The 104,506-nt window shown below is 72.3% G+C and carries 99 protein-coding genes, 8 pseudogenes and 1 other annotated feature; of the genes and pseudogenes, 46 read left to right on the top strand and 61 right to left on the bottom strand.

The window, feature by feature from the left end:
• Positions 1 to 123: 123 nt before the first annotated feature.
• Positions 124 to 1,083 (bottom strand): NAD-dependent epimerase/dehydratase family protein, encoded by a 960-nt coding sequence (locus KDL28_RS32725; protein WP_252444810.1) that lies wholly within the window; start codon positions 1,081 to 1,083, stop codon positions 124 to 126.
• 107 nt (positions 1,084 to 1,190) lie between these two features.
• Between KDL28_RS32725 and KDL28_RS32720 the strand changes: the two genes are divergently transcribed.
• Positions 1,191 to 1,892, top strand: coding sequence for a TetR/AcrR family transcriptional regulator (locus tag KDL28_RS32720; protein WP_252444808.1), 702 nt, complete (start codon positions 1,191 to 1,193; stop codon positions 1,890 to 1,892).
• A gap of 462 nt (positions 1,893 to 2,354) precedes the next feature.
• On the opposite strand, the gene KDL28_RS32715 is transcribed toward KDL28_RS32720, so the two are convergent.
• Positions 2,355 to 2,852: a MarR family winged helix-turn-helix transcriptional regulator gene (locus tag KDL28_RS32715; protein WP_252444806.1), complete on the bottom strand. Its 498-nt coding sequence runs from the start codon at positions 2,850 to 2,852 to the stop codon at positions 2,355 to 2,357.
• Between the two features lie 120 nt (positions 2,853 to 2,972).
• Between KDL28_RS32715 and KDL28_RS32710 the strand changes: the two genes are divergently transcribed.
• From KDL28_RS32710 to KDL28_RS32685, 6 genes are all read left to right on the top strand, one after another.
• Entirely contained in the window at positions 2,973 to 3,917 is a 945-nt protein-coding gene (locus KDL28_RS32710) for an NADP-dependent oxidoreductase (protein WP_252444804.1), read from the top strand.
• A 44-nt stretch (positions 3,918 to 3,961) separates the two neighbouring features.
• Positions 3,962 to 4,900 carry an alpha/beta hydrolase gene (locus tag KDL28_RS32705; RefSeq protein ID WP_252444802.1) on the top strand — a complete coding sequence of 313 codons (939 nt, stop codon included), beginning with the start codon at positions 3,962 to 3,964 and terminating at the stop codon, positions 4,898 to 4,900.
• Positions 4,901 to 5,040: 140 nt separating this feature from the next.
• On the top strand, positions 5,041 to 5,988 hold the full coding sequence (locus tag KDL28_RS32700) for an NmrA/HSCARG family protein (protein WP_252444801.1): 948 nt from the start codon (positions 5,041 to 5,043) through the stop codon (positions 5,986 to 5,988).
• Positions 5,989 to 6,278: 290 nt separating this feature from the next.
• Positions 6,279 to 7,682, top strand: coding sequence for a hypothetical protein (locus KDL28_RS32695; protein ID WP_252444799.1), 1,404 nt, complete (start codon positions 6,279 to 6,281; stop codon positions 7,680 to 7,682).
• 148 nt (positions 7,683 to 7,830) lie between these two features.
• Complete coding sequence (locus KDL28_RS32690) at positions 7,831 to 8,316, top strand: transporter substrate-binding domain-containing protein (RefSeq protein ID WP_252444797.1); 486 nt, start codon at positions 7,831 to 7,833, stop codon at positions 8,314 to 8,316.
• Complete coding sequence (locus KDL28_RS32685) at positions 8,313 to 9,278, top strand: cation diffusion facilitator family transporter (protein ID WP_252444795.1); 966 nt, start codon at positions 8,313 to 8,315, stop codon at positions 9,276 to 9,278. Before KDL28_RS32690 ends, KDL28_RS32685 begins: the two co-directional genes overlap by 4 nt.
• 105 nt (positions 9,279 to 9,383) lie before the next feature.
• On the opposite strand, the gene KDL28_RS32680 is transcribed toward KDL28_RS32685, so the two are convergent.
• Positions 9,384 to 9,566, bottom strand: coding sequence for a hypothetical protein (locus KDL28_RS32680; protein ID WP_252444792.1), 183 nt, complete (start codon positions 9,564 to 9,566; stop codon positions 9,384 to 9,386).
• A 162-nt stretch (positions 9,567 to 9,728) separates the two neighbouring features.
• On the opposite strand from KDL28_RS32680, the gene KDL28_RS41780 reads away from it, so the two are divergent.
• The gene (locus KDL28_RS41780) at positions 9,729 to 10,700 is read left to right on the top strand and encodes an App1 family protein phosphatidate phosphatase (protein ID WP_252444789.1); all 972 of its coding nucleotides are present in this window, start codon (positions 9,729 to 9,731) and stop codon (positions 10,698 to 10,700) included.
• A 549-nt stretch (positions 10,701 to 11,249) separates the two neighbouring features.
• Positions 11,250 to 11,374 (bottom strand) — a sequence feature (AL1L pseudoknot).
• A gap of 318 nt (positions 11,375 to 11,692) precedes the next feature.
• Here the strand turns inward: KDL28_RS41780 and KDL28_RS32670 are convergent.
• From KDL28_RS32670 to KDL28_RS32655, 4 genes are all read right to left on the bottom strand, one after another.
• A complete protein-coding gene (locus KDL28_RS32670; protein WP_252444785.1) occupies positions 11,693 to 12,454 on the bottom strand; it encodes a neutral zinc metallopeptidase in 762 nt (253 codons plus the stop codon).
• A 415-nt stretch (positions 12,455 to 12,869) separates the two neighbouring features.
• On the bottom strand, positions 12,870 to 13,982 hold the full coding sequence (locus KDL28_RS32665; protein WP_252444783.1) for an SDR family oxidoreductase: 1,113 nt from the start codon (positions 13,980 to 13,982) through the stop codon (positions 12,870 to 12,872).
• Positions 13,979 to 14,803 (bottom strand): alpha/beta fold hydrolase, encoded by an 825-nt coding sequence (locus KDL28_RS32660; RefSeq protein WP_252444781.1) that lies wholly within the window; start codon positions 14,801 to 14,803, stop codon positions 13,979 to 13,981. Before KDL28_RS32660 ends, KDL28_RS32665 begins: the two co-directional genes overlap by 4 nt.
• Positions 14,804 to 15,391: 588 nt before the next feature.
• Positions 15,392 to 16,450 carry a DUF5925 domain-containing protein gene (locus KDL28_RS32655; protein WP_252444778.1) on the bottom strand — a complete coding sequence of 353 codons (1,059 nt, stop codon included), beginning with the start codon at positions 16,448 to 16,450 and terminating at the stop codon, positions 15,392 to 15,394.
• Positions 16,451 to 16,524: 74 nt separating this feature from the next.
• On the opposite strand from KDL28_RS32655, the pseudogene KDL28_RS32650 reads away from it, so the two are divergent.
• Positions 16,525 to 17,064, top strand: a pseudogene (locus KDL28_RS32650) (IS3 family transposase); the annotation flags it as partial.
• Positions 17,065 to 17,242: 178 nt separating this feature from the next.
• A pseudogene (locus tag KDL28_RS32645) lies at positions 17,243 to 18,528 on the top strand (IS256 family transposase).
• A 200-nt stretch (positions 18,529 to 18,728) separates the two neighbouring features.
• Here the strand turns inward: KDL28_RS32645 and KDL28_RS32640 are convergent.
• On the bottom strand, positions 18,729 to 19,082 hold the full coding sequence (locus KDL28_RS32640; protein WP_252444777.1) for an ArsR/SmtB family transcription factor: 354 nt from the start codon (positions 19,080 to 19,082) through the stop codon (positions 18,729 to 18,731).
• Positions 19,083 to 19,095: 13 nt separating this feature from the next.
• Complete coding sequence (locus tag KDL28_RS32635) at positions 19,096 to 19,470, bottom strand: putative quinol monooxygenase (RefSeq protein ID WP_252444775.1); 375 nt, start codon at positions 19,468 to 19,470, stop codon at positions 19,096 to 19,098.
• Positions 19,471 to 19,816: 346 nt separating this feature from the next.
• Here KDL28_RS32635 and KDL28_RS32630 point away from each other — a divergent pair.
• Positions 19,817 to 20,082: pseudogene (locus KDL28_RS32630) on the top strand (IS256 family transposase); the annotation flags it as partial.
• Positions 20,083 to 20,128: 46 nt separating this feature from the next.
• On the opposite strand, the gene KDL28_RS42275 reads toward KDL28_RS32630, so the two are convergent.
• On the bottom strand, positions 20,129 to 20,464 hold the full coding sequence (locus tag KDL28_RS42275) for a DUF4429 domain-containing protein (RefSeq protein WP_372497141.1): 336 nt from the start codon (positions 20,462 to 20,464) through the stop codon (positions 20,129 to 20,131).
• A 302-nt stretch (positions 20,465 to 20,766) separates the two neighbouring features.
• On the opposite strand from KDL28_RS42275, the gene KDL28_RS32620 reads away from it, so the two are divergent.
• Complete coding sequence (locus KDL28_RS32620) at positions 20,767 to 21,735, top strand: helix-turn-helix domain-containing protein (protein WP_252444769.1); 969 nt, start codon at positions 20,767 to 20,769, stop codon at positions 21,733 to 21,735.
• A gap of 239 nt (positions 21,736 to 21,974) precedes the next feature.
• Here the strand turns inward: KDL28_RS32620 and KDL28_RS32615 are convergent.
• Both KDL28_RS32615 and KDL28_RS32610 read right to left on the bottom strand, forming a co-directional pair.
• Positions 21,975 to 22,286, bottom strand: a pseudogene (locus KDL28_RS32615) (integrase core domain-containing protein); the annotation flags it as partial.
• A gap of 355 nt (positions 22,287 to 22,641) precedes the next feature.
• On the bottom strand, positions 22,642 to 23,238 hold the full coding sequence (locus KDL28_RS32610) for a TetR/AcrR family transcriptional regulator (RefSeq protein WP_252444767.1): 597 nt from the start codon (positions 23,236 to 23,238) through the stop codon (positions 22,642 to 22,644).
• A gap of 54 nt (positions 23,239 to 23,292) precedes the next feature.
• Here KDL28_RS32610 and KDL28_RS32605 point away from each other — a divergent pair, with 54 nt between their 5' ends.
• From KDL28_RS32605 to KDL28_RS32595, 3 genes are all read left to right on the top strand, one after another.
• Positions 23,293 to 24,231: a LysR family transcriptional regulator gene (locus KDL28_RS32605; RefSeq protein ID WP_252444765.1), complete on the top strand. Its 939-nt coding sequence runs from the start codon at positions 23,293 to 23,295 to the stop codon at positions 24,229 to 24,231.
• Between the two features lie 187 nt (positions 24,232 to 24,418).
• Positions 24,419 to 25,321 carry an aminotransferase class IV gene (locus KDL28_RS32600; protein ID WP_252444763.1) on the top strand — a complete coding sequence of 301 codons (903 nt, stop codon included), beginning with the start codon at positions 24,419 to 24,421 and terminating at the stop codon, positions 25,319 to 25,321.
• Positions 25,318 to 25,713, top strand: coding sequence for a cupin domain-containing protein (locus KDL28_RS32595; RefSeq protein WP_252444761.1), 396 nt, complete (start codon positions 25,318 to 25,320; stop codon positions 25,711 to 25,713). The genes KDL28_RS32600 and KDL28_RS32595 overlap by 4 nt, the downstream gene beginning before the upstream one ends.
• A 26-nt stretch (positions 25,714 to 25,739) precedes the next feature.
• Here the strand turns inward: KDL28_RS32595 and KDL28_RS32590 are convergent.
• The 4 genes and pseudogenes from KDL28_RS32590 to KDL28_RS32575 all read right to left on the bottom strand — a co-directional run.
• A pseudogene (locus KDL28_RS32590) lies at positions 25,740 to 26,572 on the bottom strand (transposase); the annotation flags it as partial.
• Between the two features lie 96 nt (positions 26,573 to 26,668).
• A pseudogene (locus tag KDL28_RS32585) lies at positions 26,669 to 26,878 on the bottom strand (transposase); the annotation flags it as partial.
• Between the two features lie 17 nt (positions 26,879 to 26,895).
• Entirely contained in the window at positions 26,896 to 27,372 is a 477-nt protein-coding gene (locus KDL28_RS32580) for a nitroreductase/quinone reductase family protein (RefSeq protein ID WP_252444759.1), read from the bottom strand.
• Complete coding sequence (locus KDL28_RS32575) at positions 27,369 to 28,148, bottom strand: glucose 1-dehydrogenase (RefSeq protein WP_252444757.1); 780 nt, start codon at positions 28,146 to 28,148, stop codon at positions 27,369 to 27,371. The genes KDL28_RS32580 and KDL28_RS32575 overlap by 4 nt, the downstream gene beginning before the upstream one ends.
• 144 nt (positions 28,149 to 28,292) lie before the next feature.
• Between KDL28_RS32575 and KDL28_RS32570 the strand changes: the two genes are divergently transcribed.
• A complete protein-coding gene (locus KDL28_RS32570; RefSeq protein WP_252444755.1) occupies positions 28,293 to 28,937 on the top strand; it encodes a TetR/AcrR family transcriptional regulator in 645 nt (214 codons plus the stop codon).
• A 354-nt stretch (positions 28,938 to 29,291) separates the two neighbouring features.
• On the opposite strand, the gene KDL28_RS32565 is transcribed toward KDL28_RS32570, so the two are convergent.
• From KDL28_RS32565 to KDL28_RS32530, 8 genes are all read right to left on the bottom strand, one after another.
• On the bottom strand, positions 29,292 to 30,122 hold the full coding sequence (locus KDL28_RS32565) for an alpha/beta fold hydrolase (protein ID WP_252444753.1): 831 nt from the start codon (positions 30,120 to 30,122) through the stop codon (positions 29,292 to 29,294).
• Positions 30,046 to 31,254 carry a fructose-bisphosphatase class II gene (locus KDL28_RS32560; RefSeq protein WP_252444751.1) on the bottom strand — a complete coding sequence of 403 codons (1,209 nt, stop codon included), beginning with the start codon at positions 31,252 to 31,254 and terminating at the stop codon, positions 30,046 to 30,048. The genes KDL28_RS32565 and KDL28_RS32560 overlap by 77 nt, the downstream gene beginning before the upstream one ends.
• Before the next feature lie 133 nt (positions 31,255 to 31,387).
• Entirely contained in the window at positions 31,388 to 31,573 is a 186-nt protein-coding gene (locus KDL28_RS40770) for a PspC domain-containing protein (protein ID WP_308216092.1), read from the bottom strand.
• Positions 31,574 to 31,656: 83 nt separating this feature from the next.
• Entirely contained in the window at positions 31,657 to 32,418 is a 762-nt protein-coding gene (locus KDL28_RS32550; RefSeq protein WP_305882272.1) for an amino acid ABC transporter ATP-binding protein, read from the bottom strand.
• Positions 32,415 to 33,308 carry an amino acid ABC transporter permease gene (locus tag KDL28_RS32545; RefSeq protein WP_252444746.1) on the bottom strand — a complete coding sequence of 298 codons (894 nt, stop codon included), beginning with the start codon at positions 33,306 to 33,308 and terminating at the stop codon, positions 32,415 to 32,417. Before KDL28_RS32545 ends, KDL28_RS32550 begins: the two co-directional genes overlap by 4 nt.
• Positions 33,305 to 34,255, bottom strand: a complete 951-nt coding sequence (locus KDL28_RS32540; RefSeq protein ID WP_252444744.1) for a transporter substrate-binding domain-containing protein — start codon at positions 34,253 to 34,255, stop codon at positions 33,305 to 33,307. The genes KDL28_RS32545 and KDL28_RS32540 overlap by 4 nt, the downstream gene beginning before the upstream one ends.
• A gap of 41 nt (positions 34,256 to 34,296) precedes the next feature.
• Entirely contained in the window at positions 34,297 to 35,523 is a 1,227-nt protein-coding gene (locus KDL28_RS32535) for an amidohydrolase family protein (protein WP_252444742.1), read from the bottom strand.
• A 49-nt stretch (positions 35,524 to 35,572) separates the two neighbouring features.
• On the bottom strand, positions 35,573 to 36,748 hold the full coding sequence (locus tag KDL28_RS32530; protein WP_252444740.1) for a MalY/PatB family protein: 1,176 nt from the start codon (positions 36,746 to 36,748) through the stop codon (positions 35,573 to 35,575).
• A 124-nt stretch (positions 36,749 to 36,872) separates the two neighbouring features.
• Here KDL28_RS32530 and KDL28_RS32525 point away from each other — a divergent pair, with 124 nt between their 5' ends.
• The 3 genes from KDL28_RS32525 to KDL28_RS42270 all read left to right on the top strand — a co-directional run bounded on the left by KDL28_RS32525 (position 36,873) and on the right by KDL28_RS42270 (position 38,952).
• Positions 36,873 to 37,859, top strand: a complete 987-nt coding sequence (locus KDL28_RS32525; protein WP_252444738.1) for a LysR family transcriptional regulator — start codon at positions 36,873 to 36,875, stop codon at positions 37,857 to 37,859.
• Between the two features lie 67 nt (positions 37,860 to 37,926).
• Complete coding sequence (locus tag KDL28_RS32520; RefSeq protein ID WP_252444736.1) at positions 37,927 to 38,298, top strand: hypothetical protein; 372 nt, start codon at positions 37,927 to 37,929, stop codon at positions 38,296 to 38,298.
• A gap of 177 nt (positions 38,299 to 38,475) precedes the next feature.
• Positions 38,476 to 38,952 (top strand): IS3 family transposase, encoded by a 477-nt coding sequence (locus KDL28_RS42270; protein WP_372497138.1) that lies wholly within the window; start codon positions 38,476 to 38,478, stop codon positions 38,950 to 38,952.
• A gap of 17 nt (positions 38,953 to 38,969) precedes the next feature.
• On the opposite strand, the gene KDL28_RS32510 is transcribed toward KDL28_RS42270, so the two are convergent.
• On the bottom strand, positions 38,970 to 39,785 hold the full coding sequence (locus KDL28_RS32510) for an SAM-dependent methyltransferase (RefSeq protein WP_252444734.1): 816 nt from the start codon (positions 39,783 to 39,785) through the stop codon (positions 38,970 to 38,972).
• A gap of 404 nt (positions 39,786 to 40,189) precedes the next feature.
• Here KDL28_RS32510 and KDL28_RS32505 point away from each other — a divergent pair, with 404 nt between their 5' ends.
• Entirely contained in the window at positions 40,190 to 43,369 is a 3,180-nt protein-coding gene (locus tag KDL28_RS32505) for an ATP-binding protein (RefSeq protein ID WP_252444732.1), read from the top strand.
• A gap of 74 nt (positions 43,370 to 43,443) precedes the next feature.
• Positions 43,444 to 43,800, top strand: coding sequence for a cupin domain-containing protein (locus KDL28_RS32500; RefSeq protein ID WP_252444730.1), 357 nt, complete (start codon positions 43,444 to 43,446; stop codon positions 43,798 to 43,800).
• A 239-nt stretch (positions 43,801 to 44,039) separates the two neighbouring features.
• Here the strand turns inward: KDL28_RS32500 and KDL28_RS32495 are convergent, their stop codons facing one another.
• Both KDL28_RS32495 and KDL28_RS32490 read right to left on the bottom strand, forming a co-directional pair.
• A complete protein-coding gene (locus tag KDL28_RS32495) occupies positions 44,040 to 44,183 on the bottom strand; it encodes a low molecular weight phosphatase family protein (protein WP_252444728.1) in 144 nt (47 codons plus the stop codon).
• A 24-nt stretch (positions 44,184 to 44,207) separates the two neighbouring features.
• Positions 44,208 to 44,864: an arsenate reductase ArsC gene (locus tag KDL28_RS32490; protein WP_252444726.1), complete on the bottom strand. Its 657-nt coding sequence runs from the start codon at positions 44,862 to 44,864 to the stop codon at positions 44,208 to 44,210.
• Positions 44,865 to 45,124: 260 nt separating this feature from the next.
• Here KDL28_RS32490 and KDL28_RS32485 point away from each other — a divergent pair, with 260 nt between their 5' ends.
• Complete coding sequence (locus KDL28_RS32485; protein ID WP_256503172.1) at positions 45,125 to 45,826, top strand: arsenate reductase/protein-tyrosine-phosphatase family protein; 702 nt, start codon at positions 45,125 to 45,127, stop codon at positions 45,824 to 45,826.
• Positions 45,827 to 45,897: 71 nt separating this feature from the next.
• Here KDL28_RS32485 and KDL28_RS32480 read toward each other — a convergent pair whose 3' ends face one another.
• Both KDL28_RS32480 and KDL28_RS32475 read right to left on the bottom strand, forming a co-directional pair.
• Positions 45,898 to 46,143, bottom strand: a complete 246-nt coding sequence (locus KDL28_RS32480) for a hypothetical protein (RefSeq protein WP_252444721.1) — start codon at positions 46,141 to 46,143, stop codon at positions 45,898 to 45,900.
• 61 nt (positions 46,144 to 46,204) lie between these two features.
• Positions 46,205 to 46,762: a hypothetical protein gene (locus tag KDL28_RS32475; protein ID WP_252444719.1), complete on the bottom strand. Its 558-nt coding sequence runs from the start codon at positions 46,760 to 46,762 to the stop codon at positions 46,205 to 46,207.
• A gap of 139 nt (positions 46,763 to 46,901) precedes the next feature.
• Between KDL28_RS32475 and KDL28_RS32470 the strand changes: the two genes are divergently transcribed.
• The gene (locus KDL28_RS32470) at positions 46,902 to 47,588 is read left to right on the top strand and encodes a ThuA domain-containing protein (protein WP_252444717.1); all 687 of its coding nucleotides are present in this window, start codon (positions 46,902 to 46,904) and stop codon (positions 47,586 to 47,588) included.
• Positions 47,589 to 48,101: 513 nt separating this feature from the next.
• Here KDL28_RS32470 and KDL28_RS32465 read toward each other — a convergent pair.
• Positions 48,102 to 48,886 (bottom strand): annotated as a pseudogene (locus KDL28_RS32465) (IS256 family transposase); the annotation flags it as partial.
• Here KDL28_RS32465 and KDL28_RS32460 point away from each other — a divergent pair.
• The 3 genes from KDL28_RS32460 (at position 48,821) to KDL28_RS32450 (ending at position 50,640) form a co-directional block, all read left to right on the top strand.
• Positions 48,821 to 49,228: an ATP-dependent DNA ligase gene (locus KDL28_RS32460; RefSeq protein ID WP_372497137.1), complete on the top strand. Its 408-nt coding sequence runs from the start codon at positions 48,821 to 48,823 to the stop codon at positions 49,226 to 49,228. The pseudogene KDL28_RS32465 and the gene KDL28_RS32460 sit on opposite strands and share 66 nt — an antisense overlap.
• Before the next feature lie 408 nt (positions 49,229 to 49,636).
• Entirely contained in the window at positions 49,637 to 50,101 is a 465-nt protein-coding gene (locus tag KDL28_RS32455; RefSeq protein ID WP_252444713.1) for an SRPBCC domain-containing protein, read from the top strand.
• A gap of 44 nt (positions 50,102 to 50,145) precedes the next feature.
• Positions 50,146 to 50,640, top strand: coding sequence for a YrdB family protein (locus KDL28_RS32450; RefSeq protein ID WP_252444711.1), 495 nt, complete (start codon positions 50,146 to 50,148; stop codon positions 50,638 to 50,640).
• A 186-nt stretch (positions 50,641 to 50,826) separates the two neighbouring features.
• Here KDL28_RS32450 and KDL28_RS32445 read toward each other — a convergent pair whose 3' ends face one another.
• From KDL28_RS32445 to KDL28_RS32395, 11 genes and pseudogenes are all read right to left on the bottom strand, one after another.
• Entirely contained in the window at positions 50,827 to 51,186 is a 360-nt protein-coding gene (locus tag KDL28_RS32445) for a hypothetical protein (protein ID WP_252444709.1), read from the bottom strand.
• A 402-nt stretch (positions 51,187 to 51,588) separates the two neighbouring features.
• A complete protein-coding gene (locus KDL28_RS32440; RefSeq protein ID WP_252444707.1) occupies positions 51,589 to 53,562 on the bottom strand; it encodes an alpha/beta hydrolase in 1,974 nt (657 codons plus the stop codon).
• A gap of 241 nt (positions 53,563 to 53,803) precedes the next feature.
• Positions 53,804 to 54,112 (bottom strand): annotated as a pseudogene (locus tag KDL28_RS32435) (transposase); the annotation flags it as partial.
• A 280-nt stretch (positions 54,113 to 54,392) separates the two neighbouring features.
• On the bottom strand, positions 54,393 to 55,556 hold the full coding sequence (locus tag KDL28_RS32430) for a cupin domain-containing protein (RefSeq protein ID WP_252444705.1): 1,164 nt from the start codon (positions 55,554 to 55,556) through the stop codon (positions 54,393 to 54,395).
• A gap of 28 nt (positions 55,557 to 55,584) precedes the next feature.
• Complete coding sequence (locus KDL28_RS32425; RefSeq protein ID WP_252444703.1) at positions 55,585 to 56,064, bottom strand: flavin reductase family protein; 480 nt, start codon at positions 56,062 to 56,064, stop codon at positions 55,585 to 55,587.
• Positions 56,065 to 56,090: 26 nt separating this feature from the next.
• Entirely contained in the window at positions 56,091 to 57,299 is a 1,209-nt protein-coding gene (locus tag KDL28_RS32420; protein WP_252444701.1) for a cytochrome P450, read from the bottom strand.
• Complete coding sequence (locus KDL28_RS32415) at positions 57,280 to 58,599, bottom strand: MFS transporter (RefSeq protein ID WP_252444696.1); 1,320 nt, start codon at positions 58,597 to 58,599, stop codon at positions 57,280 to 57,282. Before KDL28_RS32415 ends, KDL28_RS32420 begins: the two co-directional genes overlap by 20 nt.
• A 25-nt stretch (positions 58,600 to 58,624) precedes the next feature.
• Positions 58,625 to 59,545, bottom strand: a complete 921-nt coding sequence (gene dapA / locus KDL28_RS32410) for a 4-hydroxy-tetrahydrodipicolinate synthase (RefSeq protein WP_252444695.1) — start codon at positions 59,543 to 59,545, stop codon at positions 58,625 to 58,627.
• The gene (locus tag KDL28_RS32405; protein ID WP_252444693.1) at positions 59,542 to 60,468 is read right to left on the bottom strand and encodes an ornithine cyclodeaminase family protein; all 927 of its coding nucleotides are present in this window, start codon (positions 60,466 to 60,468) and stop codon (positions 59,542 to 59,544) included. The genes dapA and KDL28_RS32405 overlap by 4 nt, the downstream gene beginning before the upstream one ends.
• Entirely contained in the window at positions 60,465 to 61,331 is an 867-nt protein-coding gene (locus tag KDL28_RS32400) for a fumarylacetoacetate hydrolase family protein (RefSeq protein ID WP_252444691.1), read from the bottom strand. The genes KDL28_RS32405 and KDL28_RS32400 overlap by 4 nt, the downstream gene beginning before the upstream one ends.
• Positions 61,328 to 62,458: an LLM class flavin-dependent oxidoreductase gene (locus tag KDL28_RS32395; protein ID WP_252444690.1), complete on the bottom strand. Its 1,131-nt coding sequence runs from the start codon at positions 62,456 to 62,458 to the stop codon at positions 61,328 to 61,330. Before KDL28_RS32395 ends, KDL28_RS32400 begins: the two co-directional genes overlap by 4 nt.
• A 97-nt stretch (positions 62,459 to 62,555) precedes the next feature.
• Between KDL28_RS32395 and KDL28_RS32390 the strand changes: the two genes are divergently transcribed.
• From KDL28_RS32390 to KDL28_RS32380, 3 genes are all read left to right on the top strand, one after another.
• Positions 62,556 to 63,509: a LysR family transcriptional regulator gene (locus KDL28_RS32390; protein ID WP_252444688.1), complete on the top strand. Its 954-nt coding sequence runs from the start codon at positions 62,556 to 62,558 to the stop codon at positions 63,507 to 63,509.
• A gap of 241 nt (positions 63,510 to 63,750) precedes the next feature.
• Positions 63,751 to 64,224 carry a hypothetical protein gene (locus KDL28_RS32385; RefSeq protein WP_252444686.1) on the top strand — a complete coding sequence of 158 codons (474 nt, stop codon included), beginning with the start codon at positions 63,751 to 63,753 and terminating at the stop codon, positions 64,222 to 64,224.
• Positions 64,205 to 64,798 (top strand): HD domain-containing protein, encoded by a 594-nt coding sequence (locus KDL28_RS32380; protein ID WP_372497135.1) that lies wholly within the window; start codon positions 64,205 to 64,207, stop codon positions 64,796 to 64,798. The genes KDL28_RS32385 and KDL28_RS32380 overlap by 20 nt, the downstream gene beginning before the upstream one ends.
• Positions 64,799 to 65,320: 522 nt before the next feature.
• On the opposite strand, the gene KDL28_RS32375 is transcribed toward KDL28_RS32380, so the two are convergent.
• A complete protein-coding gene (locus tag KDL28_RS32375; RefSeq protein WP_252444684.1) occupies positions 65,321 to 66,121 on the bottom strand; it encodes a helix-turn-helix domain-containing protein in 801 nt (266 codons plus the stop codon).
• 131 nt (positions 66,122 to 66,252) lie between these two features.
• Here KDL28_RS32375 and KDL28_RS32370 point away from each other — a divergent pair, with 131 nt between their 5' ends.
• From KDL28_RS32370 to KDL28_RS32355, 4 genes are all read left to right on the top strand, one after another.
• Positions 66,253 to 66,597 carry a hypothetical protein gene (locus KDL28_RS32370; protein WP_252444682.1) on the top strand — a complete coding sequence of 115 codons (345 nt, stop codon included), beginning with the start codon at positions 66,253 to 66,255 and terminating at the stop codon, positions 66,595 to 66,597.
• Between the two features lie 336 nt (positions 66,598 to 66,933).
• Positions 66,934 to 67,467 (top strand): TIGR03086 family metal-binding protein, encoded by a 534-nt coding sequence (locus tag KDL28_RS32365; protein ID WP_252444681.1) that lies wholly within the window; start codon positions 66,934 to 66,936, stop codon positions 67,465 to 67,467.
• Positions 67,464 to 67,817: an ArsR/SmtB family transcription factor gene (locus KDL28_RS32360; RefSeq protein WP_252444679.1), complete on the top strand. Its 354-nt coding sequence runs from the start codon at positions 67,464 to 67,466 to the stop codon at positions 67,815 to 67,817. Before KDL28_RS32365 ends, KDL28_RS32360 begins: the two co-directional genes overlap by 4 nt.
• A complete protein-coding gene (locus KDL28_RS32355) occupies positions 67,814 to 68,284 on the top strand; it encodes an SRPBCC family protein (protein ID WP_252444677.1) in 471 nt (156 codons plus the stop codon). The genes KDL28_RS32360 and KDL28_RS32355 overlap by 4 nt, the downstream gene beginning before the upstream one ends.
• A 147-nt stretch (positions 68,285 to 68,431) precedes the next feature.
• Here the strand turns inward: KDL28_RS32355 and KDL28_RS32350 are convergent, their stop codons facing one another.
• From KDL28_RS32350 to KDL28_RS41775, 3 genes are all read right to left on the bottom strand, one after another.
• Entirely contained in the window at positions 68,432 to 69,580 is a 1,149-nt protein-coding gene (locus KDL28_RS32350) for an RNA polymerase sigma factor (protein ID WP_252444675.1), read from the bottom strand.
• A gap of 62 nt (positions 69,581 to 69,642) precedes the next feature.
• Positions 69,643 to 70,011, bottom strand: coding sequence for a YciI family protein (locus tag KDL28_RS32345; protein WP_252444671.1), 369 nt, complete (start codon positions 70,009 to 70,011; stop codon positions 69,643 to 69,645).
• A 132-nt stretch (positions 70,012 to 70,143) separates the two neighbouring features.
• Positions 70,144 to 70,413: an ATP-binding cassette domain-containing protein gene (locus tag KDL28_RS41775; protein ID WP_308216091.1), complete on the bottom strand. Its 270-nt coding sequence runs from the start codon at positions 70,411 to 70,413 to the stop codon at positions 70,144 to 70,146.
• A 55-nt stretch (positions 70,414 to 70,468) separates the two neighbouring features.
• Here KDL28_RS41775 and KDL28_RS32335 point away from each other — a divergent pair, with 55 nt between their 5' ends.
• A complete protein-coding gene (locus tag KDL28_RS32335) occupies positions 70,469 to 70,909 on the top strand; it encodes an SRPBCC family protein (RefSeq protein WP_252444670.1) in 441 nt (146 codons plus the stop codon).
• 141 nt (positions 70,910 to 71,050) lie between these two features.
• On the opposite strand, the gene KDL28_RS40765 is transcribed toward KDL28_RS32335, so the two are convergent.
• Both KDL28_RS40765 and KDL28_RS32330 read right to left on the bottom strand, forming a co-directional pair.
• A complete protein-coding gene (locus tag KDL28_RS40765; RefSeq protein ID WP_256503156.1) occupies positions 71,051 to 71,182 on the bottom strand; it encodes a hypothetical protein in 132 nt (43 codons plus the stop codon).
• A 73-nt stretch (positions 71,183 to 71,255) separates the two neighbouring features.
• The gene (locus KDL28_RS32330) at positions 71,256 to 72,689 is read right to left on the bottom strand and encodes an MFS transporter (RefSeq protein WP_252444668.1); all 1,434 of its coding nucleotides are present in this window, start codon (positions 72,687 to 72,689) and stop codon (positions 71,256 to 71,258) included.
• A 160-nt stretch (positions 72,690 to 72,849) separates the two neighbouring features.
• On the opposite strand from KDL28_RS32330, the gene KDL28_RS32325 reads away from it, so the two are divergent.
• Positions 72,850 to 73,056 carry a cation transporter gene (locus KDL28_RS32325; RefSeq protein WP_252444666.1) on the top strand — a complete coding sequence of 69 codons (207 nt, stop codon included), beginning with the start codon at positions 72,850 to 72,852 and terminating at the stop codon, positions 73,054 to 73,056.
• Between the two features lie 15 nt (positions 73,057 to 73,071).
• On the opposite strand, the gene KDL28_RS32320 is transcribed toward KDL28_RS32325, so the two are convergent.
• From KDL28_RS32320 to kdpF, 7 genes are all read right to left on the bottom strand, one after another.
• Positions 73,072 to 76,221, bottom strand: coding sequence for an AfsR/SARP family transcriptional regulator (locus KDL28_RS32320; protein ID WP_252444664.1), 3,150 nt, complete (start codon positions 76,219 to 76,221; stop codon positions 73,072 to 73,074).
• A gap of 335 nt (positions 76,222 to 76,556) precedes the next feature.
• Positions 76,557 to 77,267, bottom strand: a complete 711-nt coding sequence (locus KDL28_RS32315) for a response regulator (RefSeq protein WP_252444662.1) — start codon at positions 77,265 to 77,267, stop codon at positions 76,557 to 76,559.
• A complete protein-coding gene (locus KDL28_RS32310) occupies positions 77,267 to 79,807 on the bottom strand; it encodes a DUF4118 domain-containing protein (RefSeq protein WP_308216090.1) in 2,541 nt (846 codons plus the stop codon). Before KDL28_RS32310 ends, KDL28_RS32315 begins: the two co-directional genes overlap by 1 nt.
• A 254-nt stretch (positions 79,808 to 80,061) precedes the next feature.
• Positions 80,062 to 80,679, bottom strand: a complete 618-nt coding sequence (locus KDL28_RS32305; RefSeq protein ID WP_252444658.1) for a potassium-transporting ATPase subunit C — start codon at positions 80,677 to 80,679, stop codon at positions 80,062 to 80,064.
• On the bottom strand, positions 80,679 to 82,787 hold the full coding sequence (gene kdpB, locus KDL28_RS32300) for a potassium-transporting ATPase subunit KdpB (protein WP_252444656.1): 2,109 nt from the start codon (positions 82,785 to 82,787) through the stop codon (positions 80,679 to 80,681). Before kdpB ends, KDL28_RS32305 begins: the two co-directional genes overlap by 1 nt.
• Positions 82,784 to 84,457 carry a potassium-transporting ATPase subunit KdpA gene (gene kdpA / locus KDL28_RS32295; protein WP_252444655.1) on the bottom strand — a complete coding sequence of 558 codons (1,674 nt, stop codon included), beginning with the start codon at positions 84,455 to 84,457 and terminating at the stop codon, positions 82,784 to 82,786. Before kdpA ends, kdpB begins: the two co-directional genes overlap by 4 nt.
• A gap of 15 nt (positions 84,458 to 84,472) precedes the next feature.
• Positions 84,473 to 84,562, bottom strand: coding sequence for a K(+)-transporting ATPase subunit F (gene kdpF, locus KDL28_RS32290; protein WP_252444652.1), 90 nt, complete (start codon positions 84,560 to 84,562; stop codon positions 84,473 to 84,475).
• 411 nt (positions 84,563 to 84,973) lie between these two features.
• Between kdpF and KDL28_RS32285 the strand changes: the two genes are divergently transcribed.
• The 9 genes from KDL28_RS32285 (at position 84,974) to KDL28_RS32245 (ending at position 94,027) form a co-directional block, all read left to right on the top strand.
• Positions 84,974 to 85,132: a hypothetical protein gene (locus KDL28_RS32285; RefSeq protein ID WP_252444650.1), complete on the top strand. Its 159-nt coding sequence runs from the start codon at positions 84,974 to 84,976 to the stop codon at positions 85,130 to 85,132.
• A gap of 216 nt (positions 85,133 to 85,348) precedes the next feature.
• Positions 85,349 to 86,911 (top strand): ABC transporter substrate-binding protein, encoded by a 1,563-nt coding sequence (locus KDL28_RS32280; RefSeq protein WP_252444648.1) that lies wholly within the window; start codon positions 85,349 to 85,351, stop codon positions 86,909 to 86,911.
• Positions 86,912 to 87,856: an ABC transporter permease gene (locus KDL28_RS32275; RefSeq protein WP_252444646.1), complete on the top strand. Its 945-nt coding sequence runs from the start codon at positions 86,912 to 86,914 to the stop codon at positions 87,854 to 87,856.
• The gene (locus KDL28_RS32270) at positions 87,853 to 88,713 is read left to right on the top strand and encodes an ABC transporter permease (RefSeq protein WP_252444644.1); all 861 of its coding nucleotides are present in this window, start codon (positions 87,853 to 87,855) and stop codon (positions 88,711 to 88,713) included. Before KDL28_RS32275 ends, KDL28_RS32270 begins: the two co-directional genes overlap by 4 nt.
• Before the next feature lie 54 nt (positions 88,714 to 88,767).
• Positions 88,768 to 89,616, top strand: a complete 849-nt coding sequence (locus KDL28_RS32265) for an enoyl-CoA hydratase-related protein (protein WP_252444642.1) — start codon at positions 88,768 to 88,770, stop codon at positions 89,614 to 89,616.
• Positions 89,613 to 90,638 carry a CoA transferase gene (locus tag KDL28_RS32260; RefSeq protein WP_252444640.1) on the top strand — a complete coding sequence of 342 codons (1,026 nt, stop codon included), beginning with the start codon at positions 89,613 to 89,615 and terminating at the stop codon, positions 90,636 to 90,638. The genes KDL28_RS32265 and KDL28_RS32260 overlap by 4 nt, the downstream gene beginning before the upstream one ends.
• A complete protein-coding gene (locus KDL28_RS32255) occupies positions 90,635 to 91,927 on the top strand; it encodes a CaiB/BaiF CoA transferase family protein (RefSeq protein ID WP_252444638.1) in 1,293 nt (430 codons plus the stop codon). The genes KDL28_RS32260 and KDL28_RS32255 overlap by 4 nt, the downstream gene beginning before the upstream one ends.
• 34 nt (positions 91,928 to 91,961) lie before the next feature.
• Positions 91,962 to 92,993 (top strand): ABC transporter ATP-binding protein, encoded by a 1,032-nt coding sequence (locus KDL28_RS32250; RefSeq protein WP_252444636.1) that lies wholly within the window; start codon positions 91,962 to 91,964, stop codon positions 92,991 to 92,993.
• The gene (locus KDL28_RS32245; RefSeq protein WP_252444634.1) at positions 92,990 to 94,027 is read left to right on the top strand and encodes an ABC transporter ATP-binding protein; all 1,038 of its coding nucleotides are present in this window, start codon (positions 92,990 to 92,992) and stop codon (positions 94,025 to 94,027) included. The genes KDL28_RS32250 and KDL28_RS32245 overlap by 4 nt, the downstream gene beginning before the upstream one ends.
• Before the next feature lie 3 nt (positions 94,028 to 94,030).
• On the opposite strand, the gene KDL28_RS32240 is transcribed toward KDL28_RS32245, so the two are convergent.
• The 5 genes from KDL28_RS32240 to KDL28_RS32220 all read right to left on the bottom strand — a co-directional run bounded on the left by KDL28_RS32240 (position 94,031) and on the right by KDL28_RS32220 (position 98,518).
• The gene (locus KDL28_RS32240) at positions 94,031 to 94,843 is read right to left on the bottom strand and encodes an IclR family transcriptional regulator (RefSeq protein ID WP_252444631.1); all 813 of its coding nucleotides are present in this window, start codon (positions 94,841 to 94,843) and stop codon (positions 94,031 to 94,033) included.
• A gap of 609 nt (positions 94,844 to 95,452) precedes the next feature.
• Positions 95,453 to 96,451, bottom strand: coding sequence for a sigma-70 family RNA polymerase sigma factor (locus tag KDL28_RS32235; RefSeq protein ID WP_252444628.1), 999 nt, complete (start codon positions 96,449 to 96,451; stop codon positions 95,453 to 95,455).
• A gap of 11 nt (positions 96,452 to 96,462) precedes the next feature.
• Positions 96,463 to 97,005: a dihydrofolate reductase family protein gene (locus tag KDL28_RS32230; RefSeq protein WP_252444626.1), complete on the bottom strand. Its 543-nt coding sequence runs from the start codon at positions 97,003 to 97,005 to the stop codon at positions 96,463 to 96,465.
• 379 nt (positions 97,006 to 97,384) lie between these two features.
• Positions 97,385 to 98,170 (bottom strand): MerR family transcriptional regulator, encoded by a 786-nt coding sequence (locus KDL28_RS32225; RefSeq protein WP_252444624.1) that lies wholly within the window; start codon positions 98,168 to 98,170, stop codon positions 97,385 to 97,387.
• 39 nt (positions 98,171 to 98,209) lie between these two features.
• Positions 98,210 to 98,518 carry a WhiB family transcriptional regulator gene (locus KDL28_RS32220; RefSeq protein WP_252444622.1) on the bottom strand — a complete coding sequence of 103 codons (309 nt, stop codon included), beginning with the start codon at positions 98,516 to 98,518 and terminating at the stop codon, positions 98,210 to 98,212.
• A 157-nt stretch (positions 98,519 to 98,675) separates the two neighbouring features.
• Here KDL28_RS32220 and KDL28_RS32215 point away from each other — a divergent pair, with 157 nt between their 5' ends.
• Positions 98,676 to 101,477 (top strand): BREX system ATP-binding domain-containing protein, encoded by a 2,802-nt coding sequence (locus KDL28_RS32215; protein ID WP_308216089.1) that lies wholly within the window; start codon positions 98,676 to 98,678, stop codon positions 101,475 to 101,477.
• Positions 101,478 to 101,498: 21 nt separating this feature from the next.
• On the opposite strand, the gene KDL28_RS32210 is transcribed toward KDL28_RS32215, so the two are convergent.
• Complete coding sequence (locus tag KDL28_RS32210) at positions 101,499 to 102,773, bottom strand: MFS transporter (protein ID WP_256503160.1); 1,275 nt, start codon at positions 102,771 to 102,773, stop codon at positions 101,499 to 101,501.
• A 180-nt stretch (positions 102,774 to 102,953) separates the two neighbouring features.
• Positions 102,954 to 103,268, bottom strand: coding sequence for a TolB-like translocation protein (locus KDL28_RS32205; RefSeq protein ID WP_252444618.1), 315 nt, complete (start codon positions 103,266 to 103,268; stop codon positions 102,954 to 102,956).
• A 234-nt stretch (positions 103,269 to 103,502) separates the two neighbouring features.
• Here KDL28_RS32205 and KDL28_RS32200 point away from each other — a divergent pair, with 234 nt between their 5' ends.
• Positions 103,503 to 104,171 carry a DUF3159 domain-containing protein gene (locus tag KDL28_RS32200; RefSeq protein ID WP_252444617.1) on the top strand — a complete coding sequence of 223 codons (669 nt, stop codon included), beginning with the start codon at positions 103,503 to 103,505 and terminating at the stop codon, positions 104,169 to 104,171.
• Positions 104,172 to 104,506: the final 335 nt, after the last annotated feature.

Raw genomic sequence — 104,506 nt, 5'->3', positions numbered from 1 at the left:
GCCCCTGCGCCGGCCTGACCCTCTACGCAGTCCTGCGCGAACTCCAGAAACTGCTGGTCGTCTGGGCCGGTGTCTGCCACACCTGCCAACGCACCTTCGACAACACGAGCTAACAAAGCCCTACTAGGACCGGGTGCTCGCCGGGTGATGGCCCCGGTACCAGTCGACGGTCGCGGCGATGCCCTCGTCCCAGCCGGTCGGGGGCTGCGGCCCGAAGGTCCGCTGGAACTGCCCGTCGTCGACGGTCCACGGGCGGTCGTACTGGTACCAGATGTCGGGCAGTTCGCCCGCGGACCGGTCGAAGAGCCCGACGAGCCGCATCATCGCCCGAGGGGTGGCGCTGATCCGGACCGGTCGCCCGGCGGCGGCACCGATGCGGTCGACGAATTCGCGCGGGGTCAGCGCGGGTGCGGCGGGCAGGATCCAGGCGCGTCCGTCGGCGGCGCCGTGGTCGGCCAGGGTGATCAGGCCGCGGGCGATGTCGGGCAGATGGTGCAGGGCGTGCGGCACGTCGACCCGGCCCGGCCACCGCACGGCCTTCCCCGCCAGCACGGCGCCGAAGACGGTGTCGCCGGCGGTGCTCGCGATGGTCCCGGGGCCGTAGTAGTCGCTGGCCCGGCCGATCGCGACGCGGAGGGTGCCGCGCCGGTGCGCGTCGAGCAGTTGGTCGGCGAGCCGGAGCCGGACAGCGCCCTTACGGCTGGTCGGCTGCTGCGGCGTGTCCTCGGTCAGCGGGCCCGTGGGCGGGGCGTAGGCGTAGAGGTTGTCGGCCAGCACCAGCTTCGCCCCGGCAGCCGCCGCGCCGATCAGCGCGGCCTCGTTGAGCGCGGGGAAGTCCTGGGTCCAGCGGTGGTAGGCGGGCTGCGCGCAGTGGTGCACGACAGCGGCCCCTGCGCAGGCTGCTCGGGACCCGTCCGCGGTGGAGACGTCGGCGGCCACGGCCTCGACACCGGGCGGCAGGTCGGTCCCGAGGCGACGGGACACCGCCCGCACCCGGCGGCCCTGGGCGGCGAGTTCGCGTACCAGGGCGCGGCCGATGCCGCCGGTGGCTCCCAGGACGACGTGCAGGTCGGAGACAGGCATCGATCCCCACTTTCTGCGACTATGGATCGCGATGTGAACAGTGTTTGCACACTACAGTGGTCGCTCGTTCTTCTGCAAGCACTGTTCGCAACGAGTACTGTGCTCGCATGAGGAGGCCCCCGCCGACCCGGCGGGAACGGGTGCGGGTGCAGACGATCGGTCAGATCAAGGAGGCCGCCCTCGACCAGCTGCGGAACGTCGGGGCCGCGCAGCTGTCCCTGCGGGCCGTTGCCGGCGCGATGGGGATGAGTCCGGCCGGCCTCTACCGCTACTACGCCAGCCGCGATGACCTGCTCACCGCACTCATCGCCGACGGGTTCGACGCCCTGGCCGCCGCCGTGGCGGTGGGGCGGGTCGGGCACGAGGACGCTGACGTCGCCGAGCGGCTGCTCGTCGGCTTCGCCGCGTTCCGCCGCTGGGCGATCGAGCACCGCCACGAGTTCGGCCTGCTCTACGGCGACCCGATCCCCGGCTACGCCGCCCCGGAGGGCGGGTCGACGCACGCGGCTAGCCACCGGGTGGGGGAGGCGGTGCTGGCGCCGGTGGTCGACGCGTGGCGGGCCGGTCGGCTGCGAATCCCATCGCGCCCGGCCGGCACGGACGACCCCGCCACCCGCCGGTGGGCGGCCGCGCTGGACCCGGAGCTACCGACGGAGGCCGCGGCCGTGGTCATGGGCGGGTGGACCCGCCTGCACGGGCTGGTGATCCTCGAGGTGTTCGGCCACCTGCGGTGGCTCGGTCCCGACAGCGGTCCGCTCGCCGCGGCCCAGCTGCGGGCGCTGGTCGCCGAACTCGTCGCGCCCGCCTGAGGACGCTTTCGCAGAGGTGGGGCACCTCCGCTCTCCGCACCCGCGTCCGCGTCGTTCGACGGCCATGTCGAGGGGGCCCATGACGGCGGAGACGGGTGGCCCACGGGGTCGAGGACACGGACCCTCGACACTCGTCATGGGATCGTGCGGGCCAGGACGGATGTCAAGTGATCGAGGGTGCAGCTGCTCTCGGCCGAGCTTCCGGCGGACCTGGTCAACTGTTCTCCGGTGAGCAGACCGCCGGCCGCTTCGCGATGCTGGACATGCTCATCCCGCCGGGGGGCGGACCTCCCCCACCCGGCACGACTTCGAGGAGTGCTTCCGCGTCCTCGAGGGCTCGGTAGAGGTGCGGGTGGGCAGCCTCCAGTGAGGCGGAGCGCGAGGAGCGGGTGCGACGAGCCGTCGAACTCGCTCCGGAGTACGGCATGGAATTCGTGCTCCCACCCGAGGAGTAGGGCGGGGTCATCGCCTGCGGCGGGGTGCCGCCGAGCGGGGCGGCGACGAACGCATGTGGTCGCGCACCGGCGACAGCAGGTCGGCCAGGGCTTCGGTGTCCGCGCGCGTCAGCGGCTGGAAGAGTTGGCGACTGACCACTTCGACGTGACCGGGGAGCACCTCGGCCAGCAGCGCCCGCCCGGCGTCGGTGATCGTGACCGTGACACCCCGTTCGTCGTCCGCGGAGGGCGTGCGCGTGACCAGTCCGGCCTTCTCGAGGAGCCCGGCCTGGTAGGTCAGGCCGCTGCGGCTGTAGACGACGCCATCGGCCAGGTCGGTCATCCGTTCGCTGCCCGTCGGTGAGTCGAGACCCAGCCGGGCCAGGAGCTGGAACTGCACATAGCTGAGGTCGCCGGCCTCGCGCAGCTGCTGCTCGACCGCGTGCCGGAGCAGGCCCGCCACCTCCATGAGGGCGAAGTACACGCCCAGTTGCACGGCGTCCAGGGACGGCCGCCTGTCGGTCACGTCGCCACCATAACAGTTGCTTCAAATTCTCAGCACTTGCTTTGCCTTCGAAGCACTGCTAGCGTACATCCAGTGCTTCGAGTTCGAAGCACACGTCGATCGAGAGCGAGGGCACCAGCCATGAAGGCAGTGCGATTCCACGAGTACGGCGACCCCGACGTCCTGCGCTACGAGGACGTCCCCGAGCCCGTCCCCGGCGCCGGGCAGGTGCGGATTCGTGTCGCCGCGACGACGTTCAACGGCGTCGAGGGCAACATCCGCGCGGGTCTCATGCAGGGTCCGATGCCCCTGACCCTGCCGCACGTCCCCGGCCTGGACGTCGCGGGAACGGTCGACGCACTCGGCGAGGGCGTGAGCGGCCTCGCCGTCGGTGACGAGGTGGTCGGCTTCCTCCCGTTCGTCGTCGACGGCGCCGCGGCGGAGTACGTCCTCGCCCCCGCCGAGAGCCTGGCGCCCGCTCCGACGAGCATCCCGCTCGCCGACGCGGCCGCGCTGCCCCTGGTCGGGCTCACCGCGTGGCAGGCCCTGTTCGACCACGCCGAGCTGAAGCCCGGGCAGCGCGTCCTGGTCAGCGGTGCCGGCGGAGCCGTGGGCGGCTACGCGGTACAGCTGGCCAAGGCGGCAGGCGCCGACGTGATCGCCACCGCCAGCCCCCGCAGCAGCGGGCAGGTCAGGGCGGCGGGTGCCGACGAGGTCGTCGACCACACCACCACCGAGGTGACCACCGCGGTCACCGAACCGGTCGACGTCCTGCTCAACCTCGCGCCGATCGACCCCGCCCGGTTCACGGCGCTGGCCGCCCTGGTCCGCGACGGCGGCGTCGTGGTCAGCACCACCGTGTGGATGCCCGCCCCGGCCGACGAGGAACGCGGCGTGCGCGCCGTCGACATGTTCGTCCGCAGCGACGCCACGCAACTGTCGGAACTCGTGGCGCGCGTCGACCGTGGCGAGCTCACCGTCGACGTCGCCGAGCGCGTCCGACTGGCAGACCTGGCCTCGGTCCACGCCCGGGCGGCTGCGGGAACCCTGGCGGGCAAGGTCATCGTCCTCCCGGCCTCGGCCTGACCCACCGTCCGGCAGGCGTCGAACACCACTCGCGAGGAGCTGACATGCCCTTCACCCTCGACCCCGAGATCGCTGCGGCACTGGCCCCGATGGCGGGCTTCACCCCGCCGCCGGTAGGCGATGTCGCCGCTCGTCGTGCCGTCTGGGAGCCCATCATCGGCGCCGCGGGCACGGCCCAGCCCGTGCCCGGCGACGTCGAGACCACCGATCACCACGCGACCGCCGACGACGGCGCCCAGGTCCGGATGCGCTGGTACACCAAGGACGGCGCGACGCCGGGCTCGGCCGTGCTGTTCTTCCACGGCGGCGGCTACATCTTCGGCCACATCGACCTGTTCGACGGGCCGGTCTCCCGCTACGTGTCCGCCAGCGGGGTGCCGATGCTGTCGGTCGAGTACCGCCGCGCGCCCGAACACCCCTACCCGACCCCGCTCGAGGACGCGTACACCGCGCTGCGGTGGCTGCACGAGCACGCCTCCGAGCTGGGCGTCGACCCCGCGCGGATCGGCGTCATGGGCGACAGCGCCGGGGGCGGCCTGGCGGCAGCCCTCACGATCCTCACCCACGAACGCCGCGGCCCCGGGATCGCCCGGCAGATCCTGCTCATGCCGATGCTCGACGACCGCACCACCACCCCCGACCCCCACATCGAGCCCTACCTGCTCTGGTCCTACGACGACAACCGCACCGCATGGCCGGCGCTGCTCGGTGCGGCCGCCGGCGGCCCCGACGTCCCGGCCACCGCGGCCCCGGCCCGCCTCGAGGACGCCTCCGGCCTCCCGGCGGCCTACATCGAGGTCGGCCAGCTCGACGTCTTCCGCGACGAGGACACCGCCTACGCGACCACGCTCAGCCGCGCCGGCGTGCCCGTGGAGTTCCACCTGCACCCCGGCGCCCCGCACGAGTTCGACTCCATCGCCTTCACCTCCGACGTCGCGCGCCGCGCCATCGCCGACCGCGTCCGGGTGCTCAAGTCGATCTGAGCTGGCAATTCCTGGTCGCGATGCAGGCCCGGATCGCGCAGGAGGTGGCGCCAGCAACCAACGCGAACTCCCGGACGAATTACCTGTTCAACGAGTCAGATAACCGCACATCATGCGGCGACACTGCAGAGGGAGTGCCAATGAGCGACAAGAAGATCATTGCCGTGCTGGGTTCGACGGGTGCGCAGGGGGGAGGCCTGGTCAGGGCCATTCTGGACGACCCCGACGGTCCGTTCACCCCTCGCGCCGTCACCAGGGACGCCGGCTCGGCCAAGGCCCGCGCGCTGGCCGAACACGGCGTCGACGTGGTGCAGGCGAGCCTGGAGGACGAGAACTCCCTGCGGACGGCGTTCGAGGGCGCCCACGGCGTCTACGTGGTGACCAACTTCTGGGAGTCCATGGCCGCGAACGTCGAACTGGCGCAGGCTGCGACGGCCGCGCGTGCCGTGAAAGCGGCGGGCGTCGCCCACGTCGTGTGGTCGACCCTGGAGGACACGCGCGAGGTCATCCCGGTGTCCGACGCGCGGGTTCCGGTGCTGCAGGACCGCTACACGGTCCCGCACTTCGACGCCAAGGCCGAGGCGGACGCCTTCTTCCGCGACTCGGGCGTTCCCACGACCTACCTGAGGACCACCTTCTACTGGGAGGGTTTCACGCAGGGGTCCGGACCGCGGCGGGGCGAGGACGGACGGCTCGTGCTCATGTTGCCGCTGGGTGAGGCCAGGCTGGCGGGTATCGCGGCGGAGGACATCGGTCGCACCGCCTACGGCGTGTTCGCCGCCGGCGACGAGTACATCGGCAAGACGGTGAGCATCGCCGGTGAGCACCTGACCGGCGCGCAGTTCGCAGCGGCGTTCGCCGACGCGCTGGGCGAACCGGTCGACTACCGCCCGCTCACGGCCGACCAGTTCCGCTCGCTCGGGCTGCCCGCAGGTGACGAGCTCGGCAACATGTTCCAGTTCTACGTCGAAGGCGAGCACGACTTCGTGGGCGCGCGCGACCTGGATCTGGTCCGCACCCTCAACCCCCGACTGAAGACCTTCGGCAGCTGGCTGGCCGAGCACGTCGAGGCGGTCAAGCCGGCATGACCACCATGTCGTGCTCCACGCCGACAACGCCGACAACGCCGACCTGTCGCTAGCCCGGCGCCTTCATGCCGGTGTGGCCGTGGAGGTGTGTCGAGCAGCTGAAGGCGCTCCTGAACAGCACGGATGTGACTTGCGAAGGTCCACGTCCGCCACGAACCAGGAGCACCTCTTCGTACTTCTCCGCGGCGGGGTCACCGTGGCGGCCGGCGGCTGACCCGCGCTACTGTGCCCCCCAGGCGTGCGGGACGCCTCCGGGTCCGCGGGAAGGGCACAGCCCACCTGATACCGCGGTGATCTTCGACCAGTCACCTCCTCTTCGGCCTGATCGGCGGACCGCAGGCGCGGAGAAGGAGATCGCGATGCCGACCATCCCGTTGCCCGAGCGGCCGAGCGTCGAACAGTTGAAGAAGCAGGCGAAGGCCCTGCAACGGGCGGTCAGGTCGGGAGATCCGCGGGCCGTGGCGCTGATCGCGGAGCACCACCTGGGCAGCGTCGGACCGCTGGCGGGATTTCCGCTCGGCTCCGCGCAGCTGGTGACGGCCCGGCGGTACGGCTTCGCCAGCTGGTCCCGGCTGCGGCGCCACCTCGAAGACCGTGTCGTGGACGACCGCGTCGTGCCCATGCCCCCGGTCCCGGCCGGCCGGTTCTCCCTGACGGTGGAGGACCGCTACGGGGTCCGGGCCGACTGGGTGTCCGCCGACGACATCGAACGGTGTGCCCGGGCCGCGACCGACGCGCACCCGGATCCGGCGCAATGGCGACCTGTCCTGACAGCTCGACAGAACGGGGTCAGGGTGGTCGCGTTCAGCAGCCCGGCCGGGCCGCTGTTCGGCGAGCTCACCCCGACCACGGTCACCCTGTCCCGGACCGCTCCGATCCACGCCGGCGGCGAGGCGGCGCCGGCCGAGGTGCTGTTCCACACGACGTTCGGCACGCTGGCAGGCCCGGTGTCACCCGAGGTCACCAGGCTGGGACTGGAGCGGCCCGCTGACCGGAAGGCCCGGGAGGCCGCGGTCGTCGCAGGGGGCGTGTTCGTGGTTCCGAACGCGTTCAGGGTCACGCCGGCCGGCCTCGTCGTCCGCGTCAACGGCGCCAGGGTCGGCGACCTCGTGCCGTTGGACGCGCTGCCCGACCGGGCCGTGGGCGTGGTGGACCGGCCCGCCCCGCGGGCCGATCGCGACTCGCCGGCCGGGCGCCGGTTGGCCGCGGTCATCGCGGCGGCCGACGCACCGCCGGTCGTCGATCCCGATCAGTGGGTGCCTGGAGTGCACGCGCAGCTGACCGCGGCGGAACGGATCCAGCTGGGTCGGTACGGACGGCTGCTCGCCTGGCACCTGACCGGTGCGGACGAGCCGGAGGACCCGTTCGTGTTCGACTTCGGACCCCGGTACGGGCCGGTCCAGGACTTCGCCGTCCGCGGCGCCACAGTGGCCGCAACCAGGCTGTACTACGACTTCCACGACAACCGCAGCGGTGCCCTCGCGGTGGTCGGACTGGTCGATGACCCCCGGGTGGCGTCGATCGTCCTGCACGGTGAGCGACAACCGTCACTGGCGGCGCGGATCGCCGGGGGAACCTTCCTCATCTGTGGGCCGGAGCTCACCGAGCTGAGCGAGCAAGGCCGCGTCATCGATCGCCTCACCGTCCGGGACTCCGCTGGGACCGTGCTGGAGGACGTGCCGTACCAGCAGTGACGCCTCACGATCAGGAGCGTCCCGCTGACGTCAGTGGTTGAGTCCCGCGCCCACACGGTCAACCGGCCGTCGTCACGGGGTGCTGGGGGTGACTGTACGAGCGCCGCCTTCGGGACTGTTTCCCGTCGTGCGAGAAAGGGAACCGACCATGGTGGCCGGATGGGGGCGTCTCGTGTCGGCGCTGATCACCGCCGTGCTGCTGCTGGCAGGGTGCGGAACGGTCCGGATCCCAGCCGACCCCGACGGCACGTTGGACCGCGTCCGCGGTGGGGTGCTGCGGGTGGGGGTGTCCCCCCACGAGCCGTGGACCACCCTCACCACCGGTGAAGAACCGGGAGGCATCGAACCGGACCTGGTGCGCGGCTGGACGGCCGGGCTGGGCGCCCGAGCCGTCTGGACCGTGGGCGGTGAGCAGGCGCTCGTGCAGGCGATGGAGCGCGGCGAGCTCGACCTCGTCATCGGCGGCATCACCGCGGACACCCCCTGGACGGACATGGCCGCGATCACCCAGCCGTTCACCACGTCGCAGGGTCCGGACGGGCCGCAGGAGCACGTGATGCTGGCGCCGATGGGGGAGAACGCGTTCCTGGTCGAGCTGGAGCGCTACCTGCTGGCGCAGGAGGTGCAGGTGTGACGGCGCGCTTCGGGAGCACGGAGCTGCCCGAGGCGCAGGAGCGCTGCCTGCGCCGGGCCGTGCGGCTGCAGTGGGTCTCGATCCTGTTCCTGGTGAGCGCCACGGTGCTGGTGTACGTGGTGCTGGGCAACTCGCAGGCGATGAAGGCAGCCTGGATCGAGGACCTCCTGTCGTTCGCGCCGCCGCTGGCGTTCCTCATCGCGGTGCGGGTGAGCAAGCGGCTGCCGAGCCGGCGGCACCCCTACGGGCTGCACCGCTCGATCGGCGTCGCGCACCTGGTGGCGGCGGTCGCGCTGGTCGCGATGGGCGGCTACCTGGTGGTCGACTCGGGGATGAAGCTGCTGACCGCCGAGCACCCGCCGATCGGTGTCGTGGAGCTGTTCGGCACGACGGTGTGGCTGGGCTGGTTGATGATCGCGGCGATGGCCTACACCGCCGTGCCGCCGGTGATCCTCGGGCGGCTGAAGATGCAGCTGGCCGACGAGCTCCACGACAAGGTGCTCTACGCCGACGCGAAGATGAACAAGGCCGACTGGATGACCGCGGTGGCCGCGATGGTCGGGGTGTTCGGGATCGGGCTGGGGCTGTGGTGGGCCGACGCGGTCGCGGCTCTGCTGATCTCGGGCAGCATCCTGCACGACGGGGTGCGGAACGTGCGCGGGGCGGTGCGTGGACTCATGGACGCGCGCGCCACGACCTACGACGACGCGCAGCCGCATCCGTTGACCGACCGGATCGACGAGCTCGTCGCGGGGCTGCCCTGGGTGGGGCAGGCCCGTTCCCGGGTGCGCGACGAGGGCCACGTCTTCCACGTCGAGGTGTTCGCCGTGCCGCACCCCGGTGTCTCACCGACGATGGACGAGCTGGAGCAGGCGCGCCGCGCCATCGACGAGCTCGACTGGAAGTTGCACGACGTCGTCGTGGTACCCGTGACCCGGCTGCCCACCGAGTTGCTCGCCTGACACCCGACCCCATCCGGCGACTACCGGCGCTCGATGGCAGTGGCTGGGGGAGGAGCCGCGGCCGCGGATGAGCCGGATCCGCCCTCACGGCGCCGACCAGCGGATCTATCCTCTTCGCTTCGAGCGCGTGGAGAAGTTGACGGGGCAGAACCTCTGCTCAGCTGCTGCGGTGGTGAAGAGGTCGACGTCGTCGGAGGGGCGTTGGGCGAAGCCGCGTTCGATCTGGGAGATCGGCGAGGTGTGCAGCCCGAGCCAGCTCAACGAGCGGGCGAGGCGGGAGCGGTCCACGTCGGCACGAGCCGCCCGCGCATCGCAGGGGCGGTCATCGCCGGGGAAGCGGTTGCCATCGTGTGGAAGGGTATGCCCGTGACGCGCGGGTCGGAGGCCGACGCCCAGGGATCCGCGGCCATCCTTGCGCGCGTGCACCACGCAGCTCGTCTCGAGGACGTGGTGTACGAGAGGCTCGAGCCCCGGCTGCGGCAGCGCGGCTGGCGGGACGCCCTCGTCCCGTACACCGGCTACGGGATGCCGTCCTGGGTGCGGGTCTTCGGGCGGTTGCTGTTGAGCCGTCCCGAGGGAGCGTCGGGCCGCAACCGGGCCGTCCGGGGCTGGCGTAGCTTTGCGACGCTCCCCGTCGCGGACGAGCCCGTGATCGTCGACGTGGGTGGCCAGCAGCACGAGGTGCGGACCGATCGCGGCGGTTACCTGGACGCCGTGGTGGAGGCGGAACTCGAACCGGGCTGGCGCAGCGTCCGGTTGCAGCGAGCGGGCGCCGAGGCGGTCGAGGCGCCGGTGTTCGTCCTGGACCCGGACGTCCGCTTCGCCGTCGTGTCCGACATCGACGACACCGTCATGGTCACGGCACTGCCGCGGCCCCTGCTCGCGGCGTGGAACACCTTCGTCCTCGACGAGTACGCGCGCTCACCGGTCCCCGGAATGGCCGTGCTGTACGAGCGGCTGATGAGGGCGCACCCCGACGCGCCGGTGTTCTACCTGTCGACCGGGGCGTGGAACGTCGCGCCGGCGCTGACCCGGTTCCTGTCGCGCAACCTCTACCCGCCGGGCCCGCTGCTGCTCACCGACTGGGGCCCGACGACCGAGCGCTGGTTCCGCAGCGGGCAGGCCCACAAGCGCACCACGCTCGCCCGGCTCGCCGCGGAGTTCCCCCACATCAGATGGTTGCTCATCGGTGACGACGGGCAGCACGACCCGGAGATCTACGGCGACTTCGCCGCGTCGCACCCGGACAACGTCGCCGCCGTGGCGATCCGCCAGTTGTCCCCGACCCAGTCGGTGCTCGCCGGCGGCCTGCCGGTGCCCGCCGACGGCCCCGCCGAAGCGCACGGGCAGCGGGGGTCGTGGATGCACGCGCCCGACGGCGCCGGTCTGGCCCGCCTGCTGGGTGAGCACGGACTGCTGTAGGCCCGGTATCCGACTCGCCGGGACGCGCTCGAGGGCGTTCGCCCAGGTCGTCGAGACCGAGCCTGCGAAGGGACGGCCTCGTGCGCCTCTGCTACTCGGCGTGGTCCACGGCCGGTAGGGCCGGACGATCGAACAGCGATGACACGTGGACGCACTTGCGCCGCTTGCCGCCGCCGACTCGGCTGAAGCCCTTCAGAGGTTCTGTGTCCGAGGGGGAGTTGCACATCACAGGCGGTTCGGGGCGGACGCGGTGAAGTCCCGCTCGACCAGGTCCGGGCGCAGGTCCGGGCCCGGAGCCCGGGTCGCCGTGCGGGGCACCCGACGCCGGGACACACCGCGCAGACCAGCGGATTCATCAGGCGCGCGACGGTGCACCGAGCCACGTGCCGGCCGCTCACCCCGCCCTCGCGACCCAACTGCGCCCACACCTTCGCCGATCCCGTAGACGCCGTAGTTCTCCGCGTGCACCCGCTCGATCTCTCTGCTGGTCTCGGCGTCGGTGACAGATCGCGTCGAGCGTGGCCGGGTCTTCGACGCATGGTAGGTACTCGGGCGATCGGAATACCGGCGTCCTTCAACACCGCACGGATCGGCTCGACCCCGAACTCTTCCCGGTTCTTGTCGATGTAGTCGATGACTACCGCTGTGGGCGGTCGAGCTCCGCGAAGAAAGCGGATGCCGACTTCAAGATCGCGTTCGCCCGCCTCAACTCCCGGACCTCCCGCTCCAACTCGGCCACCCGAGCGGCCTGATCGGTCGTCGTGCCCGGCCGGTGCCGGCGTCGATCTCGACCTGTCTGACCCAGCCCCGCAGGGTTTCCGGGCTGATCCCCGACTGCTCACCCCCGCCTCGTGGTCACCCGGGAGATGGACCCGTTCGCCATCGTCCTACCGCACTCCGGCCCGTTGGACGAGGCCGAGCGCACTCCACGCCCTCGCTGATCGAGCCTGTTGCCGCTGACCCGCGCACGGTGCCCGTTTCGTCGGTCGTCTTCATCCCCGCGACAGGACCCACCTCTCCGCCGGCGCCGGGTAGCAGGCCTGAGCTCCCGCTTCGAACCCGTCGCCGAAGGCGCGGGTCCGCTCGAAACCGCTGCCGTGGGCCGCCGGGTCCGTCCACTCGACGCTGGGAACGTCCCGCGCCGAGATCACCGCCAGCGTCGCTTCGTCGAGGTCCCCGGCCTCGAGCAGGCCGCGCTGGGACACCCAGCGCGACCAGGCGCCGGCGAAGCAGTCGGCCTGCAGCTCGCGCAGCACCCCGTACCGCTCCTGGCCCCCCAACCGGGCTTGCATGGCGTGGCCGAACTCGTGGGCCAGGACGAACGACGCGGCGAAGTCCCCGCTGCTGACGTAGTACGGGATGAGCAGGCCGGTCTCGTCCCAGGCGATGAAGTCCCCGGCCGGGCAGTAGAACGCGTTGCGCGCCGGCGCGGGCTGACCACCGCAGCTCGGTCCGCTGCCCTCGTCGGAGCGGTAGTAGGTGTAGGACCGCGGGCTACTGTAGGTGCCGCCCAGCGTCGGGAGGGTCTCGGCCCAGTAGTCCTCCAGCAGCGCGAGACTGCCCGAGACGACGTTCTGGTACTGGGTGTAGTCGAAGGAGCTGCGGCCGTCGGTGCCCAGCGGCGCGGTCGGTCCCGGCTGTTCGGGGGTGTCGCCTGTCTGCTCGGCGCGGCGCTGCTTGGCCTGGTCGACCGCATCGCGGATGGTGTCGAAGACCGACTGCCGCGCCTCGGCGGAACAGCCCGAGAGAAGCATGGCGACCGCCACCAAGATCGCCCCGGCGCAGGACCGGCCGGCATGGGACTGCGTGAACGGGTGCACCAGGTGGCGTTACCCGCACATCGACCACCCCATCCTCAGGCCGGCCACGGTTCCCAGGTGTTCCGCACCATCTCCGCGCGGCTGGGTAGGTCGGTTGCCGTGGTCGGCTTCGTCGTGGTGGATCCGGTTCCGCCGAGCTCCGTGGCCACGTCCAGCTCAGGTCGCTTCGTCCTGCGCAGCTCGCCGCCGCGTCACCGGCGGCCCACCGCCGACCTGGGCGGGCAGCCGCCGGTGCGGAGACGGTCGGACCGTCGATGGCGAGCCGCGCCGGACCGCGGTGCCGTTCCAGCCTCCGGCAACCCCTCGGACGTGCCGTGCGGATCTGATCGTTCTCCTTCCGGGATGACGGTCAGGTCGTGTTCGCAGTCCGATCGGGCGCGGCTGTGGCTCGGGTGGGCCGGGCGGTCGCTGCCGCGTCACCCACGGCGGAGCGCACGCCGGCGGGAACCAGTCGCCCCGCGAGCGCGGCCACCGGCCTGGCCAGCGCCGTCGCCACGGTGGTGACCGGGCGGTGCAGTTCCCACCAGGTGTAGGCGCTGCCGCCCAGGGTGACTCCGCCGACCGTGCCCTCGACGGTGTCGTGCGCAGTGATCGGCGCGACGAGGTTGCCGGAGGCGTCGACGGGCTTCGCCTCGCCGGTGTCGTGCAGCTCGTAACCGAAGCGCCGCAGGAGCGCGTCGAGCAGCCGCGGCGCCACCGCCTCCGTCGTGATGATCGCCTTGGCCGAGCCGCCGACCACGACGTCGCGGACCGGTTGCGTCGCGGCGTGCGCGATGGCGTCGGCGACCACCCGGGCGGGGTAGGCCGGGGGCGGGGCGACGGGCTTGAACCCGGTCTTCGTGCGGGCGTTGTCGAACAGCGGGGTGTTGATCGTGCCGGGCATGATCTGGGTGATGCTGACCGGGACGCCGTCGCGTTGCAGCTCAACCCGTAGCGCCTCGAGGAAGCCGTCGATGCCGTGCTTGGAGGCGCAGTACGCGGTCTGCAGCGGGATGGAGCGCTTGGCGCCCATCGACGACATGGAGATGAACGCCCCGCCCCGCTGGCGCAGGTGCGGCAGCGCGGCCTTGGCCCCGTGCACCTGGCCCAGCAGGTTGACCTGCACGACACGGGCGAACTCTTCGGCGGTCGTGTCGTCGAAGCCGGCGACCAGGAGCACGCCGGCCGTGTGCACCCAGGTGTCGAGCCGTCCGTAGGTGGACACGGCTCGGTCGGCCACCGCCTGCACCTGATCGGGGTCGGTGACGTCGGCCGGCACGGCCGTGGCCTCGCCGCCGTGGCCGGTGATCTCGGCGACCAGGGAGGCCAGGCCCGGCTTCCCGCGCGCGGCGACGACCACCTTCGCGCCCTGCTCGGCGAACCGCAGCGCGGTGGCGCGCCCGATCCCGCTCGACGCGCCCATGACCACGACGATCTGCTCGCCTACGGGCTTGAGCTGCACATTCGGCTTCCGGGTACTCATGCGACCATCGGAGCCGCGGTGATGTGGTGACCGGGGCCGGCCGCGCGGGTGGCGTCGTGGACGAGCCGCAGGATCGCGCCGGGGGCGTCGGACTGCGGTGCGTGTCCGGCCCCGACCAGCGGTCGAAAGCGTGAGCCGGGCACGAGCGCGAGGAAGCGGGGGGTTTGGCCGCTCGCGATGAGGTCCGCGGTGCCCTGGGCGAGGATCACCGGGCAGTCGATCTCCTCCAGGCCGAGCGGCACGTCGGCCAGCACGGCCCACCAGAGCAGCTGCCAGAAGCCGGTCGCTCCGGCGAACCCGCCGCGGACCGCGCGCACCTCGTCCTCGCCGGCCAGCCACGGCGCCGACCGGAGCCCGGTCAGCATCAGCGTCCGCCCCAGCCGGGTGCGGGCGGCGAGGCCGATCAACGGCCGGATCGGGCGGGTCAGCGCACGGGCCGACCCCATCATCGCGCCCTGGTAGACCCGCTCGGCCGGCAGGTTCAGGCCGGACGGCGCGATCGCCACGACGGAGCGGGCCCGCCCGCGGACCGCGAGTTCGAGCGCGAGCCGGGCGCCGAGGGAGTTGCCCAGGACGTGCACGCGGGTCAGGCCGAGCGCATCGAGATCGGACTCGAGGGCGTCGGCGATCGCGGCGACGGTCGGGCGGACCGGGAGCGTGGCGGAGTCGCCGTGTCCGGGCAGGTCGGGGGCCAGGACGTCGTACTCGGCGTCCAGGCGGGGGCGGAGCGCGGTGAAGTCGGCGTGGGTGCTGCCGATACCGTGCAGGAGCAGGAGGGGCTCGCCGGATCCGGCGTTGTCCCACGAGAGCTGGAGTGTCATCGGCGTGGGGATACCCGTGTCCACCGCGGCCCGACCGCTGTCGATCTCTGCTCTGCGTCACAGCCCCTGCACCGCCGATCGCGGTCCGCGGCCGAGCGGCACGCGGGCAGAGCGCGGCGGTGCTGTCCACGCCGGCTCCGAGGCGCGCACCAGGGGCGGGACGGTCACAGCGGGTGCAGAACCCGGGCAGTACCCGGACTTCGGCTCGGCCCACGTCACCGCAGCCGCGGCCGGTGATCCGTGCCGGGCGGCCTGCTGGTGGAGCTACTCGGTCTGCCGGGTGATGGTCACGTGCGGGTAGCGCGCTTGCCGCGGAGGGCCGGGCCGGGTGCGGGGCCGTTGTGGACGGGGTTGCCCCGCAGCCCGAACGCCCAGGGTGTCCCCGGTGGCGAGCTTGCCCAGGAACGGTCGGTAGTCGCGGGTCTGCCAGCCGTGCGGCAGGTGGCCGATGCTCTCGACCACATCAAGGGCTGAGGGGAGCGATCGCCCGGGTCAGCCCGAGCGCCTCGGCCCGGTCCAGCAGCGGATCCGCCGGGTCCCGACGGCCAGCTCGCCGGGCGCGCGGAGCACCCCGCCACCGGAGTGCGCTCACCGCCGCGCGGGTGTCGTCATCCGGCCGCGACGCCGGTAGAGCTCGGCCAGGGTGGCGCCGTCCGGGCCGACAGGCCGGCCGAGCCACGTGGTCGCCTCCGCCTGGTCGAGCGGGCCGATCCGGATCTCGGCCAGGCACCGCCCCGGCCGGATGACCGCGGGGTGCAGGCGGGCGACGTCCTCGTTGGTGGTGAGGCACACGAGTATGTCGAGGCCCTGGCCGAGCATGCCGTCGCTGAGGTTGAGCAGCCGGGAGAGGGCCTGGCCGGCGCGCTCTTTGGACTCCGCGCGGACGAGCTCGTCGCAGTCCTCGAGCACGAGCATGCGCCAGCGCTGGGTGTCCCCGGGGCGGGCGGGCTCGCCGAGCACCACCGAGGTCAGGTAGCCGGGGTCGTTGAACAGCTTCTCCGGGTCGAGCACGTTCTGCAGGCGGCACCAGTCGCGCCACTCGTGGGCGAGCGCGCGCAGCGCGGTCGTCTTGCCGGTGCCCGACGGCCCGTGCAGGAGCAGCAGGCGGCCGGTGACGTCTGGTGGGCGCAGGGACATGAGCCGCGCCAGTGCGGGCCCCGCGGTGCCGCCGTAGTTGCCGCGGATCGCGGCCCAGGTGGGGACGTCGATGTGGCGGGGCGAGACGACCCCGGCGCCGCCGCAGCTCTGGTCGTACCAGAAGTCGACGGTCACGGCGCTGTCGCGGCCGGGCCGGGCGGCGCGCGCCACCTCGACCGTGGCGTCGAGGACCTGCCGAGCGAGCCCGGCGCTGACCGCGCACACCCGCAGCGTCACCGCCCCCGCGACGCGTCGGTGCACGAGCAGTGTCCAGCCCTCGCCCGTCGCGAGGTGGGAGTCGCGGGTGTCGACCTCGTGGGTGTGCGCGATGGTCCCGCCGGGCGGGAGCAGCAGGGTGTCCGCGGCGACCTCGGTGAGGTCGGCGCTGCAGGAGAACGGCTGGCGGCCTTCGACGAGCGGCGCCATCCACAGCGAGGCGAGGATGCCGTCGATGGGCATGTTGCCGCTGAAGACGAGGAACCGACCCAGGTCGGTGGTCGCTGATGTCATCGCCGGACAGGCTGACGGGCCGCGCCGTCGGGCGCACTCGATTTCTCGTGGGGCGAACCGGGGGGCGCCGGGATGCGGTATCGCCGGGCCTACACCGTCCACCGGTCGTCGCGCCGGCGCCGAACCAGCTGTGGCTCACTGACATCACCGAGCACCCCACCAGCGAGGGCATGCTCTACCTCTGCGCGGTCAAGGACGCCTGCGCCAAGCGCATCGTGGGCTACTCCATCGACGCTCGCATGAGCGCCGACCTCGCGGTCACCGCACTCGGCAATGCCGTCACACTCCGCGGACCGGCCGCGACCGTGGTGCACTCCGACCGCGGCAGCCGGTTCCGATCACACGTCTACCAGCGAGAACTCCACTCAGCTGGGCTGCGCGGGTCCATGGGCCGGGTCGGGACCTGCGCCGACAACGCCGCGATGGAGTCGTTCTTCAGCCTGCTGCAGAACAACGTGCTCAACCGCCGGCGCTGGCGCACCCGCGCCGAGCTTCGCCTCGCGATCGTCACCTGGATCGAGACCACCTACCACCGCCGACGCCGCCAACGAACCCTCGGTCGGCTGACTCCGGTCGAGTTCGAGACACTCCTCAACGCCGCTCACGCGGCCTGACCCCGCCTACCTGACCGGGTCAACCGAAGTCTGGGCAGTCCCCCGGAGAGGGGCGTGGGTGATCGTGTGGAGCAATGCTTGAAACCTGTGGATGACGTGGGAGGGTCGTACCCTCCCGGTGATCTTGAGGCTCTCAAGCAAGACCGGCGCTGCAACGCTGGTCGGAAGGGCACGACCCGTGCTCACCGTAGCTCCCGACGCCGACGACGGCACTGAAGGCCCCGGACCCGCCGGCGGCGGGTCGTTGATCGACAACCTGGTCCGTGAAGGCGCCCGGCGGATGCTGGCCGAGGCCCTGCAGGCCGAGGTCGATGACTGCATCGCCCGGTTCGCCGGCGAGCGCGACGCCCAGGGCCGGCGGCTGGTGTGCGCAACGGCTCGCACCAGCCCCGCGAGGTGCTCACCAGCGCCGGGGCGGTGGAGGTGGTCGCTCCGCGGGTCAACGACCGCCGGGTGGACCCGGACACCGGGGCGCGTCGGCGGTTCTCCTCGGCGATCCTGCCGCCCTGGGCGCGCAAGACCCCGAAGATCACCGAAGTCCTGCCACTGCTCTACCTACACGGGCTGTCCAGCGGCGACTTCGTGCCAGCCCTGGGCCAGTTCCTCGGTTCCTCGGCCGGGCTGTCCGGGCCGGTGATCACCAGGTTGACCGAGACCTGGAGGGCCGAGCAACGAGCGTTCGCCGCCCGGGATCTGTCCGGGGTGGACTACGTCTACCTGTGGGCCGACGGGATCCACGTCAACATCCGCCTGGAGGAACACAGGCTGTGCCTGCTCGTGCTGATCGGGGTGCGCGCCGACGGCCGCAAGGAACTGGTCGCGCTCACCGACGGCTACCGCGAGAGCACCGAGTCCTGGGCGGACCTGCTGCGCGACTGCGCGCGGCGCGGCATGTCCGCCCCGGTCCTGGCCATCGGCGACGGAGCGTTGGGGTTCTGGGGTGCGCTGCGCGAGGTGTTCCCGGCCACCCGGGAACAGAGATGCTGGTTCCACAAGATCGCCGACGTGCTGGCGGCGCTCCCGAAGTCCGCCCATCCCGGGGCGAAGAAGGCGCTGGCCGAGATCTGGAACGCCGAGGACCGCCGCCACGCCCTCGACGCGGTCCGGGCGTTCGAGGCCGCCTACGGCGCCAAGTTCGGCAAGGCTGTCGCGAAGATCCGCGATGATCTGGAGGTGTTGTTGGCGTTCTACGACTTCCCCGCCGAGCACTGGCAGCACCTGCGCACCACCAACCCGATCGAGTCGACCTCCGCCACCGTCCGGCACCGCACGAAGATCACCCGTGGGCCGGGCTCCCGGGCGGCCGGGTTGGCGATGGCGTTCAAGCCGATCGAGGCCGCTCAGGACCGCTGGCGCGCGGTCAACGGCCCGCACCTCGTTGCGCTCGTCCGGGCCGGCGCCACGTTCGTCAACGGCAAGCTCGTCGAACGACCGGCCGACCAACATCAACCAGAAGCGGCCTGACGATCTTCATCCACAGGTCTTGACTATTGCTCCCGACAAGCCGCAACGTTCCTGCGGTACTGCCGCACCATCTCCGACCCTCTCGCCGAGCCAACGAGGTCTTCCTCGGTACCGGCATGCGCAGGGGCGAGGCGCTCGCCCTGCGGGTGGGGCCCCGGTACCGTATGACCCTCGTCTGGGGTCAGGCCGTCCCCTCGCGATCAGCGCTCGCCGGATGGTCCGGGGTCGGCACGCACGCCGCTCCCGGCTCCGCTGTTGGCGATCACCGCCTCCAGTAGACCTGGGAAGCGTGCCTTGAGCTCGTCGGCGCGCAGTGTCGCGTACTGCTGGTTTCCGCGTTGTGTGCGGCGAAGGATGCCGCTCTCGCGCAGCACCCTGAAGTGGTGCGAGGCGTTGGACTTGCTCAGCCCGAGGTCGGCGTAGACCAGGGAGCACTCGCACTCGCCGAGCGCGTACATCGTCTTCACCATGTGCAGGCGAGCGGGATCGCTGAGTCCCCGCAAGACCTCGGCGAGGGACACCTGGCCGAGGTCGGGGTGATGGGGTTCGAGCACCGGTCGACGGTAGCTACCGTGCGGTGAAGACCTGCTTGGACATCAGCACGTCTACCCGGTAGACGTGGGCGGGCGAGACCAGGATGTCGTTCATCCTCTCGACGTCGCGGAAGATCTTGCCGCCGCCACCTTCGACGTGGGCCTGCCTGCCGGCAAGGTCGGGGAACACCTCGAAGATCCCGAACGTGGTGGGCGAGTACTGCACCGCGTACCAGGGTCCGGTCGCGGGCTCACCCTCGACGCACCCGAGGATGTCCTGCAGCATCTGCCGGACCTCGTCGGTCTTGTCCGGTCGCGCCTCGATGTGGATGTAGAACGCCTTGGTTCCGTCGTCGCCGTTGCGGCCGCTGAGCACGACACCGGCGTGCGGTCCACCCTCGGGTGGCATGTCATCGGGGTGGGGAAGGGGGCCTGGCGTGCTTGTCTGTGTCATGGGAATTCTCCTCCTGTTTGGTCCGGCCGCCACTAGTTCAGTGGTCATTGAACTACTGACTCAGGTGACTGTCCAGGCCGCGCCGGTCGTCGACCTGGTGTGCCGACGCCCACGGGGCTGGGGTTCCGCGACGCTCAGGTCTCCGCCCCCTGCTGAATAGCTACGGCATCGGTGCCGAGACGATCGAGAAACTCGTGCAGCTCACAGGTCCCAGCGACGCACGGCCGGGCTACACGTTCTCCGATCTCACCCAACGCCTGGTGCCGGCGGCCGTCCTGGAGGCGTTCCCCGACGGCCCCTCCCCGCCGAGCACTGGCAGCACCTGCGCACCACCAACCCCATCGAGCCCACGTTCGCGACCGTCCGACACCGCACGAGGATCACCCGCGGCCCGGGTTCGCGGGCGGCGGGGCTGGCGATGGCGTTCAAGCTGATCGAGCCGCCCAGGACCGCTGGCGCGCGGTCAACGGCCCGCACCTGGTCGCGCTCGTCCGCGCCGGCGCCACGTTCGAGAGCGGCAGACTCGTCGAACGACCCCACGATCAACCCCAACCGGAAGCGGCCTGAAGATCTTCATCCACAGGTCTTGACTATTGCTCGATCGTGTGGCGGGTCACCGCATCTGCCCCAGGAGTGCTTGCTTCGCATGAGCGAACTCGACGTCGGTGAGCGCCCCGGAACGGTGCAGCTGAGCCAGTTGGTTGAGCTGCGTTATCGGGTCGACCGGTTGGTGGTGACCGACGGGGGCGGCGAGGCCGTGCTCGATCGCGGATCGCAGCTCGTCGAACGCCGCCTGCTGCTGGCGGGTGAAGACGACCGAGTTCTCGTCCTCCACCGCGTCGATGGTCTGCCTGCCGAACTGCGATCGTGCTTCGGTACCGCCACCGAGCGAGAACTGGATGAACCCGTTCACCGCGAACCCGGCACGCTTCAGCTGGACGGCGGTGATCTGGCGTAGGGGGATCCGCTTCTCTCCCTTCCCGACCGTGGCCGGCCTCGTTCTGCGCGTGACGCTGCGGGGCGATGTGATCCAGGAGGCCGCGGCGGAGGTACCCGACCGCGAGCACAGCCAGGCCTTCAGGCGACAAGGCGACGCCGCGCCCGCGAGCTCGACGGGCTGGTCTCGCCCCGGCTGCGGGCTCCCGCAGCGGTGTCCGCGCGCCTTATGATCAGGCCTGGCACTGCGCGAGGACCGCAGTCACGACGACGTACCCATGTCGGGCCGACCGACGACCGGTTGAGGGAGCAGGCATGGCCGTCGTGCTGGACACCGCGGCTCACCCCGCCGGAGACCGGGCCGACCTCGTGCACGAGGTGATCGCCAACAGCGGAGCGCGCACCCGGGTGGCGCTGCATGCGCCCGCCGATTCCGTGGACCTGCGAGCCGACGCGTGGGAGGCCGGCCCCGTCCGGGTGCTGAGCACCACCGGTACGGGGCTGACCTTGACGCGGACCGGCCGCGACGTGAACCGGGATGCTCCCGAGCTCGTGGCGCTGGGCATGTCCGCGGGTCCGTGCCGCTACTCGGTCGGCGACCGGACCGAGGCGTTCGGCCTGGGCAGTCTCTTCCTCGTCGACTTCGCCACGCCCTACTCGTTCGCCCACGCCGGCCCTCGGGGCACCTCGTTCGCCGCGCACATCGATCACGCCCAACTCGATCTCGGCGTCGACGACGTGCGCGCAGCCATCCCGCGGTTGACCGCCAACCCCTTGATGCCGCTGGTCCGGGGCCACCTCACCCAGCTCTTCGCCGCCATCGACGAGGTCGCAGGCATCCCGGCCGTCGCCGCGGACGTCGGTGCGGCAACCGTCGACCTCACCCGCGCCCTGATCGTCTCCGCGGCGGGCAGCCGACGGCAGCGGGACGTGCTGCACGAGACGCTGCGCGCGCAGGTCGTCGCCCACGTTCGGGCCCACCTGCGCGACCGTGAGCTCACCCCGGCGGGGGTCGCGGCGGCGCACCACATCTCGGTCCGCAGCCTCTACACGGTGTGGGGGGACCGGGACGGGACCCTCGTCGACTGGATCATCCGTGAGCGTTTGGAACGGGTGCGCCGGGAGCTGGCGCTGGCGGCGCCGGGCTTGACGATCTTCGCGGTCGCCCGGGCCTGGGGCTTCGTGAACGCGGCGCACTTCAGCCGGCGCTTCCGGGCCGCCTACGGGATGTCGCCCCAGGAGTGGCGGCACTGGTCCCGGTCGCGCGCCACTGCCGGGGACTGATCCCGTGCCCGACTCCACCGAACCGGGACATCCGCAGGGCTCCGGACACGCCGGGGCGGTTCAGTCCCCGGCAGTGGCGTGCGCCGCCACGGACCCGGTCGACAGATCAAACACAGGGCACCGAGGGCCAGCCAGAGTACGGGTCAAGTCGACTCCGCGGCGGAACACCAAGATCCTCACGGCCCGAGTAGTAGGGCCGGGACTGCTGACGATCTGGTTGACACTCGTGGTGAGTGCGTTCAGGCCGTGTTAGCGGCCGTGTGATGAATGCTCTCGTACTCGATCGGGGTGAGCCTGCCGAGGCGGCGTCGGCGCCGTCGACGGTGGTAGGTGCGCTCGGTCCAGGTGATGATCGCCAACCGAAGTTCGGCTCGGCTGGTCCAGCGTCGTCGGTCGAGGACGTTCTTCTGCAGCAGCGCGAAGAACGACTCCAGCGCCGCGTTGTCCCCGGCCGCGCCGACCCTGCCCATCGACCCGACCAGGCCCTCGTGGCGCAGGGCGTGGACGAAGGCGTGGGAGCGGAATTGGCTGCCGCGGCCGGAGTGGACGGTGCACCCGGTGCCGCTGCGGGTCCACCGCGGCGGGCGACGGCCACGACGTCCTCGCGGAACTCCTTGGGACGAGGCCTGGGCACGTTGACATCCTTCCAGCGAGGACCGCAGTCCTCACAGATCAGGTGCCAACCGAACCATCAGCAGTCCCCCTGCTGGAAGATGAGGTACCGCAGTCGAAGCGGCACCACCGCGATCATGCTCGCGCCTCGGCGCAGGCTGATCACCGCTGGTCAGACGTGTAGGTCGAGTTCTGGAACCCCACAGGTGCGCGGGATCGTCGGCCACCACCGCCTGCCGCCCGCCCTGAGGCGTGGCTCAAAGCACCGCTGCGGCGGAGCCTGCATCTGCAACGCTACTGCGCGCCGCGCAGTGCCGTGCAGTGCCGCCGCACTGCGGCCGTGGTCCGTTCGACGTCTCCGGTGAGGAGCATGTCGATCAGCGCGCCGCGCAGGACGGCGAGGGCGAGGACCCGTTCCGCACGTCCGTCCTCGGTTCCCCGCACCGCGGGCGGTTGCCCATCGGCCAGCAGGCTCAACCAATCGTCGACGGTCTCGAACGGTCCGCGGCACCACCGTCCGATGGGGCCTGGATTCCTTAGCGAGCGGGCGCACCCCTCGACCCAGAGGGCCAGCAGAGGTCGCTGGTCGGCCGAGACGAGCAGGTCCCAGATGTCCTCGACGACCACGTCCAGGCCGACGGCCGGCGTTGCGGCGGGTCGACGAGCCAGTGCCAGCAAGCGCAGCTCGTCGGCACGTGCTCTGGCCAACAGAGCGGTGATCAGCCTGTCCTTGCTCCCGAACAGGTAGAGCAGTACACGGGGGCTCGATCCCACCGCGGTCGCGAGCGGCCTCAGCGACAGGTCACTCAGGCCGTGCTCGAGGACGTACCGGTACGCGAGCTCAAGCAGTTCGGTCCGCCGCGTCGGTCGGGCGAGGTCCCCGGCGCTCACACCCACGCAGTGTGACCACTAAAGGGCAGCAACGCTAGTTGTTAGCATTTCTTCATGCTCAACGTGCCGCGGCTGCGGGTGCTCTACGAGGTCGCCAAGGCAGGCTCGCTCACCGGTGCGGCGAAGGAGCTGAACTACACCCCTTCGGCCGTGTCGCAGCAGCTCGCGCTCCTGCAGAAGGAGACCAACGCACGTCTCGTCGAGCGGCACCGGCGCGGGGTGCGGCTGACCGAGTCCGGCCGCCAGCTCGTGCGGCACGCCGCAGCGGTCCTCGCCGAGCTGCGCACGGCCGAGGCCGCGCTCGATGCGGTGGCCCGGGGCGAGGGCGGTCGGATGCGGCTGGGATCGTTCCCGACCGCCAACGCGACGCTGATGCCGCGAGCCGTCGCGGCCTTCCAGGCGGATCGTCCCGTTGTTGAACTCGACCTGGTCGAACTCGACAGCGACGAGGGGTTGGCCCAGGTTGCCGAGCACCAACTCGACATCGCACTGGTCTACGAGTTCCCGATGACCCCGATGGCGCTGGCGCCGGACCTGGAGGTCCTCCCGCTGGTGGTGGACCCGCTGCACATCATGCTGCCGAGCGACCACCCGATGGCCGGAAAGGGCAGCATCGGTCTGGCGGAGCTGAGCGGCGAGCGCTGGATCCAGGGCGTGCGGCACGGCTCGACGATCCAGGTGCTGCCGCAGGCCTGCCGGGCCGCCGGTTTCGAGCCCGGGATCGTGTTCCGGACCGACGATCAGATGGCCGTGCGCGGGCTGGTCGCTGCGGGACTGGGGGTCGCGCTGGTTCCGTGGCTTGCGCTGTCGACGGTGCCGCCGGGCGTCGTCGTGCGCCCGCTCGACGAACCCAACCTGACCAGGGCGGTGTCGGCGGCGCTGCCGTCGCCGGCTCGGCGGCTCCCGGCGGCGGTGGCGATGGTCGAATCGCTGCGCGCCGTGTGCGCCCAGCTCGGAACGCCGCCGGGCCGCGGATCCGGGCGCGGTCGATGACTTAAGTACTGCTGAAAAGAATCCTCACAGACCTTCGCTTGTCCTTATCGAACCGTACTGAAACACTCGGTTCAGTGATGCGCCGAGGTCGAAGTGAGGTGGGTGGATGACGCAGGGGACGTCCATCACGGCCGCCGCCACCGGAGGTTTCGGGCGGCCGTGTGAATGGGTGTTGGTGGACCGGCGGATGGTTCCGCAGGACGAGGCGAGGGTCAGCGTGCACGCGAACGCGCTGGCCTACGGCGCGGGCACCTTCGAGGGGATCCGGGCTTGGTGGAACGCCGAGCACGAGGAGCTGTACCTGCTCGAAGCGGCCGCGCACTACGCACGGCTGGAACGGTCGGCGCGGATCCTCGGTCTGCGCCTGCCGGTCCCGGCGGCCGCCCTGGTGCGGCTGACCGCGCAGCTGCTGCGCCGCAACGACGTGCGCTCGGACGCCTACGTGCGCCCGCTGCTGATCCAGCACGGGGAGGTGCTGACGGTTCGGATGCACGACATCGACACCAGGTTGTCGATCGCGGTGACCCCGACGCCGGGTGACTACATCGATCCGGACGGCGTGCGGTGCATGGTCAGCAGCTGGCGCCGGACACCGGACTCGTGCACGCCCAACCGCGCCAAGGTCACCGGGTCGTACTCGGGCCCGTCGCTGGCCAAGACCGAGGCATTGGACCACGGCTTCGACGAGGCCATCATGCTCACGGTCGACGGCCACGTCGCGGAGGCGACGACGTCCAACCTGTTCCTGCGATTCGGCGACGAGTGGGTGACGCCCCCGGGCACCGACGACATCCTCGAAGGCATCACCCGCGCGCAGGTGATGGTCCTGCTCGAGGAGGCCACCGGGAAGGCCGCGGTGCAGCGGCGCATCCAGCGCAGCGAGCTGTACACCTGCGACGAGGCACTGCTGTGCGGGACCGCGGCGATCGTGGTCCCGGTCGTCGAGGTCGACGGTCGGCGGGTCGGCGACGGCGCCCCGGGGGCGTCGACGCTCCTGCTCGGCACGACACTGCGCGCCATCGCGCGCCGGCAGGACGCGCGCCACCCGGAGTGGACGACGCCCGTGTACGGGGAGGGAGTGCCAGCATGAGCAGCTTCGCCGAGCTCGGGAGCATGCGCACCCGGCAGATCTGGCCGGGAGTGGTCGCGCGGATGGTGCAGAGCGAGCTGATCACGATGGCCGTGGTCGAGCTGGCACCCGACAGCGTCGTACCCGAGCACCACCACGTCAACGAGCAGCTCGGTTTCGTGATCGAGGGGACGGTGGTGTTCACCGTCGGCGGCGAGCGCCGCGAGTGCGGGCCCGGATCGACCTGGCGCATCCTCGCCGATGTCCCGCACGACGTGTGCGTGGGGCCGGACGGGGCGGTGGTCGCCGAGGTGTACTCGCCGGTGCGCGCAGACTGGGCGGCACTGTCGGAAGCCGAACCGCAGGCGCTGCAATGGCCCCACACGGTCGCGAGCGAGCAGGGGGAGCGGTGAGGTTCGACCCCGTGGACCAGCAGCTGGATGAGGTCGCCTTCCCAGCGGCCGGGGCCTGCTCGGTCCTCGGCCTCGGCGGGCCGCTCGCTGACCATGACGTCGGCGGTGACGTGGCCTTGGGGCTTGTTCCGCGACCGTTCCCGCGGCTTGCGCAACGCGCGACCGGTGCGTAGGCAGGCCACCAGCTCACGGGTGAGCGCGCCGCATCCTTGGATGTAGAGCGCCTGGTAGATCGCCTCGTGGCTGATGCGCATGTCGACATCGTCGGGGAAGTCGAGGATCAGCCGTCGGGAGATCTGCTCCGGACTCCAGGCCGTGGCCCAGCGCCGATCGGCGCGATGCGGCTTGTTCAACCCCTTCCAGGTCGTGGGCGGACTGGTACGACGGTCCCATCGGGACGCTGCAACTGCCCGCTCAGCCGGGTCTGAACATATTCCTGTAGCCGTGGAATGCTCGCCAGCTTCGCCGGCTTGGGACGCCGCGCCGCGGTCTGCGCCTTCCACTGCGCGACACTGGCCCGGTAGTCGGGCTTGCCGCCGCGGGTCGCGGCGTTGCGCCGCACCTCGCGCGAAATCGTCCGGGATCACACCTGAGCTCCCGGGCGATCTCGCGGACGCCCTGACCCTGCGCCTTCAACAGCGCGATCTCCTCACACTCGGAGAACGACAGATAGCGGCCGGTGGGCTCGGCCGGGCTCAGCGGCGGCATGCCGCCAGCGTGACGAAACCAGCGCACCGCGACCGGCGTCGACACGCCGATCTCCAGCGCCGCCTCCTCGATGCGCTTGCCCCTGCGCGATCAGCCGCCAGAAGGCGCGCTCCACATGCCGCGCCGGCACCGGCCGGCCCGGCGAGCGCATCGGCGGTCGCAGAGCCCGATCCGCCTGCTGCTGACGCCCTGCCACCGAACACCTCCGAGATCAGGAGAGGTGTTGCGACGACCGGTTGAGTCCGCCCTGGCTTCCGCGATCGGAGTGCACGATCGCGGGAGCTGGTCCGCGGAGTGTGACGGCGTCGCGCAGCGCGGTGACGGCAAGATGAGAGGTCATGCGGGCGTCGATGGAGTAGCCCACGATCCGCTTGGTGCAGGCGTCCTTGACCGCGCAGAGGTAGAGCTTGCCTTCGCTGGTGCGGTGCCCGGTGATGTCGGTCAGCCACAGCTGGTTGTTGCGGGGATCCGCGATCACGGCCGATGGCGGAAGCTGATGCGCATCAGCCGACTGTCAGCCCAGTCTTCGAGCCGAGTCGGCCGGACGGTGCCGGGGTCGTGGGGCTGGTTGAGATCCGCGACGATCTCCGCCAGCACGGCCTGACGTTCAGCTGGGTTGGTGACAGGCGTGGCCCGTGCAGGCAGATCTGCACGGATCCCGTTCTTGAGGTGGAAGGTGAAGTTGGGATTGGCGAGAAGGTTCGCATGCCAGTCGGTCGCGGCACCGCCGGCGCCGGTACACAGGTAGGTGGTGCCCGCAGCTCGGTAGAAGAAGATCTCGATGCGGCGTGCTCGGCCGGTGCGGCGCCCCAGCGTCGTGATGTCGATGATCCGTTCTCTGGTGCCCGCGGCGGGGGTGATCTCGATGGCTCGTCGGATGTGATTGGGCAGGTGGGACAAAGACGCGTCCCCTGCGGAGTCGTTCGACCCGGTCGTGTCTGGAGTGCTCATGCGGTCTCGGCCTGAAGGGCGGGACCGAGGAGGAGTCCACCGTCGATGACGTACTCCGACCCCGTGATGAACGACGCGTCCGATGACGTGAGGAACAGGAGGAGACGGCTGACGTCGGTCGGCTCCCCGAGCCGGGGGATGGCGAACGGCTCGGGTGAGTAGAAGTCGGCGATTGCCGCGACTGCGCCAGCTGCTGGTTCGTGGATGAAGGAGGTCGCGATCACGCCGGGGTGGATGGTGTTCACCCGGATGTGGTCGCGGCCGAGCTCGAGTGCTGCGGTTTGGGTGAGGCCTCGCACGGCCCACTTGCTGGCGACGTACGGCGCGTAGTGAGCCGTGCCGCCCAGGCCCATGGTCGAGGCGATGTTGACGATGGCTCCCCCTGCTGCGCGGCGCAGAGCTGGGGCTGCGGCCTTGATGCCGAAGAAGGTCCCTGTGAGGTTGACGGCGAGGATGCGCGACCACGTGGCCTGCTCCGTGTTTTCGATCGTTGCAGGCGGGTTCTGCACGCCCGCGTTGTTGACGAGCACGTCCAGGGCGCCGAAGGCGCTCTCGGCGGCTAGCACAGCGGCGGACCACGAGCTCTCGTCGGTAACGTCGAGGCGGGCGAAGCGAGCGCGGGTCCCGAGCTCGTCGGCGAGAGCGGCGCCGCGTTCCGCGTCGATGCCGCCGATCACCACGTTCGCTCCCTCCGCGTGGAAGGCGCGCACGTGGCTCGAGCCCTGGCCGCCGGTCCCACCGGTCACGAGCACGGTCTGGTTGTCGAAGCGGGGCATCAGATGTTCCTTCGGTACGGGGGTGGATGACCGGGGTCATCAGTGATGAACGGCGGCCGGTGGTGAGCCGGTCGACTCACCATCCCCTCGATGCTAGGTCGACGGCAGTGGCGAGTCAAGCCACTCACCTCGTATGCTCGGCCCATGAGCAGGGTCGTGACGACGTACCACCAGCGCGTCGCCCAGGAGAAGCGCGAGCTGATCGTGACGGCCGCAACCGCGCTGTTTCTCGAGTTGGGCTACGACCGGACGTCGCTGGCGCGGATCGCAGAGCGCTCGGGCGTCTCGCGGGCCACCTTGTTCAAGCAGTTTCCGAGCAAAGCCGCCCTGTTCGACGCCATCGTGACCAAGTCCTGGTCGAGCGCTGACGAGGAGGATCCTCCGCCAGCAGGCAACGTCGTTGACGGGCTAACCATCATCGGTCGCCGTTACGCCGAGCTGCTGGGCCGTGCCCAGATGACCGACCTGTTCAGGATCGTCATCGCCGAGCTGCCGCGGTTCCCCGAGCTGGCCCATGCGCAGTTCTCGCACGGGAAGATGCCCTACTTCGAGTCCGTACGCAGCTACCTCCTGGCCGAGCACGAGGCGGGAACGGTGCGGGTCGAGGACGTGGACCTCGCAGCCACCCAGTTCCTGGGCATGATCTCCAACTACGTCTTCTGGCCGACACTCCTGGTGCCGGGCTGGGAGGTGAGTGCTGAACGCGTCGCTCAGGTAGTCGACGAGGCCGTCCGCACCATCGCCGCCCGGTACGCCACGACTGGACCAGGGGCGTCCACCAACGACTGAGTCCCACCGACCGCGACGGAGTCCCGCCGTCACCAGAGGAGCTGATGCCTACGCAATCGAGGCCGCCGGCACCAAGGGTGTTCGCGGGGCATCCCGGAGCATCCCGGAGCGGACACCGAAGGAGGGAGTCTCGATGTGTTGACCCACCTCGATCAGCCTGGCATCAGCACGGCCCGACAAGAGGTCTCAGCAGCGGGCCCAAACGTGCAAGGCTGCGCTTGACCACCCCGGCGTCGGGGCAGCGGCCCCGCGCTCGCCGCTGATCCCCAGACCAGGGCAGGACCCTACGTGCCCGGCCGTCGCACCGGTCAGCGACTTGGTGCCGCTCGGACAATGCGGGCGTCGGCGCGGCGGTCAGCGAAGGAGATGGGCGAGTAGCTGGGCGGGGGCGTCCTCCTGTAGCAGGTGCCCGGCGTCGTCGATCCAGTGCATCTCGGCCTGCGGGATGTGTTCATGCAGCCAGCGGCCGTGCTCCGGGGGCAGGATGCGGTCTTCTCGACCCCACAGCAGCTGCACCGGGATGTCGATCCCCGACAGCAGCGCCTCGTAGGGTTCGGTGTCGGCTTGGGCCAGCTGCCGGTACTGCCGGTAGTAGGCGGCTTGCCCCTGGGGGCCGAGCCAGGGTTCGAGGAAGGCCTCCAGCACGTCGGGGCGGAAACCGGTGTGGGTGGCGTTGCGCAGGTGGGCGGCGACCAGCGCCTCGTGGGCGTAGCCGGGTAGCTGCTCGAACACCTCGTGGTGGGAGCGCATCAGGGCGAACAGTCCGCTCTCCCACTGGCCACCGCTGACGCAGTCGAACAGCGTCAGGTCGCGGTAGCGGGCGCCGTCGAGCAGCAGCGCGCGCAGCACCACCGCGCCGCCGATGTCGTTGGCCACCACACCCGGGGCTCGTGCCGCGGTGTCGAGGCCCCAGTGGTGCAGCAGCTCGGTGAACCGGCGGGCTTGCGCGGCCAACGTCAGGTCCTGGCCCTCGGCCTGCTCGGAGCGGCCGTAGCCGAGGTGATCGAACACGTACACGGTGTGCCGCTCGGCCAGGGCCGGGGCGATGTCCCGCCACAGCAGCGACGAGTACGGGGTTCCGTGGACCAGCACCACGGGCCGGTCCCCGCTACCGAGGCGCGCCCAGCGGACCGTGCCGCTGTCCACCTGCACCGACTCTGGCAGCTCCCAGGTCGAAGCCTTCATCGTTCGCCCCTCCACACCAGCAGTCGATCAACGTGTTGGACGGTACCCGCCTCGATCGAGCATGCGTGTGGGTGACGGCAGCCGGCCGGTACCGGACCGCAACCCGTGCGGCCGACTTGGTCGATGTCGCCGAGGTGGGCTCTTCCCGGTAGGCGGACTGGCCTGCGACCGGTGGGAGGCGGCGACCATAGAACACGTGCGCGACGAGTTGCTCGCGGCCGGGCCGGCCGACGACGCCGAGATCGACGCGCACCTTGCCGCCATCCGCGCCGGCGAACTCGACCTGACACCCGCGCCGCTGATCTCGGCCTGGGGACGCCGTCCGGCCGAAGACCCCACCGGCAGCCGGGTAGTGGACGAGCCGGGTTTCTGCTCGCTGCGGGCCGCGTCGGCAACACCCCTGACTACGACGAGATACGCCCCGAACTCGTCGGCGAGCAAGCCCTTGCCTGGGGGAGCCTTGCGGGCCTGGACGGGCCCGCTGACGACAGGTCGCACCGGGAAACCGTGCCGGCCGACCCCGGCCGGCACCCGCCAGAAGCAAGGGCGCGGCGGCGCTCGTCGTCGTCGCGGGGTGGAACCGGCCGTAGAGCGTGCCGCCCGTGCACTTGAGGGCGCATGCCGCCAGGACGCCCTCAGGGGTGCCGCCGATGCCGACCATGAGGTCGACGTTGGTGTCCGGGCTCGCCGCCATGAGCGCGCCGGCCACGTCGCCGTCGAGCAGGAACCTGATCCGGGAGCCGGCCTCGCGTACCCGGCGGACCAGGGTCTGCTCGTGGCGTGCCCGGTCGAGGATGCAGACGGTCAGCTCGGGCACCGCCACCCCGTGAGCCCTTGCGATGTGCCCGAGGGTGGCCTCGGTGGGCGCGGCCACGTCGACGACGCCTGCTAGCACTGCAACGGCACTCGGTTCATGTCGGCAGAGGGTGACCGCGTCGTCGGTAGTGGCAGGCGCGGGCCTGGTATTGCCGTCGGCGGCGCGCCAGAGTGACCAGGCCAGAACCTGGTCAAGGCAGGTGACCGGGGCGAGGACGAGCTTTGCGAGTAGTCGACGGATCTCGTTGGCCGACAGTGGGATCAGCCGTTCGCCGCTGGCTGTGGTTCCCCATTTCGCTGCCCAAGCGCTGTTCATAGTCTCGTTGGCGGGCGCGGGCGCGGGTGGCGGCGAGGTAGGCATCCCGAAGTGGTGGCTGCTCACCAGTCCGCTGCCGGCCCTGCCTGCTCGCCGATCTCGGCCGCGGAGGTCTCGGCGTACCCGCGCCGCCCTACCGTCGCTCCTTCGGGATGATGATCCACAGGATGATGTAGGCCGGCTCACCGGCACCGACCGGCCCGAACTTCACGAAGATGAGGCGGACGAGACCGCGGGACAGGCCGAACCGGTCCGCGAGCGCGGCACACACCCCGGCGATCAACTTCCCGGAACCGGGTCTGACGAGTCGAGAGGCCACGTTCGCGACCGTCGACCCGATCGCCGCCGTACGGGCTCCTGACGCCACCATTTCATCCAGACCTCGCCGGGGCACCCCACGGGTCAGATCCGGGCGCAGAACTCCCGGGTGCGCTCGTGGCGCGGGCTGTCGATCACCTCCGCCGGCGTCCCGTGCTCGACGATCACCCCCTCGTCCATGAACGTGACGGTGTCGGCGATCTCCCGGGCGAAGCCCATCTCGTGGGTGACCACCAGCATGGTCATGCCGTCGCGGGCCAGCTCGCGCATGACGTCGAGCACCTCGCCGACCAGCTCCGGGTCGAGCGCCGAGGTGGGCTCGTCGAACAGCATGAGCTCCGGCTTCATGGCCAGCGCACGGGCGATGGCGACGCGCTGCTGCTGGCCGCCGGACAGGTGCGCCGGATAGTACTCGACCCGGTCGGCGAGCCCGACGCGGTCGAGCAGGTCGCTCGCCTCCCGCCGCACCTCGTCCTTGGGCCGGCGCTGCACCCGGACCGGGCCGGCCATGACGTTCTCCAGCGCGGTCAGGTGCGGGAAGAGGTTGAACCGCTGGAAGACCATCCCCATCCGGGCCCGCTGGGCGGCGGTCTGCTTCTCCGGCAGGGCCACCAGGCCGGTTCCCCGCTCGGTGCACCCGATGAGCTCGCCACCCAGCCGGATCTCGCCGGCGTCCACGCTCTCCAGCGCGTTGACCGAGCGCAGCAGGGTGGACTTGCCGGAGCCGCTGGGGCCGATGATGCAGGCGACGTTCCCGGCGGGCACGGTGAGGTCGATCCCGCGCAGCACCTCGACGTGCCCGAACGACTTGCGCACGGCCCGGACCTCGAGCATGACGTCGGTCATCGCCCGTCCCTTCCCCGCGCGGCCATCGGCCGGGCGCCCTTCCCGAAGTGGCGCTCCAGGCGGTTCTGCCCGATGCCCAGGAGCGAGGTCAGGGCGAGGTACCACAGCGCCGCGACGATCAGCAGCGGGATCGTCTGGTAGTTCTGCGCGTAGATGATCTGCGCGCTGTGCAGCAGGTCGGCGATGCCGATGACGCTGACCAGCGCCGTGTTCTTGAGCGTGGTGATCGTGTTGTTCGCCGTCGGCGGGATGATCATGCGCATGGCCTGCGGCATGATCATCCGCAGCACCCCGGACCCGGTCATGCCGAGCGCCCGGGCGGCGTCGCGCTGGCCCTGGTCCACGCCGAGCAGCCCGCCGCGGATCGTCTCGGCCATGTAGGCGGCCTCGTTGAGCGCCAGCGCGATCACCGCGGCGGTGAGCGGGGTGATGAGGCTGTTCGCGCTGCCCAGTGCGAGCGACGGGCCGAACGGGATCGACAGGTGGATGACCGGGAACAGCGCCGAGATGTTGAACCAGAAGATCACCTGAATCAGCAGCGGTGTGCCGCGGAACACCCAGACGTAGCACCAGGCGGCCCCGGAGACCAGCGGGTTGCCGGAGATCCGCATGATCGCCAGCGGGACGCCGAGCAGCACCCCGATCAGCATGACCACCACGGTCAGCCAGATGGTGAGCCCGATGCCGTGCAGGATCGGCGGCGCGAACAGGTACCGCCCGATCATCGGCCAGGCGAAGTTCTCGTTGGTGGTCACGACCGAGGCCACCTGCAGGACGACGTAGGCGACCGCGGCCACGCCGAGCAGGTTCCACCGGTTGGGCCGGCGCGCGATCCGCCGGCCCGCCGGCGGCGCATGCGGCTCGACCGACTCGACGGTGCGGGCGGTCACGAGAAGTCCGCGGGCGTCATCCGGCCGGCCATCTCCACCGGCAGTGCGAACTCGACGGCTCCCCAGCGCTGGTAGACGTCGCGGTACTCGGGTAGGCCCTGCAGCGTGCGCACCGCGGCCTCGACGGCGGGCACCAGCGGTGACCCCTTGGGCAGGCCGATCCCGCCGATCGACTTGAGTTGGGAGTCGTCGGCGAGCACGTCGAAGCGGCCGCCCTGCTGGCGCTGGGCGTAGCCCAGGACCGGGCCGTCGTTCATGGCCGCGTCGATGCGGTTGCTGGACAGCGCCAGCAGCAGCGCGTTGCTGTCGGGGAAGCTCACCGCCTGGATGGGCGGCCGCCCGGTGGCCCCGCAGGTCTGCTCGTCCAGGCGGGGGAGCCGGGAGGTGGCCTGGTGGGTCCCGACGACGACGCCGACGCGGTGGTCGCACAACGACCGGGAGTCCAGGCCCAGCGGGTTGCCGCTGGGCACCGCGATGGCCGAGCCGCCCAGGGTGAACTTCACCATGTCGAGCACCTCGAGCCGCTCCGCGGTCCCGGACATGCTGGCGACGGCCATGTCGTAGCGCCCGGCCTGCAGACCGGGGATGACCCCGTCGAACGGGATCTGGGCCAGCGTCACCTCCACCCCCAGCACCCGGCCGAGCGCGAGGGCGATCTCGGGGAAGATCCCGGCCGGCCCGCCGCCGTCGGGGGAGATGAAGCTGCCCGGCGGGCTCGCCGCGCTGACCACCACGGTGATCGCCCCGCTCTGCCTCGTGGCCTCGGGCAGCAGCGCCCAGGCCGCGTCGTCGCGGGCGATGGAGTCGTAGCTGCGCTGCTGGGCGGGTACCTGGTCGGCGACCGGCGCCGCCGGGCCTTCCGCGGCTCCGGCCGCCGGGGTCGGGGTCGTGCACGAGGTGAGCAGGACCGCGGCGATGGCCGCGAGCGCGCCCACTGCGGGCTTCATGCGCATGGTGCTTCTCCGTTCGGACGACGGTGTGCGAATGGTCAGGCCATGACGGCCGCGGGCTGCGGCTGCGGGGATCGATGGGTGAGGACGTCAGAGCCCACGACGTCAGCGCCGTCGACGACGACCCGCTGCACGGTGCGCAGGACGGCGACGTCGGCGGTCGGGTCGCCGGGCGCGACGACGAGGTCGGCAGCCATGCCGGGCGCCAGCGTCCCGACCCGGTCAGCGACGCCCAGCGACTCGGCCGCGCGCACGGTGGCCATCAGCAGGACCTCGTGCGCCGGCACGCCGAGGTCGGTGAAGGTCACCAGACCCTCGGCGTAGGCGTCGTGGGGCAGGTTGCGGATGCCGGCGTCGGTGCCGGCGACGAGGCGGACGCCCGCGTCGTACATCGCCCGGATCGACGCGGCGGCGCCCGGCCGCCGCGACATCAGCTCGTGACTGTTCACGTTGAGGGTGGGACACACGTGGATGCCCTGGTCGACGATCCGCGCGACCAGGTCGGCGTCGTGCAGCGTGGCGCGCTCCTCGGTGAGGAACGTGCAGTGCTCGAGCTTGTCGACCCCGGCCCGCACGGCGTTGTCGATGCCGGGCCGGCCGTGGGCGTGCGCGGTGACCCGGAGGCCGAGCGCGTGGGCGCGGGCGACGAGGGCGCGCAGGCCCTCCAGGGAGAACTGCGCCTGCCACGGGCGGGTGGTGACGGTCATGGTGCCGCCGGTGGACATCACCTTGATCACGTCGGCGCCCATCAGCGCGTGCAGTTCGACCAGCTCCTCCAGGTCGCGGATCCCGGTCTCGGACTCCCCGCCCATGAACCAGCAGTGGCCCTCGCGGGTGGTCACCGGCCGCGCCGCGCTGAGGACCCGCGGTCCGGTGCCGGGCCGGTCGGCGAGCTCCTTCTTCAGCGCTAGGTCGAGGAAGCCGCGGGCGCCCAGGTCGCAGACCGTGGTGACGCCGGTTGCGGCGAGGGTGCGGGCCGCGGTGCGCATGACGTCGAGCAGCTGGACGTCGGTCTGGCCGCGCATCCGGGTCACCGGGTCGGGGCCGCCGTCGAACCCGAGGTGCACGTGGGTGTCGATCAGGCCGGGCAGGATCGTGCTGCCCGGGTACTCCTGCACCGGGACCTCGGCGTAGCGGGCGGGGAGCTCGCCGAGCGGGCCCACCCAGCCGATCCGGGTCCCCTCGACCACCACCGCGCCCTCGTCGATCGCGGCGAGGTCGGGGCCGGCCAGCACGGTGCGCGCGCTCAGGATGCGGGTGGACAAAGCGGTTCCTCCTGGTCCGGGACGGTCGGTGGGACGGCCTTCGGGGTGGTCACCGGGCGGTGCGGCCGGTCAGGGCGGCGGCCACCCGGTCGAGGGCGTCGGCGAGGATCGGGGCCGGGCCGGCGAAGTTGAGGCGCACGAAGCCGCGCCCGGCCGCGCCGTGGGACTCCCCGGGCGTCGTGGCCACCTTCGCCCGCTCCCGCAGGAAGCCGGCCGGGTCGTCGCCGACGGCGAACTCCCGCAGGTCGAGCCAGGCCAGGTAGGTGGCCGCCGGGGGGAGGACGATGTGCTCGATCCCGTGCGCGGCGAGGACCTCGCCGACGAGGCGGCGGTTGTCGGCGAGGACGCCCAGCACGTGGTCGAGCCACGCCCGGCCCTCGGTGAGCGCCGCGACCGACGCCTCGATCCCCAGCGGGGAGATGCCGCCCTTCGCCGGGCCCGGCAGCGCGTCCCAGCGGGCCGCGTCCTCGTCGTTGGTGAACGCCACCAGCGCGCACCGCAGGCCGGGCACGTTCCAGGCCTTGCTGACGCTGGTCAGGGTGATCGCGTGCGCGGCGGCGGCGGGGCTCACCGTCGCGTACGGGACGTGCGCACCGGCGTAGCGGATGGGGCCGTGCACCTCGTCGCTGACCACCCGGGCGCCGTGCCGCTCGGCCAGCTCGGACAGCGCCACGAGCGCGGCGCGCGGGTAGACCGCCCCGGTCGGGTTGCTGGGGTTGCACAGCAGCACCGTGCGGGCGCCGGCGCGCAATGCCGACTCGATGCCGTCGAGATCGAGCTCGTAGCCGAGCGGGCCGCGGGTCATCGCCACCTCGATCCGCTCGCGGCCGGCCGCCGCGACGGCGCCGAGGAAGGAGGCGTAGGTCGGGGTGATGACCGCGACCGGGGTTCCGGGCGGGCTGAGGTGGCGGATCGCCAGGATCATCGGCTTGATGACGTCGGAGATCTGCCGGACGCGGGTCGCGGGGACGTCGAGGCCCTGGCTGGCGAACCAGGCCGACGCGACCTGCGGCAGCGGGCTGCTGGCCTCGGGGAGCGGGTAGCCGAAGCACTGCCGCTCGACGGCGTCGCGCACGGCCCGCAGCACCGGCTCGGCCACCGGGAAGTCCATCTCGGCCACCGTCATGTCGGCGACGTCGGAGGCGTACACCGACCACCGCTTGGTGCGGCGGCGTCGGAGGTCGCTCACCGTCCACGCGGTCGGGACGTGCAGGGTTTCCACCATGGGGTGCGGGCTCCAGGAGATCGGGTGCTGATCGGGCGCTGTTGATCGCGGTTCCTGGAGTTTGGCCAGGTGGCGGGCCCGCCGGTAGACGCCGGGTCGCTATCGGCAGCATTAGGCTGCGGCTATGCCCCGCGAGACCGTCTCCGTGCCGGACCTCGACGTCTTCATCGGGGTCGTCGAGGCCGGCAGCTTCACTGCCGCGGCGCAGGCCCTGCACATCGCCGCGCCCTCGGTGAGCGTGCGCATGGCGGCGCTGGAGCGGAAGCTCGGCGTCGACCTGTTCGAGCGCACCCCGCGCGGCACCACGCTGACCGCCGCCGGCCGCCGCTTCGACTCCTACGCGCGGCGCTGCCTGATGCTGCTGGCCGAGGCGCACACCGCCGTGCGCAGGCCGGGGCAGGAGCGCCTGGTCCTGGCGATCCCGGCGAGCCTGGCCATCGTGCTGGCCGACGGGCTGCTGGCCGAGCTGGGCCGGCACGGGATCGGCGGGAACTTCCGGATCCTGCACAGCGACCAGGTGATCACCAGCCTGCTCGACGGCACGGCGGACGCGGGCTTCGTCATCAACCGGCCGCTGCCCTCCGACCTGACGGTCGCCCACCGCATGCGGGCCCGGCTGATGACCGTCGCGGCGCCCGACCACGCGCTGGCCGCACGCCTCCGGCTCAGCATCGACGACCTGGTGTCCTCGCCGGTCGTGGTCTACCGCTGGACGTCCGACGCCGCGTCGCTGGCCGACCTGCTCGAGCACGGCCGGGGCACCGAGCAGTCGCCGGTCCACCTGCTGGGCCTGCCGTCGGCGGCCGTCGAACTGGCCCGCCACCACGGCTACGTGGCCGTCGTGCCCGAGTACGCGACCGCCGCGGCGGTCCGGGCCGGGGAGCTGGTCGAGCTGCCGCTGCGGCTGCCCTGGCAGGAGCTCGACGTGCAGTTCGCCCACCGGGCCGGGTTCGCCGACGACCCGGCCCTCCCGGTGCTGACCACCCGGCTGCTCGCCCTCACCGAGCAGATCACGGTGCCGAATAGCGAGGACCGGGGCCGGCACAGGTCGCCGGACGGTGGGAGAACCGAGGCCCGCGCCTACCGCGACCGCCACCAGCAAGCCACATGACGTCGCGGAACACACCCGCACGCCCACGGCCGACGATGCCGATCACTCACTCCGAAGGAGGAGAACCATGCCCGACGCCTTGGCGGCCACGTACCTGGTCTACCTCGACGCCCTGAACGACCGGCGATTCCGCGACCTGGACGACTACGTCCGCGACGAATTCACCGACAACGACGAGGTGCTCACCCGCCGGCGATACGCCGACATGATCGCGGCGGACACGCCTTCTACCGATTCCAGGCCGGGCGGATCGCGCCCGTCTGGTCCCGCATCGGCCGCGAGGCAATCGCCGCACAGCTCGGCAACTGACCGGCGCTGCGCCGCCCGTCGGAGCCCGCCGGCGCTGGTCGATCACGCCGCGGGCGCGCGCGGTGGCGACGATGGTCGTGCCGACTCCGGGCGGCCCGACCAGCGACGTGTTCGAGGCGCCGTCGAGTAGATCGCAGGGTGGCGGGACCGCGGATGCGCTTCTCGTCGACCGGAGGCAGGCGAACCTCAGCCGTCCGGAGAGCCGGGTCGAGGACCCGGAGCAGTGCTTCGGCGGGATGGTGTCGTCGCTCGACGTCGGCCGGCGCCGCTGCTGACCGTGGGCGGCGGAACCGACCGGAGGTGGACGTTGACCGCGTCGGCCACCACATCGCCGCACGCGCGGCGCAACGTCGCCCAGCCCCTTGACACCGGCCGAACCCGCCCAGCCCATCGGGTCGTGGCCCGGCTGAAAGGGGGAATCGAGTCAATCCGCAGAGTGCCCTGCGAGCACGGCTGCCCGATCGCCCCATCGACCTACTACGCCGCCCTGCACGACACCGCGCCCCGGTCGGCGCGCCAGCGCCATGACGAGGCGCTCAAGGCCGAGATCGTGCGTGTCCACGAGGACAACTTCGGAGCCTACGGGGCGCGCAAGGTGTGGCTGCAGCTGAACCGGAAGGGCATCGCGGTGGCCCGCTGCACCGCTTCAGCCACCGGAGGATCATGTCGGGTTCGGGCCCGTGAGGAAGCAGCGGGTCAGCGGCGTGAGCCGGGTTCGGGCATCCACACGGCAGACCGGCGGACCCTGGTCCGCGGTGGCCTGCCGAATCGCACCCAGCGGTGATCGCGCGTTGGTGTGGGTCAGGGCTTGCGCGCGACTGCGCCGTACATGGCGATGTCCCTGTCGGCGACCGCCCCGATGTCGACTGCGTTGTCGGGGTGCCACTTGTGGACCTGCACGAGCCCGGGCTCCACCAGGTCCAGGCCGTCGAAGAAGCGCAGTGCCCGGGCGCGCTCGCGGAACACGAGGGTCTCGCCGTACTCGTAGTACTGGCGTCGCACCTCGGCCAGTGGCACTGGGTCGAACTCGTCGGTGGCGATCGACATGGCCAGGTAACTGCCGCTGGGCAGTACGTCGACCACCTGGTTGACCACGCGGTAGGCCTCGGCGTCGTCTTCGATGAAGTGCACGATCGCGATCAGCAGGAGTCCGATCGGGCGGTCCAGGTCGAGGACCTCGCGGAACTCGGGGGCCGACAGGATGGTCTGCGGGTCGCGCATGTCGGCGTCGATGTAGGCCGTGCGCCCCTCAGGGGTCCCGACCATCAGCGCACGGGCGTGCGCGAGCACGATGGGATCGTTGTCGGTGTAGACGACCCGTGCGGCCGGGTTGATGAGCTGGACGACGTCGTGCAGGTTCGGCGAGGTGGGGATCCCCGTCCCGATGTCGAGGAACTGCGCCACGCCGCACTCGGCGGCCAGGTAGCGACCCACCCGATGCATGAAGGCCCGGTTGGCGTTCATGTGCACGCGTAGCGCGGGCCAGACCTTGAGCGAGTTGTCACCGGCCTCCCGGTCAGCGGGATAGTTGTCCTTGCCGCCGAGGATGTAGTCGTAGATCCGGGCGCCGTGTGCCCGGTCGGTCTGCAGATCGAACTCCGCATCGCTCTCCGCCACGCGTACACCCTTCGCTCCAGCTCACGCTACAGCTACAGCGCGTTACCTTATTCACCTGGTCGTCGTAGGCCCGAGCACGGTCATCCGGGCAGTACGGGTAGATCGCGAGGCGGTGCAGCGCCTCCTGGATCACCACGCGGTCGCCGGTCGGCGAGGACGCACACGATCGCACCCGACCGGGTGGTGCGCTGGCCGCAACCCGTGTCCGGCACCGCGCGGGATCCGGAGCTGCCCGTCCAGGCACGCCCTCAGAGAGCCTTCGGCCGCCCGCCCGCGGCGCCTGTAGTTCTGCGAGATATGTCGGCGCCGGCCTCCGGGGTCGGCGAGCCGAGTCCACGCGCGACACCATCCCGCCCCTGCCGCCCCTGACGGCTGCCCGGCCAGGCGACTGTCGCGCAGCCGCGATGTCCGACACCATGAGCGCCGTGGCGGACGCCGGGGAGCCGACCGAGCGCGTGCGCATCGAGCTGCTCGGAACGTTCCGCGTCGTCGTCGGCGACCGCGAGGTGGACCGGGATGCCTGGCCGGGGCGCCGGGCGGCCGAGCTGGTGCAGCTGCTCGCGCTCGCCGAGCACCGGCGCCTGCAGCGCGACCAGGTCGTCGAGGCGCTGTGGCCGCACCTCACGCCGGAGGCGGGTGCGGCGAACCTGCGGAAGTCGGCCCACCAGGCCCGCCAGGCACTCGGCCGACCGGATGCCGTCGTCCTCGGTGGCGGCCGGGTCGCACTGCTCCCGTCCGCCGAGGTCGCCGTCGAGGTCGATGCCGCGCTGTTCTGCCGGCTCGCGGAGGCGGCGCTGCGCTCCCGGAGCCCGGCCGCCGCCGCGGCGGCGGCCGGGGCGTGCACCGGGGAGCTACTGCCCGACGCCCGGTACGAGGAGTGGACGCAGGGCTCCCGGGCGCGGGTGCACGCGCTGCAGGTCGAGGTGCTGCGGCTCGCCGGGCAGTGGCGGCGGCTCGTCGAGGTCGAGCCCACCGACGAGCAGGCCCACCAGGTGCTGATGCGTGACGCCCTGCGGGCCGGCCACCGGCACGCCGCGATCCGCTGGTACGGGCGGCTGCGGACGAGCCTGGAGCGCGAGCTCGGCCTGGCCCCCGGCCCCCGGAGCCAGGCGCTGTACGAGGAGTGCGTCGCCGGGCTCGGGCCGGCCTCGACCGCGTACGTCGGGCGGCAGGTGGAGCTGGCCCGCGCCGCGGTCGCTCTGCGCGGTGCGGAGCCGGGCGCGCTGGTGGTCCGGGGGCCGGCGGGCATCGGCAAGTCCGCGCTCTGCGCGCAGGTCACGGCGATGGCGGCCCGGTCGGGGAGGCTCGTGGTGAGCGTGGTGGCGGTCTCCGGTAGTGGCCCGTACGCGCCGCTCGCCGCCGCCGTGGAGGACCTGCTCCGCCGGGACCGGAGCCTGCTCGACGCCGTTCCCGGCTCCACCCGTTCGGTGCTCGCCGGGTTGACCCCGCTGGCTCGCCCGGCGCAGCCGCCCGAGCAGGGCCTGAACCGGCACATGGTCATCGGCGCCGTGCACCGGCTGCTGATGGTCGCCGCGACACCCGCGGGCGCCCTGCTGGTCGTGGACGACGCCCACCTCGCCGACGACGCCACGACCGAGGCGTGCGCCCAGCTCGCCCGGACCGGCGGACCGCGACCGCTGCTCGTAGCCCTCGCCCACCGCCCGGAGCCGGTCCGGGCGGCCCTGGCCCAGGGCGTCGCCGGCCTGGAGCGGGCCGGGCGCGGCGTCGTGATCGACCTCGGCCCGATGCCGCGCGAGGACCTCGAGGCGCTGGTGGTGGCCGGTGCACCGGAGCCGCCCGACGACCGGGTGATGACCCGGATCGTGGAGACCGCGCAGGGCAACCCGTTCTTCGCCCTGGAGCTGGTCCGCGCCGGCGGTGCCGGCGATGCGCTGGCCGTACCGCGGTCGGTGTGGGAGACGGTCACCACGCGGTTCCTCGACCTCGACGCCGCCACCACCGCCATGCTCCGCCGGATCGCCGTGGCCGGCGGCGACCTCGACCCCGGTGGTGTGCTCGCGCTGACCGGGCTGGCCGAGTCGGACGCGTTCGCGCTGCTGGACGCCGGTCTGGAGGCGGGGGCGCTGGTAGTCGTGGACGGACGCTACCGGTTCCGCCACGAGCTGGTCCGGCGGGCACTGGCCGAGGAGGTGCCCCCGCACCACCGGATCGCGATGCACCGCGACATCGCGCGCCGGCTGGCCGGCGCCGGCGCCGAACCAGCCCTGGTCGCTCGGCACTGGCTCGACGGCGACCGACCCGACGAGGCGGTCGGCTGGCTGCTCGCCGCCGCCCGCCGCGCCGCCGGCCCGGGCGCGTTCGCCGACGCCCTGCGCCACCTCGACACGCTGCTGGGCCACGACGCCCGGCACCCGGACGCGCTCTGCCTGCGCGCCGAGGCCCTCGACGCGCTCGGCGACATGCGGGCGCCCGCGGCGTACGGGCTCGCGGCGGAGGCCGTCGGGGAGCCGGCGGCCCAGGAGATCCGGTCCAAGCAGGCACTCGCCCAGATCAAGCGGGGCGACCCGCCCGGTGCGCTGCGCACCATGCGGGGACTCGCACCGGTGACCGTGGAAGGTCGGCTCGCGCACGCCCTCGCCTGGGCGGGCGCTGCCGTGCTGGGGTTCGCCGACCCGGAGACGGGCACCGCGAAGGCCGCCGAGAGCCGGCGGCTCGCGCTGGAGTCGGGCGACGCGCCGTCCCTGGTCATCGCCTCGTGGGCGCAGGCCGCGGCGGCGCACGCGCGCGGTGAGCTCCGCGCCAGCGTCCACGCCGACCTCCTCGAGACCGCGGCCCTGCCCGAGTTGGCCACCGCCGTCTTCGACGGGCACCTGTGCATCAACCAGCGCCTGCTCTACGGCGCCCGGCCGTACCCCGACGTCATCGCCTTCGCCGACGCCTTCGCCGCGGAGGCCGAGCGGCTCGGCGCGGCTCGCGGCCGCGCGTACGCGGTGACCCTGCGCGGCGAGGCGCTGCTGCTGTCGGGCCGGCTGACCGAGGCCGAGACGGACCTGGCCGAGGCGGCCCGGCTCAGCCGGGCGAACGGCGGCGCGGTCGGGGAGTCCCTCGCGCTGCAGCGCCTGGCGGAGGCCGCGCTGTACCGGGGTGATCTCCGGGGGGCTGAGGTGCTGCTCGACGAGGCACTCGCCGTCGCCCGCGAGTCCGACGTCGGCTTCCACCTGCTGGACCGCATCTACGGGACGCGGATCGCCGCGGCCGCGGACCCGGACGCGGCGCTGGCCGTCCTCGACGACGCCGAGGACGCCGTGCGCGGGCCGCTGGAGACCTGTCCCGGCTGCCGGATCACCCTCGTCGTCCCGGGGGCGATCGCCGCGGCCCGCGCCGGGGACCTCGACCGGGCGGCCGAGTACGAGACGATCGCGCAGTGGCTGGCCGACGTGGTGATGCGGCTGCCGGGCTGGGACGCGGCCCTGCAGGAGGTCCGGGGGCACCGGGCGCAGGCGGCCGGCGAACGGGCGGCACCGCACTTCGCGGCGGCGGCAGCGGGGTTCGCGGCGGCGGGCCAGCGCCTCGACGAGGCGCGCTGCACCACGCTCGCGAACGGCTCGGCCCGACTCCGATGATCAGGAACGTTCCAGGAACACCCGGCTGACACCCTCCGGTGCGTACCCGTCCCGTACGCCCCGAAGGAGCAGCCGTGCAGACCCTCACCCCCGGAACCGTCCCGGTCGTGATCAAGGACGACAACGTCGAGGTCCGCCTGAGCCAGGTCGGGGAGATGACCGTCTCGTTCATCCGCCTCGCCGAGGGCACCGACCTCGGGCCCGCCCTCGTCGGCCTCGAGGGCGACTCCTGCCCCTGCCCGCACTGGGGCTACATGCTGGAGGGCCGCCTGCTGATGCGGGTGCCCGGCGGCGACCGCACCTACGAGGCGGGAGAGGCCTTCTACTGGGCGCCCGGGCACGCGCCGTTCGCCCTCACCGACTGCGCCTACGTCGACTTCTCGCCCACGACGGAGTTCGACGCGGTGATCGCCCACCTCACCAGGTCCTGAACCGCGCTGTGCGCGTCCTGCCCGCGTCGACCCGCCAAGAGCCACGCCGCTCGTCGTCACAACCGGGCCAGTGGCTGACCTGACGTCGAGGATCATGCCTTGGGTGGTGGGCAGAGGCGAGCTGACCGACAAGGCCCGGGCACGGATCGAACCCCTGTTCCCCCAGAGGCCGGACGGGGCAGACGGTGGCGTTGATCACCGCGAGTTCGGGCACTTCGGTGCTGATGTCGACGCCGGCCTCAGCGAGCGAGCACCTGCACCGACAGCGAGTTCAAGGTGGCGCCCGGGTTGGTGCCCGCCGAGTGGACCTCGACGTGGGGCGCGGCGACGCGCAGGAGATTCCCGTCATCGGGCTTCGCCGCCGTCGGTGCCGGTGTCTCCATCACCGACCACGACCAGGTGCACGGTCAACTCCCGACCGGGACGTCGAGCGTGGCGAGCAGCTGGCGGACGCGGCGTTCGATGTCGTCGCGGATGGGTCGGACATCGTCCAGGCCCATGCCGGCCGGGTCGTCGAGGACCCATTCCTCGTAGCGGCGCCCGGGGAAGACGGGGCAGGCGTCACCGCAGCCCATGGTGATGACGACGTCGGCGGCGCGGACGATCTCGTCGGTCCACGGCTTGGGGAACTCGGCGCTGATGTCGATGCCGCGCTCGCGCATCGCGTCGACCGCTGCGGTGTTGATGGTGCTGGCCGGCTCGGAGCCGCCGGACCAGGCGACCGCGCGCTCGCCGGCCAGGTGCTGGAAGAACCCGAGGGCCATCTGCGAGCGCCCGGCGTTGTGGGTGCACAGGAACAGGACCGTCGGGCGGCCGTCGTGGCTCTTGCCCTCGACCTTGGCCAGGGCGCGCAGGCGCTGGCGGGCGAACTTCTCGGCCAGCAGCGGCAGGAAGTTGAGCACGACGGCGCGGCTGGCGAAGTCGTCGTAGGAGGTGTGGAGGAACCGCTCGATCGTCTCGGTGCCGAAGGTTCCGTCGAACTCCCGTGCCAGGTGCCGGGCTGCGGTCTTCAACGCCAGTTGCTGGTCGATGGACAGGGTCTCGCGGTGCCAGGTGCTGGTCATCAGAACCTCCGGGTCAACGGGTAGAGGGCGGGCAGGCATGCGCGCGGTGCAGGAGATAGCTCAGTCAGTGTTGAGTCAACTTTGGATGAGGAGAGCTGGGGCGTCAAGTCCCGCGAGCCCGAAGGACGCCGCGCAGCGCGGCCACCGAGACCTCGCGCTGCGGACGGACGTGCGCCTGGCGGTGCCGGCTCACCTGGAGAAGCAGGGATCTGATCACATACGACTTGACCAGCTCCACTCGCTCAGTAGAGATTGAGTCAATGAAGAGGGAGCCTCTGCCCACAGCCGCGCGCGCCGCGCTGCACGCCGCGTTGGGCGACGAGGGTCGGCTGGCGATCGTGGACGCGCTGCTGCTCGGTGAGGCCTCACCCACCGAGCTGCAGCGGCTGCTGGACATGCCCTCGAACCTGATGGCCCACCACGTGCGGGTGCTGGAGCGGGTCGGTGTCGTGTCGCGGCACCGCTCGGAGGCCGACCGGAGGCGCACCTACCTCGCGCTCGTGCCGGGCGCGCTGGACGCGCTGCGGCCGGTGGCCGTGCGCGATGCGATGCGGGTGGTGTTCGTGTGCACGCAGAACTCCGCGCGTTCGCAGCTCGCGGCCGCGCTCTGGAACAGCACCAGCCCGGTCCCGGCGACCTCGGCAGGCACTCACCCCGCGCCAGAGGTCCACCCCGGCGCAATCGCCGTTGCACGTCGTCGAGGCCTGGCACTGGCGCCACACGCACCGCGGCACGTCGACGACGTCCTCGACCCGGCCGATGTGGTCATCACGGTCTGCGACGCAGCGCACGAAGAACTGGCAGCCGTTCCCGACGCCCAGCACCTGCACTGGTCGGTATCCGACCCGGTGCGCACCGGCGAGGACGCCGCCTTTGACCGAGTCGTGGACACCCTCGCCGACCGCATCTCCCGCGTGGCCCCGGCGCTGCGCACCGACACCGGAGGTGAACCTGCGCACTGACACTCGGCGCCCAGCTCAGCCCAGCCGATGGCGACTGGTGGACGCGACGACGTACGGCCACGACGTGCTGGTCACCCCGACCGGTAGGTGGTGCCGATCCGGTGCCGCGGGACAGGTCGTCGACGTGCGGGCTGTCCTCGCCGGCCCGGGTGCTGTCCTCCTCGCAGGTCAGCCAGGTGTTCCAGGCGTGATGCCGCCCCGCAGTCGGTGGAGGTGCCGGCGATGCCGACGTACTCGTTGAGCTGGGCGCCGTCGCGGTCGGTCTCGATGACGGTGCACCCGCCGCCCATGTCCGGGTCGTAGGTCAGTCCGGCCACCGCGGGCTGTCTGCCGTCCCTCGAGTCGGCTCGTCCCGGTTCACGGAGTTCCTCCCACCGTTCACGGCACGTGCGCCGCGATGTTCGTCGTCTCGAGCGCCCGTCCGACACCGATCACGCGGCGCCCGAGAACGATGATCACCGCCAAGGGGAAGACGATCCACAGCAGATTGGGGAGCACCGCCACGAGCAGGAACCCGGTCAGATCGCCCCGGTCCAGCGAATGCCGCGTCATCTCCAGACCGCTGGCCGCCTCGACGAGGAAGTAGACCACGGTCTTCCAGAAGGTGGCCACGCTGACCAGCAGCGCCACGACGAGCCCCGACCAGCGTCGCGCGTGGAGCAGCGCCCACAGGATGAGAACGACCTCGACCAGGTTGCCCCAGCTCTGCGCGCTGCCGAACGCGTCGAACTGCGCGTATCGGTGGTCGAACGTTCCATAGAACACGTGCGCGGGCCACAGTGCGACGAGCGGTCCCCCGGCGTGGGAAAGCGGTCCGAGGAGCACGTAGCAGGCGTCGTAGGCCTGGACGACCGCCGAGACCGTCAGCCACGCCACGATCCATGTGGGCAGCCGCGGTCCGCCGTGAGTGGCGGGCGGAACCTGGTCGGCGATCACGGCCGGAAGTGTAGCCAGCCGCCTCGGTCTGAGGTGCGAACCCTCGGGCCAGCGCGTTCTCCGGTGACACGCGCAGGATCGATCACATCCGATCGTGCTCGCTCGTCCGTCGCGCCGAGTGGCGCGGTGGAATGACGGTATGGGACGTGTACTCGTCGTTTCCGGCACCGGTCGGTACGCCGATCCGTGGCACCCCTTCGCGGCCACGAGCGCCGCGGTCGCGGAGGTGGCCGAGGAGGTCGGGGCGAAGGTGCGGATCGCCGACGACGTGGACGCCGCGCTGTCGGGTTTGGGTGATGTGGACCTGCTCGTGGTCAACGCCGGGGACTCACGGCGCAACGTGCCCGAGGACGCGCCGCTGCCCGATGCGGCGACGCTGGCGGCCGCGAGGGAAGCGAGCGAGGCGTTCGTGGATCGGGGCGGGGCGCTGCTCGGGTTGCACACCGCAGCCGCGTCCTTGTCCGACTACCCCGCACTCGACGCGCGGCTCGGCATCGCCTGGGTGCCCGGCACCTCCTGGCACCCGGCGCTCGGCCCGGCGCGCGTGCGGATCACGGAGGCAGGCACCACGCATCCCGTGACGCGGGAGCTGCGGGACTTCACGGTGCTGGACGAGCGCTACACCGACCTCCTGGTCGCCCGCCCGGGCTCGGCGGCCGTGCTCGCCGAGCACGCGGAGGCCGGCGGCACCCACCCGCTCGTGGTGGCGCGGGAGGAACGCGGGCGCGTGGTGTACGACGCGCTCGGCCACGACCTGCGCTCGTACGCGGACGGGCAACGCAGGCGCTTGCTCGCTCGCGAGCTGCGGTGGCTGCTCGGCGCCTGACCGCGGACGAGCTCGGCCCGGACGGGGTGCGTCCGAGCGAGCACCACCAGGCGAAGGTCGAGGCGGCGGCGCTCGCGCTCGGGATGCATGTGGCCAAGAGCAGGAAGAACGCGGTGCGTCGACTGGGGCGGGCCGTGGTGCTGAAGTTTGGCCACGGGCAAGGCCGGCACACTGCTTCGAGCAGGGCAAAGCCGCCTCGGCCTTCGCCACCCAAACATCGACACCCGCTTGGCCCGCCCTAGCGGCTCACGACGCAACCTGTTCGTCCGGGTCGCCGACAGCCCGTTCGGCACCGACGGTCGCCTGCTGGCCTACATCGCTCCCAACTACAGCGCCGCGAGCGCGAGACCCTCACCCGGGCCGAACGCGCGACGTTCAACCTCGACCTGGTCGCGGCGGGGTGGGCTGCCCGTTCGTGATCTTCCCGTCGATCCCGGTGAGCTCGACCTGCCGCTGCTCGTTGAGGCCCCGCAGAGGACTGTCAACTGAACGGTGCAACTGCAGGTGAACGGGCTACTCGCGGCCGGCGGTGAGGCGGCCGTCGAAGGCAAGGTCGAAGGCGTTGAGCGCGGGTCTCCAGGGCATCGTCCAGCGCCGGCGGCCGTGGCCGGTGGGGTCGACGCTCATGATCGCCATGTAGACGCACTTCAGCGCGGCGTGCTCGTTGGGGAAGTGCCCGCGGGCCTTGACCGCCCGGCGGATGCGGGCGTTGACCGACTCGATGGCGTTGGTCGAGCAGACGACCTCGCGGATCTCGGGGTCGAAGGCAGGAACGGCACGAACTCCGCCCAGGCGTTCTCCCAGAGCTTCACGATGGCCGGGTAGCGCTGGCTCCAGGCCTCGGCGAACTCGATGAACCGATCCATCGCCGCGGCCTCGACCGCATCGGGCAGCCCGGTCAGGCCGTCGCAGACGACCATGAGCACGTCGTTCACGCCGCGGTTCTTGAGCTCGGTGAGCGCGTGCAGCCAGTGCTCGGCGCCCTCACCGCCGTCGCCGGCCCAGAGCCCGAGGATGTCGCGGTGGCCCTCACACGTCACCGCGAGGGCGACGTAGATGGGCCGGTCGACGACCTTCCCGTCGCGGATCTTGACGTTGATCGCGTCGATGGACACCACCGGGTAGACCGGATCAAGGGGCCGGTTCCGCCACTCGGCCGTCCCGTCGAGGACCTTGTCGGTGATCGTGGAGATCGTTTGCCGGGACACTCGGGCGCCGTAGACCTCGGCCAGGTGGGCCTGAACCTCGCCGGTGGTCAGGCCCTTCGCCGACAGCGAGATGACCAGCTCGCCCACCCCGAGATCAAGTTCGACGGGGTCCGTGCGATCGGCTACCGCGGCGGGAGCGGGCTGGTGCTGTTCAGCCGCAACGACCGCCACGTCAGCGCCACCTACCCGGAGATCGCCGGCATCCCGCTTGCAGACCGCGCCGGTGCCGGGCTGGTGGTTGACGGGGAACTCGTTGCGCTGGACGAGCGGAGCCGTCCGGACTTCGAGTTGCTCCAGGATCGCATGCACCTGCAGGCGCCAGCAGGGCGCGTGGTGGCGGCGGCTCCGGTGCGGTACGTGGTGTTCGACCTCCTTGAGCACGACGGGCCATCCCTGTTGGATCTGCCCACCGGATGCGGCGCGAGCAGTTGACCGGGTTGGGGCCGGACGAGCATCCCGCGGTGACGGTTCCGCCTGCGTTCACCGACATCGCGGGAGCACAGATCGTGGCAGCGGTGCGGCAGCAGGGCTTGGAGGGGCGCCGGCCAAGCGGGTGGACTCGCTGTACGTGCCGGGACGCCGATCGCGGAGCTGGATCAGAAGCGCGGTGCAGGCGAGGTCGGTGATTGAACAGACGATTGTGGATGGGCGAAGTGCACCGGCGGTCCGGTCGCGGTGATCTCGGTGGCTGTACTGCGCGGTGAGGCCGGTGAGGTAGTCGCGGTCGGCGCCGGTGTGCGATCCGGCCAATGGGTGGACGTCGTCGCAGTGCCGCAGGGACGATCCGCTCCATGGCAAGGTCAGCTACGGTCTGTCTGATCGTCTCAGACAGGAGCTGACGTGCGCATCCTCGAATCCACGATCACGATCCCGGCGCCGCCGATGGTGGTGTGGCAGGTGCTCACCGACCTGGATCGGTACGCCGAGTGGAACCCGTTCGTGCTGGAGGCCTCCGGCACGGTGGCGGTGGGGGAGACGCTGCGAGTGCGGATCCGCCCCGAGGGCGGCAAGGCGATGGAATTCTCCCCGACGGTCACCGCCGCCGAGCCGGGCCGCCGGTTCGCCTGGCTGGGTCGGCTGTGGGGGATCTCCGGCCTGTTCGACGGGGCCCACCGGTTCGACCTGGCACCGGCGGGCGGTGAGGCGGCCGGCGCAACCCGGCTGGTGCACGGGGAGGACTTCCGTGGCGTACTGGTGCCGCTCGTCCTGCGGTCCGCAGCGGCCGGCACGCAGGCCGGCTTCGCGGCGATGAACAACGCGCTGGCGGCGCGGGTCGCGCAGATCGATGCGCAGGGCCCCGCGTGACCGCTGCGGGGGACCCCGGGGTAGCCGGCGACGGACCGGTGCGCATGGGAGGTGCCGACCTGGCGCTCCGGTTCGGCCTGGAGCTCGCCGCGCTCGGCGGGCTGGCCTGGTCGGCGGCCCGACTGACCGGCGGCGGCCGGCTGGCCGCGGTGGCCGCGGTGGCCGCGCCGGTGGCTGCGGCGGGGGCGTGGGGCACCTTCGCTGTCCCGGGCGACCCCAGCCGGTCGGGTCGGGCACCGGTCCCGGTCTCGGGCCGTGTCCGGCTGCTGGTCGAGGCAGCGGTGTTCGGCTCGGCGATCGCCGGAACGGCATCGGCCGGGGCTCCGGCCGTTGCCGGAGCGCTGGTCACGGCGTTGGCCGGGCACACCGCGCTGTCGATCCCCCGGCTGCGCTGGCTGTGGCGCACCCGCCGGCCCCGACCCGACGACGACCCAGTGGTGACGTCATCGGGACCACCCGGCCGGGCGACCTCCGTCCAGCCCTCGCCCGCCGCCCGACTGTGGTCGGTCACCCGAATCGCCACCCGCCACTGCGTTTGATCTCGTAGAGCGTCGACGCCCCCGGTCGTCGGCCGCCCCGCCGCCGAGGGAGTAGCTGCCCGCCGACGCGGAACGCCGGTGCCGAGCGACCGTGGCCAGCCGATCTGGCGTTTGAGGGTGAGCACGTCCTTGACCGGGACGTGCGCACCCGAGCGTTGGGTTTGTGGGCGCGATTTGGCATCCCGACTACCTCCCGAAGGGGATACGACGCGACGACCCGGAGCGCAGAGCTGATCGAGTCCCGATGGGAAACGTGTTGGAGAAGACGGGTACAGGCCCGCTGCCGGCGACTGGTGGCCCGTCGGCGAATTCGTTGCCCGGGTGTGATCGCTCCTGGAGCGCTTGGAGGCGCGCAGCCAGCCCGGCTGCGCGGACCTGGACGAGGGACTCGATGACCGAGTCGACCTGGCCCGCGGCGGCCTCGAGCAGGGCGCTGAGCGCGACGTGGCGGGGGACGACCTCGCCGAGCGCGTCGATGACGGCGCCAGCAGCCTGGTCCAGAGCGCTCGCGGCCGCGGCGGTGACGTAGCGGCTGATGTGCTTCATCCCGTCCGGGTCAGGCCGGGTGCCCCCTCGGGAAGGGCGGGCAGGGTGAGGTCAGGGTGCGGACCAGCTGTCGGCAGCCGGTGGCGATCCCGGAGTCCGGGCGTACTGGATGACGGTCTGCTTGCGAGGAGATCGCCGAGATGGGTGACAAGGACCACTCGACCGGTCCGCACCTGCACTTCGAGGTCTGGGACGCCGACGGCATGAAGCTCAACCCGGTGCCCTGGTTGCAGGACCACGGGATCACGACCTGAGCGGCGCCATCCGCCGCGGGCGGCGCACTGGATGCGGCGCGCGCAGGAGAGAGGGCGTGGGCGTGGCGTCCGTGCTGGAAGGGCTGGGCCCGTACGCCCGGTCGACGATGCGCGAGCACGGTCTCGACCCGACCCGCTGTGCGTCCGGTCAGGCGCCGGGGCCGACGGGGTCGCGGCGGGTCGGGCTCACCGCGGCGACCGCCGATCGGTGGTCCCGCACCACGTCGAGGGCGATCAGGGCGAGGTTGGTGGCCAGCACCGCGCCGGCCAGGGCGCTCAGGGCGGCGGGGAAGCCGTCCGCGGCCAGGGCGCCGAGCCCCGAACCGGCCAGGGCCGCGGCGAGCACCGGTGGGCCGGACGAGCGCGGACGCCCCCGACGCGCACCCGCCAGGTGGACGCCGAGACCGGCCGCGACAGCCATGACCGGGACGGCGATCGACGGACTGCCGAGGAAGGTCGCGGGCGACAGGCTCGCCGTGACCAGCAGCGCCGCCGACCACGCCCCGAGGCCCAGCACCACCGGGGCTGCGATCCGCATCGCCACCGACACCCGGGGCCCGAACCCGCCCCGCCGCACGCGGCGGACCATCCACCCGAGTAGCACGGCGGCCGACACGGCCGCGCCGAGGAGGGTCCCGAGCAGCACCCGGGCGACGGTGGGCAGGCTCAGCGCCCCGGGGTCGAAGCCCACCTCGCGGGGGCGGTAGCCGGAGTCGTCGACCGCACCGGTGTCGAAGAAGGTGGTCAGCAGCGTGCGGCCGGCCTCGGGCTGTTCCCGCCAGAAGTCGCCGACGTGCCCGAACCCGGCCAGCACGACCTGGTCCCCGTCCGGCAGGGTCGGCAGCAGCTCCGTGGTGGCGTGGGCCGGCGGCGTCGAGACGTCTAGCTCGCCGCTGACCAGCAGCGTCCGCACCGCGCTCGGCCGCGGCTCGCGGTAGTCGACGGCGTCGGCGGGCACCGGCCATGAGCCGGTCAACAGGCCGCCCGCCAGCAGGAAGTCGGCGCCGGCGTTGCCGAGGATCGTGCCCGGGTCGCCACCCGCTCCGTAGTAGGCGTCCACCGCGGCGGCGTCGGTCATGGCTGTGGCGGCGGACTCACCCCACACGAACGAACCGGGGAAGACCAGCTCGGCCATGATCGAGATGGCCCACAGGCCACTCGGGTCGCCCTCGGCGGCGGTCAGCCAGGCATCGAGGGTCGCGGGGGCGTTCAGCGGGGCGGCCGACGACGTGGTCTCGAACAGGCCCCACAACGTCGCCGCGCGCACGGCCCCCGCCTTGACCGGCAGCGTTCCCCAGCGGCCGGGGACGTCGGCCGCGGTGGCGCGGAGAGTGGCGGCGAGGTCGTCGGTGCGCGCGGCGCAGCCGGCGTCCAGCCGGCAGAGCTCGGCGTAGCGGACGATCTGGGCGTCGGTGACCGCCGGGTCCCACAGGAAGTGGCCGGGCGGGTTCACCCCGATCATCGCCGAGCGGTGCAGCGCCTGCGGCCGCCGCCACGAGTAGACCATCGCCGTGCGGGTGCCCGCGCTCTGGCTGAGCAGGTCGATCCGGGGGTGGCCCAGGGCACGACGGGCGTCCTCCAGGTCCTCGACGCGCTGGGTCAGCGTGTAGCCGCGCAGGTCGACGCCCTCACCGGCCAGCCGGCGCGAGCACGCCGCGAACGCCTCGGCCGTGCGGTGCGCAGCCCCCTCACCGACCAGGTCGGCCGACCCCCGCACCGCCGACTCCACCTCAGGGCAGTCCAGAACGCTGGAGCCGTCGACCCCGCGGTAACCGACGAGCACCACGTCGTGCCGCTCGACCAGCCGGCTCGCCATCGGGAACACCATGTTCGTCTGACCGGGTCCGCCGGCGAGCCGAAAGACGGGCTCCGCCGGGTCGACGCCGGTCGCGCGGACGCGCACGACCGGCAGCGCGATCAGCCGGCTGCCGAGGTCGTCCCGGTTCTCCGCGACGACCAGTTCACCGCAGTCGGCGGGGAGGTCGCCCGCCTCCGTCGCGTAGGTGCAGGGGCGCAGGGAGAGCTCACCCGCACGGGCGCCCGCGGGCACGGTGATCCGGGTGTCCGGCAGCGCCAGCCCGACGAGGCCCGCCGCCGCGAGCCCGATCGCCGCCAGGGCCACCGCCCTGGACCTGTCGAGAGTCCCCACCACGACCCCCGCTCCCGCACCGACGACGACCGAGCCGAGTGTCGTGCGGGCGGGCGGGCGGCTCACTGGTGCGAGCCGGTGGAAGGTGGGTGGGGCGGGCCCTACCCGTGTGCGAGGCCGTCGTACTCCTCAGCCGACCGGGGCAGCGCCTCGACCGCGACAGCACCGAAGCCGGCCAGCTCGGTCAGCCGGTCGAACTGCTCCCGGCAGGTCCTCAGTGAGTTGCTTCAATGACTGTCAAGCGGTGCTTGGTCGTGGCTGGGTGGCGGTGAGGAGTCGGAGGAGTTCGCGCTGATGCAGCGCTTGAGGATGCGGATGACGTCGCGTCGGTGCCGCCTTCGGTGGTGCGACGGGCGAGGTAGGCGCGGGTGCGTGGGTCGCGGCCGAGCCGGGTCAGGGCGACGGTGTAGAGCGCCCGGTTCAGACGGCGGTCCCCGCCGCGGTTGAGTCGGTGGCGCCGGGTGCTGCCCGACGAGGCCGGTAGCGGGGCGACGCCGGCCAGGGCGGCGAGGGCGGCTTCGGAGTGGCCGGTGGCCATGCCGACGCGGTCGATGCGCAGCAGGGTGCCGTCGACGATGACGAATGCCTTGCGTGCGGCGACGTCGATCGCCCGTCTACCAGGGACTTCACTCATCTCGGTGGTGCCACGCCGCGCCAGACCTGCACCGCCTCAGCAGGTTGGAGAGGCTGTGAAGGGGTCGCCTCAGGCCGAGGCCGGGAGCTGCCTCGGCCCGCGCACGCAACCGCTCGTCGGCAGGCCCTCGAGAGCCTGTCGACTGACGAGCCGGCCTGGCGGGGAGCACTCAGATGCGGGGCAGGTCGTCGTCCCAGTTGCGAGGAGCGATGTAGCCGGTTTGACCGCGTTCGAGACCCAGCGCGAGGATCGGGCCGTTCATGTCCTCCTGCCAGATGAGCGATTCCGTCGCGATGTGCTGGGGGTGGTCCTGGACGGTGAACACGGTCAGGCCGGTTTCGCTGGGGTAGTGCGCGTGCTCGCGCCACGACGGTGCGGACAGCAGGAGATCGCCCGGGGCGAAGTCGATGCGCCGGCCGTCGACGACGGAGTACCCGGTGCCCTCGACGTGGTAGTTGATGGCCACCGAGCTGTGGCGGTGGCCGGCTCCCTCGGGCCGTGGGCGGTGCCCGTGCGGGATGCGGGACAGTGTGACGAAGAAGCTGCCGGTCGCGCCCTGCCGGCGTTCGGTGGCCGGGTTGTAGAGCGCCATGATCGTGCGTTCGCCGTCGCCGGTGGACTGCGACATGAGACCGGAGACGGTCCGGTAGGGCCAGTGCCGCAGCCGGTCCGGGACGGGCTCGATGTCGACGAGGAACTCGTAGCCGCGCAGGCGCGCGCCGGTGGGGGAGACCTCGTGGTCCGGGGCGCTGCCGCGGTCGGCGACCTCCGCGGGCTCGTCCATGTCGATGGGGCCGTCGACGACGGTGCCGGGCACCCAGTCGGCGGGGACCTCCTCGGCGTAGAGGGTGCCGAGGTGCGCCAGCAGCGGCGCGTTCGAGTACGCCAGCCGGATCCACGGCCCGTCCCCGTCGTTGCGGAACCGGTGCGGCTTCATCGACGGGACGGTGGCGACGTCGTTGCGCGCCATGTCGATGGAGGCGCCGGCGACGTGCACGGTGCCCGTCCCGGCGAGGCAGATCTGCACGATGCTCGAGTTGCGCCGCAGCGGTGTCGTCGACTCCCCGGGGAGCAGGACCTCCACGGCGACCTCGACGCCGGGGGCGAAGCTGCGTCCGGTGGTCGACTCGGGGTGCACCAGCAGGGCGGATCGGCGGCCGTTGTCGGGTGCCGGGCCGGTGGAGATCCGCTCGATGGTCGCCTCGATCTCGGCGGCCAGGATCCGCAGCGGCGCCCACGGGGTGGGGCGGGCGGCTGCTTCTCCCGACGTGTCGACGGCACGGGCTCCGGAGTCGAGGACGACGGTGGGGACTCGGGGGTCGATGGCGGTCATGGGGTCCTCTCTGGCGAGCGGTAGGGGTTCAGCCGGCCGTGAGGCCGACGAACGCGCTGCGGTGGAATACGAGCGGATCGGTGCCGGTGGTGGTTGAAGCGGTGTGCACGCGCAGCACGACCAGGAGGTGGTCGCCGGCGTCGACCTCGTCCTCGACGGTGCAGACGAGCCGCGCGGTGCTGCCCGCGAGGTGCACCGCGCCGTGACCGGTCTCGAGGTCGATCCCGGCGAACCGGTCGCCAGTCCTGGCGGCGAGGGCTCGGGCCGCGTGCTCGTGGTGGTGGGCCAGCACGCTGATCCCGAGGCGGTCCGCGGTGCGCAGCAGGGGCCAGGTTCGAGACGTGCGCTGCACGCAGACGCAGGCGAGCGGCGGGTCGAGCGAGACCGGGACGAACGTGCTCATCGCCATGCCGACGCGCTCGCCCGCGACCATCGCGCACACCGCGACCACACCGGTGGGGTAGCTGCCGAAGACGGTGCGGAGGTCGTCCGCGCCGAGGGCGTCCACAGTCGTGCCACTGTCCGGGCGGCGGGTCATCGTCGTCGGCCTTCGGGGGAGAACCGGATCGGTAGCCTGGTCGGGCCGAGGTGGTTGCCGCCCCGCATGCTGCTCCAGGTGGCCTCACCAGCAGCCCGCATCGGCGGGTGCGCGGTCAGCGCGGTGAGCAGGATCGACAGCTCGGAGCGGGCCAGCGCGGCCCCGGGGCACAGGTGGAGGCCCCAGCCGAAGGCCAGGTGCCCCCGGGTGTCCCGATCGACGTCGAAGCGGTCCGGGTCGGGGAAGCGGTCCGGGTCGCGGTTGGCCGCGGCGAAGGACAGCAGGACCGCATCTCCCTCCGCGATGTCCTGGCCGGCGACGGTGACCGGGCAGGTCGCCCGGCGGGCGAAGTTCTGGGCGGGGCTACAGCGGCGCAGCATCTCCTCGACGACGCGGGGGGCGAGGCCGGGGTCGGCGCGCAACCGGTCCTGCAGGTGCGGTTGCTCGACGAGCAGGTGCACGAGCGTGCTCGCGGAGTTCATCGTGGTCTCGTGCCCGGCGACGGCGAAGGTGGCCAGGATGCTGGTCATCTCGTCCTCGTCGAGCGGGCGCCCGTCGATCTCGGCGCCGAGGAGGTCTCTCACGAACCCGGCCCGGCCGTGCGCGCGGTGGTCGGCCAGCTCCCGCTGCATCAGCTCGTAGATGCGGGTGCGGGCGCCGGCGAAGTCGACCTCCTCGTCGCCGCCGGCGAGCGAGCCCCACATCTGCTCGGTGACCTCCCGGAACTGCGCCACGGTGTCCGGGTCGAACCCGACGAGCTCGGTGAGGACGAGCAGCGGCAGCGGGAGCGCGATCTCGCGGACGACATCGCCACCGCCGCCGGCGGCGAACCGCGCGACGAGGTCGGCGATGGTGCGTTCCAGGAACGGCTTCATCGCCCGCACCCGCGCCGGGCTCAGCGCCGGGGTCATCAACCGCCGGTAGGCGGTGTGCAGGGGCGGGTCGAAGTCGATGGGGATCGCCCGCTGGGTGCCGTCGGTCGGGATGCGGTGCCCGGACGCCGAGGAGAACGTGGCCGGGTCGCGCAGGGCGCTGCGGACGTCGTCGAAGCCGGTGAGCACCCAGAACCCGCCGCGGCGCTCGGACCGCACCACCGGGCCCGCGGCCCGGGCTGCGGCGTAGAGGCCCCAGATCCCGGGCTCGCTCAGCTCCGGGTCGTAGGGGTCGAACTCGACGGTCGGACGGTCAGGGCGCACTGAGGACATCGCCGGAGACCTCCTCCTGCTGCTCAGCTGCGGTGGCGGGGTGCGGGCTGCGCAGGGCCAGGGTGGCGGCGAGGCTCACCAGCCCGAGGGCGACTACGTAGGCCGAGATCGCGGTGCCGTTCCCGGTCGTGGCGAACAGGGCGGTGGCGACGAGCGGGGCGAGGGCACCGCCGAGGACGCCGCCGATCGCGTAGGCGATCGAGGAACCGCTGTAGCGCACGGCGGTCGGGAAGGCCTCGGCGACGTGGGCCCCGTACGGACCGCTGGCGATGGCGACGCCGATGCCGGTCACCACGCAGGCGACCACGATCGCGGCGAGGCCGCCGGTGTCGATCAGCCAGAAGTACGGGAACGCCCACGCGGTCAGCAGGGCGACCCCGGTGAGGATCACCGGTCGGCGGCCGCGCCGTTCGGCCCACACCGCGGCCAGGGGGATGACGCCGGCCCAGACCAGCGCGGTGACGACGGTGACCGCGAGCATCGTCGACGGGTCGGCGAGCCCCCGGGCGGCCACGTAGGTCAGCGTGAACACCAGCAGGACGTTCGCGAGTCCCGAGGCGGCGATGTTGATGCCCGCGGCGGGCAGCAGTGTGCGCGGGCCGCGCAGCACGTCCGTGAGGGGGGAGCGCCGCACCCGGTCCTCGCGGCGGACGCGGACGAACTGCGGGCTCTCGTCCAGCCGCAGCCGCAGCACCAGCCCGAACGCCACGAGCAGTGCGCTGAGCAGGAACGGGATCCGCCAGCCCCAAGCGGCGAAGGCCGCGTCGTCGACCGACAGGCGGACGACGAGGAACACCAGGCTCGCCAGCACGATGCCCAGCGGCAACCCCATCTGGGGGAAGGCGCTGTAGAGGGTGCGCCGTCCCGGCGGCGCGTGCTCGAGCGCCAGCAGTGTGGCGCCGCCCCACTCCCCGCCGACCCCGACGCCCTGGGCGAACCGCAGCACGACGAGCAGGACGGGAGCCGCCACGCCGATGGCGGCGTAGGTCGGCAGCAATCCGATGAGCAGCGTTCCGATCCCCATGACCAACAGCGATGCCACCAGCATGCGGCGCCGGCCGACGCGGTCGCCGAAGTGGCCCATGAGGGCGCCGCCGACCGGTCGGGCGACGAACCCGATGGCAAAGGTGGACAGGGCGGCGAGGCTGCCGGCGACCGGGGACGCACCGGGGAAGAACTGCGGGGCGAACACCAGCGCGGCGGCCGTGCCGTAGATGAAGAAGTCGTACCACTCGATGGTGGTGCCGATCAGGCCGGCGATGGCGACGGTGCGAGCGCGCTGCGGCGAGGGTGAAGACATCGTCGTCTCTCTTCGTGGCGGGGGGTCAGGACCGTTCGAGGACCGGCGCGGACTGCTCGAGCAGAGCGCGCACGCGGGGCGCGCCGTCGTCGGTGAGCGGGATCAGCGGGGCGCGCACGTGCGCCGAGGCCAGTCGGGACCGCTGGTGCAGCACCCACTTCGCGGGTGCGGGGTTGGTCTCGACGAACAGCAGGTCGACCAGCGGGTGCAGGGCGTAGTGCAGCTCGCGGGCTGCCTCGTGGTCAGCCGCCTCCCAGGCCTCGTACATGCGGGCGACGGCCCTCGGCGCCAGGTTGCTCACCGCGGAGATGAACCCGGCGCCGCCCAGGGCCAGCAGCGGGAGGCCGAGCAGTTCGATGCCCGACCAGACCATCAGGTCGCGCCCGCACAGGTGCAGGACCCGCGAGAAGTGTTCGAAGTCCTTGGTGGTCTCCTTGATGCCGACCACGTTCTCGCAGTCGCCGAACAACCGGGCCACGGTCTCCGGGGCTAGGTCGACCGCCGTCCGCGACGGCACGTTGTAGATCACTATCGGCAGGTCGGGGAACTCCGCGGCGACCGTGCGGTACCACCGGTACAGCGCCTCCTGCGTCGGCCGGGCGTAGTACGGGGTGATCACCAGGGCCGCGTCGGCGCCGGCGTCCCGCGCCGCGGCGGTGATCTCCAGCGTCTCGTCCAGCTTGGTCGACCCGGTGCCGGGCAGGAACGGGACGGCGTCGTCGACCTCCTCGGCGACCGCGCGGATCGCCGCGATGCGCTCGGCCACCGTCTGCGCGGACGGTTCACCGGTCGAGCCACCGATCGAGATGCCGTGCGATCCCGAGTCGAGCTGCCAGCGGACCAGCCCCCGCAGCGAGGCGAGGTCGAGCCCGCCGTCGTCGGTGAACGGGGTGATGACCGGGGCGATGGAGCCGCGGATGCGGGACGGGTCGCTGCGGTACTTCACGGGGTGCCTCCCACGAGAAGGCGCGCGACCGCCAGGTCCGACAGGCCCATGCCCATCCCCTTGAACACGGTGCAGCGCGGGTCGGCGGGTCGCGCCACCTTCCCGGTGACGACCTCGGCGAGCGTGGCGACGCTGTCCCAGCCGCCGCTGTCATCGAAGTGCTCGTGCAACTCGCGCGAGGCGCGGCGGGCGCTCTCCGCGCTGTCCACGACGGTGAGCGCGGAGTGCGCGATCAGGGCCGGGTCGAACTCCGCGTGCGAGGGCAGGATCGCGCCGACGGCGTTGAGGTGGGCGCCGGGGGCGAGGTGCTCCAGGCGCAGGAACGGCTCCTGGGCCCGCGTGATGAGAGTGACCACGGGTGCGTCCCGGGTGGCGTCCTCGACGGAGTTCGCGACGACGACGTCGACCTGGATCTCGCTGCGGACCTGCTCGGCGAGCGAGTGGGCCTTCTCGGCCGTGCGGTTCCACAACCGGACGCGGCGCAGCGGCCGGACCGCCGCGACCGCCTCGACCTGGCGCAGCGCTTGCCGGCCGGCGCCCAGCACGGCGAGCTCGTCGGCGTCGTCGGCGGACATCCAGCGGGTCGCGAGCCCGGCCCCTGCCGCCGTCCGCAGCGAGCCGGCGGCGCCCGCCTCGGCCACGCCGATCGCGATCCCGTCGGTCGCCGAGAACAACGACATCAGCGCCGTGGCCCCGGTCGGCGTGTTCACCCAGGTCTTGAAGACCACGAGGTCGGCGTCGCGGTCTACGGCGCCCAACGCCTGCGCGCTCCCGCGGGCGTCCCCGACCGGCCAGGTGGTCATGGCCTTGTCGAGGTTCCACGCCGTCCCGCGGGCCTCGTGGGTGAGCACCTGCTCCAGGGAGTCGATGACCTGCGGCAGCGTCGGTCCGGCACGGACGTCGTCCTCGGTCCAGGACCTCATCGCAGCGCCTCCAGCATCTCCCGCGGCTGGAAGGCCGCGGTCTCGTCGACGACGCCGTGGCGCAGCACCCCGACCCCGGACACCTCGACCTCCACCTCGTCACCGGGCCGCAGGAACCGCGGCGGATCCATGCGGAAGCCGATGCCCTGCGGGGTGCCGGTCGCGATCAGGTCGCCGGCGCGCAACGGCGTGAACGCGCTGATGTAGGCGATCAGGTGGCCGAAGGAGAAGGTGAGCCGGTCGGTGGTGTCGTCCTGCACCGTCTCGCCGTTGAGTCGGGTCGTGACGCGCAGCGGGCCGGTGCCGACCTCGTCGCGGGTGGTCAGCCATGGACCGATGGCGCCGCTGCGGTGGACGTTCTTCCCGGCCGTGGCCTGGGTCGAGTGCTGCTGCCTGGTGCGCACGCTGTTCTCCGCGACGCAGGTGACCCCGGCGACGTGCTCCCACGCCCCCTCCGGGGCGATTCGCCGTCCCGGCCGACCGATGACCAGGGCCGCCTCGCCCTCCCAGTCCAGCGAGTCGTCGTCGGCGGGGCGCACGACCGGGCTCCCGGCGCCCACGAACGAGTCGGCGAATCGGACGAACAGCGTCGGGTGGGCCGGGGCGGCGTCGGGGCGCCCCGCCTCCGTGGCGTGGGCGGCGTAGTTGAACCCGACGCACACGATCTTCGGGTGATCGCCGACCGGGGGTTCCCAGGCCAGCTCGTCCACGGCGACGCGGGGGTCGTCGGCGTGGGGGACCGGTGGTTCGGAGAGCACCGCGTCGAACGAGGCGATGCGGTGGTCGACGCGGACGACCGCGGCTCCGTCCACGATGCCGAAACCGCGCTGACCCGACGCGAGCCGGAAGCGGGCCAGCCTCATGCGGTCACCACCGGCTGCAGGGCGCGGACGGGTTCGCGCAGGCCGACGCCCTCCAGCAGCGGGAGCACGCCGCCGGTGAAGTCCGCGATCCCGGCGTCGTAGTCCACCCAGGTCAGCAGGGCTCCGGCGATCCCGGCCGCGCTGAGCACGCCGAGCCGCTGCGCGATCGTCTCGGCCGTGCCGACGAGCGGGAAGCCGCCCGCCCCGGCGGCGAAGCGCTGCCGCATCGCGGCGAGCACCTGCGGCGGCATCAGCTGCGTGTTCGCCCCCTGCAGGCGCATCCAGGCGTCGACGCTCTCGGTGTCCTCCTGGTCGACCGAGAAGCGCCGGTAGAAGGCCTCGGCCTCGGCGTCGGTGTCCCGCTGCACGACGACGGTGTGGGTCCAGACCCGCACTTCCCGGCCGAACTCGGCCAGGGCCATCTCCTTGTAGGCGCCGATCTGCTCGCGGATCGCGGCCTCGTCCTCGGAGTGCACGATCACGAAGCAGAGGTCGGCGTGCTCGGCGGCGAACCGCATGCCGCGCGGCGAGCCGCCCGCGTTCATGATCGGGATGGTGGGCTGGACCGGCTTGGGCTGCGAGACACCGCCGATGACGTCGAAGAAGGATCCGTGGAAGTCGAATTCGTCCGTCTCGGCCCACAGCCGGCGCACGACCTGGAGCCATTCGGCGAGGTGGTCGTAGCGTTCGTCGTGCTCGCGCAGGGGAGCGCCGAACATCTCCAACTCCGGCTTGTTCCACCCGCCCACGACGTTCAGCGCGAATCGACCACCGGAGATGTGGTCGATCGTCGCGGCCTGCTTGGCCGCGACGATGGGGTGCATCGTCGGGGCGTGCGAGGTGGCGAACACCGCGATGTCCCGCGTGGCGGCGGCGATCCCGGCCGCCCAGGTGAACGGCTCCATCACCCGTCCCGAGCGGTGCTCGGGGCGGTTCTCGGGGTAGCCCTTCCACCGGGCGAACGGGACGACCGCCTCGAAGCCGGCCCGGTCGGCGGCCCGCGCCGTCCGCAGCGACAGGTCCCACGCCATGTCGTGGGCCTCCGGGGCCAGCGTCTGGGACGCGCCGGACCCGTTGGTGCAGAACAGGCCCAGCTTGAGCGGGTTGTCGCCGAAGAGCGGATTCATCGCGAACCTCCTCGTCCGTGGTGGTGCCACTGACGGTAGGAATGCGGCTCGCATAACACCATGACGAGTAGTGGGATGGATCGATGAGGTTCCTCGTATGCTTCAGCTCCCGCTGCGCCGCCTCGATCTGTTCTGCACAGTGGTCGACGAGGGCGGGGTCACGCGGGCGGCCGAGCGGCTCCACGTCGCCCAGCCCTGGGTGTCCGCGCAACTGCGCAGCCTGGAGAAGGCCGTCGCCGCGCCCCTGTTCGTCCGCGACGGCCGCCGCCTGGCCCTGACCGAGGCCGGTCGGCGCCTGTACGCGTGGGCCACCGAGGTCCTCGCCGGTGGCGCCCAGGTGCAGCGCGACATCGAGCACCTGAGCTCGGGCACGGCCGGTTCGCTGATCGTCGCCACGAGCATGGCGATCGGCACCTACCTCGTCCCGCCCCTGCTCACCGAGCTGCGCAAGGAGCGGGCGGGCGCCGACATCACTGTGCGCATCAGCGAACCGGCCGCCGCGCTGCGCAGCGTCGAGATCGGCGAGGTCGACTTCGCGGTGGCGACGTGGTCGGACGAGATCGACCACGGGGCGCTGCACGCGGAGAAGCTGTGGGAGGAGTCGCTCGTCCTCGCCTGCGCCCCGGACGGGCCGCCGCACGCCGACGCGATCGACTTGGCCGAGATCGCCGAACTGCCCGTCGTGGGAGTGCCGGCCGGAGTGGCCTTCGACCACATGCTCACCCACCAGCTCCGCCGCCACGGCGTCGACCGCGTGCCGTACGTGATCAGGCTCGGCCACGCCGAGGCCATGAAGCGGGCCGTCGCGGCGAACGACTGGGTGTGCCTCGCTCCGCGGTACGTGGTGGCCGACGACGTCGCCGCGGACCGACTGCGCGCCGTGGAGATCCGCGACGCACGGCTCGTCGAGGGCATCGGCCTGTTCCATCGCGCGGCCAAGTACTTCTCGCCCTTGCAGGAGGCCGCCGTCGCCACTCTCCGTGAGATATCGGTGGCCAGGGCCATCGGCGCCGCGGCACCAGTCCCACCCGTCGCCCCGTCCGATGGCTGAACGCCCTGACCATCTGGCTGCGGCCCGTGGGCGGTCACTCCGTCGCGCTGCCCCCGCGGAGTGGAGAGGGTTGATTCAACAATCTGGGCCCAGGCCGGCAACCACTCGTGGGCGGCGGCGGTGAGTGCCCGTACCCCGGTCGTGAGTGTGGGTTCGGTGACCGGGGGGTAGAGCGGGGAGTGGTTGGACGGCTGCTGGGCGACCCGGGCGGTGATCTCGGCCCGACAGCGTGCCGTCGTGGGTGGCGGTGCGGTCCTCGGCGGTCGCGCTGGCGCAGGATGGCGATCCGGAGCCTCTCGCCGCGTTCGTCGCCCGTGGCCTCCGTGACGACGACCAGAACATCGCGAACGTGGACTACTGGGCGTACCGGGTCGGGGAGATCGCCGACACCCAGGTCGACGACCGGTTCATGACCGAGGCCTCGACGCGTCCGTGGTCGGGCGCGCTCCTGCTGGAGCATCTCGTGCCGCGGGTCCGCGAGGGCTCGCCGCACCTGGCCTTGAACGCGCACACCTTGTGGGCCCTGATCCTGTCCCGGCCTCGCGTCCTGGAGGAGCAGCCACACCTGCGAACACAGGTCGGCCACCAGGTTGAGCGGGTGCTGGACGCGCCCGGCCTCGATCCGGCCACGAAGCAGCAACACCGGGGTCGCCTACGCGGTCCGGCTCGCCCGAGGGTGAGGCAGGATCGAGATCGTGGACGCGCAGGAACCTGAACCGGGCCGGACTGACGCGGGCGCCGACGGGCTCGCGGGCCTGGCGTTCGAACTCGGGGTGCTCAAGCGACTGCGCCGCACCGGCTGGGCGCACGCGGGAGTCCGGGACGCAGAGTCCATCGCCGACCACAGCATGCGTGTTGCCCAGCTCGCATCGTTGATCGCCGCGGAGGAGGGTGCCGATGCGGCGCGGGCGGCGCTGATGGCGATCTGGCACGACTCCCAAGAGACCCGCAGCGGCGACATCCCGCACACCGCCCGCCCCTACATGGCGGCCCGGATCGACCCCGAAGCGATCACCGCCGATCAGGTGGCCGGTCTTCCGGAAGCCGCCGCGAAGACGGTGCGGGAGACCGTGTCCGAGTACGAGGCGCAGACGACCCTCGAAGCCCGGTGCGCGCGAGATGCGGACAAGCTGGAGTGCCTCATCCAGGCCGTCGAGTACCAGGCGGCCGGCAACACCGGTGTCCAGGGATGGATCACCTCGTCGCGGGCGGCGATCCGGACGCGCACGGCCGAGCGCATCGCCGAGGCCGCACTGCGGGTCTCCCCGCTCGGGTGGCGCAGCCGCTGACCCGAGGCGCGTCATGATCGAAGCCACACCTATCCCACCTGAAACAGCCGGCATCAGTCACCCAGGGCGGTAGGTGTTCGGGAACGTGCTGCGCCATCGCTGCAGGTGGACGATAGTCTCCACAACTTGTCGGTAATAAACAGAAGTCCGGAAGGCTAATCGCAGGGTTGCTGGTCGGCCCTACCGCCGGGCGGCGCCGTCGACGTGTCCGCAACTAGAGCGCTCGCGTGGTCACCGGGTGGTCACTGTGGTTGTCATGTGGTCTGGTTGATGGGCTAGAGCTGTAGGTCTTGCCATCGCTGCGGTCCGGCTTGAAACGCCCCCGAACGCACGCGCGTTGCGCTGTTCCCGGCGATCGCACTCGCGCTGCTCGTCGTCAACGTGGTTCTCGGCCCTGTCCGAGCCGGGTTGGCGGCTGCGGTCAGGCCACGCGCATTACCGCCCAACACCTCGTCCGAACAGCAGTCCACTGTGGCGACCTGCGGCTTCGTGACGGAGGCCGGCCGAGTTCGATCGGCTCGATCAGCCGGCGTCGCTCAGTCGTTCGCCGTCGACGCCGAGCCAGCGAGCAGCCGCCTCGTTTCCGGGGTACATCAGCTCGACCCGCAGCTCGCTGAGCGTGACGTCGTGAGCGGAGTCGAACCGGGCGACCAGCGCGAAGAGCTCGAACACGTCGTCGCCGATCCGTACCCGGGCGCACGTCATCGGGCCGTCGTCGGTGACGGTCCCAGGCGGCAACGGGCCGATCAGTTCTGCTGCCTGCTCGACGAGTGCGTGCAGCCGGGGATCGCGTGTCCGGTCGGCCTCGTGTCGCTGTCGTGTGAGCCAGGAGGTGGCCACCTCCGGCCAGTTCTCGATCGCATCCCGCCACGGCCCCGGCCCGAAGTTGCGGTCCACCAGTTCCTCGGGTGTCAGCCCGACGAGACCGGGGGTCACTCGTTCGAACGCCGCGTTGGCGCGGAGGACGGCGCCGTACCGGTTGACGACCGCGGCCGGCAAGGGCTCGTGGCGTCGAAGGAGTGAGTCGATCGCGGAGCTGTAGCGCATCAGCTGGTCGTCGTCGAGCGGCCGCTGCGGGAACCGGGCGGGCAGCCCGGCGGCCTCGAGCAGCGCATTGTGCTCCCGGGGCTGCAGGCCGAGGGCCTGGGCGAGACGCTGCACCAACTGGGCGCGGGGGCGGCTGCGCCCGGTCTCCAGGAACGACACGTGCCGCGTGGTGGTCGAGGCGCGCTGGGCCAGCGCGAGCTGCGTCAGTCCGCGCGCGCTGCGCCACCGGCGCAACTGCATGCCGAACGGTCCGGCGCCGACGTCGGCATCCTTCATGACGTCGAGCGTATGGGCGACCACGATTCCCTGGGAGGGAATCGACAGCATTCACCTGGAGTCCCACGCTGGTTGTCGTGAACTCACGACGCGTCCTGGTCGTAGCAGCGGTACTCACCGGTGGAGTCGCTGTGGCGCTGGCGGTGCTTCCGACGAGCATGCTGGGCTCGCTGCTGGATGTCGACGGCCCGGCCGCGGCGGCCTTCCTGGTGCGCCGGTACGCGGTGTCGGCCACGGCCGCGCTGTGCGTTGCGATCATTGGCATCGCCCGTACGTCGAGCCCGGAGCGCGTCGCTCTGCTGGCCGTGGCCACGTGGTTCGCCGTGCAGGGCGTCGTGGCGCTGCTGGGGTTGGCCACCGGGGATGTCGGCGGCCTCGCGTGGGTCGCCGGTGTCGCCGACCCGTTGCTTGCTGTCGGGTTTCTCGTCGCGTCGCGCGGCGCGGGCTCGAGGTCGCCCCGCGCCCTACCTGCGTAGCGTCTTCGAGCGTATGCCCCACGGTCCGCGGTCGACGGAGCGGCTCGTGATCGACAAAGTGATCATTACCGGCCGCCGACCGGCTCGTCCCCGTGTTCCGGCACGTCACGCCGGATGGCGTCGATCAGTTCGACCAGAGCGCGGGCGGTGATCACGTTGCCGGGGACGGCACGCCATCGGTCGGTCGGCGGAACACCCGCGCCGCTGGCGAACCGGTCTCCTGGTCGGGTCACGTGGGGGAAGCCGGTGGCGGCGAGTCGCCGAGCCCACTTGACGTCCAGATTCGCCGGTGCCTTAATTGCGTGTATGCTAAATTATGAGGTGGCGGTGGGACCGGTGCAGCTGTTCACGCGCGCGGCCGAGCGGGCGGCCGCGGTCATGGCCGCAATGGCCGTGGACCAGCTTCACGCTCCGACGCCGTGTACGGAGTGGTCGGTGCAGCAGCTGGTGGACCACATGGTCGGCTCGACGGACTACCTGCTTGGCGCGCTCCTCGGTGGCGAGCCAGATCCCCGGTCGGGGGCCGGGGTCGAGGACTACCGAGCCGGTGTCGTGCGGGTGCTCGACGAGCTCGACCGGCCGGGAGCGCTGGAACGGACGTGCATGTCGCCGCTGGGGTTCGAGTGGACGATCGAGCAGGCCACAGCCGGGACGTTCATGGACAACCTGGTGCACACCTGGGATCTGGCCACGGCCACCGGTCAGGATCCGGGGTCGGATGGCGAGCTGGTCGAGGCCTGCGTGGCGATGTTCCTGCCGGACATGCCCGAGCGCGGCCGCGCCGCCGGGATCGTCGGACCCGAGGTCGCCGTCCCGGCCGGCGCGTCGGCGCAGGACCGGTTGTTGGGCGCCATGGGTCGCCGACCGTGACCGGGCCGTCGGACGAGGCGCTGCGCGCGATCGCGCATCCGAGCCGGCGGGCCATGCTGCGGCTGGTGTGGGACGCCGAGCGACCGGCCTCGGAGCTGGCCGAGGCCGTCGGGCTGTCCCGTCCGGCCGCCAGCCAGCACCTCAAGCAGCTGCGGGACGCGGGACTGGTGTCGGTCCGGGTCGACGCGAACCGCCGGCTCTACCGGGCCGACCTGGCCCGGGTGCGCGACATCGCGGCGTTCCTCGACGAGTTCTGGGCGGCTCCGCTGCAGCGTCTGCGCGCTGCGGCCGAGTCCGCCGGCGGGCGGGAGGCGACAGGGGAGGACAGCGACACCGAGGGCGTGTCGTGAAACTGGTCGTCCAGGAGCTGACGATCGCCGCGCCCGCGCACCTGGTGTACGAGCTGCTGACCGATCCGCGGCAGTTCGTGCGGTGGATGGCTGAGGAGGCCAGCCTGGACCCGCGTCCGGGCGGTGCGGTGCGGTGGACCCACGCCAACGGTGACACGTGCTCGGGGAAGTACATCGAGCTGGTGCCGGGGCGGCGCGTGGTGTTCAGCTACGGCTGGGAGCGGGCGGAAGTGGAGATCCCGCCGGGTTCGACCACGGTCGAGATCGACCTCACCCCCACCGATGACGGCGGCACCGTGCTGCGACTGGTGCATCGTGGGCTCGGCGACCGGGCGGCCGACGCGCACCGCGGTGGCTGGTCGCACTACCTCGACCGGCTGCACCGCCTCGCGGTCGGATCTGCGCCGGGTCCGGACCCGTTCGTCACGATCCGGGTGCCGACCCCGGCCGAGCTGGGTGCGCCGTGACCTCCCGCGACAATGACATCGCCACTGCGGGGCGGGTGGACGTTCGTTCACCTCGCTGGACCGGCGCGGTGCCACCCCCACGGGTTCGGCGCGGTGCTGACGGCAGCCGGCGCGGGCTCGCCCCGCGACCGGCGCCGGGGCCGTGCCTCACCCGCCGAGCTCGCGGGCGCGGCGGGTGAGGTAGCCGCGTTCGGCAGGGTTCGAGGCGAGTGCGGCCGCCCGCTGGTAGGCCTGCCCGGCCTGGTCGTGGCGGCCCAGGCGGCTGAGCAGGTCGCCGCGGGTGGCGTGGAAGGGGTGGTAGCCGTCCAGACCGAGCGTGTCGACAACGGCCAGTGCGGCGGCGGGCCCGGCGACCTCGGCCACGGCGATCGCCCGGTTCAGCGCGACGACCGGGGTCGGGGTGAGCGCATGGAGGTGGTCGTAGAGCGCGACGATCTGGCCCCAGTCGGTGGTCTGCACCGAGCCCGCGTCGGTGTGCACCGCACCGATCGCGGCCTGGACCTGGAACGGGCCGGGGCGGTCGCGGCGCAGGCAGGCCCGCACGATCGCGTGGCCCTCCTCGATCAGGGAGCGGTCCCAGCGGCGGCGGTCCTGCTCGCGCAGCAGGACCAGCGAGCCGTCGGGGGTGTAGCGGGCGGGGCGGCGGGCCTCGGTGAGCAGCAGCAGCGCCAGCAGCCCGGCGACCTCGGGTTCGTCGGCCATCAGTGCGGCGAGCAGCCGGGCGAGCCGGATCGCCTCGTGGCGCAGCTGCGTGCCGATGTCGTCGCGCGGTCCGCGATCGGCGCCGGCGTTGTAGACCAGGTAGATCACGGCCAGCACGGGGCGCAGTCGGCCGGCGAGCTCGTGATCGGCCGGTATCCGGTAGGGGATCCGGGCAGCCTTGATCTTGCGCTTGGCCCGCACCAATCGCTGGGCCATGGTCGGCTCCGGGACCAGGAACGCGCGGGCGACCTCGGCGGTGCTCAGGCCGCCGAGCAGGCGCAGCGTCAGTGCCACCCGCGCCTCGGTGGACAGTGCGGGGTGGCAGCAGGTGAAGACGAGCCGGAGCCGGTCGTCTGTCACCGGGTGCACCTCCGGTTCGTCGGGCGGGTTCGGGTTGAGCGCGCCCATCTCGCGCAGCAGCTCCTGGCCGCGGGCGTCGCGGCGCAGCCGGTCGATGGCCCGGTTGCGGGCGGTAGTGGTGATCCAGCCGCCCGGGTTGGCCGGTAGCCCTTCGACAGGCCAGCGTCGCAAGGCGGTGGCGAAGGCCTCTTGCACGGCGTCCTCGGCGAGGTCGATGTCGCCGAGGACGCGCACGAGGGTGGCGACCGAGCGGCCGTGCTCGGCGCGGAAGATCCGGCCGACCGCCTCCGGGGAGGTCAGGTGCTCAGTCCGGCGAACGGGCGGACCTCGATCGGGGCGCCGATGATCGCTGTGACCTTCGCCGCCCAGCCGAGCGCGGCGTCGAGATCATCGGCCGCGATCACGTAGAAGCCGCCGATGTGTTCCTTCGACTCCAGATACGGCCCGTCGGTGGTGAGCACGTCGGTGCCGTCGGGGCCGGCGCCGCGCACGACGGTGGCGGTGTCGGCCTCGGCGAGGCGACCGCTGAACAGCCACGCCCCACTGGACTTCAGCTCGTCTTCCAGCCGGCTCATCCGGTGCATCGTGTCCTGCATCTGCTCGGCGGTCGGTGGTTCACCGGCGCTGCCGGGGCCGGTGTGCACGGACAGCAGGTAGTGCGCCATGGCGATGCTCCTCCCGGGCGGGCGCCTCCCGCCCCTCGCCACCGCTACGAACGGCCCGAGCCCGGATCGACACCCGCCCGCAGACTTCTTCCGACCAGTTTCCCGGTGCGCCGGCCGCGGCGCACTCGAACGTCACAATCCCACCGTCGGACCGACCGTCGGCGCCCCGCTCATCTGCCACGGCACTCCGGCCCCGCGGCGACCCGCGCGGGACCCGGGTGGTGTGGTCTCCCGGGCCCGCCCGACCGTGGGGCGGGCGAGCCCGAGCAGCAGCCGGATGGTGGCGGACGTGCCGGCGCCGTTCGGGCCGAGGAACTCGAACACCTGCCCGGCTGCCACCGACAGGTCGAGCCCGTCGAGTGCCAGCAGCCGTCCGTAGCGCTTGGTCGGGTTCGCCCGCACGCGGTGCACCCGGGGCTCCGGATACCATGCGGCCTCCTCTCGGGTGGGAGAGATCGTGGCCGTCGACGTGTTGACCGGGATCGTCATCGACCGTCCGGTCGAGGTCGTTGCGGGGTACTCAGGCGACCCCTCGAACGCGCCGCATTGGTACGTCAACATCGATTCCGTGGAGTGGGTGTCCGATCCGCCGGTGCGGCTCGGGTCCCGGGTGGCGTTCGTCGCGCGGTTCCTCGGCCGGCGGCTGGCCTACACGTACGAGGTGGTCGAGCAGGTCCCGAACCGTCGGTTGGTGATGCGCACCGCGCAGGGGCCCTTCCCGATGGAGACCACGTACACCTGGGAGCCGGTCGGGGCCGGCGCCACCAGGATGACGCTGCGCAACCGGGGGGAGCCGAGTGGATTCGCCGCGGTCACCGCGCCGGTCATGGCCGCGTCGATGCGGCGGGCCACCCGCAAGGATCTCGAGCGGCTGCGCTCGGTGCTCGAAGCGCGCTGATCCGCGCATCGCTGCGGCGGCGTTGGTGTGGCGCGATCAGCAGCTGCTGGCCCCGAGCGGTGCGGGTGAGCCGGCGTTGCTCGCGGGGTGAGGGTCGGTGGCCCGCCCGAGCTGGTTCAGGGCGGGCACCGACATGATCGGTCAGCCGAACGCGAGGACCAGGATCACGAACGCGGGCAGCGGGTGAGGTGCGGCCAGCCCGCCCAGACGCCGTGGTGGTGCCTGCACGGCGGTGGCGCTCGTCGGGCCGAGGTGCGGGGCGTGGTGGTCCATCGTCTTCGCCTTCCGGGAGAGGTCGCAGCTCGGCTGCGGCCGGTGTCGTTCGTGTGGGTTCTGCTGGTGTCGCTCAGGGCGACGCGCTGGCCACGCGGTCCTGGTCGGCGGGGCGCGGGCTGCGCAGGGTGCCCGCGGCGAGCACGGCCCCGAGCGCGGCCACGACGGCGGCTCCGACGAACGCCGCGGAGTAGCCCCCGGTCAGCGCGGCGGGGTCGGTCAGCCGGCCGGCCCCGTTGGCCGTGGCCAGCGCGGTGATCGCGGCCAGGCCGAGCGCGGAACCGACCTGGTAGCTGGTGTTGACGATCCCGGAGGCGAGCCCGCCTTCCTCGGGGCGGGCCGCCGAGAGCGCGGTGCCCAGGGTCGGGATGAACGCCATCGACATGCCGAGCGCGGCCACGATGGAGGCGGGCAGGACGTCGACCCAGAACGAGCCCTCGGGTCGGACGAACGCCAGCCACGCCATCCCGACGGCGAGCAGGGTGAGACCGGTGACCGTCATGGTCTTCGGCCCGAAGCGGGCGATGAGCCGGGGCGCCAGGACGACCATGCCGAGCATGATCACGATCGTCATCGGCAGCAGCGCCGCGCCGCTGGGGAACGCGGTGTAGCCCAGCACCTGCTGCAGGTAGAGGTTCAGGAAGAACCACATCGGGATCCAGGCCGCGCCGAGCAGCAGCTGGGCGAGGTTGGCCGCGGCCAGGTTCGGCGCTCGGAAGATGCCCAGGCGCATCAGCGGCTCGCGGCGCTTGGCCTGCACCAGGACGAACACGCCCAGCAGCACGGCCGCGGCGGCGAGCGCGGCGATCGTGGTCCCGGCGAGCCAGCCCGCGTCGGGTGCGCGGACGATGCCGTAGACCGCGAGGGCCAGGCCGCTGGTGACGGTCAGCGCACCGACCACGTCGATCGATCCCCGGCGCCGGGCTCCGGCCGGCATGACCACGGGCGTCGCGATCAGGATGGCCAGGGCGATCGGCACGTTGAGGTAGAAGACCCAGGGCCAGCTCAGGTACTCGGTGATCAGGCCGCCGAGGAAGACCCCGGCGGTTCCACCGGCGGGGGCGGCGGCCCCGTAGAGGGCCAGCGCCTTGGTCAGTTCGCGGGGCTCGTGGCCGAACAGCATCATCAGCAGGGTCAGGGCGGCCGGCGCGATGAGCGCGGCACCCGCTCCCTGGATCGCCCGGCCGGCCAGTTCGACGCCGGCGTTGCCGGCGGCGCCGGCGAGCACGGAACCGCCGAGCAGCACGACCCAACCGGCGGTGAACAGGCGGCGGGCCCCGAACAGGTCCGACAGGCGTCCGCCGAGCAGCAGCAGCCCGCCGAAGGCCACGACGTAGGCGTTGAACACCCATGACAGGCCTTGCGGGGTGAAGCCGAGGTCGGTCTGCATCCGGGGCAGGGCGACCCCGATGATCGAGGTGTCCATGATGACCATGAACTGGGCGGCGGCGATGAGCAGCAGCCCGACGCCCCGTCGGGTCCGCGGCGGGGAAGCAGTGGCGGTCATTGCGGGTCTCCCGTTCGAGGTTGGGGAACTTGTCGCGGCGAGCATCGGCGCGCGCGCTGTCCGGTCCCTGTCCATGGGGTCGCGGCGCTGTCCGAGCCGGACAGGATCTGGACAGCGCCGGTCCGCACGCTGCGAGCACGGCCCACGAACGGAGGGACCTGTGCAGACGCTGCAGGTCGCGGTGCCGGCGATGACCTGCCGGCACTGCGTGCGCACGGTCAGCACCCGGCTGCGTGACATCGGCGGGGTGCGGACCGTCGCCGCCGACGCCGCGACCACCACGGTGGTGCTCGTCGGGACGATGGAGCTGGCGGAGGTGCTGTCGACGCTGGCCGAGTGCGGCTTCCCCGGTCGACCGATCGCCTGAGCCGAGGCAGCTCCGTCAGGCGCGCGAACGCGCCGTCGAATCGTCTCGCTCGTGCGGCGGGGACGGCCGGTGGAACCGCTCGCGGACCGCTGCGGCCCTGGCCCGCAACCGATCCGCCTCTTGCGCATCGCCGCTGCGAGCGGCGAGCCGGGCGAGGCCTTCCAGCCCACTGGCCCTCAGCTCGGGTTCGCCGTCGTCCTCGCCGATGCGCAGGACTTCCGCGTAGCGGCCGGCGGCGTCGTCGAGCAGATCATCGTGCTCGTCGCAACGAGCCAGACCGGCCAGCGCGAAACCGACGTGCACCGGGGTGGCGAGGTGCTCGAAGCCTCCGACGGCTTCGGTGAAGCGGACCCGGGCCTGCGCCCAGTCCCCACTGATGCGGGCCAGCAGGCCGTGCCCGTAGGTCGCGAGCACCTCACCCGCGCCGTCGCCGACCTCCGCCGACGCCGCCCGCGCCCGGTCGAAGTGCGCCCGGGCAGCTGCCGGGTCGCCCAGGTGCAGGTGGGTGACGCCCAGGTCGGCCAGCGCCCACTGCACGGTGTTGTGCAGGCCCGCGGATGCCGCGACTGCCGCGGCTTCTGCGAGGACCGGGACCGCCTCGGCGTAGCGGCCGAACTGCCGCAGTCCCCAGCCCAGGTGGTACAGGACAGCGGACAGCCCCCACGGGTCGTCGAGCGCGCGGAAGGCCGCGACGGCGGCGCGCCCGGTCGCCAGCGCCTGCTCCTCCTGCCCGGCCTTGAGATGGGTCTCGAGCCGGACGAACGCGACGACGGCGCCTCCCCAGGTGTCACCGTCGCCGGTGAACTGCTCCTCGGCCTCGCGGAGGAGCTGCGCCGACTGCTGGACGTCGACGCCGCGGACGCCCTCCACGGCGAGCAGGACCCGCGACAGCGCGGCACGTCCGTCGTCGCCGAGGGCGGTGAACAGCTCCAGGCTCTCCCGCGCAGTCTGTGCGCAGACCGGCGCGGGGTGGACCAGGCAGGCCCGCGGCCGCTCGACCAGCGACACGGCCTGCAGCATCCGGGCGCGGGCAGCGGGGTCGGCGCAGTCGAGTGCGGCGAGCCGGCGCAGCACCTGTCGGCCCTCGACGTGCCGACCGAGGTGCCAGAACCAGCCCAGCGCCCCGGCGAGGTGCAGGGCGTCGGTCGCGCGCTCGGGGTGTGCGGTGAGCCAGGCCATGGCGGCGCGAAGGTTCGCCTGCTCCTCCCGCAGCCGGACCAGCGCCGCCCGCTGGCCGCGGCCGCGCAGATCGGGCTCGGCGGCGTCGGTCACAGCGCGGAAGTGAGCAGCGTGCTGGTCGGCGGTCGCGTCCCGCTCGCCGGCCTCGTCGAGGCGTTCGGCCGCGTACTGGCGCAGTGTCTCCAGCATCCGGTAGCGGGTGGGGTGGCCGGGCTCGGCGACGACCATCGACTGGTCGATCAGCCGGCCCAGGACGTCGAGCACGGTGCGCCTGTCGAGGCCAGGGCCGCTCGCCACGGCCTCCGCCGCGTCAAGCGTCCAGCCACCGTGGAAGACGGCCAGCCGTCGGAACAGCGCCTGCTCGGCGTCGCTGAGCAACTCGTGGCTCCAGTCCACCAGGGCGCGCAGGGTTCGATGGCGGGCCTCGGCGGTTCGCGGACCGCTGCTCAGCAGCGCGAACCGGTCCGTCAAGCGGTCGGCCAGCTCGACCGGGGACAGCATGGTCACCCGCACCGCGGCGAGTTCCACCGCGAGCGGCATCCCGTCGAGCGCCGCCGTCAGCCGCGCCACAGCCACGAGATCGGCCTCATCGAGGGACAAGCCGGGACGCACGTCGGCAGCTCGCTCGGCGAACAACCGCGCCGCCGGGTAGTCGAGGACCCGCTGTGGGGATGTGCCCTGCGGTGGCACGGCCAGCGGCGACACCGACACCTGCACCTCGCCCGGCACGGCGAGGGCCTCCCGGCTGGTGCTGAGCACGGTCACGTCGGGACATCCGGCGCGCACGGCGTCGGCGAGGCGCGCTGCCGCGTCGACGACGTGCTCGCAGTTGTCGAGCACCAGCAGCAGCCGACGCCGGGCCAGGTAGGAGACGACGCGGTCGTCAGCGCGGCGACCGGCCGCGGCTCCGTCGAGCGGGACCCCGAGGGCGTCGGCGGTCGCGAGCGCCACTTCAGCCGGGGTGCGGACGGTGGCGAGCCGGACCACCCAGGCGCCATCCGGGTAGTCGGTGGCTCGCTGGTGGGCCAGGGCCATCGCCAAGGCCGTCTTCCCCGCGCCACCGGGACCGACCAGGGTCAGCAGCCGCGTCGACCCGAGCATCGTCGCGAGCGAGGACAGCTCCTCGTCGCGCCCGATGAGGGGCCGGACCGGTGGGGGGACGTTGCCGGATGCGACGGAGATGGCGCCGCCCCGTGGCCGATCGGCGGCCGCTCGCTGGGTGGCCGCCAGGGTTCTGTCCTGGCGCAGGATGCGCTGGTGGAGAGCACGCAGTTCGGGGGAGGGGTCGAGGCCGAGTTCGGCGGCGAGCACGCCGCGGATGCGTGCGTACGTCTCGAGGGCCTCGGCCTGTCGTCCGACGCGGTACAGCGCCGTCATGAGCAGGCCCGCGAGCTGCTCCTGCGTCGGTTCGTCCGCGACGAGCGGGCCGAGATCGGCCACGACTTCGGCGTCTCGCCCCGCTGCCAGCGCGAGCTCGGCCCGCTCAGCCAGGGCATCGAGCCGCATCCGAGTCAGCCGCGCTGCGTGGCCAGTGGCCCATGCTTCGGCCGCCAAGTCGGCCAGCGGTTCACCGTGCCACAGGCGCAGCGCGCCGTCGTAGGCGGCCAAGGTCGATGCGGTCGGGCCGTCCGTGCGCGCCGCCCTGCGCGCTCGTCGCACCTCGTCGGTGAACCGCTCCACGTCGATCGTCATCGGATCCACGTCGGCGCGGTACCCGGCACCGACCTTGACCAGGATGTCGAGCCCGGCAGCCGACAGAGCTCGTCGCAGCTTCGACACGCGCAGCTGCAACGCGTTCATGGGATTCGCCGGTAGGGACGTCGAGGTCCACAACAGGTCCACCAGAGTCGTGGCCGCTACGGTCTGACCGGGCGAGAGCAGCAGGACCGCGAGCAGGGCGCGTTCTGCGGCTCCCGGGAGCGTGATCGGGGCGCCATCCACCCTGACGTCCATCGAGCCGAGCAACCGGAACTCGGTCTGCTGCACCGTCCTCCGTCCACCTGTCCCGGACCGACCAGGCATGCCGGCCACCGCGCCTGTGCCGGCTGAGACTTCCCGACCTGGAATGCCGCTGCAAGTGACACCAGAGGCCCGACGCTCGACGCTCGGCGCGACCGGGCAGCGGCGAGTCCCCGGCTGCAGCACGCCAGCGCCTCTGGTCTGGCCACGACGTACGACCTCCGGGAAGCGCCTCGCCGAGAAGGTCGTCCTCACCGCGATCGTGCGGGGAACATGAGGCCGTCTGCCGGCCATCTCAGCCGGCGCGGCCCACGAACCGCCGCGGACCGGTCGCCGCGGGAGGGAACCCCGGGCAGTACGCGCTACAGCTCGAACCGATATCCCATGCCGGGTTCGGTGATGAGGTGGCGAGGGCGGCTCGGCACGGGTTCGAGCTTGCGCCGCAGCTGGGCGAGGTAGACGCGCAGGTAGTTGGTCTCGTTGCGGTAGGCCGGTCCCCAGACCTCGCGGAGCAGCCGGCGCTGGCCGACCAGCTTGCCGTGGTTGCGGGCCAGGGTCTCGATGATGTTCCACTCGGTCGGGGTGAGGTGCACCTCGATCCCGTCGCGGACCACTCGCTTGGCGGCGAAGTCGATGGTGAAGTCGCCGGCGTCGATGATCGGCTCGTCGGCGTCGGCGCCGGCTGTGGAGCGGCGGACCGCGGCCCTCAGCCGGGCCAGGAGTTCGTTCATGCCGAACGGCTTGGTGACGTAGTCGTCGGCGCCCGTGTCGAGGGCCTGCACCTTGTCGATGGAGTCGGTGCGGGCGGACAGCACGATGATCGGCACGGTGCTCCAGCTGCGGACGCCCTTGATGACATCGTTGCCGTCCAGGTCGGGCAGGCCAAGGTCGAGCACGATGGCGTCGGGCCGGTGGTCGACGGCGGCGCGCAGCCCCGCGACACCGTCGTCGGCGGTGTGCACGCGGTAGCCGTGCGCAGTGAGGTTGATCCGCAGTGCGCGCAGGATCTGGGGGTCGTCGTCGACGACCAGCACCGCAGTCGCCGGCGTGGTCTTCGTCGCTGCGGGCTTCATCACCGCAGCAGGTGGTGCCGGGCCGCGACCGGCCCGGCCGGCAGCGCGACGACGATCGTGAGCCCGCCGCCGGGGGTGTCCTCGGCGACGAGGTCCCCGCCCATGGCCCGGGTGAACCCGCGGGCGACGCTCAGCCCGAGGCCGACGCCGCTGACGGGGTGGCGGTCCGCCCGCGCCGGGACCCCGATGCGCTGGAAGGGGGCGAACAGGCGCTCGGCCCCGTCGCGGGGTATCCCGGGGCCGTTGTCGACGACCCGTAGTTCGACGCGGTCGGCGTGGGTGCTCGCGCGCAGCGCGACCGGGGCGCCGGCGCCGTGGCGCAACGCGTTGTCGACCACGTTGGCGATCACCCGTTCGAGCAGCCCCGGGTCGGCGATGACGTCGGGGATCGGGTCGTCGAGGTCGATCGTGACGCGGTCGGAACCGTCGATGCCGAGCAGAGCGCGAGCGGCGACGTCGGCGTAGCCGACCGGCTGCAGCTGCGTGTCGACGGTGTCGTTGGCCAGGCGGGATGAGTCGAGCAGGTTGTCGACGACGGCGGTCAGCCGGTCGGCCGACTCCTCGACGGTGGCGGCGAGCTCGGTGCGGTCGGCGTCGGACAGCGAGAGGTCGGGATCGCGCAAGCTGGCCGCGGCGGCCTTGATCGAGGTCAGAGGGGTGCGCAGGTCGTGGCCGACGGCGGAGAGCAGCGCCGTGTGCAGTGTCGCGGTCTCGACGCGTCGGCGGGCTTCGGCGGCCTCGGCGGCGGTGCGTTGGCTGCGCAGCGCCAGCAGGGCCTGGCCGGCGACGGTCTCCAGCAGCCTGCGGTCGGCGGCCGCGAGCGAGCGCCCGGTTCCCAGCAGGTGCAGCCCGGCGTCGACAGCGACGTCGACATCGGCGTTCCCGGGGCGGATGCAGGTCGCGGCTCCGGCACAGGAGATCAGCTGCCAGTGGCCCTCGACCTGCTCGATCAGGGCCGCGCTGGTGAGGCCGAAGGCCTCGCGGACCCGCTCGAGCAGTCGCGGCAGCGGGTCGCTGCGGGTGAGCACGATGCGGGAGAAGGAGGTGAGCAGCGCGGCCTCCGCGCGAGCCCGGGCGGCCTGCTCGGCGCGCCGGGCCGCCCGGTCCACGACCAGGGCGACGAGGATCGCCACGAGGACCATGACGACCAGCGTGATCACGTTCTCCCGCTTGGCGATGGTGAACGTGTAGTAGGGCGGGGTGAGGAAGAAGTTGAGCAGCAGCCCGCCGGCCATCGCGGCCAGCAGAGCCGGTCCGAGGCCGCCGACCAGCGCGACCACGACGATCGCCAGCAAGAACAACACGACGTCGGTGGACAGGTCGAGCAGCCCTCGACCGACGCTCCCGAGCGTCGTGGCGAGCACGGGCAGCAGCACCGCGAGGGCCCAGCCGTAGCCCACCCGCAGCGCGGACAGCGATCCCGGCCGGCCCGACCGGCTGGGCAGCCCCAGCCCGCGGCCTGCCTCGGCGTGGGTGACCAGGTGGACGTCGATCTTTCCCGAGTCCTGCACGAGTCGGGCCCCGATGCCCTCGTCGAACACCCGGGCCAGCCGCGATCGCCGCGAGGTGCCCAGGACGAGCTGGGTGGCATTGACGGCACGGGCGAAGTCCAACAGGGCGGCGGGGACGTCGTCGCCGATGACGGTGTGGAACGAGGCGCCGACGTCGTCGGCGAGGCGCCGCACGTTGGCCAGAGTCCCGGTCGGCGCCCCGGTCAGGCCGTCGCCGCGCAGCACGTGCACGCAGAGCAGGTCGGCCGATCCGGCGCGGCTGGCGATCCGCGAGGCCCGGCGCACGATCGTCTCGCTCTCCGGGCCGCCGGTCACCGCGACGACCACCCGCTCGCGGGTCTCCCACGGCTCGGTGATGTGCTTGTCGGCGCGGTAGCGCTGCAGAGCGACGTCGACCTCGTCGGCCAGCCACAGCAGCGCGAGTTCTCGCAGGGCGATCAGGTTGCCGGTCTGGAAGTAGTTGGCCAGCGAGGCGTCGATCTTCTCCGGGCGGTAGATGTTGCCGTGGGCCATCCGCCGGCGCAGGGCCTCGGGGGTGATGTCGACCAGTTCGACCTGCTCGGCGTTGCGGATCACCTCGTCGGGGACGGTCTCGCGCTGCCGGACACCTGTGATCCGCTCGACGACGTCGTTGAGGGACTCCAGGTGCTGGATGTTGACCGTGGACAACACGTCGATACCGGCGTCGAGCAGCTCCTCGATGTCCTGCCAGCGCTTGAGGTTGCGCGCTCCGGGGGCGTTGGTGTGGGCGAGCTCGTCGACCAGGACGACCTCCGGCCGCCGGACCAGCACGGCGTCGACGTCCAGCTCGTCGAAATCGGTGCCGCGATGGCGGACCTGCCGGCGGGGGAGGGTCTCCAGGCCGTCGAGCATCGCCGTCGTCTTGGGTCGGCCGTGTGTCTCGACCAGACCCACCACGACATCGGTGCCCCGCTCCAGGCGGCGGTGCCCTTCGCACAGCATCGCGTAGGTCTTGCCGACCCCTGGTGCAGCGCCGAGGTGGATGCGCAGCTCACCGCGCTTGGTCATGGCTCCATCCTGCTCGTCCCGGACCACCGTCGCGATCATCCGAGCCGGCCAATACGCCGTCTTGACGGCCGACCCGACCGGGATGAGCCGCAACCGGGGCCACAGGTGCCGTCAGGTTCTCGCGAAGATCCGCCGCGCGGATGTAAGGAGCGGGCCGAGACGTCCCGCTCGGGGCCGGGCGGTGCATGCCGGGACGGTCGCGGACCGATCCGGTGTTCTCGTGGACGACGATGATCGGCGGCCCGGTCGCCACGTCAGCTCGCCTGCGCCGCGACCGTCAGGTTGAGTTCGGTGACGTTGACCGTCGGGTCACCGAGGAAGCCCAGCATCCGGCCGGACGAGGCGTGCACGACGAGGCTGCGCACCTGAGCCTCGGGCAGCCCGGTCACCCGCGCCACCCTCGCCACCTGCAGTTCGGCGTAGGCGGGGCTGATGTGGGGGTCGAGCCCCGAGGCGGACGCGGTGACCGCGTCGGGCGGCACGAGGGCGGGGTCGACGCCCTCGCGCTCGGCGATCAGCGCGCGGCGGCGCTGGATCGTGTCGAGCAGGTCCGTGGAGTCGCCCGCCTTGTTGGAGCCACCGGAGGTCGAGGTGTCGGCCGGGCCGAGGAGGCCCTGGGCGGAGGCCGACGGGCGGGTGTGGAAGTACGGGTCGGCGTCCGGGGCGGCGGGCACCGGGTCGACACCTATCAGCGAGGACCCCGCGGGGGTGCCGTCGGCGGCGGTCACGATCGAGCCCTCCGCCTTGCCGGCGAGCCACGGGACGTGCGCAACCGCCCACGTCAGGAGCGGGTAGGCGATGCCGCAGAGCAGTGTGAGCAGCAGCAGGACGCGCAGGCCGGTGGCGGCCTGGCGCCGCAGGGTGGTGAGCATCAGATCCCCGGGATCAGTCGGACGAGCAGGTCGATGAGGAAGATGCCGACGAACGGCGTCACGACGCCGCCCAGGCCGTAGACCAGCAGGTTGCGGCGCAGCAGCTTCGCGGCGCTGGTCGGGCGGTAGCGGACGCCGCGCAGCGCCAGCGGGATCAGCGCCACGATGATCAGGGCGTTGAAGATGACCGCGGACAGGATCGCCGACTGCGGCGTGGCGAGCCGCATGATGTTGAGCGTGCCGAGCGCCGGGTAGAGGGCCGCGAACATGGCCGGCAGGATGGCGAAGTACTTGGCCAGGTCGTTGGCGATGCTGAAGGTGGTCAGCGCGCCCCGGGTGATCAGCAGCTGCTTGCCGATCTCGACGACCTCGATGAGCTTGGTCGGGTCGGAGTCGAGGTCGACCATGTTGGCGGCCTCCTTGGCCGCGGCCGTCCCGGTGTTCATGGCCACGCCGACGTCGGCCTGGGCCAGCGCGGGGGCGTCGTTGGTGCCGTCGCCCGTCATCGCGACGAGGCGCCCGCCCTCCTGCTCCTCGCGGATCAGCGCCATCTTGTCCTCGGGCGTGGCCTCGGCGAGGTAGTCGTCGACGCCGGCCTCGCCCGCGATGGCCCGGGCGGTCAGCGGGTTGTCACCGGTGATCATCACTGTCCGGATGCCCATGGCGCGCATGGCCGCGAACCGCTCGGCCATGCCGGGCTTGACCACGTCGGAGAGCCGGATCACGCCGAGCACACGGGCGCCGTTCCCGTCGCGCTGCGCGACGACCAGCGGGGTCCCGCCCTGCCGACCGATGCCGTCGGTCAGGTCGCCGACCTCGGCGTCGTCGACGGTGCCGCCCTGCTCGGCGACCCAGGCCACGACCGAGGCGGCCGCCCCCTTGCGGACCTGCCGCCCGTCGTGCTGATCGGGGATGTCGATGCCCGACATCCGGGTCTGCGCGGTGAACGGGACGAACTCGGCCACGGCCTCCCGGGCGTCGGCCCCGCCGGGCAGGCCGTGCTCGGCGGCGCAGAGCGCGACGATGCTGCGACCCTCCGGGGTCTGGTCGGCCAGGCTGGACAGCCGGGCCGCCGCGGCCAGCTCGGCGACCGGCACCCCGGCGACCGGCATGAGCTCGGTGGCCCGCCGGTTGCCGTGGGTGATGGTGCCGGTCTTGTCCAGCAGCAGGGTGTCGACGTCCCCGGCGGCCTCGACCGCGCGCCCGGAGGTGGCCAGCACGTTGCGCTGCACCAGCCTGTCCATGCCGGCGATGCCGATCGCGGAGAGCAGGGCGCCGATCGTGGTGGGGATCAGGCAGACAAGCAGCGCGGTCAGCACGACCAGGGACTGCTGGGCGCCGGCGTAGCCGGCCATCGGCTGCAGCGCCACCACGGCGAGCAGGAAGATGACCGTCAGCGCGGACAGCAGGATTGTCAGCGCGATCTCGTTCGGCGTCTTCTGCCGCGACGCACCCTCGACCAGCGCGATCATTCGGTCCACGAAGGACTCGCCCGGCTCGGTGGTGATCTGCACGACGATCCGGTCCGACAGCACGGTGGTGCCGCCGGTGACCGAGGACCGGTCGCCGCCGGACTCCCGGATCACCGGGGCGGACTCGCCGGTGATCGCCGACTCGTCGACGGTGGCGATGCCCTCGACGACGTCGCCGTCGCCGGGGATGACCTCCCCGGCCTCCACGACCACCCGGTCGCCGATGCGCAGTTCGGTACCGGGCACCGGCTCCTCGGCGCCGGCTGCGGTGAGCCGGCGGGCGACGGCCTCGGTCCTGGTCCGGCGCAGCGACTCGGCCTGGGCCTTGCCGCGGCCCTCGGCCACGGCCTCGGCCAGGTTGGCGAACAGCACGGTGGACCACAGCCACACCGCGATCCACCAGGCGAACACGCTCGGCTGCACGACCGCGAGCACGGTGACCAGCGCCGAGCCGACCCAGACCACGACCATGACCGGGTTGCGCAGCTGGGTGCGCGGGTCGAGCTTGCGCAGGGCGACGGGCAGCGAGCGCCAGAGCTGACCGGGGGAGAACGCCCCCGCGCCCACGGTCCGGCCGGTGCGCCGCGCGTGCCGGTCCCGCCGTTCGGAGGTCGGACGTTCCTCGGTGGTCGTCATGCCAGAGCCTCCGCGAGGGGACCCAGCGCCAGGGCCGGGAGGAAGGTCAGCGCGGCCACCAGCAGCACGGTGCCGCCGACCAGCACCCCGAACAGCGGGCCGTCGGTGGGCAGGGTGCCGGCGCCGGGTTCGACGCGCTTCTGCGCGGCGAGCGAGCCGGCCAGCGCGAGCACGGCCAGGATGGGGACCAGCCGGCCGAACAGCATCGCGACGCCGAGGGTCACCTGGAAGAAGTCGCTGGTCACGGTGATGCCGGCGAAGGCGCTGCCGTTGTTGTTGGCCGCCGAGGCGTAGGCGTAGAGCACCTCGGAGAACCCGTGCGCGCCGTCGTTGTTCAGCGCCTCGGGTGTGCTGGGCAGGGCGATGGCCAGGCCGGCCCCGAGGAGCACCAGCGCCGGCATCACCAGGATCGACACCGAGGCGGCGCTCACCTGCACCCGGCCCAGCTTCTTGCCCAGGTACTCCGGGGTGCGCCCGACCATCAGCCCGGCCAGGAACACCGCGATGACCGCCAGCACCAGCAGCCCGTAGAGGCCGGTGCCCACTCCGCCCGGTGCGACCTCGCCGAGCAGCATGTTCAGCAGCGTGACGCCGCCGGCCGCCCCGGTGTAGCTGTCGTGCAGGGAGTTGACCGCGCCGGCGGAGGTTCCGGTGGTGGAGACGCCGAACAGGATCGAGCCCGGGATCCCGAACCGGACCTCCTTGCCCTCCATCGCGGCGCCGGCGGCCAGGGTGGCGGGACCGGTGGGGTGGGTCTCGGCGAGCCAGGCCACCGCGAGCAGCCCCGCCCACAGCGCACCCACCACCGCCAGGAGCACGCCGCCCTGCCGGGTGTCGCGGACCATCGTGCCGAACGTCCTGGTCAGGCAGACCGGGACGACGAGCAGCAGGAAGACCTCCAGGAGGTTGGACAGCGCGTTCGGGTTCTCGAACGGGTGCGCGGAGTTGGCGTTGAAGACACCGCCGCCGTTGGTGCCCAGCTCCTTGATCGCCTCCTGAGAGGCGGCCGGGGCCAGCGGCAGCGTGGTCGTCGAGCCGTCGACGCCGGTCACCTCGACCCCCGAGCGCAGCGACATCACCACCCCGGTGGCGACCAGCACGAGCGCGAAGACGAGCGAGATCGGTAGCAGGATCCGCACGACGCCGCGGGTCAGGTCGACCCAGACGTTGCCCAGCCGGTCGGTGCCCGACCGGACGAACCCGCGGACCAGGGCCACCGCCACGGCCATCCCGACCGCGGCCGACAGCACGTTCTGCACGGTCAGCCCGGCCATCTGCACCGTGTGGCCGAGGACGGTCTCCGGGACGTAGGACTGCCAGTTGGTGTTGGTCACGAACGACACGGCGGTGTTGAACGCCATCGCCGGGGGGACGGTGTCGCCGTCCACCCCGCGGCCGAACCCCAGCGGCAGCAGCGGCTGCACCCGCTGCAGCAGGTAGAGGAGCAGGACCGAGACGACGGAGAAGCCCAGCACACCGGCGGCGTAGGTGGTCCAGCGCTGGCCGGTGTCCGGGTCCACCCGCGCGAGGCGGTAGAGCACCTTCTCGATCCGCCAGTGCTTCTCGGTGCTGAAGACCCGCGCCATGTGGTCGCCGAACGGCCGGTACACCAGCGCCAGCAGCAGGACCAGCGCGGCGACCTGCAGCAGCCCGGCGAGCGTGTCAGGCACGATCGAGCACCGCCATCAGAACCTCTCCGGCCGGACGAGGACGACGAGCAGGTAGACGATCAGCGCGAGCGCGAGCAGCCCGCCGATCACGTTCTGGACGATCACAGCCGCTCCAACCCCCGCAACGTCAGCACCAGCACGGCGAACCCGCCGATGATCAGCAGGACAAAGGCCACGTCGGCCATCGAGGCTCCTCAACAGGACCCACCGCCGCCTCGGAACGGGCGGCTCGAGGCACAGGATGCGACCGGCGGATCGGGCGCAGCGAGGGTCTTGACGCATCCTTGACGGAGCGGGTGAGGGCGCTCACCGGTGCGGCGATCCCGGCGTCAGGATCGCGTCAGGAAGGCGGCCGGCGGTGTCGCGGAACCGCTGGAGCGGCCCACAGCGCCCGGGCTAGGACCAGGCTCTCCCGTTGCGCGGCCACGAAGTCGGGGGGAAAGCGAGCTCGGTGAGCCGGCCCAGGACGGCGCAGGCGCGGTCGGGGAGCAGCGCCCGGTCGCCGTCGACCAGCCGATGCAGCGTGTCGCGGCGGGCGACGAGTTCCCCGATCCGGTCGGTGAGCCGTGGCTCGACGTCGACCACGGCTGCGGTGAAGACCGGCCTGACGGCGGCCGGGCCCGCTCCGGTCACGACGAGCTGGGCGTGGATCTGCTGGCCAGTGGGCCGGACTGACGTGATCGTGCGCGGGTGCGATCCATTGGCGAGCAGGCGACCGACGCGGCTGCGGAGGTGGCCGTCGCGGAACTCCCGACCGCGGCCGGGCGAAGGACGAGCTCAATCGTTGCCATCGACAACATCTCCATGCTATGAATCTTCAAGTCCATCTGATGGACATCAAAGGTCTCGGACGCAGTGCTGCTTCAGACTCCTTTCGACGACGGGAACAACGTGTCGACCGCTCGCTTCAAGCTCGTCATCAAGTGCACGTCGCTGATCGCCGTCGTCTGCCTCGTGCTGGCCGGCTGCGGGGACGGAGGCGATACCGGGCCTGGCGCCGGGCAGGGCGGCACCCTGGCCGTCGGATCGTTGGACACGCCGCTCAACCTCGATCCGGCTACCGGCCGGGCGGGTACCGAGTACTCGTACCTCAAGGCGATCTACGACACCCTCATCTCCTACGACCCCGCCACCCTGCTCCCCGAGCCCGGTCTCGCCGAGTCCTACGAGTTCCGCGGCCCGGACCAGCTCGAGTTCGTCATGAAGCTCCGCCAGGGCGTGAAGTTCCAGGACGGCACCACCCTGGACGCGGCGGCGGTCAAGACGAGCCTCGAGTACTACAAGGGCGCCGGTGTCCGGAAGGACCTCGACCCGGTCACCGCCATCACGGTGGAGGACCCGAGCACGGTCGTGCTGACCCTGAAGAGCGCCTACTCGACGCTCCCGGCGCTGCTCGCCGACCGCGCGGGCATGATCATCTCGCCGGCCGCCATCCAGAAGTTCGGCGACACGATCGCCGACAACCCCGTCGGCGCGGGTGCCTACGGCGTCAAGAGCTGGACCAAGAAGGTCAGCCTGGAGTTCGCGGCCAACCCGGACTACTGGCGCGGCAAGCCCGGCTACGACACCCTCGACGTGCGGTTCTTCGAGGACGAGGGTGCGATGATCAGCGCCCTGACCTCCGGGCAGGTCCAGTACGCCTACCCGGTCAGCGCCGAGCAGTTGCCGGTGGTCGAGGCGATGCCCAACCTGAACGTGACGACCCAGCAGACGCTGGCCTTCCGCTTCCTGCGGCTCAACCAGGACAAGCCCCCGCTCGACGACAAGCGGGTGCGCCAGGCGCTCAACCTGGCCATCGACCGCCAGGCGCTCGGGAAGACCGCGCTCGGCGACCTGGACGTCGTCGAGGCCACGGTGCCGGTGCCGCCCAACTACTACGCCTACGGCACGGGCACCTACGGCTACCCGCACGACCCGGCACGCGCCGAGGAGCTGCTCGCCGAGGCCGGGCACGCGGGTGGGCTGTCCATCCAGGTGTGCCCGTCGAGCTCGACCCCGGAGAACCTCAAGGAGATCCAGATCCTGAGTGAGCAGGTGGCCCGGGTGGGGATCACCCTCGATGTCACGCAGGTGCCCGGCCAGGGCTGCATCGACCAGTTCTACAAGGGCGACTGGTCGCTCATGCTGACCGGTCACACCGGTCGGGTCGACCCGTGGTTCACCTACTCCGAGGCCTGGTCCGGTGGCGGGGCCAACAACATGAACGGCGGCCGGCCGATCAGCCCGGTCATCGACGAGCGCCTCACCGAGATCCTGTCGATCTCCGATGCGGAGCAGCAGAAGGCGAAGTACACCGAGATCAACGAGGCGTTCCTGGAGGAGGCGCCGATGGTCGGGCTCTACTTCAGCCCGACCATCACGGTCAAGGACGCCGGCGTCGACGGCCAGGTGATCGACCTGCAGGGCAAGGTGATCCTGGCCGGGCTGAAGCCGGCCGCGGCGAAGGCCCCGTAGATGCTGCGGATCATCGGCCGCCGGCTGGTCCAGCTCGTGCCCACGGCGTTGCTGGCCACGATCGTGACCTTCGCGCTGCTGCAGCTCAGCCCCGGCGGCCCGGCCACCACGATCGCCGGCCCGGACGCCTCGCCGGAGTCGATCGCGCAGATCGAGTCCGAGCTCGGGCTCGACGAGCCGGTGGCGCTGCAGTACTGGAACTGGCTCACGAACGCGCTCACCGGTGACCTCGGCTCGTCCTTCATCGACCGCGCCCCGGTCACCGAGACGCTGGCCAGGGCGGCCCCGGTGACCCTGGAGATCGCCGGGCTCGCGCTGGCGATCGCGACGGTGGTCGGGGTACCGCTGGGCGTCGTGTCCGCCGTGCGGAGGCGCTCGGTCCTCGACGAGTCGATCCGCAACGCCTCCGGTCTCGGGATCGCGGTGCCGGAGTTCTGGCTGGCGATGATCGCGATCTACCTGTTCGCCCTGCAGCTGGGCTGGCTGCCCTCCGGCGGCTTCGAGCCGCTGTCGGACGGCCTCGGCGCCAACCTGGAGAGCGTGCTCATGCCGGCCGCGGTGCTGGCGACTTCCGGCGCCGCGATCCTCACCCGCCAGGCGCGCAGCGGGATGATCCGGGCGCTCGACTCGAAGTACGTGCTCGCGGCCCGCGCCGCGGGTGTCCGGCCCAGCGACATCTACCTGAAGCTGGCGGTGCGCAACTCGCTGATCCCGGTGGTCACGGTCATGGGGCTCGTCGCCGGCACGCTCATCGGGGGCAGCGTGCTGGTCGAGAGGGTCTTCGTGCTGCCGGGCATGGGCAGCCTGCTGATCGACAGCGCGCTGGCCAAGGACTACCCGGTGACTCAGGGGGTCATGGTCGTGCTCATCGGTCTCATCTTGGTCATCACCCTGCTCGTCGACGTCTCCTACGGCCTGCTCGACCCGAGGACGCGGCGCTCATGAGCGTGGAGCCGGCTGCCGCGGGAGACGTCGACCGCCTCCTGGCGCCCCGCGGCACCAGGACGGGCAGGCGCCGGAGCGCCGGGCTGGTCCTGGCGATCGGGTTCCTCGCCCTGCTCGTGCTGGTGGCCGTGGCCGCGACCTGGATCGCGCCCTACGTCCCCAGCGCGCAGGACCTCGACGACCGGCTGAGCGGACCGACGCCCGAGCACTTGCTCGGCACCGACTACCTCGGGCGCGACGTGCTCAGCCGGCTGCTGCACGGGGCCCGGCCCGCCCTGATCGGGGCAGTGGTGGCGGTGGTCGTGAGCTGCGCGCTCGGCGTGCCGTGGGGGCTGCTCGCCGGCTACTACGGGGGCTGGGCCGACTCCGCACTCATGCGGCTCGCTGACACGGTGCTCGTGTTCCCCTCGCTCGTCTTCGCGATCGCGATCACCGGGTCCATCGGCGCCGGCATCGTCACCTCGATGGCCGCGTTCGGGCTCGCGATCTCCCCGAGCATCGCCCGCCTGGTGCGCGCCGGTGTGATCGGCGAGCTGCACAAGGACTACGTGCAGATCACCAGGATGTACGGCTGCTCGGCGGGCAGCAGGCTGGTGCGCCACATCCTGCCCAACTCGCTGGAACCGCTCGCCGTGCAGGTGACGATCTACGCGGGCATCGCCGTGCTCGCCCAGGCCGGGCTGGACTTCCTCGGCCTCGGCGTGCAGATCCCCGAGCCCAGCTGGGGCGCCGACCTCTCCCAGGCGTTCACCTACATCCTCGTCGATCCGGCCGCGACCCTGGCCCCGGGCATCACCATCATGCTCACCGTGCTGGCGATCTACCGGGTCGGCGACGCGATCAGGGACCGGCTCTGAACGACGCACCCACGACCCGTATCGAGACGACCCAGTGAAGAGGCTGACCAACAGATGACCGACCGTTCCGGTGCTGCCGACTACACCCAGATCGTGCTCGAGCAGGTCGACAAGGTGGCCATCATCAGGATGAACCGGCCGCAGTACCGCAACGCCCAGTCCCGGATCCTGCGCGAGGAGCTCGACCACGCCTTCGCCCGCTGCGAGGCCGACGACTCGGTGAGCGTCGTCGTGTTCACCGGGGTGGGCGACCACTTCTCCGCGGGCCACGACCTGGGCACCCCCGAGGAGCTGCGCGACCGCGAGGTGCGCGGGTTCCCCACCGATGCGCGCGGACGGCTCTGGCGCATGCACGAGTTCAACGTGGCCAACACCATGCGCTGGCGGGACTTCCGCAAGCCGACGATCGCGGCGGTGCACGGCTACACCATCTTCGCGGGATGGCTGGTGGCCTCGGCCATGGACGTCATCGTGGCTGCCGACGACACGGAGTTCCTGCCCGAGTTCGTCCAGTACTTCTCGATGCCGTGGGACGTCAACACGCGCAAGGTCAAGGAGATCCTCTTCGAGGGCCGGTTCGTCAGCGCGCAGGAGGCGCACGAGATCGGTTTCGTCAATCGGGTCGTGCCCAGGGCCGAGCTGGAGGAGCACGTGCTGGAGCTGGCCCACCGGTTCGCCGAGACCGACCTGTTGCGCCTGGAGGTGACCAAGGAGGCGATCAACGCGGTCGACGACGTGCGCGGCTTCCGGTCGAGCATCGAGACCTCGTTCCTGCGCTGGTCCATGCTGTCGGAGGCCGAGCGGGCCCAGGTCGGCGAGGGCGGCATGACCAGCGACGCGTCCGGCCGGCCGCGCCGCCCGCGGGCCCAGCGCGCGTTCGACCGGCTGAAGGGCAAGCGGTGAGGGAGGCCTTCTCCGGGATCTCGGTGGTCGACGCGACGGGGTCGATCGCCGGGAACTACTGCGCCAAGCTGCTGCGGCTGCACGGCGCGGACGTCACGATGGTCGAGCCCGTCGGCGGTTCACCGGTACGGCAGTGGGGTCCGCCCGGCGGGCGCGCGGACGACGCGTCGCCGCTGTTCCGGCACCTGAACGCGGGGAAGCGGTCGGTGTCGGTCGACGTCGCGAACGACGTCAGCCGGCGCGCCGCGCGCCGGATCGCCGAGGCCGCCGACGTCGTACTGCACGACGAGCGGGCCGAGGCCTGGCTCGACCCGGCCCCGCTCGCCGAGCGCGCGGTCGTGTGCCGGATAACCGACTTCCCCGCCGTGAGCCGGTGGGAGGGCTGGTCGGGCAGCGAGATGATCCACCAGGCGCTCAGCGGCGTCATGTACGTCACCGGCTCGCCGGACCACCAGCCCCTCTACGGCGTGGGCCACCGGGCGTACTTCGCGGCCGGGGTCTCGGCGTACATCACGGTGACCAGTGCCCTGCTGGAGCGGCGGAGCAGCGGTCGGGGACAGCGGGCCCGCACGACGGTGCTGGAGTCGTCCGCGGCGATGGCGCAGAACTTCGTCACCCAGTACGCCTACAACCGGACCTACAGCACCCGCCGCCGTTACCCGGGCATGCTCTCCATCCTGAAGTGCCGCGACGCCTGGGTCATCCTGTTCGCGCTGCGGCACTTCGACGGGCTCTGCGAGACGTTCGACGTGCCCGAGCTGCTGACCGACCCGCGGTTCGTGGACCCGGTCGTGCGCGGCGCCAACTGGCACCTCGCGAGCGACATCCTCGCCGCCGCGGCTGCCCGGTTCGACGCCGACGAGCTCGTCGACCGCGGCCAGCGGCGCAAGGTGAGCATCGAGAAGGTCCACTCCATGGCCGACCTGCTGCGCTCCGAGCAGCTGCGGGCGCGCGGCATGGTGGTGCAGGACGACGGGCGCACGTCGCTCGGTCCCGTCTTCCGCTCGGTCGTGGCGTCATGAGCGAGCTCGCAGGCGAGTCGGAACCACGGTCCGAGGTGACCGGGCCGCTCGCCGGCGTCCAGGTCATCGACTTCACCTCGGCGTGGGCAGGCCCGATGACGACCAGGTCGCTGGCCTTCCTCGGCGCGACGGTCATCAAGATCGAGTCGCCGGTCACGATGGACTCCTGGCGCGGCTCGGTGCACGGCGCCGCGCCCGACCGCTTCCCGGACCTGGTCCCGGGGGAGCGGCCCTACAACCGCAACAGCTACTTCAACACCCAGAACCACGACAAGCTGTCGGTGGCGCTGAACCTCAAGATGCCCGGCGCCGCCGACGTCGTCTACGCACTGGCCGAGACGTCCGACGTCGTGATCGCCAACTTCTCGCCCGGCGTGCTGGACCGGCTGGGCCTGGGCTACGACCGGCTGTCGGCGATCAACCCGCGCATCATCACCGTGGAGATGCCGGCGTTCGGCTCCGGCGGCCCGATGACCCACCACGTCGGGATGGGCATGACCATGGAAGCGGCCTGCGGCATGACCGGACTCATGGGCTACGGCGACGGGAAGCCGGTGCCCACGGGCACGGCCTACATGGACCCGATCGGTGGCCTGCACGGGGCGGCCGCCGTGCTCACCGCGCTGGTGGACCGGGAGCGCACCGGCGTCGGACAGCGCATCGAGGTCGCCCAGACCGAGGCGGCGATGCACTGGATCGGCGACGAGCTCATCGCCGCCGCCGAGGGCGGCGAACCGTGGCAGGCGTGCGGCAACCGGGTCCGGGACGCGGCTCCGCACGACGCCTACCCGTGCGCCGGAACCGACGAGTGGGTTGCAGTCGCGGTGTTCGACGACGACCAGTGGCGGGCCCTGTGCGCGGAGATCGGCCGCAACGGGCTCGTCGACGACCCCCGCTTCGCGACGTCCGACGCCCGCTGGCAGAACCAGGACGACCTGGCCGACGTGATCGGCGCGTGGACGTCCGGGCAGGACAAGTCGGCCGTCGCGCAGCGCCTGCAGCGCGCCGGTGTGCCGGCGGCACCGGTGCGGAACGGTGCCGACATCTGGGGCTGCCCGGGCCTGCGCGAGATCGGGTTCCTGGCCACCCTCGACCACCCGGAGGCGGGCACGCACGACTACCCGGGTCTCGCCTACCGGCTCGAGCGCACACCCGGCGCCGTGCGCCGCGCGGCGCCGCGCTTCGGGGAGCACAACGACCACGTGCTGCGCGAAGTCCTGGGGTTCAGCGCCGAGCGGGTCGAGGAACTGCGGGCGTCGGGTGCGGTGGCCGACCGGCCGGCGAGCTAGGTGGCACGGGCATGCGCGGGAGGGTGGGCGATCGATGAAGACCGGATCGACCGGCGAGGCGGTGCTCGACGTCCGGGACCTCCGCGTCTTCGTGAAGCGGGATCCGAGCGTCGTGCTGGTCGACCGGGTGTCGATGAGCGTTCGGGCCGGCGAGTCGGTGGGCATCATCGGCGAGACCGGCAGCGGCAAGTCCCTGACCGCGCTGGCCATCGCGGGACTGCTGTCGCCCGATCTCGGCGTCGACGGCAGCGTCGAGTTCGGCGGTCAGGACCTCCTGCAGCTGCCGGAGCGCGACCTGCGGGCCATCCGGGGCGCGCGGATCGGGATGGTGTTCCAGGATCCCAACGAGTCGCTCAACCCGGTGTTCTCCATCGGGAAGCAGCTCGGGTACGCGATCCGCGCGCACGCCGGCGACCTGTCGCGGACGGCGATCCGCGCCCGGGCGCGCGAGCTGCTCGACCTGGTCGGCATCCCGCAGCCGGCCGAGCGCCTCGGCCAGTACCCGTACCAGCTCTCCGGCGGCATGCGGCAACGGGTCATGATCGCCATGGCGCTGGCGTCGGATCCCGAGCTGCTCATCGCCGACGAGCCCACGACCTCGCTGGACGTCAGCGTGCAGGCCGGCATCCTGGAGCTGATCGAGGGGCTGGCCCGCGACATGCGGCTCGCGACCCTGCTCATCACCCACGACCTCGGCGTCGTCGCCGGTCAGTGCGACCGGGTGCTCGCGATGTACGCGGGCCAGGTGGTCGAGGCCCGCCGGACGCGCGACTTCACCGCCGGTCCGGCGCACCCCTACTGCCAGGGCCTCCTGCGCTGCGTGCCCGACCCGTCCGAGCTCGGGGTGATCCGACCCGGCATCCCCGGGACCCCGCCGGCCCCCGGGTCGACCGACCAGGGCTGCCGGTTCCGCGACCGCTGCGAGTACGCCACCGACGGCTGCGAGTCCCCCCAGCTGCTCCTCGACGTCATCGACCGCGGGGCGTCGGGACTGGTGCGGTGCTGGCGCGCCGACGAACTGTCCGAACCGGCGGTCGCCGCGAAGTCGATGGAGGCGAGCACGTGAACCGTCGAACACGATCGACGACCCCGCCCCCGGTGCCGCAGGAGGGCGACGTCCTCCTCGAGCTCCGCGACGTCAGCGTGAGCTACGGGTCCGGAGCCGATGCCGTCCGGGCCGTCGACCGCGTGAGCCTCGCCGTGACCGCCGGGGCGACGATGGCCATCATCGGGGAGAGCGGGTGCGGCAAGTCGTCACTGGCCAAGGCCATCTGCGGGCTCGTGCCGATCGAGGCGGGCGAGATGACCTTCGCCGGCCAGGCCATCGGCACGGGCAGGGACCCGGCCGAGCTGGCCGGGCGCCTCGGCGTCCAGATCGTGCTGCAGGACCCGACGGCGGGCCTCGACCCCCGGTGGCCGATCTGGCGCAGCGTCGCCGAGTCCCGCCGCCGGTTCTCCGAGTCGCGCCCGGAGGCCCGCCGCCGGGCCGTGGACGCGCTGTCCGAGGTGGGCATCGGCCCGCACATGGCCGACCGGCGGCCCGCGGAGCTCTCCGGCGGCCAGCGCCAGCGGGTGACGATCGCCCGCGCGATCGCCGCCGAGCCGCGGCTCATCGTGCTCGACGAGGCCGTTTCCGCGCTCGACGTCTCGGTGCGCAACGAGATCCTGGTGCTGCTGCAGGGGCTCAAGCAGCGCCACGGGCTGACGTTCGTGTTCATCACCCACGACATCTCGGTGGTCACGCAGTGCGCGACCGACGCCACGGTCCTCTACCTCGGGCGGGCGGTGGAGACGGGCACCGCTCCCGAGGTGCTGCGGGGCCGGTCGCACCCGTACACGAGGGCACTCCTGTCGGCCGTGCCGACCCTGACCGGCGATCTCCGCGATCGCGTGCGCATGACCGGCGAACTGCCCAGCCTCGCGGATCCGCCCTCCGGCTGCCGCTTCCACACGCGGTGCCCGTTCGCGCAGCCGGTGTGCTCGGACGTCGAGCCGGACCTCGTCATCCGCGCCGGCGGCCATCCGGCGGCCTGCCACTTCGTGGGGGAGCTGCGCCCGGCGGCATCGGACGCGGTGGCGGAACCGAGCGCGGCCGGCTGAGCCTCAGGAGGCCGTGAGGCTGTCGTCGCCCGGCGCGTCGGGCGACCCGAGCCCCGACGCGACGCGGGTGAGCATGTCGTTGGTGCGGGTGGTGACGTCGAGGCACACCTCCCGGAAGGCGGCCAGCCGCTCCGGGGAGTAGCGGAAGGCCGGCGCGGACACCGACAGCACACCGATCAGGGCGCCGTTCGACAGCACCGGCGACGCCACCCCCCACGACTCCTTGCCCACCGACTCGACCACACCGTCGCGTAGGGCCCGTTCGCAGTCGGCGACCAGGTCGGCGACCGGACGTGGGCCGCCCGAGCGCGTCTCGTAGTTGCCGTCGGCATCGGTGATCGAGGGCAGGGTCTTCTTCAACAGCCCGTGGGCGAGCAACATGATCCCCGAGGCCCCCTGGTGCAGCGGGAAGCGGCCGCCGACCGGCACCACGCGCCGGATCTGGTCCTTCGTCTCACCGACGGCCAGGCACTCGCGCATGCCGTTGCTCTCGACCATGAACAGCGAGGTCTCACCCGTCCTCTCGTTGAGCTCGGCCACCGCTGACTTGATCAGGCGCCAGACGAGGCTGTCGGGCTCCAGCGCGAGGAACATCCGGATGATCGCGGGCCCGGGACCGTAGCCGTCGGCCCCACGGGAAACGAAGCCCTCACTTTCCAGTGAATTGAGCAGCCGCACCGCCGTGGGCCCCGGCACGTCGGCCGCCTTCTGCAGTTGCCCGGTCGAACGCACCCCTTCGCCCACAGCCTTGAGGAGCTTCAACGCTCGGACGACCGACCGCACAGGAGACGGTTCAGACCTGCGCGGCTGGTCCACGTCGTGGGCCCCTTCTTCCGTCTGGTGACAACGACGAATATACCGGGTCGTCGGGGCACGACGATGACCATCCGCCACGACCATTCGACCTAGGCTGAGTTCCGGCGATCAGCTCATCAGCCCCTTGTACAGGCGTTCTCCGCCCCGCGCCGCCGCAGCCGCGCGTTGCGTCACCTCGCCACTCGAGCCGCACGCTCGCGGCGCGACTCGGGGCGCGTGCTCGCGTCCGGTTCGACGGCACCCGGCCCTGGTTCCAGCCGGTCAGAGACCATGGCGCTGCACGACGTCAGCGCCACCAGCAAGACGCCCACCGCGCGGCGCCGGATGCGACCAGCGATACGCCTGACCGGGTATCCCCCGCCCGTCCCCGGCGCAGGAACACCGCGGGAAGCGCACCGATGGGGCGGCGGCCTCGGAGTTGCTGGTCAGAGGGCTGTGCGGGATGAACATTGCTGATGTGACCGAGCGACCCCGGCCGCCGGAGCCGGTGGAGCGTCTCCAGACATGCCGGGGCGATTCAACGAGTCGCTGGTGCGCCGTCACGGTCGAAGAGGATCTCCGACCCGACGGCCGAGATCACGTACCGACACACAGGTTTGAGACCAGGTCCTATTGAGGGCTCGGTGCGTCCGACGCCGTTGCACTCGCTGCTGGGTGCGTTGCTGAGAAGCCGGCGAGGGCCACGAGGGTCGGGTCGCCGAAGACCGTGATGCGGGTGATTCTCGTCCCGGCCGTGCTGAGGACCGAGATGCCGTACGCGTGATGTCGGCCGTCGTCACCGCGGAGATACGCGGCGGCTGCGGGCTGGCCGTTGGCGACGAGGGGCACCATCCGCCAGTCTCCCGGCTCTCCGAGCGCCGACGTCCTGATGAACTCAAGGCACGTGGTCAAGCCGGCGAACCACGTTCGGGACCCAGTCACCTCCAGCGCGGCGTCCGCGCGGAGCGCGCGTTCCAACTCGCTCAGGTCAGCGTTGACGAATCCGGCGATGTAGCGGTCGAGCAGCGCACGGGTCGCCGGGTCAGTCGGTTCGCCAGTCAGTCGCGGCTCGTCCGATGCCACTTCCGCGAGGCGCGCACGAGCCCGCTGCAGAGTGCTCTTGACAGCGGCGATGCTGGTGCCGGTCATCTCGGCGACCTCACCAGCAGGAAACGCCAGCACGTCCCGCAGGATCAGGACCGCGCGCTGCTTGGCCGGCAGGTGTTGCAGCGCGGTTATCAGCGCCAGACGGAGGCTGTCTCGGGTGGCCGAAACGGTCGCCGGATCGTCGAAGTCCTGGATCACCAGCGCATCCGGGATCGGACTGAGCCACGCGACGTCCGGCACGGCTTCCGGTGGAGCCGAAGGGTCGTCGCTGGGGCCGCGCAGGCCGGACGGCAGGAAGCGCCGGTCTCGCCCTTCGAGTGCGGTCAGGCAGGCGTTGGTCGCGATCCGGTACAGCCAGGTGCGCACCGACGAGCGCTGCTCGAACCGGTCGTAGGCACGCCAGGCGCGCAGGTACGTCTCCTGGACCACGTCTTCGGCGTCGTGCACCGAGCCCAGCATGCGGTAGCAGTGAGCGAGCAGTTCGCGACGGTAGAGCCCGGTGGCCGCGACGAAGTCCACCATGCCGCCCGAGGCTATTGCGCGTAGCTGAGCGTGACGACACCTGAAGGCTGCGGCGTGGCGCCGACGAGCCGCAGCTCGCCCGGCGCTGCGCCGTCGAACAACCGCCGGCCACTGCCGAGGAACAGCGGGTACACGCCGACGTGGAACTCGTCGAGCAGGCTGTGATCCAGCAAGGTGCGCACCAGGGTGAAGCTGCCGTAGATCAGAATGGTGCCCTGCAAGTCGGCGACCGTTCGGGCGGGGTCACCGTTCAGGGCGCTTGCGTTCCAGGGCAGCGACCCGTGCAGGGTGTTGGAGACCACCACCTTGCGGATCTTGTGCAGCGCCTCGGCGTAGGGCCCGGTGTTCTGGGACCACGCCCGCTGGAGCAGCTCGTAGGTGCGTCGACCGAGCAAGAAGATGTCGCTGGCGAGGACCTGCTCGGTGGCGCCGTCGACGGCCTGGTCGTCGAACAGTCGCTGCGCCCAGCCGCCGTGCTCGGTCTCGCCGAACCCGCCAGGGTCCTGGACGACGCCGTCCAGCGTCATGAACGCGCCCGCGACGATCGTGCGCATACCCGTGCTCCCTCCCGAGGACCAGACGATCCGATCCCACCGCCAAGGCAGACCCGGATCGCCTCCAGAAGGAATCGGTCAGCAGTGCACCGCCGGGTGAGCGACGAGATCCTCTTCGACCGCGACGGCGCACCAGCGCTCGCCCCGACGATGGTGGCGTTGCCGGCCGTCGGGTCCGGGTCGTCGGGGTCGGTGCAGACGGCGAGGACCAGCGGTGCGCGGTCAGGGGGCGGGACGATCCCGACGTCGTTGCGCTCGTCGTCCGGGCCGGTGGAGACGGTGAGGTCGGGCTCGATGCGGTCGAACCGGGTGGTCGGGTCGAGTGGTGCCTCGCTGGTTCATGGCTTCCCAGGGGTGCTCGACGGGGCGACGGCGGTGATCACGGTGGAGTGCACACACCGTGCCGTCGCGGCACGGTCAACCCGGCCTGCGGGATCCGCACCGGGTCGGGGCGGGCGCGGAGCAGGAGCCCGACCCGGCGCAGGACGTCGGACTGCGCGGGGTTGTAGAGGTCGCGCACGGCCTCGTCGAGGGTTCGGGCGGCGGCGGCGCTCAGGCCGGTCGTCGCACTCCGCAGGCGGGGGAGCATCACGCGCAGGGTCCGGCTCCGGGGGAGCAGCCTGATCGCGAGTTCGTGGCGGGTCGCGTCGTCGGCGTCGGCGGGGAGCTGGTCGAACGCGGTCGCCGCCGGGCTCGGGGGGAGAGCGCGCAGCGTGTCGACGAAATCGGTGACCACCGCGAAGTCCAGCACCCTGGTCAGCACGACCAGCAGGGCGCGGTCGGCGTCGGACAGGTCGGCGTCCCGGAACCTCGCGGCGAGCGCGGGTGGGAGGTCGGTGGGTGCGGCCTGCTGCAGGATCCGGCGGACCTCGACGCGTGCGCGCTGCAGGCGGGTCAGGTCCTGGGCGAGATGGCGGTCGAGGGTGCGGAGTGCCTCCCGGGGATGCTGATCGGCACCACCCAGTTCGGCGATCTGCGGCAGGGTGAACCCGAGGTCGGCGAGGCGCTTGATCCGCAGGACCCGGACGAGGTGCGCGACGCGGTACTGCTTGTAGCCGTTGGCGCGGCGCCGTGGCTCCTCCAGAAGGCCGACGTCGTGGTAGTGCCGCACCGCTCGCACAGTGGTGCCGGCGAGGTCGGCGAGTTCGCGGGTACTCCAGGCCACAGCAGATCCCTCCGTGAGGTCAGGCGGGTGATGGACGGGTCAGGTGCGCGCGAGCCGGCGCGGCGGTCGGTCTCCGACAGCCCCCCACACGCCGTGCAGCTCCCGGTGCGCCAGGGCGTGGACGGCGCACGGCCGGCGGACCGGGCAGGCGGCGCAGATCGCTTTCGCGACCCGCTCGCGGCGGTCCCGTATCGGGTAGCACTCCTCGTCGGCGGGGAAGAACACCGCGGAGCCGACACCGCCGCAGAGGGCCTGCCGGTGCCACGACCGCAGGAGTTCGGGGTGGATCCGCCAGTCGGCGTACCGCCCGGCCCGCCCGGCGACGGTGACGGGCTCGGTACTGATCATGGCGGTTGCTCGCTCCCCGGTCGCTCTGCTGTCGGGTATCAGACTCGCGCGTACGGCGCTCTGGCCGCGTCGGTGGAAGTCCCTGATCCCGTCGCCGAGATCGGCGCAGAGAGGCCGGCGTCTGGACGCCCCGGTCTCGTCCGCGAGGTTCGCATCGGTGAGAATCACCGCAATCGACCCCGCGCCGACGTCAGGGAAGGACCAGACGATGCTGGTGGGCCGGCGCGTCGAGCACGAGGCGGTCGAACGCCTGCTGGCCCGGGCTCAGGACGGGCACAGCGGGGTGCTGGTGGTGCGCGGGGAGGCCGGCATCGGCAAGACCGCCCTGCTGCAGCACGTGCGTGAGACCGCCGCAGCGGCCGGGTACCGGGTCGAGGGCGCGGTCGGGGTGGAGGCCGAGGCGGGGTTCGCGTTCGCGGGCCTGCACCAGTTGTGCGCACCGTTGCTGGCGCGGGCCGCGGCGCTGCCGGAGCCGCAGCAGGCCGCGCTCGGGGTGGCGTTCGGGATGGGTGAGGGTGCTGCGCCGGACCGGTTCCTGGTGGGGCTGGCGGTGCTGAGCCTGCTGGCCGAGGTGGCCGAGGACGGACCGCTGCTGTGCCTGGTCGACGACGCGCAGTGGCTGGACCAGGTGTCCGCGCAGGTACTGGCGTTCGCGGCGCGGCGGCTGGCGGCCGACCGCGTGGTCCTGGTGTTCGCGCTGCGCGACCCCGGCGACGGCGACGCCTCGGCGTTCGTCGGACTGCCCGACCTGCGCCTGGTCGGGCTGCCCGACTCCGACGCGCAGGCGCTGCTGGCCGCCGCGGTGCGCGCTCCGCTGGACGATGCCGTGCGGGACCGGATCGTGGCCGAGGCGCGCGGGAACCCGCTGGCGTTGCTCGAACTGCCCCGGGGTGCCCCGCCGGTCGAGCTCGCGGGCGGCTTCGAACTGCCCGACGTGCTGAGCGTGCCGCGCCGCGTAGAGAACGCTTTCCGCCGCCGCGCGGGCAGCCTGCCGCCGGACACGCAACTGCTGCTGGTGGTCGCCGCGGCCGAGCCGACCGGCGACGCGGCGCTGCTCTGGCGCGCGGCCGCGCACCTGGGGATCACCCGCGAGGCGGCGGCGCCCGCGGAGGCGGCCGGGCTGCTGGACGTCGACACCCGGGTGCGGTTCCGTCACCCGCTCGTGCGCTCGGCGGTCTACCGGGCGGCCGCACCGCCCGACCAGCGCCGAGCACACGGCGCGCTGGCCGCGGTCACCGACGTGCAGGTCGACCCCGACCGGCGTGCCTGGCACCGCGCACAGGCGGTGGTGGGCGCCGACGAGGAGGCCGCTGCGGAGCTGGAGCGGTCGGCGGGCCGAGCGCGTGCCCGCGGCGGGTGGGCCGCCGCGGCCGCGTTCCTGCAGCACGCGGCCGAGTTGACCCCCGACCCTGCTCGTCGTGCGGGTCGGGCGCTGGAGGCCGCGCACGCCACGCACGACGCCGGTGCGTCCGAGACCGCCCAGGAGCTGCTGGCGGTCACCGCGTCCGGGCCGCTGGACGCCCTGGGAGGCGCCCGGCTCGAGCTGCTGCGCGCTCGGATCGCGTTCCACCGGACGCGCGGCAACGAGGTGCCGGGGATGCTGCTGGACGCGGCCAAGGCGCTCGCCCCGCTCGATCCTGCGCTGTCGCGCGAGACCTACCTGCACGCGCTCGATGCGGCCATCATCACCGGCGGCCTCGGCGACGGCCGCGGCCTGTCGGCGGTGGCCGAGGCTGCCCGGGCGGCGCCCGCACCACCCGGCCCGCCGGGGCCGGCCGATGTGTTGCTCGACGGGCTGGTGACGACCTTCACGCACGGCTACGCGGCAGGCGCGCCCGAGCTCCGCCGCGCGCTCGAGGCCTTTCGTGCCGACGATCCCTCGGCGGGGCCCCCGGGCGAGGGCGGCACCCCCCGCTGGCTGTGGCTGGCCAGCCGTACCGCACTGAGGCTGTTCGACGACGAGCTGCTCTACGTGCTGGCCCACCGGCACGTCCGGCTCGCTCGCGACGCAGGCGCGCTGGCCACGCTCGTCCCGGCGCTGCCGTTCCTGTCGTCCGTGTCGGTGCTCGCGGGCGAGCTGGCCCGGGCCACCGAGCTGATCGCGGAGGAGACCGCCATCAGGCAGGTGACCGGGGGTGTGCCGCTGCGCGTCGGCCGGCTGGTGCTGGCTGCCTGGCAGGGGCGCGAGACCGAGACCGTCGAGATCCACGCCGCCGCCGTCCAGGAGGTGACCGCCCGCGGGAACCGTGCCGAGATCGCGCTGGCGCACCTCGCCCGGGCGGTGCTGCAGAACGGTCTGGGCAACTACGCAGCGGCGCTGGACGCCGCGGAGCGGGCGTGCGCGCATCCCGACGCGACGCACACCAATACGGCCCTCCCCGAACTCGTCGAGGCGGCCGCCCGCGCCGAGCAGCCCGGGCGCGCGACCGCCGGGCTGGAGGAGCTCGACCTGCGGGCCCGCGCCAGCGGCTCCCGGTGGGCCCTCGGGCTGGCAGCGCGCTCGCGAGCGCTGATCAGCACGGGGCCTGCCGCGGAGACGCACTACCGCGAGGCGATCGAGCTGCTGCGAGCCTGCCGGATGGCCAGCTACCTCGCCCGCACGCACCTCGTCTACGGGGAGTGGCTGCGCCGCCAGGGCCGCCGCCAGGACGCCCGCGAGCAGCTCCGCACCGCGCACGAGATGCTCTCGGGCATGGGCGTGGAGGCGTTCGCCGCGCGCGCCGCCCGCGAGCTGCGTGCCACCGGAGAGCACCCGCGCCGCCGATCCGCGCAGCCGTCGGATGCGCTCACCGTGCAGGAGTTGCAGGTCGCGCGGCTGGTGGCCACGGGGGCGACGTCCCGGGAGGTCGGCGCGCAGCTGTTCCTGAGCCCGCGCACGATCGAGGCGCACCTGCGCAGCATCTTCCGCAAGCTGGGCATCACCTCCCGCCGGCAGCTCCGGGACCTGCCGCCCCCCTGACCGGCCCGCGATCAACTCGCGTCACGGCGGGGCAGGGGTCTGCACGTCGGTCGGGTGCCGGGCCTGGTTGCCCGGGACGTCGTCGGCCCGGCAGCGGCGGGCGGGATCGGTATCCGGCCGGCTGGGGCCGGCACCGACGACCCCGATCGCCGACTCCGGGATCGGCATCGCCCGGGCGGGGGCGTCGAGCGAGCGGAACGCCGGTGCGGCGAGGGCGACGATCGCGGTGACGGCGGCGAGTCCGGCGAGGAGCGCCCCGGCGACGGGCAGCCCGGCGACGGCGGCGACGGCGGCGAGCGGGGCGCTGGTCAGGGCGGGTGCGGCGAGCATGACGGTGTTCTGCGCGCCCAGGACGCGGCCGCGCATGGCGTCGGGGGTGGCCTCGATGGTGAGCACGCCGAGGATGGCCGCGGCGGGGGCGTTGGTGAGCCCGACCAGCGCCGCGCCCGCGAGCACCAACCACGGCGAGGCCAGGGAGCCGACGCCGGCGAACCCGACGGTCAGGCCGGCCATGCCGATGACGAACCAGGTGCGGCGGCTCACCCGGCCGGCGGTGGCGGCGTAGAGCGCGGAGCCCGCGATGCTGCCCGCGGCGATGGCGGAGAGCGTCAGCCCGGTGAGAGCGGGGAGGTCCTGTGCGGTGAAGTGGGCGGGCATCAGGGTGCTCTGCAGGGAGCTGATCACGGCGATGAGCATCGCCGTGATCAGGGTGGCGCCCAGGACGAGCCGGTTGCGGGCGAGGAACCGCCACGACGTCCACGGGTCGGCCCCCGCCCGGCGGACTGCGCCGCCGGCTCCGGTCGCGGCACGCCCGCGCTCCGGCACGCGGCCGGAGCGGGGGTCGAGCAGGAGCGTGGTCAACGCGGCGAGCAGGCTCGTCGCGGCCGTGGCCAGCAGCAGGGCCGGGGTCAGGCCGAGTCCCGCGACCAGCAGTCCGCCGAGGCCGGGACCGGCCGGGAGCAGGGTGTTGCCGACGGTCTCGCGGGTCGCGACCAGCCGGTCCAGCCGCCCGGGGCCGGCGGGTCCGAGCCGGGCCAGGGCGGGCAGCAGGGTCTCCTGTGCGGTCATTCCCGGCACCCGGACCACCGCGCCGACGACGGCGAGGGTCAGGAACCAGGTCATGTCCAGGCCCCACAGGACGTCGACAATTGGCAGGGCGGCGATCGATGCTGTCGCGAGCAGGTCGGACACGACCGACACCGTGCGGCGGTCGACCCGGTCGACCAGCAGCCCGGCGACGACCCCGGTCGCGGCCGACGCGGCCGTGGCCACGGCCGCGAGCACCCCCGCGGCCAGGATGTCGCCGGTGCGGTCAGCCGGGCGGTGTCGAGGTCGAGCTCGTAGAGGTCGGCCACGTCGGGGCGGCGCGCGTTGAGCTGGACGTACACCGTCCGGGCCGGTCCGCGCAGAGCCGGGTCCCGAGCACGCGCGCCCCCCGGATCGGGGTCAGGTCGACCGCCGGGTCCTGGGGGCGGGTCAGGTCGACCCGATGCAGGTGGTGGTCTCGTCGCCGTCGGTGTCCTGGGTGAACAGCAGGTACCTGCCGTCGGCGGCCCAGGAGGAGGTCTCGATGCTGCGGCGGTCGTCGGAGGTCACGCGCCGCGCCGCCGGGTCGTCCGAGGCGTCGGTGTCGGGCCAGTCCCCGTCCAGGTCGCGGACGACCACGTTGAGGCGGTCCCGCCACGGGGCGAGGTAGGCGACCTTCGTGCCGTCCGGGGAGATCTGGGCACGGCTGCGGGCAGGTGGGTCGAAGAACTCCTCGACGGTGATCAGCGTGGGTACGGCCGGCATGGTGGGCCTCCAGGTGTCGTGTTGTGGACACCCCCGACTCCAGGCCGTGACGTCACGTCCGGGTCAAGCCCGCCCGCGCCACGTCGGCCACCGCTCGGCACGGCGACGAGCGCGAGTACCGCCGCGGGCCTGCGCCTGAACCGCACCGGTAATCCCCGCCACAGCGGCTTGAGTGTGCCGCGTCGGCACGGTCTTCCCTGGATGCAGTCGAGCACACGACCCCAGGAGGACGTCATGGACGCCACCGACCGCGACCGCGGCCCGGCCCGCGAGAACCCGTCTGCCGGGAGAACCCCCGACGGCCCCCCGCCGACGCTGCTCGAGCAGATGGGCGGCCCGATGGGGTTCGTCTACTCCGCCGTCCCCGTCGTCGTCTTCGTCGCGGCCAACGCCTTCCTGCCCCTGACCGAGACGATCATCGTGTCGGTCGCCGTCGGGCTGGCCATCGCCGGCTACCGGCTCCTGCGCGGGGAGCGGTTCAGCCTGGCCGTCGGCGGGCTGCTCGGGCTCGCCCTCGCGATCGGCATCGTGGCCCTCACCGGTTCGGCGCGCGACTTCTTCGTCGTCGGCATCTGGGCGTACCTGGTGGCGTTCGTGGTCGCGCTGGGCTCGGTGCTGGCCCGCCGTCCGCTCAGCGGCCTCGTGTGGAACCTCGTGCACGGCAACACCCACGACTGGCGGGCCGACCGCCGCGTCATGCGCGCCCACGACGTCGCCACCCTCGCCGCGGCGGCGGTCTCCGGCGCCCGGTTCGGCGTTCAGCAATGGCTCTACGTCAGCGACGAGACCGGCTGGCTGGGCGTCGCCCGCGTCGCGATGGGCTGGCCGCTGACCATCCTGGCCGCGCTGGTCGTCGTCTGGGCGTGGCGGCGCAGCAGCACGCGGCTGCTCCCCTCGGCCTGAGGGCCCACGGCTCGCCCGGTTGCCCACTTCGACACCGACCTGGTGCGCCTGGCCACCGGCGGCGCGTCCGGCCCGCCCGGTGAGAACCGGGAGACCACGCCACCCCACCGCACTGCGAGAGGACGCTCCATGGCAACGCCCGCCCCCAACCCGCAGCCGAGGCTCGTCCCGGCTCGTGGGCTCGTTCGCGGGCGGCGACGACCTGCGGCTGGTCCGCATCGACCGGGAGACCGGCGAGGAGACCGTCGTCGCCGCCGTACCGGGCCGGAGCCTGGACAACTTCGGCATCCTGGCCCCCGGGGTGCTGCCGCCCGCGGTGTACACCCACCGCGGCA

The sequence above is a fragment of the Pseudonocardia humida genome (assembly GCF_023898865.1).
Lineage (GTDB): Bacteria > Actinomycetota > Actinomycetes > Mycobacteriales > Pseudonocardiaceae > Pseudonocardia > Pseudonocardia humida.
The sequence above is the reverse complement of the archived record's forward strand: the minus strand, read 5'-3'. Positions and strand labels throughout refer to the sequence as shown.

Bases quoted from the DNA above. Each gene is read 5' to 3' on its own strand.
- KDL28_RS32725 (WP_252444810.1), bottom strand. From the start codon at position 1,083: ATGCCTGTCTCCGACCTGCACGTCGTCCTGGGAGCCACCGGCGGCATC.
- KDL28_RS32720 (WP_252444808.1), top strand. From the start codon at position 1,191: ATGAGGAGGCCCCCGCCGACCCGGCGGGAACGGGTGCGGGTGCAGACG.
- KDL28_RS32710 (WP_252444804.1), top strand. From the start codon at position 2,973: ATGAAGGCAGTGCGATTCCACGAGTACGGCGACCCCGACGTCCTGCGC.
- KDL28_RS32705 (WP_252444802.1), top strand. From the start codon at position 3,962: ATGCCCTTCACCCTCGACCCCGAGATCGCTGCGGCACTGGCCCCGATG.
- KDL28_RS32700 (WP_252444801.1), top strand. From the start codon at position 5,041: ATGAGCGACAAGAAGATCATTGCCGTGCTGGGTTCGACGGGTGCGCAG.
- KDL28_RS32690 (WP_252444797.1), top strand. From the start codon at position 7,831: ATGGTGGCCGGATGGGGGCGTCTCGTGTCGGCGCTGATCACCGCCGTG.
- KDL28_RS32670 (WP_252444785.1), bottom strand. From the start codon at position 12,454: ATGCTTCTCTCGGGCTGTTCCGCCGAGGCGCGGCAGTCGGTCTTCGAC.
- KDL28_RS32665 (WP_252444783.1), bottom strand. From the start codon at position 13,982: ATGAGTACCCGGAAGCCGAATGTGCAGCTCAAGCCCGTAGGCGAGCAG.
- KDL28_RS32660 (WP_252444781.1), bottom strand. From the start codon at position 14,803: ATGACACTCCAGCTCTCGTGGGACAACGCCGGATCCGGCGAGCCCCTC.
- KDL28_RS32655 (WP_252444778.1), bottom strand. From the start codon at position 16,450: ATGACATCAGCGACCACCGACCTGGGTCGGTTCCTCGTCTTCAGCGGC.
- KDL28_RS32635 (WP_252444775.1), bottom strand. From the start codon at position 19,470: ATGCCACCCGAGGGTGGACCGCACGCCGGTGTCGTGCTCAGCGGCCGC.
- KDL28_RS32620 (WP_252444769.1), top strand. From the start codon at position 20,767: ATGGCCGTCGTGCTGGACACCGCGGCTCACCCCGCCGGAGACCGGGCC.
- KDL28_RS32605 (WP_252444765.1), top strand. From the start codon at position 23,293: ATGCTCAACGTGCCGCGGCTGCGGGTGCTCTACGAGGTCGCCAAGGCA.
- KDL28_RS32600 (WP_252444763.1), top strand. From the start codon at position 24,419: ATGGTTCCGCAGGACGAGGCGAGGGTCAGCGTGCACGCGAACGCGCTG.
- KDL28_RS32595 (WP_252444761.1), top strand. From the start codon at position 25,318: ATGAGCAGCTTCGCCGAGCTCGGGAGCATGCGCACCCGGCAGATCTGG.
- KDL28_RS32580 (WP_252444759.1), bottom strand. From the start codon at position 27,372: ATGAGCACTCCAGACACGACCGGGTCGAACGACTCCGCAGGGGACGCG.
- KDL28_RS32575 (WP_252444757.1), bottom strand. From the start codon at position 28,148: ATGCCCCGCTTCGACAACCAGACCGTGCTCGTGACCGGTGGGACCGGC.
- KDL28_RS32570 (WP_252444755.1), top strand. From the start codon at position 28,293: ATGAGCAGGGTCGTGACGACGTACCACCAGCGCGTCGCCCAGGAGAAG.
- KDL28_RS32565 (WP_252444753.1), bottom strand. From the start codon at position 30,122: ATGAAGGCTTCGACCTGGGAGCTGCCAGAGTCGGTGCAGGTGGACAGC.
- KDL28_RS32560 (WP_252444751.1), bottom strand. From the start codon at position 31,254: ATGAACAGCGCTTGGGCAGCGAAATGGGGAACCACAGCCAGCGGCGAA.
- KDL28_RS32550 (WP_305882272.1), bottom strand. From the start codon at position 32,418: ATGACCGACGTCATGCTCGAGGTCCGGGCCGTGCGCAAGTCGTTCGGG.
- KDL28_RS32540 (WP_252444744.1), bottom strand. From the start codon at position 34,255: ATGAAGCCCGCAGTGGGCGCGCTCGCGGCCATCGCCGCGGTCCTGCTC.
- KDL28_RS32530 (WP_252444740.1), bottom strand. From the start codon at position 36,748: ATGGTGGAAACCCTGCACGTCCCGACCGCGTGGACGGTGAGCGACCTC.
- KDL28_RS32525 (WP_252444738.1), top strand. From the start codon at position 36,873: ATGCCCCGCGAGACCGTCTCCGTGCCGGACCTCGACGTCTTCATCGGG.
- KDL28_RS32520 (WP_252444736.1), top strand. From the start codon at position 37,927: ATGCCCGACGCCTTGGCGGCCACGTACCTGGTCTACCTCGACGCCCTG.
- KDL28_RS32505 (WP_252444732.1), top strand. From the start codon at position 40,190: ATGTCCGACACCATGAGCGCCGTGGCGGACGCCGGGGAGCCGACCGAG.
- KDL28_RS32495 (WP_252444728.1), bottom strand. From the start codon at position 44,183: ATGGAGACACCGGCACCGACGGCGGCGAAGCCCGATGACGGGAATCTC.
- KDL28_RS32490 (WP_252444726.1), bottom strand. From the start codon at position 44,864: ATGACCAGCACCTGGCACCGCGAGACCCTGTCCATCGACCAGCAACTG.
- KDL28_RS32485 (WP_256503172.1), top strand. From the start codon at position 45,125: ATGAAGAGGGAGCCTCTGCCCACAGCCGCGCGCGCCGCGCTGCACGCC.
- KDL28_RS32470 (WP_252444717.1), top strand. From the start codon at position 46,902: ATGGGACGTGTACTCGTCGTTTCCGGCACCGGTCGGTACGCCGATCCG.
- KDL28_RS32450 (WP_252444711.1), top strand. From the start codon at position 50,146: ATGGGAGGTGCCGACCTGGCGCTCCGGTTCGGCCTGGAGCTCGCCGCG.
- KDL28_RS32445 (WP_252444709.1), bottom strand. From the start codon at position 51,186: ATGAAGCACATCAGCCGCTACGTCACCGCCGCGGCCGCGAGCGCTCTG.
- KDL28_RS32430 (WP_252444705.1), bottom strand. From the start codon at position 55,556: ATGACCGCCATCGACCCCCGAGTCCCCACCGTCGTCCTCGACTCCGGA.
- KDL28_RS32420 (WP_252444701.1), bottom strand. From the start codon at position 57,299: ATGTCCTCAGTGCGCCCTGACCGTCCGACCGTCGAGTTCGACCCCTAC.
- KDL28_RS32415 (WP_252444696.1), bottom strand. From the start codon at position 58,599: ATGTCTTCACCCTCGCCGCAGCGCGCTCGCACCGTCGCCATCGCCGGC.
- KDL28_RS32405 (WP_252444693.1), bottom strand. From the start codon at position 60,468: ATGAGGTCCTGGACCGAGGACGACGTCCGTGCCGGACCGACGCTGCCG.
- KDL28_RS32400 (WP_252444691.1), bottom strand. From the start codon at position 61,331: ATGAGGCTGGCCCGCTTCCGGCTCGCGTCGGGTCAGCGCGGTTTCGGC.
- KDL28_RS32395 (WP_252444690.1), bottom strand. From the start codon at position 62,458: ATGAATCCGCTCTTCGGCGACAACCCGCTCAAGCTGGGCCTGTTCTGC.
- KDL28_RS32390 (WP_252444688.1), top strand. From the start codon at position 62,556: ATGCTTCAGCTCCCGCTGCGCCGCCTCGATCTGTTCTGCACAGTGGTC.
- KDL28_RS32375 (WP_252444684.1), bottom strand. From the start codon at position 66,121: ATGAAGGATGCCGACGTCGGCGCCGGACCGTTCGGCATGCAGTTGCGC.
- KDL28_RS32345 (WP_252444671.1), bottom strand. From the start codon at position 70,011: ATGGCGCACTACCTGCTGTCCGTGCACACCGGCCCCGGCAGCGCCGGT.
- KDL28_RS40765 (WP_256503156.1), bottom strand. From the start codon at position 71,182: ATGGACCACCACGCCCCGCACCTCGGCCCGACGAGCGCCACCGCCGTG.
- KDL28_RS32330 (WP_252444668.1), bottom strand. From the start codon at position 72,689: ATGACCGCCACTGCTTCCCCGCCGCGGACCCGACGGGGCGTCGGGCTG.
- KDL28_RS32315 (WP_252444662.1), bottom strand. From the start codon at position 77,267: ATGAAGCCCGCAGCGACGAAGACCACGCCGGCGACTGCGGTGCTGGTC.
- KDL28_RS32310 (WP_308216090.1), bottom strand. From the start codon at position 79,807: ATGACCAAGCGCGGTGAGCTGCGCATCCACCTCGGCGCTGCACCAGGG.
- KDL28_RS32305 (WP_252444658.1), bottom strand. From the start codon at position 80,679: ATGCTCACCACCCTGCGGCGCCAGGCCGCCACCGGCCTGCGCGTCCTG.
- kdpB (WP_252444656.1), bottom strand. From the start codon at position 82,787: ATGACGACCACCGAGGAACGTCCGACCTCCGAACGGCGGGACCGGCAC.
- KDL28_RS32285 (WP_252444650.1), top strand. From the start codon at position 84,974: ATGCAGCGTGTCGCGGCGGGCGACGAGTTCCCCGATCCGGTCGGTGAG.
- KDL28_RS32275 (WP_252444646.1), top strand. From the start codon at position 86,912: ATGCTGCGGATCATCGGCCGCCGGCTGGTCCAGCTCGTGCCCACGGCG.
- KDL28_RS32270 (WP_252444644.1), top strand. From the start codon at position 87,853: ATGAGCGTGGAGCCGGCTGCCGCGGGAGACGTCGACCGCCTCCTGGCG.
- KDL28_RS32265 (WP_252444642.1), top strand. From the start codon at position 88,768: ATGACCGACCGTTCCGGTGCTGCCGACTACACCCAGATCGTGCTCGAG.
- KDL28_RS32255 (WP_252444638.1), top strand. From the start codon at position 90,635: ATGAGCGAGCTCGCAGGCGAGTCGGAACCACGGTCCGAGGTGACCGGG.
- KDL28_RS32250 (WP_252444636.1), top strand. From the start codon at position 91,962: ATGAAGACCGGATCGACCGGCGAGGCGGTGCTCGACGTCCGGGACCTC.
- KDL28_RS32235 (WP_252444628.1), bottom strand. From the start codon at position 96,451: ATGGTGGACTTCGTCGCGGCCACCGGGCTCTACCGTCGCGAACTGCTC.
- KDL28_RS32230 (WP_252444626.1), bottom strand. From the start codon at position 97,005: ATGCGCACGATCGTCGCGGGCGCGTTCATGACGCTGGACGGCGTCGTC.
- KDL28_RS32220 (WP_252444622.1), bottom strand. From the start codon at position 98,518: ATGATCAGTACCGAGCCCGTCACCGTCGCCGGGCGGGCCGGGCGGTAC.
- KDL28_RS32205 (WP_252444618.1), bottom strand. From the start codon at position 103,268: ATGCCGGCCGTACCCACGCTGATCACCGTCGAGGAGTTCTTCGACCCA.
- KDL28_RS32200 (WP_252444617.1), top strand. From the start codon at position 103,503: ATGGACGCCACCGACCGCGACCGCGGCCCGGCCCGCGAGAACCCGTCT.